Raw genomic sequence first — 112,480 nt, forward strand, 5'->3', positions numbered from 1 at the left:
GAACAACGGCCACCTGAACCTCCCGAGAAGATTCGCCTCTCCTCACAGTGATCAGGTGGCCGTTCCATGCCAGTCCCTCCACAGAGCGACTGAACACAGCCCAGACGTTAAACGCGAAGCTAAGAGCCGGCCGGCCAAGGCACCCCGACCGGACGCCACAGCCGAGCCCGACCAGCCAGCCGCCGGCCGCGGCAACCGCAACCGGCCACCCCCACCGTGAGCGACGAGGCAGCACCACGGGGTGGGGACAAGCGAGACCCCAACCCCAGAACGTCGCTAGCCGGCCTCGCGCACGAGGAGCGCCACCAGGAAGTCGGACTCCGGGGTGAACGGGCGCAGGTCCCAGCTGCCGAGCAGGAGGTCCGGCTTCAGGCCGGCGGTCGCCGTGTCGGCGAGGAACGCGTCGAACGCGTACCCACGCTCGGCCCCGAAGCCGACCGCGAGCCGCCCCTCGGCGCTCAGGCGGGCGCCCAGCCGGCGCAGGATCTCGACCCGCGTCGACGGCGCCACGAAGGTGATCACGTTGCCCGCGCAGACCGCCACGTCGAAGTGGCCCGGCAGGTCGAGCTTCGCCAGGTCACCGACATGCCACTCGCCCTTGGGATGCTCGTCCCGGGCCACCGCGATCAGCTCGGGATCGAGGTCGAGCCCGACCACCTCGTGGCCCGCCTCGAGCAGAAACCCGCCGACCCGCCCGGTGCCGCACCCGGCGTCGAGGATCCGCGAGCCGCGCCCCACCATGGCGTCGATCATCCGAGCCTCGCCGCCGAGATCCATGCCGCCGGCCGCGAGATCCCGGAACCGCTGGATGTAGCGCTGTGAGTGCCCGGGATCTGCCGAGACCATCCGCAGCCACTTGTTCTCGTCGGTCACCCTTGAACCCTAGCTAGGCAATGTGCTGGACCGTGAAGCCGAGCCGCTCCAGCACCCGTACGGCGCCGGTCTTGCCGCCTTCGAAGTCCCCGGAGGCGAGCCGTCGCCCGGTGGCGAACTCGTGGGCGACGCCCAACAGGGCCTTCGGCGGATAGCTGCGCTCTTCCAGATCAGCTCGTAGGTGGTCGTCGGCGCGAACCCGTGGCGGACGAAGAAGCCGGCGGGGCCGGGGTTCGGCACGGGGATGCGCAAACGGCCACCCCCGTGTCCGGGGGCGGCCGTCGCGGTCGAGCGAGAAATCAGGCGGTGCCGGGGGTCTTGCTGTTCGAACCGGCCAGCGATTCGGCCGGAGTCGTGTCCGAGGTCGCCTGGAGCTTCTCGCCCAGCTTGGAGGACTGGAGCTTGTCCTTGCCCTCCGAGTAGAGCTTGTTGGCCTGCGCCTGGGCCACGCCGGCCGCTTCCTGGACCGTGGGACTCTCCCAAACTTTCTTGGCGTTGTCCCGGATCTCCTCGTACTTCTCCCGGCCGGCCCGGCTGCCCAGGACGAAGCCCGCCGCGAGGCCGGCGATGAACATCAGCTTTCCGCGCATGATGGCGGCTCCTTCCGTACGTGACGCGCATGCGTCCTCAAGGCTCTTACCCATCCTGCCCGGCACGTACTCCCGCACCAGGTGTTTCACCCGGGTGCGGCGCGCCGGGCAACCCCTTCGCGCAGATGGCCGGGGGTCATGTACTCTGTTCCCCGGCACCGAGCAAGGCAGGTGCCAAGCGATCCCCCATAGCTCAATTGGCAGAGCAGCCGGCTGTTAACCGGCAGGTTTTTGGTTCGAGTCCAAATGGGGGAGCAATCCTTCAGGGGTCCCGTCGGGCCCCTTTTCTGTTTCCGCCGCATCGTCCCATGGGCCCCACACGGGCGGCAACCTGCTGTGTCCTGCGGCCTAATGGGTCGGCTCGCCGCCGTCGCCGGAGAGGCGATCGCGCTGCTGGCCGACCCCGAGCGGCTCGAGCTGCTGCGCCGCTGCGCCAACCCGGCCTGCTCGATGGTCTTTCTCGCCGAGAACAAGCGCCGCCGCTGGTGCGCCCCGAACGTCTGCGGCAACCGGGTGCGGGTCGCCCGGCACCACGAACGGCATCGGAAGGTCTGACATGCTCCTGGACCGCGTCGCCGAGCGCGCCGAGCTCGATCGGCCTCCTCGCCGACATCGCGACGGGCGAGAGCCGGGCGCTGGTGCTGCGCGGCGAGGCCGGCATCGGCAAGGCCGTCCTGCTGGAGCACCTGCGCGGCCGGGCCACCGGCTGCCACGTCGTCCGCGCGGTCGGGATCGAGGCCGAGCGGGAGCTGGCCTTCGCGGCGCTGCACCAGATCTGCGCTCCGATGCTCAACCGGCTCGCCCATCTGCCCGCGGCGCAGGCCGAGGCGCTGCGCACCGCGTTCGGCATCAGCGCGGGCAGCCCGCCCGACCCCTTCATGGTCGGCCTCGGGCTGCTGGGGCTGCTCGCGGACGTCGCCTCCGCCGTGCTCTTCGCCCCTGACCAGCACGTTCACGACCGGCCAGGTGCTGGGCGTGGACGGCGGCGAGACGCTGGTCTGATGGATCTCCGCCTCGAAGTTCGGCGTCGGGTTCGGCCAGACCCGCTACCTTGTCGTCGACGACATCTCGCTGGCCCGGCAGCAGCTGGTCGACGGTGGCGTCGAGGTCTCGCCGATCCGGCACAAGGCGTCGGCCGACTGGCCGGGCGACTTCGTGCCGGGCATCCACCCGGAGCGCCGCGGCTACGCGAGCTTCGCCGATTTCCAGGACCCGGACGGTAACCAGTGGACGCTGCAGGAGAGGGGCTTCCAGCAGCGCGGATGAGGTGCGCAATGACGAATCCGTTCCTGACCGGCGTGACGCTGCGCGTCGACGGCGGCGAGCCGCTCACGTAGGGAGTTCGGATGGCAACGCTGGTCTCGGTGAACGTGGGCATGCCGCGGGACGTCGGATGGCACGGGAAGACCGTGCACACCGGCATCTACAAATCGCCGGTCGACGGTCCGGTGATGGCGCGACGGCTCAATCTCGACGGGGATGGGCAAGGCGATCTCGGCGGGCACGGCGGGGAGCAGCGCGCGGTGCTCGCCTACCAGCTCGAGTCGATCGAGTATTGGCGCCGGGAACTGGGGCGCGACGATATCGGCCACGGGCACTTCGGCGAGAACTTCACGGTTTCCGGGCTGCCGGACGACGAGGTCTGCATCGGGGATCGGTATCGGATCGGCGAGGCCGAGTTCGAGGTCACTCAGCCCCGGGTGACCTGCTATCGGGTCGGGATGCGGCTCGGGGTGCCGAGCATGCCGTCGCTGCTCGTGGCCCATCACCGGCCGGGCTTCTACCTGCGGGTGATCGCCGAGGGAATGGTCCGGGCGGGCGATTCCATCGAGCGGACCCGGCGCGGGCCGCATGCGCTGAGCGTGGCCGAGACCGACGCGCTGTTGTATCTGCCCGATCGCTCCTTTCCGCGGCTGCGGGACGCCATCGACATTCCGGCGCTCAGCCCGGGGTGGCAGCAGTCGTTCCGGGAACTGCTCGACGGCGGCGGCGCGCCCGCGGTCGGCGTCGAGCCGGGATGGGCGGGCTTTCGCCCGCTGCGGGTGGTCGCGCTGACGCCGGAGAGTTCCGCCATTCTTTCCGTACGCCTCGAGTCCGCCGACGGATCCCGGCTACCCGTTCCCCGGCCGGGGCAGTACGTGACCGTTCGCGTGGACGGGGCGGTTCGCAGCTACTCGCTGTCGTCGGGGGCGGATGACGGGACGTACCGGATCAGCGTCAAGCGGGACGGGAAGGTCAGCACCTATCTGCACACGTCGTTACAGGTCGGCGCGGTGATCGAGGCGGCGGCGCCCCGGGGGGAGTTCGTGTTGATCGAGGGCTCCTCGCCGGTGCTGCTGATCTCGGCCGGGGTGGGGGTCACGCCCGTGCTGGCGATGCTGCATCAGCTGGCGGCGTCGGGGAGCTCGCGGGAGGTGTGGTGGCTGCAAACCGCCCATGACGCGGCTACGCAGGCCTTCGCGGACGAGGCGCGTCAGTTGCTGAGGGCGCTGCCGCATGGCCGGGAGCACGTCTTCTTCGGGCGGGCGCAGACCGTCGCGGGAATCGGTGCGCTCGGGCTGCCGGTCTCGGCGGACGCCTACATCTGCGGGCCGCAGGGTTTCATGGACGACATGCGGGCGGCGCTGACCGGGGCCGGGCTGGATCCGGGGCGGCTGCACACCGAGCTGTTCGGGGCGCGGTCGGCGATCAATCCGGGGCTGACGGCGCCGGCCGCCGTGGTGGCGCCGCACCAGCCGGTCGGGGCGGCCGGGACCGGGCCTCGGGTGACCTTTGCTCGCAGCGGGCTGACGGTGCCGTCGGGGGATGGCTCGCTGCTCGAGCTGGCCGAGGCCTGTGATGTGCCGACCCGGTGGTCCTGCCGGACCGGGGTTTGCCACACCTGCGTGACACCGGTGTTGAGCGGGGACGTGTCCTACGAGCCGGAGCCGCTCGAACGGCCGGCCGCAGGGGAGGCGTTGCTGTGCTGCGCGCGGCCAGTCGACGATCTCGTGCTTGATATTTGATATTCGTCGTGCTCGGCCCGGCTTGACGGGCTTTCGCGTTCGGTTGTTTCTGGGTGCGGCCCCGAGGCGGCGCCCCCGCAGTTTGCGCGGCGGGGGCGGGCCGGGTTGCGGTTGGGGGCGGGGTCGTCGCGTACGTGACGGGGGTTGTCTCAAGCGTGACCGATTCGCCTGCCTCGGCCAACACTCGCCGTTAGGCTGGGGCTTGCCCTTTTCGTCCCCTTGTGAGGTGCCCGTGTCGCAGCCCGTGGAGGTGGATGTCGTCATCGTCGGCGGCGGACTCGCCGGCCTCGCCGCCGCCCGCCGGTTGGACCGCGCCGGGATCGAGTGGCTGCTGATCGAGGCCTCCGACCGCATCGGCGGACGCGTGACGACGGATGTCATCGACGGATGGCGGCTGGACCGGGGCTTCCAGGTGCTCAACACCGCCTACCCGCGCATCCCCGCCCTGATCGACATCGGTGCCCTGGACATGCGCTACTTCACTTCCGGTGTCCTGGTCCGCCGCGGCGGCGACCTCCACCGCCTGGAGAATCCCCTGCGTGGCCCGCTCGCGACACCCCAGACGCTGACCTCCGGGGTGGGCACGCTGAGTGACCGCCTGAAGTTCGCCGCGCTCGCCACCCGCTGCGCCTCCATGCCCGCCGCCCGCCTGCTCGAGGCCCGCGAGACGACCACGCAGGAGATGCTGCGCAAGGCCGGCCTGTCCCACCGCATGATCGAAGAGGTGCTGCGGCCGTTCCTGTCCGGCGTCTTCGCCGACCGGTCGCTGGACACGTCGAGTCACGTGTTCGCGATGATGCTGCGCTCGTTCACCCGGGGCCGGATCGGGGTGCCGGCCGCCGGGATGGCCGCGCTGCCGGCCGCCGTGGCCGGACCACTCCCCTACCCACAGTTGCTGATCGGCGCTCGCACCCTGTCGCTGGGCTCCGGCCTGGTCGTCACCGAGGGTGGCGAAATCCGCTGCCGAGCCGTGGTCGTGGCCACCGACCCCGCGTCCGCGGCCGGACTGCTTCCGCAGCTGCCCCCGCCCGACATGCACGGGCTCACGACGTTCTATTTCGGCGCGGATCGGGCGCCGCTCGACGAGCCCACGTTGGTGCTGGACGGCGACCGGCGCGAGATCATCGCGAACACGGTGGTCGTCAGCAACGCCGCGCCCGAGTACGCACCCAGCGGGAAGTCGCTGATCGCCGCGTCGGTGGTGGGGGTGTCGGCGCCGTCGAGCGCCTCGGAGTCGGTGATCCGGGTGGAGCTGGCCAGAATGTACGGCGTCCCCACCGATTCCTGGGAGCTGCTCGAGGTGATCAGCATTCCCGCGGCACTCCCGTCGGCCCGGGTCCCGCAGGCCAACCTGCGCAAACCGGTAGACCTGGGAGACGGCCTGTTCGTCGCCGGAGATCACCGCGACAGCCCGTCCATCCAGGGGGCGCTCGCCGGGGGATGGCGGACGGCGGGGGCGGTGTTGTCTTGGCTGGGCGCGCGGGTGGCAGCGTAGATCGGTGGCTTGCGGGCTGATTGGCGGGTTAGGATCGCCGCCGGTAAGGGGCGGTAGCTCAGTGGGTTAGAGCAGTCGACTCATAATCGATCGGTCACGGGTTCGAGTCCCGTCCGCCCCACCAGCAAAAACCAGACAGCAGGTACCCGGGCGGACGGCCCGCGTGACACGAGTCGTGACACGAAACGGTGCTAGCGTCCGGTTTGTGGCGCGCGCAGCAGGCCTCGCCAGCGGCAACGGGGGACGGTCGACGCGTTGCCGAGCGGCGCGTTGCGCGTGCGGGTGTACGCGAGGATTGACCCCCTGACCGGCCGCCGGCACGACCTGACCGAGGTGATCCCTCCCGGCCCGAACGTTGCTCAGGAAGCGGAGAAGGCACGTACCCGGCTGCTCAGCCAGGTCGACGAACGGCGCAATCCGCGCACCCGAACGAAGGTCGATCACCTCTTGGATCGGTGGCTGGAGGTTCTCGACGTCGAGCCGTCAACCCGGCGCGGGTACGCGTTCATGGTCGAGAAGCACATACGGCCAATCCTCGGCGGAGTTCAGGTCTCGCGGGTCGACGCAGAACTGTTGGAGACGCTCTACGCGAAGCTGCGGAAGTGTCGGCTCCACTGCAACGGCCGGCGGTTCATCGAGCATCGAACCGCCCGCCCGCACGAGTGCGATACGCGCTGCAACAGGCACGTCTGCAAGGGGCTCTCGGCATCCAGCGTCCGACAGGTCCACTGGATCCTGAGCGGCGCTTTCGACAAGGCAGTGCGGTGGAAGTGGATCGCTGCCAATCCGGCCGAGCTGGCCGATAAGCCGGCCCTCCCCCATCCGGACCCCCGACCGCCGAGCGTTGCGGACGTTTCCCGGATCGTGACGGCAGCGTGGCGCGATCCGGATTGGGGGACCTTCGTCTGGAGCGCCATGACGCTTGGCGCCCGCCGTGGCGAGCTATGTGCGCTGCAGTGGAAGAACGTGGACCTGGACAAGAAGGTCGTGACCCTCCGCCAGGGAGTTGCGGTCGGGGCTGTGTTCGCTTGCCCGCTTCACGGAGAACTTGGCTAGTGACCTACCTGCGCGCTGAGGTGGTCGGGACCGACCCGCCGCCCCGCATGTCCACGGCCCGCCGGGCTGGGGCCAGTCCGAGCACTGGGTATCGGCATGGCACTCGTCATCCGGCACTCGTCATTTGGTCATCGTCACGTGGCACTCGTCATACACCCGCTCTAGAGGCAAAGTCCGCCTGGACCATCTAGTCGGTCTAGGTTGGAGCCGTATGGCATCTTGGTCGACATGCAAACGACAGTTGCGCCGGCACGATCCGGCAAGAAGAAGAGCCCGACATTCCCCCTCCTCAGAAAGCCCGACACCCCGACCCCACGCGAGACGCGCGCCGCGCTGTTCGGTCGGGCCAAGCGGCCCGCGGTTCCACTAAGAAAGATCTTCGTGCAGAAGCGCATGGAGGAGCCAGACCGCACCAGCGTGCTGGCCCCGTTCGTCACTGCCGGCGATCTCCGCGGCCTGCGCGCCTACCTGATGATCCTGGCTGCGAGCGCAAACACCGACGACAACGGCTGGCACACCAAGCTGGACAGCCTCGTATGGGCGCGGCTCTTCGGAACCACCGACCACGCCACAGACGCCGCCGCCCGAACCGCAGCCTGGCGCACCATGGAGCGGCTCGCGAAGAAGAAGCTAATCCACTGTGAGCGAGTCCCCGGCAGCCGGAAAGTCTCAGTTGTCCTCCTGCGCGAGGATGCATCGGGCGAGGACTACACCCGGCCAGGCATCAATGGCAACAACGACGCCTACTTGCAGATCCCGATCAAACTCTGGACGACCGGCACCGACGAGAAGCTCAACCTTCCTGGCATGGCCATGATGCTCTCGATCTGCGCCGAGCGGGACTGGCGGGCGTTCCCGGCCGAGCAGATGCCCAAGTGGTACGGCTGGTCGGCGGACACCACCGAGCGAGGGCTGAAGAATCTGACCGAGCTAAAGCTGATCAGGCGACGCGAGCGGTACCGCAAGACACCGCTGAGCCCCGTCGGATTCACCGCCCAATTCGAGTACCGACGCTCCGGAGCGCTCGTCCTCCCCGCACCGCGCACCCGTGTGAAGACGTCCGAAACGGATCGAGTGCAGTGAACAAGAAACCGGACCTGGACCGTGACCCAATGCTCAAGGTCACCCTCAGCATGCCGCGCTGGCTTGGGTGGATGCTCGCCGGAGCTGCAATCAGCAACCTAGATGACGCCGGCCGACTCGCGGAATTCCTTGGGCAGCTACTTGGACGTTGAGCGTGATGTTGCTGGCTGGTCGGCCCGGCGTATGCGCGCAGGGCCGACACCGGCCGCATCTGACATCCCCCAAGTAAATGAGCGCGGCGCAGCTGGTGGACGAACGACTTCACCGCTTGTGTATTAGACCTTCCCTAGCCCACTGAACGACGGCGATTGCCAGCTGGACTACCACTCGAGCTTCCTCCGCGCTCGGGACGCGATGGTTCGCTCCGACATGACGGTCGGGGTTCGGGTAGATCAGCCGGAGCATGCCGGCAAATGCCTCGACGGGGCTGAAGGGCGGCGTCCTTGGTGGCGCGCTTTGGTTGAACTGCAGGCCGACTTCATATTGGTCGCCCTGGCCGCCGAGTTGGCCTACGACGTGAGCGATCTGAGCTTGATCCTGCCTAGGGATGACCGGCAGGAGGATATGCTCGACCGCCTTGACGGCGTGATCCCAAGCATCCGACGGGTCTCCATTGCGCTCATAAGCCTTCGCCCAGGCGTGCTTCAGGTGCTCGGAGGACAGGTCGTCAGGCCCCGATGCCTCTCGGAACGCACTCATCGCGGTCGGCTCCGCCCGACTAACGAGACCGCCGGCGGTTGCGCTCCAAATCGATCGAGCGTATGCAAGGTGTCGCTCAACTTCCTCATGGGGTGGCGGCGGGCGGAAGGCCACTGTTCCGTCGTTGATCACTAGTATGGCGTTGTGTAAGACGTCCAGTAGCTCCTCGTCTCCTCTGTCGAGGTGATCGAGGATGTACCCAAGAGGTGTCACCCGGCCTCCGGGTTCCATCGGCAGATCGAGTGCCGTGGACAGGCCGCTGGCCCATCGGTCGCCGCGTGGCGACTGATCTAGGTACTGCGCCAGCCAGCGCTCCACAAACGATCGGAAGGCTGGCGTGACGTCGCCTCGTCTGTCGCTCGGCTGCGACCTTCCTGGCCGCGGCGGCAAAAGTCCTACCACACGCCTCTCCCTGGCTCCCGATTTCAGCAGACGGACAGCGTACGCGCCCTGCCTGATGATGCTCAGTCGGACGGCTGTTCACGTATCCGTGGAGCCAATCGTGGAGTGAACTGCCGACAATCAAGGACCGCGGGGACCGTGGAGCCACGGCAGGAACAAAGAAGACGCTTGTAGAGACCGAGGATCGCCACGAGGGAGCCCTCTTCTGTTCCGTGGGTCATAGCTTCGTAAACTGGATGGGCCGGCCGCAGGCGCGCCGGCACCGTGACACCGCTCGTGACGCGAACTGCCGTCTACCGGTGACAGGACAGCAGTTACGAGATGGTCCAGGCGTAACCACAGTTGCTGGTAGAGGCTTCGGACCACCGCGACCGGACGTCTCATAATCGATCGGTCACGGGTTCGAGTCCCGTCCGCCCCACAAACGGACCCCCTAGCGGAGAGCCAGATGGACCCCCGCGTCGGCCTGGATCAACACGGCCGACGTCGATCGCCGGTCATGCCTGCTGTCGGACGTCACTGAGCATGGCGGGACCGGACGCAGCTGTCTCTACGAGACGTCGAAGAGGCGCAGTCCGTCGTACTCGCCGAAGTCTGCGAAGTCCTTGCCGTTGAAGGTGGCGAGGGCGAGCCGGTCGACGAGACAGCACGCGGCGATCCATGAGTCGTTCATCGGCCGCGGCCGTCCGCGTTGTTGCGCTCTTGCCTGGAGGTGACCCCACGTGGTGGCCACGGCCTCGTCGAACGGCAGGACGACGAACTCTGTCCGCCATGGAGCGAGGTCGGCCAGCTTGCGGGGACCCCAACTGCGCAGGGCGGTCCACTTGGTCAGCTCTCCGAGCGTGACGAACGTGATGCACAGCGTCTTACCGGTCAATCGGGCCTGAAGCCGGTCATGGAGCCGATCTCTCAGGATCGTTTACGCGACATCGGTATCCAGGACCACGAGGCTCACTCGGTGCCGGCCCGCCGGGAGGCGTAGATGTCGGTGAGAACGTCGTCCAGTTCTTCGTCGGACTCGAACAGGTCCGGACGGGCCAGGTCATCGAGGGAGTTGACCGGACGGACCTCCCCGGCGACTTTGCCGGGGAGGCTCTGACCGTTGTTGGTGGATCAACTCAGAGGCGCGGATCCTCCTGGACCTTCAGGGCGTTGAGGATCGGGTCCGCCTCGCCCCGCTCACGGGTGAACACGATCGTCAGATCGCCACCGGTGTGTTCGACGATGACCGTGTTCGTGTCCGCGGTCAGCGCACCCACCTTCGCCTGCACGTCATGGTCGTAGAGTGCGATCTTGCCGTCGGTGAGCACGTCGAAGGCACGCTTGCCGGGTTTGACCTTCTCGATCTCCGCGAAGTCGAGGCCGATCCGGTACGTCCCCGCCGGGGCGTTCTTGAACACGTAGCTGAACGTCTCACCGGTCCGCTGGGTGCGGAACAGCGCGTCGTCCTCGGTGCCGGCGATGGCGGCCCTGGTGGTACTCACCTTGCCGCCGGCGTAGCCCCAGGGCCGCGAGCCGAGCGCCTGGTCGGGCGCCCAGTAGAAGCCGGCGGCATCGACGTACCCCGATCCACCGGCGTCGACGCCCTTCCAGTAGGCCGACGTCGCCAGGCGAACCGACTTGAGCTGGGTCTCGCCCTTGCCGGCGTTCGAGGCCACGAGCAAGTCCCCGACGAGCACGCCGGGCTTGATGCCGGCGTTGTCGGCCGTCACCGTGACCGTGGTGGACGCACCGGCCGCGAGTCTGACCGCGCCGGTCGCGGCCGCGCCGGAGAGGGTGAGCCACGGAAGGTCGCCGGCCTCGTGCCCGCCGTCGCTGGTGCGCTTCTGCTCGCTGATCCGTACCTCGAGCGGGGCGGAGCCGCTGTTGGTGACGATCGCCTTGGCCGTCGCCTTCTGGCCCTTGTCGAGGAGCCAGTCGAGGTCCCCTCCGGTGACGGTGGCGATGCCCGTGGTCAGCGCCGTGTCCATCACCTCGGCCTGATCCTTCTTGGCGATGTTCACCGAGCGGCCGGTGGTGACGTAGTTCGGCGCCTCGACTTGCACGGTGTTCTCGCCGACCAGCGCCTGGGCCTTCCATCGGCCCTTCACGTCGGTCGTGATGACCCGCTCACCCGCGGGCCCTTCGAGCGTGACGACCGCGCCCTCGATCGGCTTGCCGTCGTTGAAGTCGGTGACCGTGCCCTCGATCGTGCCCGCGGCCGGGAGGCTGTACTCCAGCCCCAGGCCGGCCTTCAGGACGGGCTGGTCGAAGGAGTACTGGCCCGCGGGGTTGCGGTTCAGGCTCTCCACACCGACCGTCGCCGACGACCCTTGGGTGAGGGGGTTGTCGCCGCCGACGCCGTCGCCGTAGCCGATCTGGATCCGTCCGTCGGCGATCAAGGTGACCGAGAAGCTGACGCGCGCCGTCTGGTCACTGTAGAAGGCGACGTTGCGCCATTCGACGATCTGCGCCGGCACCCCGTCCACCTCGGTCGTGCCGAAGTAGATGCCCGCCTCGTCGTCGACGATCAGGTCGTCCCAGAGCGGGTAGATCGCGTCGATCGGGTACGGGGACGGGAGCGCCGTGTTGTTCCCCGACGTGCTGGCACGGTCGAAGACCAGCGTGCCGTTCGTCGTCACGCACACGCCGTCCCAGGCGGTGTCGTAGAACGGCTGGAGGTAGTCGGCGTTGAAGAACAGCGGGCCACAGAGGTCGTCGCCGTGCCAGCCGGATTCCTGCGTGCCCCGGCGGTAGAGCCCGTCGGTCACCTTCATCGTGTACGAGCGACCGGCGGGGGCCACCGGCACGGGACCCGGGTCCGGCTGCTCGGGCTGCTCCTCCGGCGGCGCCTCGTCGGCGCGCGGGTCGAGCGTCACGCGCAGCGCGGCGATGCTCGGAGCCTTCAGGCCCTTCGAACCCCGCAGCTCCACGGTCAGCGGACCGCCCTCGTGCTGCACGACGGCCTTACGCCAGTCGGCGGCGTTCGGCCCCACGGCCGCGGCCGGGTCGTACGCATAGTCCGTCAGCGCTCCGTCCAGGAGGACGTCGAACACCCGCTTTCCCTTGCCCACCTTGTCGATCTCGGCGAACCCGAAGTCGATCGCATAGGTGCCCTTGGGCGCGTCCGGGAAGCGGTAGAACAACTGCTTGTCGGCCGTGGTGCGCTGCGACTGGAACAGGGCGTCGTCCGTCGTGCCGGCGATCGGGGCCTTCGTGAAGGCGACCTTCGTCCTGCTCTCGTAGCCCCACGACTTCTTGCCGGCGGCCTGGTCGGCCGACCAGGTGTAGCCGGAGACGTCGGTGAGCTTCGCGCCGCCGGCGTTGACGCCGACCTGGTACTTCGTGGTCGTGAGGGTCACCGGGACGTAGGTCTTGGACTGCCGTCCGGAGTCGGACCGCACCACGATGTTCGCGCCCTGGACTCCGGGCTCGGCGCCCTTCGAGGAGATCTTGACCTTGACGGTTGTCGACTGACCGGGGGCGAGGGTACCGCCGGTCGAGGAGAGCGACAGCCACGGCAGGTCGGTGAGCAGGTCGTCCTCGACGTCGACGAGCACGACGTCGTCGGCGAGTTGATCGGCCGCCCACAGCGCACCGGTGGCGTCGGTCTCGAGGCCACCGCCCTGGCCCGCCTTCTGGCCCGGGAACCACCACGCGTTCACCAGCGAGCAGTCGTCGGGGTCGACCTGCAACAGGCGGGTGGGCCGGTTCGAGGTGAGGTCGGTGTACCAGATCGTGTCCGACGCCTGGTTGTAGGCCAGGCCCATCACCTCGGGCAGCGGTGGGGCGCAGAAGGACAGGAGCGCGCCCGGGTTGTCGTGCGATGTGCCGGCGACGGTCCCGATCATGCCGTTCACGCGGCCGCCGACGTAAAAGACGTCCTGGGCCGGGTTGTAGGCGAGACCGGTCAGCTGCAGCGTGGACCAGTCACCCTTGATCTGCCTCGTCTCCTTACCGGTCTCCCGGTTGAAGCAGTGGATGTAGCTGGCCGGGCTGTCCTCCATCTGGCACATGTCACCGGTCTTGGTGTCCAGGGCCATGTCGAACGCCCGGTAGGCGGGGTTCCACGACGCGTCGAAGACCTTGCCGGTCTTCTTGCCCGTCACCGTGTAGGCGGTGTTGGTGCGCGCGTTGTAGTCGTGGACCCAGACGTCGCCGTCGTACCCGATGCCGGAGGGTTCCTTCTCCGCGATCGTGCCGGGGATGGAGATCCGGGTGATGACGTCGCCGCCGGAGGTCGCGCCGACCCTGGCCGCCGCCTGCGCTTCCGCGGCGCTCGAGGTGGCCGGCTTGCCGTCGACGTTCGACGGCTTCATGCCGCTCGCGCCGGCCTTCCACGCGGCGAGGTCGATCGTGCTGGCCGCCCCGGTGCCGGTGCGCGCGGTGGCGCCGGCGGCGTCGAGCTCGGGGTGCCGTGCGGCTTCGCCCAGGTTGTACGTGAGGGGGGCGGATCCGTTGTTGGTCAGCGTGAGCGAGCCCACGCCATTCTGGCCGGAGCCCAGCAGTGCGTCGAGTCCGTCGGTCTTCAGGCCGGCCGCGCCCGTGGTCAGACGTGCGTCGATCGTGGCCTTCGCGTAGAGCTGTTTCAGCGAGAAGGGGTACGTCGCGGTCGTGTAGTTCGGCGCCTCGACCGTCATGGTGTACTCGCCGACCGGAAGCTGGCGGTGCACGATGCCCGTCCCGTTGGTGGTGACGGTCTCGACGAGCCCGTCCTTGGTGCTGAAGGAGACCTTCGCGCCGGCGACCGGCAGCCCGTCGTTCCGGTCGGCGACGGTCGCGTCGAGGTACCCGAAGTCAGGCATGTCGTAGGTGACGATCATGCCGTCGTGCAGCACCGGGGCGTGGTCGGAGAACCGGATGCCATCGACGCCGGCCCAGCCCTGGATGCCCGTGACGGCGTGCGCGCCGGCGGTCACCGGGTCGTCGGTCCCGACGCCGTCGCCGTACCCGAAGATCATGGTGCCCGAGCGGGTGAGCGTGGCCGAGAAGTTGACCGGCTCCGTGTATTCCGACCGGGTCGGATAGGCCCAGAGCTTGGCGTTGCGGTACTCGACGACGAACGCGTCCTCGCCGTTGACCTTGGTGGCCGCCGTGAAGACACCGCCGCCGGGGGCGAACTCGACGGGGCTCTCGACGTAGAACGGGAAGATCCCCGCACCGCCGTAGCCGGGTCCGGTGCTGCCGTCCGGGGCGATGACGCCGCGCAGGCCGATGCCGAGGGTGTCGTGGCTGCCGTTGTAGAGCGCGATCGGGAACGGCAGTTTCACCGTGGCCCACACACCGCTGTCGAAGGTGACCGGTTCGGTGCCGCGCAGGTATTCGCCCTCGGCGACGGTGCAGCTGTAGCCGCCCTTGTCGACGACGAGCCCGACCGGGATCTCGGACGGCTCGTTCCGCGCGCCGACGGTCAGCGGGACTGTCGCGGGCGAGAAGCAGGCGTTGGGCTCGACGGCCAGGCTGTACGCGCCCTCGGGGACAGCGCTGATCGTGAACGTGCCGTCGGCACCCGTGCGGACCGGCTTCAGCGGCGTGTCCTTGATGGAGACGTCGGCGTTCGAGACGGGCCGCTTCTTGTCGTCGACGACCCGGCCGCTGATGTCGTGCTTCGTGGCGGCGGTGAGCGGCAGCGTGACCGAGGTGTCCTGGCCGAGGGTGATCGTGACGTCGGCGGTCGCGGTCAGGTAGCCGAAGACCTTGGTGCTGAGCCGGTAGTCGCCGACCGGGAGGTTCGTCGTGAACCGGCCGTCCTTGTCGGTTCCGATCGACCGGCTGAACGGCCCGCTGATCGTCACGTCCGCGGCGGGGACCGGGGCGCCGTCGGCGGTGACGACACCGGTGAGGGTGCCGCCCTTCCGGGGCGCGAGCTCCAGCAGCCGGACGAGGTCGAGCCGGCCCTGGCCGTACATGTTGTTGAAGTCGGCGGTGCCGCCGCACTCGGTGCCGTCGACGTCGACGGCCGACTCGCCGAGCAGGCGGCGGGTCTCGTCGACCTGCCCGATCAGGGTCGGGTCGTAGCTCCAGAGTGCCGCGACGGCGCCGGCGACGTGCGGTGCCGCCATCGACGTCCCGGACATCTCGACATAGCTGTCGTTCGGATAGGACGAACGGACGCCGTCACCCGGGGCGGAGATCTCGGGCTTGATCCGGCCGTCCTCGCCCTCGCCCTTGCGGGAGAACGACGCGAGCGTGCCGTCCGGCGAGAGGGCGCCGACGGAGTAGGCGCTCTGGGTGGCGCCGGGCGAGGAGACGGTGTCACAGGCCGCGTACGGCGAGGTGTTACCCGACGACCAGACGCTGAAGATGCCCGCGGCGGTCCACGCCTCGTCCACGGCCTGGAAGAAGTCGTCGAAGTCGTGTTCGACGTTCTGACCCCACGAGTTGTTGATGACGTGGGGGCGCTTGGACGGGTCGGGGTTGTTCCCCTGGAGGTCGGTCGGTGCGAGCAGCCACCAGCCGGAGCGCAGCAGCGACTCGACGCCGGTGCTGTCGCAGCAGCCGTTCGTGGCGATCCACTGCGCGTCCGGTGCGACGCCGACGTGGTTGGTGCCGTCGTCGCCGACCATGGTGCCCATCGTGTGCGTGCCGTGTCCGTTGTCGTCGCACGGCGCGCCCGTGCACGAGCCCCGGGTGGCCATCCAGTTGTAGTTGTGGTCGACGGTGCCGTCGGGCTTCGTGCCGCGGTACTGGTGCGTCAGGGCCGGGTGGTCGAACTGCACGCCCGAGTCGAGATTGGACACGGTGATGCCGGCGCCGGTGGCGCCCATGGCCCACGCCTGCGGGGCGTGGATGGCCTCCAGACCCCAGGTGACGGTGTCGTCCTCAGCCGCGGCCTTCGGCGCTTCGGGCCGGGCGGACCGGTCAGTGGGAATCTTCTCGTCCACGGGATCGACGAGCGCGACCTGCGGCGTCGCGTGGATCTCGGCGACCTGTACCCGCGACGCCACGTCGAGGGCGAGCTTCTCGGTGCCGCCCTTGACGAACACGGCGTTGGCGATCGGGTAGGGGGTGTACTTGACGCCGGCCCGGTCGAGCTCGGTCGAGACGGAGGCCAAGGAGTCCTTCGCCGCCGCGGTCAGCGCGTCGTAGACGAACCGACCACGAGCGGTCCAGTCGGCGATCTTTTTCGCCGGCCCGAGGTCGGCCCCGGTCTCGAAGGTGATCCAGAAGTCGGAGGACGGCTGCGTGCGGAAGCGGTCCTTCAGGGTCGGGGCGATCTTGCCGGCGGCCGGGGCGGGATCCGGCTCGGCCGCGGACGCCGGCAATTGTTGGAGGATGGTCAGGCCGACCGCTGCGGTCAGCGTTGCCGCGAGGGCTTTGAATCTCATGGGGGTCTCTTCCGCCTACAGGGGTTGGTAGGGGTCGTGGCTCGTGTCGTCGGCGGCACCGTCGGCGTCGTGGGCGTCGGAGGCGTCGCGGGCGCTGTCGTGCGGCTCCCGTGACAGCTCGGGAGGTGGCGGGTGCTCGATGGCGGAGTCGTCACGCACGAGGGGTCGCTCAGACATTCATCGGCCATGGGCTATGGATCATGGAGCCATGCTCAGACGGAACGAGCGACCTTAGCTATTAGGCGGATACGTCAATCTTCACGACGCGTCGTCGCGGGAGTCCTCTTCGGCGAACACGCCGGCCTCCACCGCCTTGACCGCGAGCGCGGTCCGGGAGCTCACCTTCAGCTTGCGCATCGCCGCGCGCAGCTGTTGATCCACCGTGGCCGGAGACTTGGCCAGGATCCGGCTGATCTGCCGGTTGGTCTTGCCGGCGACGACCAGCTGGACCACGTCGAGCTCGCGCGGTGAGAGCTGGTCCCCGTACCCGCGCCGGCCGCCGCGCCACAGTCGCGGGACCTCGGCGCCGTGCTCGCGAAGCCGCTGGGCGACCCGGTCCGCGTCGCCGCGGGCGCCCAGCCGGAACAGCTGCTCGTACTGCGCCGCCAGCAGCTCGCGGCCCTGCTCGATCCGGCCCTGGGCCACAAGCGCCTCGGCCTGGCGCTCGCGGGCGCGCAGGGCGTCGTAGGGCCGCGGCAACGCGCTCCAGGCGCGCGCCGCGCGGTCGTACGCCGTCGCCGCCCGGGATTGGTCTCCGACCGCGGCGTGCAGCAGGGCGCGGCACACGGTGAGCGCGGCGCGAGGGGCGGGTGCCGTACGGCCACGCAGCCCTCGGGCGAACTGGTCGGCCAGGCGTATCGCGGCCGTCAGGTCGCCGACGGCCAGGAGCGCCTCGATCCGGGCGGGAACGAGGTCCGTCGCCCAGACCCAGATGCCCTTGCGCCGGACGGTGTCCATCGGCGCGTTCGTGATCTTCAGCGCCCGGCGGCCGTTTCCGTCCGTCAGCCACAGCCGGGCCAGCGCGGCGGCGGCCTCCATCGTGTCGTCGGCCGCGCCGAGACGGGCCGACTCCTCCAGGACCAGCCGGAACTGCTCCTCCGCGGCGCGCCGCCGTCCGGCCGCGGCGGCCAGCCGGGCCGCGAGACGAACGCTGCCGAGGTAATGGGCCGGCCGGTCCCGGTCGGCGTCGGCGAGGGCCGCGCTCGTCTCCGCCAGACCGTCCCACCGACCGGTGTTCCACGCCAGGTTGGCCTGTTCGAGCCGGACGTTGTGCTGCAACCGGGACGCCTGCTCGGCCTCGGCGAGGCGCATGGCCACGGCGAGATGCTCCTCGGCGTCGGCGTACCGACCCCAGATCAGCGCCCCGGTACCGACATTGACGTGGATGCGGGCCACGTCGAGACGCTCCGCCGCCGTCGTGCCGTCGAGGGGCATGCCGGCGACGACGTCCCAGGCCTCCTCCTCGCCCAGCATGAGCAGGGCCGCAGCCCGGTTCCCGGCCAGGTTCAGCCGCTGCGCGGGGGAGTCGATCTGGGCGGTCAGTTCGGCGGCGCGATCCAGCCAACGCCGATGGGTCGAGGCCGGCCACGGTCCCGCGTACGCCCAGCCGAGGTAGGTCATCGCCCGAGCCGCCTCGAACGGGTCGTGGTCGAGGTTGGCCACCGCCTGCTCCAGCTCGCTGAGCGCGGCCTGCGCCTCGCCCCCGGTGATCAGGAGCCGGCCCAGGGGGTTGCGGATCTCGGCCTGCTGGCGGGCGGAGAGGCCGGGGGTCTCCAGCACCGAGCGCAGGGCACGGACCACGCGGTGGTAGACCTCGTCGACCGGTTCACGACGGCCCAGCGCGGCGACTCCGGCGATGCGCGCGACACGCGCCCGGTCCACCGGCGGTAGTACGGCCCACGACAGCAGATCGACCAGCAGGTCGACCGCCTTGGTGTGGTCACCCGAGGCGATGGCCAGCTCGGCGCCCTGCTCGGCGTACCGTGCCCAGGACGCCGTCTCGCGGGCCTCCCGGAAGTGGTGGGCCAGGCGTGCCACGGGCGGGGGATGGAGGTGCTCCAAGGCCCGGCCGGCCAGCAGGTGGAAGTGCCTGCGGTCGGTCAACGGGATCGCTTCGTAGACAGCGTTGGCGGCCAGCACATGCCGGAACCGCCACCGGCCGCGGTCGTCTCCGTCCAGGACACCTGCGGCGGCCGCCTCCGCGATGGCGCCTCGGCACGCGGCTGGTGAGAGGTCGGCGGTCATCGCGATCGTCGCCACCGAGGAACGTTCGGCCAGGGTGGCCGCGGCGCGCAACACCTGCTGTGCCGTCGGCGACAGGCGGCTCACCCGCTCCCGGGTGGAGTCGCGCACCGTCGGCGGAACCTGTAGCTCGCGCAGCTTCAGCCGGACCCACTGTCCATCGCGGAACACGAGGTCGGCGCGGTCGCACATGAGGCGGACCGACTCCTCCACGGCCAGGGGAACGCCGCCGGTCCGGCCGTGCAGGAACGTCGTGAACTCCTGCGAGATCGGGTTGCCGTCCAGCATCGAGGACACCAGCGCTGCCGTGTCGTCGGGTCGCATGGGCGCCAAGCCGATCCTCAGCTGGGTCACGCCGGCGGGCAACCGGGACGTCAGCCGCAGCAACAGCGAACCGTCGTCCACTTCCTCCGGCCGATAGGAAATCACCAGGCTGAGCCCGTCCGACTGCTGTCGGGAGATGACGAACAGCAGGAACTCCAGGGTCACCTCGTCGGCCCAGTGCGCGTCCTCGAGCACGAGAACGTCGACACGCAGAGCCCGCAGCAACTCGTCCAGGGCGCGGAACAGCCGATGCCGGGCCGCCTTCGCATCGTCCAAGGGTGACAATGCCGGCGGCAGGCTCGAGGACCATTCCGGGAACAGCGGCCGTAATGCGCCCGCGAGCTCGGTGAGCCCCAAGCCCGGCATCGGGCGCTCGATCCCGAGGAACGCGTCGACGATCGGACCCAACGTCAGGGACTCACGAAGCGGTGGACACACTGACACCAGGGCGGTGCGCTGGTCCGGCGCGGCCAGCCACTCGCGCAGCAGCCGACTCTTGCCGATTCCCGCCTCGCCCTCCACCAGCACGATCGCCGGAGGCCGGGCCAGGGCGCTCCGCAGCGCCGCCGTCTCCCGATCGCGACCGACGAAACGCGGTGTGGAAACGGTCGGCGAGGTCCCGTCGTCCTCGGGCGAGGGGTCGAGCATGCGTGATGATCTCGCTTTTCGATGCTCGGGCACAAGAGAGATCCTGAGCAAGGCGGCGACCGCGGCCCGCGGCGATGGCCGGCCCTGGCTGCTGCCCCCGGTCGACCTCCAGGCGTTCACGCCGGACCCCGATTGCCGCGTGAGCTGGTCAAATATCCGGCGACGTCCGCCGCCGCGGGCGTGAGGCCCGTGACCACGGCCGCGGCGGCAACGGCCAGGACGGTGCATGAAAGCGTCAGCGATGCGCCGCGGCTTTGATCGCCACTGGCTCCGGGGCGGTTCGGCTACTGTCACCGATCATGACCGAGATGTTCGTGACCTCCGGCCCGCTGCGCTTGTGGACCGAACGGACCGGAAACCCCGATCACCCCGCCGTCCTGCTGATCATGGGTGCGTCGGCCCAGGGCTTCACCTGCCCCGACGCGCTGGTCGACCGCCTTGTCGCCCGCGGTGTGCAGGTGATCCGGTACGACCACCGCGACACCGGGCGCTCGAGCATCATCGACTTCGACCGGCATCCGTACGGCCTGTCCGACCTCGCCGCCGACGCCCTGGCCATCCTCGACGCCTACGACCTGCCGTCTGCCCACGTCGCCGGGGCGTCGATGGGCGGCATGATCGCGCAGTGGCTGGCCGTGCACGAGCCGGCCCGCGTACGCTCCCTGACCCTGCTCTCCACCACTCCCATGGGCTACGACCCCGGCCCGCTCTGGGAACGAGCGATGGCCGGGCAGCCCGCCGACCGCGACGACCTGCCCCCGCCGAGCCCGCGCTTCCTGCAGTACCTGGCCGACTCGGAAGGCACCCCGCCCGGCGTGGAAGCCGACGTCGCCCTCTTCCGGGTCATGAACGGCGACGTCCTCCCCTTCGACGAGCCGGCCGCCCGAGCGGTGCTCGAACGCTGCTGGGCGAGGGCGATCGACCCGTCCGCCGCCGCCCACCACAACCGGGCCGGCCGGAAGATGGACGCGGTCCGGCTCACCCCGCTCTCGACGATCACCGCGCCGACCGCGATCGTGCACGGCGACCAGGACCCGATCTATCCATCGGGCCACGCCGAGGCCCTGGCCGCCGCCATCCCGGGTGCTCACCTGCATGTCGTCCCGGGCATGGGCCACGTCTACTTCTCCCCCGGCCTCCCGGAGCAGCTCGCCGGCCTGATCCGGGTCGACGCCGATCCTGCGCGGGCGGCTCGCCGGTAGCGACCTCGGGCGGGGCGTCCGGTCCGTATCGCCAACGTGACGGTGATATCACGTGGGTGATGACGATGCGGTTCCTTCAGAATTTCAAGATCGGCGTTCGGCTCGGGGCCGCTTCACCGGGGTCTGTCTGTGCATGCTCGCCGCCATCGGGATCGGACCCTGCGAGCGCTCCGGCTCGTCGCCGCGGAGCTGGCGCTGGTCGACCGCATCGACCAGTCGTTCAAGCAGTTCATGGCGGTCGACGAGCGCATCATCGCCGGCTACCGGGCCGGCACGCCCGGTCGGGTCAGATCGCGACCGGGATCGCCGGCGTGGCGATCGCCAGCCAGGACACCGCGCACGGCGTCGTGCGATCCCGGCAGACCGCCGAGGACCTGGCCGGAATGTCGCACCGGCTCCAGGACCTCGTCGGCCAGTTCCGGGTTTAGACCACGCGCGTTCCGTACATCTCGCCCAGCGGGTCGGCCAGCAGCTCCAGCCGCGCGCCGTCGGGGTCGCGGAAGTAGATCGACGTGCCGCTCTCCACCGCGTACTCCACCCCGGCGCCGTCGAGCTTGCCGCGCAACCGCTCCCACTGCTGCGGCGCCACCGAGATCGCGACATGGTGCAGCCCACCGAGGACCTCCGCGTAGGGCCCCAGATCGAGTCCCGGCAGATCGAAGAACGCCAGCAGATTGCCGTTCCCGATGTCGAAGAAGAAGTGGTTCGAGCCGGGATAGTCCCGGTTCTCGAAGATCTCCGTCAGCGGGAACTCGAGCACCCCCTGGTAGAACTCGATCGTCCGCCGCACGTCCGAGCAGATCAGCGCGAAATGGTGCAGGCCGCGCGCACTCGTCGGGGGCCGGTCGTCGTGCAGGTAGAGATCTTTGATGCGTTCGCGCTCGGCCGCGATGGCCTCGAGATCAATCGTCATAGCCACCACCTCTTAAATCCAATTAAATCCGGAAGAATCCGCCGAGGAACCGATGCGCCAACTCGCGGTCCCCCCGCGCGGTCCCGGCGTTCGTACGCCCGTAGGCCGTGAGCACGAAGCTCCCCGGATCGAATTCGATCACGCACGACAGATCGTCCACCGAACCGGCGGTGGTCGTGGCGCCGGACGGGCCCACCGCCACGCGGGTGTCGCCCGCGTTCGCGCCCGAGGTGATCCGAATCCCCAGCTCAACCGGGTCCGGCGGCGGAACCGGCGTCGCCGACCACAGCACGAAGCACAACGGCACGAGCAGGTCGGCCGACCGGGCCTCCAGCGCGTGCGGCTTCCCGATCCCCTGCCGGATGTCCCAGCTGTGCACGGCGTAGTCGACCAGCTGAAACACCGGATAGAAGAAGGCCGGGAGCGGCCCCATGTACTTGTGCGGCACCGACAGCCCCGCCCATTCCTCCTCGGCCAGGTCCGAGGTGATGCCGAGCATCCGGTCCAGCGCTGCCCGGAGCCGGTCCACTGCCACCTTGCGTTCCAGCGTCCGGAACTGCCGCGCTCCGCGGTCGACGTGCACCGCCATGTCGCGCAGCGGTTCTGATGACGGTGGGCTCGTTCCCTTGCGGGCCGCGTCGAAGCCCACAAAATACGTCTCGGTGGTGTCGATCAGGTGCCCGAAGACATCGCGCACCTGCCAATCGCCGGCGCCGGTCGGGGCCATCCAGATCTCCGGCTCCTCGGCGAGGGCGAACATGGCGGCCGCCTCCCGGCGTACCGCCTCGAGCAGATTGCCCTTGCTCTCGTAACTCATGAAGTTCCACGCACTCATCGGGACCCTCCCGTAAAGAGCGAATGTGGTTGCCGTGGCAACCACATTCCTCCGCCGCCCGGCCCGCGTCAATCGCCGCTCGTAACATGCGAAAGGTGACCGATGTGCGCTGGCTCGACGCCACCCAGCAGCGGGCCTGGCGGGGGTTCCTCGATCTGCACGCCCGGCTCGCGGCGAAGCTCAACCGCGACCTGCAGCAGACCTCGGGCCTCACGCTCTCCGACTACGACGTGCTCGTGCATCTGACCGACGTGCCCGACGGGCGGCTGCGCGCCTTCGAGCTGGGCGACGGCCTGCAATGGGACAAGAGCCGGGTCTCCAAACAGGTCACCCGGCTGGCCGCCCGGGGCCTGGTGGCCAAAGAGGAGTGCGAGTCGGACCGCCGAGGCGCGTACGTGGTGCTCACCCGGGCCGGCCGCGAGGCGATCGAGGCGGCCGCGCCCGCCCACGTCGAGCTCGTCCACCAGATCGTGTTCGACACCCTCACGCCGAGCCAGATCCGGCAGTGGGCCGCGATCAGCGCCGCCGTCCTCAGAAAGCTGGAACGCAATTGAGCAGGTGTTAGGCTTCGCGACAATGGGGCGTCCAGTCGTCACGATGCGGGACATCGCCGCCGCGTCCGGCGTCTCGCAGAGCACAGTCTCGCGAGTGCTCAACAACGCCCCGACCAGGGTGCCGATCGCGGCGGAAACCCGCGAACGGGTGATCCAGACGGCCCGCCACCTCGGCTACCGCCCCAATCCCCTGGCGCGCGGGCTGCGCGGCGCGTCCACCAACCTGATCGGCGCGGTGGTCCGCGACTTCAGCGACGTCTTCTACGCCGGCGTCATCGAGTCCCTCGTCGTCGAGTCGATGGCGCACGGCTACAACGTCGTGCTCGGCCACGTCCACGGTCAGCTCGACGAGGGCACGCCGCTCACCACGGTGCTCGAGACCCGGCACACCGACGCGATCATCCTGCTCGGCGACATGCAGGCCTACCCCGAGCTTCTCGCCGACCTCCGCGGCTCCTCGGTGCCGGTCGTGGGGCTGTGGCAGGGAACCAGCCCACTCGAGTTCCCGACCGCCAACCCCGACGACCGAGCAGGCATACGGGCGGGGCTCGAGCACCTGGCGTCGCTGGGCCACCGGCGGATCGGGTTCCTGAGCGCCGAGCTGCCCAACGGGTACCGGATCCGCGAGGACGCGTACGTCGACTTCATGCGCGAGCGGTTCGGCGGCGTACCCGATGGTTATCTGCAACGCTGCGCCGGCACGATGGACGGCGGCGAGTCGGCCCTGACCGGCCTCATGAGCCTGGCGGAACCACCGACGGCGGTGGCCGCGTCGACCGACCTGGTCGGCGTGGGCGCGCTGCACGCCGCGCACAAGCTGGGCATCCCGGTGCCCGGCCGGCTGTCGGTGGTCGGCTTCGACGACATCCTCATCGCGGCCCACACGGTGCCCGCGCTGACCACGCTGCGGATGCCGATCGTCGAGATCGTCGGCTACGGCGTCTCCCAGGCGGTGGCGCTGGCCCGCGACCCGTCGGAGACGCCCGGACCGAGCATGACCGTTTTCGAGTTGCCACTGATCATCCGCGATTCGACAGCGCCGCCCGCTGCGCGGTGAAGACCGATCAGCGAGGTATCCAGACCCGCATGCCCCCAACCGCCCGGTTCGCCCAGGCGAAGTAGGGAATGGCGCCGACCGCCAGGCCCTCGGCCGGCGTCTCGCCGGGCCACCGGCGGAACACCGGCACGGTGACACCGACCATCGACTCGTCGATGTCCGGGCGCGGCACCGACGCCAGTTCACGGCCCGGATCCCACCCGAGCTCCTCGATCTCCGTATGTTCCGGCGCGTCGGCCGCCTCGACGCAGTAGACGAGCGGTCCACGTTCGACGGCCACGCACCCGCGCACGGCGTCGATCCGGGGATCGGGCTCGGTGATCCGGGCCGGCATCTCGAGGTTCAGCTCGACGACGTCGCCGGCCTGCCAGCGCCGATGCCGCTTGACGATGCCGGCTCCGGCGGCGAGGGTGCCGTCCGGCCCGGTCAGCGTCGCCGATCGGCACCATCGCGGCACCCGCATCGACAGCGTCCACGGCTCCGGCGGCGACTGCAGGAACCGTACGGTGACGCGCCCGTCCCACGGATATCCGGTGCGGATCTGCAGGTGGACCGGGCCGGAGACGATGTCGGCCGAGGCGTACTGATGAAGCTGGATGCCGCTGTCGTCGTGCGTCGCGAGATATTGCTGCCACGAGCTGAGCATGCGCATCAGGTTGGGTGGGCAGCAGGCGCACGCGTACCAGGGACGCCGCTCGCCGGCGCCGCCGGGCACCCGATGCGTGCGGCGCTGCAGCGGGTTGGTGTAGAAAAACCGCGTGCCGGACAGCGATATCCCGGGCAGCACGCCGTTGAACATGGTCCGCTCGATCGTGTCGGCGTAGCCGACGTCGCCGGTGGCCAGCAGCAGGCGCCAGGCGAGCATCACGCTCGCGATGGCCGCGCAGGTCTCCGCGTACGCGCGATCCGGCGGCAACTCGTACGGGTCGCCGAAGGCCTCGTCGCGATGCCGGCTGCCCATCCCGCCGGTGAGGTACGTGCGCGTACGCATCATGTCGTCCCACCGGCGCCGCACCGCCGCCAGCAGCCGGTCGTCGCCCAGCTCGACCGCCACGTCGACGGCCCCACAGTCCAGGTAGAGCTGCCGGACGGCATGCCCGGCGACGGACGCCGCGTCCCGTACGGGATCATGATCTTGCCAGTAGGTGGCGCCGAAGCGTTCCGCGCCGGCGAGCGTGCCGTGACCGCGCAGCTCGATCATCTCGGCGGCCATCGTCACGTAACGCCGCTCGCCGGTCACCCGGCCGAGCTCCACCAATGCCATCTCGATGCCGGGATGGCCGTCGATGAGCGCCGCCGGCACGTGGTCGGCGGCCCGGACCGCGATGGTGAGCAGCCGGTCGTCGTCCAGCGCGCGGTGCCACGCCACGGCCGCCTGAATCAGGTGGGCGAGGCAGTACAGCTCGTGCCCCCACGACATGTCGCGGTACGGCTCGCCGCCGCGGGCTTGGACGTAGGTGTTGAGGTAGCCGTCGGGACGTTGCGCCGCGGCCACCAACGCGATCACGTCATCCGCAGCGGCCGCCAGGCCCGGATCGGGCGCGCGGGCCAGCTCCCAGCCGATGGCTTCGAGCCACTTGTAAACGTCCGAGTCGAGGAACGGCAGGACGGCGCCCACCGAGTCCGCGGCGGCCCGGTACCCGTCCGTGATCCGCAGGTTCTCCAGATTTCCGGCGCTGCGGAGCTGGTCGAGACCGTGCGGGATGGTGCGTTCCCGGTTGGTCCGGATCCGGTCGGCCCAGAATCCGGTCACGAGCGAGACCTGCCGGGCGTCGAACGGATGGAACCGGGTCCGGGATGGCTGTACGACGACGACGCTCATTTCACGGCTCCGCTCATCAGGCCGGCCATGTAGTACCGCTGAAGCAACAGGTAGACCAGCACGCAGGGAATGATCGAGATGGTCACGCCGGCCTGGAGCATGCCCCAGTCCGTGCCGCCGAGGCTGGTCTCGGTGCGTGCGGTCGCCAGGATCACGGGCAGGGTGAACTTCGCGCTCGAGCTCATCATCACGAGCGCGCCGAGGAACTCGTTCCAGGACGTGATGAACGCGAACAGGGTGACGGTGACGATCGCCGGCACGGTGGGCGGGATGAAGATCCGCATGAGGATCTGCAGCGACGCCGCGCCGTCCATGACCGCGGCCTCCTCGAGCTCGCGCGGCACCGCGGCGAAGCTGTTGCGCAGGATGTAGAGGCTGAACGGCAGCTGGATCGTGGTGTGCAGGACGGCCAGCCCGATCAGCGAGTTGGTGAGGCCGATCTTCGCGAACATCAGGAACATCGGGGTCAGCAGCGCCTGGTACGGGACGATCAGCGAGAGCAGGAGCACGACGAAGATCAGCTCCTTGCCCGGGATCGGGAACCGGGCCAGCGCGTACCCGGCGGGCACGGTGAGCAGCAGCGTGAAGACGATCGTCAGGACCGCGGTGCCGAAGCTGTTGCCGAGGTAGGTGAGCAGGCCCTCCTGGTAGTCCCAGAGCCGCTGGTAGCTGCCGAGGCTCACGCCGTGCGGCAGGTAGGTCGGCGGGGTGGCCGCGGCCTCGGCCGTCGGCTTGATCGAGGCGAGCACCGAGTAGAGCAGCGGCAGCAGCATGACCGTGCCGATCGCGATGCAGCCGGCGGCGACCAGGTATCCGCGGCGTCCCTTGTGGACATTTTTGGGAACCGTCCGCGACGGCGTCCGCTCCAGCGTCGCGGTCACGACTCGCTCCGCCGGGTCAGCACGAGCTGCACGATCGTGAACGCCAGGATGGTCACCGCGAGGACCAGCGACAACGCCGCGCCGTAGCCGAGCTTCAGGTACGGGAACGAGTTCAGGTAGACGAAGAAGACCGAGGTCGCGGTCTCGTTCTGCGGCTGGCCGGCGGTCATGATGTAGAACTGGTCGAACGCCAGCAGCGAGCCAATCACGCTGACCAGGGTGACCAGCAGGACCGTGCGCATCGTGAGCGGCAGCACCACCCGGCCGATCCGCTGCCAGTACCCGGCGCCGTCGACCAGGCTCGCCTCGGTGATCTCGGTGGGGATCGCCTGGATCGCGCCGACGAACAAGATCATCCCGAAGCCGATGACCTTCCACACCACCGACGTGCTGATCGCGAAGTTCGAGGTGTCGGCATCGACCCCGAGCCAGAGCACCGGCTGATCGATGACGCCGAGATCGAGCAGGATCCTGTTGATCACGCCGAAGTTGGTGCTGAAGAGCCAATACCAGAGAAGGCTCGACACGCCGAGGCCGATAACAACAGGGACAAATATTATCGTACGGGTCAAAGCCCGCGTTTTCGATTTGGGCGCCGTCAGCAGTGCTAACAGGTAGCCCCCGACGATGAGAACCGGCGTGATGAGGACCGTGTACTTGAGGGTGAACAGGAACGACACCCAGAACTGGCGGTCACCGAAGGCCTGCCGGTAGTTGTCCAGCCCGATGAATCGCGGCTCGGTGATCAGCGACCAGCTGTGCAGCGACATCCAGATCATCCGGCCCAGCGGATACACCGTGAACGCCAGCACGAAGACCAGCGCCGGGGCCACGTAGGCCAGACCGATGTACCGATTCCGACGCGTACGCTGCATGATCGCTCCTTGAAAGCGTGCCGTGCCCGGCGGGGGTGCGATCCCGTTTCTTCTCCCCCACCCCTGCCGGGCACGACGATTCCCCCCGGCTGCCCGCTATGAATTTGGGCTACGACTTCTCGGCGATCTCCTTCATCGCCTTCTTCGCGTCGGCGATGACCGTGTCGAGGTCGTCGTCGGTGTAGTAGGCGCGCTGGAGCATCTTCAGCCACGGTCCCTGCGGCGAGTTGATCTGCTCGAAGAAGGTCAGCGTGTACGGCGTACGCCCGACGGTCAGCGCCTTGGCCACGTCCTGCACCAGCGGTTCGGCCTTGAAGTACTTGTTGTCGACCATGTCGCTGCGTGTGGTCAGGTTCAGCGCCTTGGCGTACACCTCGACCTGGACCTCGTCGGAGAGCAGGAACTTCATGAAGTTGACCGCGTCGTTGACCCGCTTGCTGCCCTTGGGCACCACGACGAGGTCGCCGCCGATGAAGGAGGCTGCGGAGCCCGGGGCCATGCCCGGCAGCAGGGCGACGCCGAAGTTCATCGACGGGTTCTGCTGGCGCGCGAGGGTGATGTTGAAGTTGCCGGTGCCCATCATGCCGACCTTGCCGGAGCCGAACTGGAGGTGGAACGTCTCGCCGTTCTCCGTCCGGTCGCCGTCGTGGACGTTGCCGGCCTTGATCATGTCCCGCTCGTACTGCAGCACCTGCTTGACGCCGTCGCCGACCAGCGGCTCGTCGCCCGGCCCGGCCGCCTCGATCTTGGCGCCCGAGGCCAACATCAGCGGGCCGACCGTGAAGATGTTGCAGCCCGCGCAGTTGCCGGGCAGGTAGTAGCCCTTGACGTCCCCGCCCAACGCGGTGATCTTGTCGGCGTAGGTCCGCAACTCGGGCAGGCTGGTCGGCGGCTTCGCCGGATCCAGGCCCGCCTTCTTGAAGAGATCCTTGTTGTAGAACAGCGCGGACACATCCGCGTAGAGCGGGACGCCATAGAGCCGGTTCTCGTACGTCGCGACCGTCATGTGCCCCTTGCTGGCATTCGCCAGCTCGGGCCAGCTCTTGATGCGGTCGGTGAGATCGACGAGCTGGCCCGCCTTCTCGAACTGCGGCGCATAGATCAGGTCCATCCCCATCAGGTCGGGAACCTGACCCGAGGCGATGCCTTGCGCGATCTTGCCGACCATCTCGGTGTGCGGAATGTAGGTCAGCTTGACGGTGCAGTCGGGATTCTTGGCGTTCCACGCCGCAACGAGCATGTCCACCATGTCCTTGTTGCCGCCCGAGCGCTCCCACATCGTGAGCTCGCCCTTGCTGGCGCAACTGGTGGTGGCCGCCACGTTCTGACCGGCGGCGGAATCCGGTGACTCAGCCCCCTGCGAGCAGCCCGCGACCCCGATCAAGGTCGCGGCCGTCAGGAGGGACAACCGCTGGCGGGTCCTCATCCCACGTGCCTCCCGTCGAGTGAGCCCGACCCGAAGTGCCGGGTAATCCGGGACCGTACTACCACCGCATACGTTTGCGTACATACGTATGCGGTAGTCGTCACGACGCGGGACTCGCGACATAGCCGAAGATTTCGGTCCGATTTCCTACACAGTGGAACCGAGCGCGACCCCCTGGGAGCAGGGTGCGGTGGACAGCCCATCTCGAGGGGAGATGAAGATGGTCAAGAAGCTGCTGCTAACCGTCGTGCTCGGTTTGGTCGCCGGCGGGCTCGGCGTGCCCGCCGCCGCGCAGTCGGGCCGGGTGGACATCGACGCGGCTCGAAGATGGAACGAACTGGCCCTGAACGCGGTGCGCGCCGCCCGGGCCACCGATGCCGATGCCGCCCGGCTCTACGCCATGGTCAACGTCGCGATGTACGACGCCGTCAACGGCATGGGACGTACCCGCACGCCGGCGCTCGTGCCCGAGCGAGGCCCCCGCAACGGCGATGAGCAGGCGGCCGCGGTGGCCGCGGCGCACGCCGTTCTCGTGAGCCTGGACGCGTCCCGGGCCGCCGGCTACGACGCCGCGCTCGCCGCCGACCTCGCCCGGCTGGGCGACGGTCACGGCGTCACCAGCGGGGTGGCCTGGGGCCGGCGGGTCGGCGAGCGCGTCGTCACCGCACGCGCCGACGACGGCGCCACTCCCGTCGAGACCCAGCCCGCGGGCGCCGGCCCCGGCGTGTTCCGCGCCGCGTGGTCCGGCACGCAGTACCGCAACGTCCGCCCGTTCGCCGTCGCGGACGCCTCCCGGTACGTTCCCGGGCCACCGCCCGCTCTGGGCTCGGTCCCGTACGCGGCCGCGTTCGCCGAGGTCGCGGTGCTCGGCAACGCCGCACTGTCCGCGCCCGACCTGCTCGCCACGTACCAGTTCTGGTCGCTGCCGGCCGGCTCCGACCAGCCGCCCGGCGAGTGGCTCCGGATCGCGCTCACCGTCGCCGGCGACCGGCGGCTCCCGCTGGCCGAGGAGGTCCGGCTGACCGCCCTGCTCACGATGGCGCTCGCCGACACCACCGTCGCGACGGTCGCCACCAAGTACACCTACCAGCATTGGCGCCCCACCACCGCGATCCGCGAGGCCGACACCGACGGCAACCCCTCGACAACGGCCGACCCGGCTTGGACGGCCCGCGCCGGCGCCGCCGGCGGCACGCCCGAGTACGTCTCCGGCCACAGTTCGTACAGCGGGGCCGGCGCCGCCGCGCTGCAGGGCTTCTTCTGCACCGACGCCATCCCGTTCACGCTCGCCACCGACTCGGCCCCCGGCGGCGTGGCCCGCGGCTATCCGGCCTTCTCGACGGCGGCCGCCGAAGCGGGCCGGTCGAGAGTCTTCGGCGGCCAGCACTTCGAGTTCAGCAACCAGGCCGGGCTGGAGATCGGCCGAGGCGTGTCCGCCGAGGTGCTCGGCACGCGCCTGCTACGCACCACCGGCCCGTCCCATTTCGGCGCTTGCCCCCGCTGACGCCAGTGGATATTGCCTTCTGGGGCCCTGTCCCGCTATCTTGCTTCGGCTTTGACGCGTCTCTAATCCGAGGAGATTCATCCACAATGACCGCTACCCAGACCGCCGCCACCGGCACGAAGTCCTGGATCGCCGCCCTGCTGCTCTGCTTCTTCGTCGGCGTCCTCGGCGTCCACCGCTTCTACGTCGGCAAGGTCGGCACCGGCATCCTCATGCTGATCACCTTCGGCGGCTTCGGCATCTGGACCCTGATCGACTTCATCATGATCGCGGTCGGCAGCTTCAAGGACAAGCAGGGCCTGGCTCTCGCCCGCTGACCCACATAGCGCCACCAACCGGGCGCCCCCGGCACGATGAGGGGGCGCCCGGTTCGCTCTTGCGAGACCATCCATTGAACCCCGTTGATAGCGTCGACGGCTGTGACCGGACGTCCGCGGACGCCGCACGGCGAGCGGGACAAGGACGGCGGCGGTCACTCCGGTCGGCCGCGGAGCGCGCTCGACTTCGAGCGGCAGGAACGCTGGGCCAACGAGGCCTACAACAACATCCGGGCGAGCCCCGACGCCGACGTCGTCGCGAGTCACCTGCGCGACGTCCCCCGTCTCGACGGCTCGACCGGGTTCTCCGCCGAGGAGATCCGCCGAATCCGGGAACACGTCTTCTTCGAGGAGCATCCGCTCTCCGACTACGACGGCGGGATACGCCACCGGCGGTACGACGCCAGCGCGGACATGGCGGAGGCCTGGCTGCGAGTCCGCTCGGGCAACCCGCGGGCCGAGGACATCGCGTTGCTGGAGCATGAGTCGGCCGAGGCCCGCTACTACGACACGCATCCCGGCGCGACGTATGAAGAGGCCCACCGGGCGGCCAACGTAGTCTCCAACTGGCAGGATCAGATCCCCGAGCCGACCTACGAGGACTACTCGAGAGCCTGGAGGTAGCCGTGGGCATGATGGTGGTCGGCCGCAAGGTCGCGGAGACGGCGGAGCAAGTTCGCTACGAGTTCGGGCTCGATCGGCGGTTCGATCGGGTGCTGACGATCGACAAGCGGACCTGGGACGTGGCCGCCGAAGACGGGCGGTTCGACTCCGCCGCCGGGGCGGTGGCCTCGAAGATCAAGCGGGCCTGGCAGGAGCAAGGTGAGTTTCCGCCCGGTGTCGTCTTCGCCAGCTGACGCCACGGCGGTCAGATCTCGGCGGCGAAGCTCTCGGCGAAAGCGGCCTCGACCGAACGGCCCGTCGTGGGCTCGATGAACAGGTTGGCCAGCACGAGATCGGCGAAGTGGGCGGGGGTAACGCCGGTCTCCTTGCGGGTGAGGGACTGAAACAGACCGCCGGCCGGAAGCGACGCACGGATCAGGGCGGCCGGTAGGCGGTGGACCTTGCGGGGGCGGCCCACCGCACGCGCTATGTCGGTCAGCAGTTCCGACCAGGTCAGGTTCTGGTCGGCTATCGGGATGTGGGCGCCGGATGACTTCTCCAGGGCATCGACGGCGGTTTCGGCCACCGTGTGGGCGGACACCACGGCGGTGCCGCCGGGCGGAGCCAGCAGCGGCGCCCGGGAGGCTGCCCAGCGAGCCGGTGGGCCGGCCCAGTTCGGGACGCGGGCGCCGGCCCGGCCCAGGACGAAGGGAAGCTCGATGACGGCTATCGGGAGGGATGGGCCGGCGGCGGCGCGGGACTCGGCGGCCTGCTCGAGGCGGCAGCGGACGTAGACGTGGCGGTCGCGCAGGCGCCACTCGGGGTGGCGGCGGTCGAAGTACGTGTAGTACGAGCCGAGGATCAGGCCCCGGGTCAGGGACTCGGCGCGGGCCGCGGTGAACAGGCGTACCACCGGGTCGACCATGTCGTGGCGGAACTGGGGGTAGATGGGCTTGGGCAGCGGGTGCTGTTCCTCGGAGCGGGTGGCGTAGACGACGCCGTCCAGGCCCTCGAGCAGCGGGCGCAGGGTGTCGACCGAGGCGGACCTGAGGTCGAGCAGGTGGTCGACGCCGGGTTTCGGCGTGCGGGCGACCGTGGTCACGTGGTGGCCGCGGGAGCGCAGGAGCGCGGTGATGTGAGCGCCGATCAGGCCGCTGCCGCCGATGACGAGAAAGCGCACGGCTCAGCCACCGACCAGCGGGATCAGGCGGATGAAGGAGATCTCGTTGTCGCGGCGCAGGTCGATCAGCTCGTCCAGGTCGTCGATCTGGCGGTCGCCGGTGAGCATGACGAAGCCGTTGCGGCCGAAGGCATCGCACGCGGCCTCGGCCTGGGCCACCCAGTCGATGCGGGCGCCGGCGGGGACACGTACGCCGTGTGGGGTCTCGGACGCCGTGTCGGGCAGGCCGGGCAGGATCCACGCGTCGATCTCTCGCCCGGTCATCGTCTCGTCGCGCATCAGCGCCTGGGCCATGGGTCCTCCTTTGTAGCCAGAGTCAGCGCGGCAGCTGCTGCAGGATGGTGGCGTCGGTGATGGTGTCGTCGTCGGCCAGCAGGAACGCCTTCGACAGGATCAGCGACAGCCGCTCGTCGTCGTCGAACGGAAGGCTCACGCGGGTCGCCTTGCCGCCCGGGACGATGCACAGGTAGCGGTCGTCGGGCTCCATGAGAATGTTGGCGGAGCCCAGGTGGATCTTGTAGATCGCGCGGGTGCCGCGCACCCGCAGGAAGCGGTCGGTCAGCTCGCACCGCTCGCCGATCTTGAGCCGCGGCAGCAGCCTGGTCAGCACGTCGCGGCGAACCTCGGCGCTGCCGGTCAGCTCGCCGAAACCGGCCGTGTGCCAGTACTCGCGGAAGCCGTGCTCGCCGCGGTCGGCCCAGGTGTCGTCGGCCGCGATCGAGGTCACGCCGACGAACAGGTCGATGTCGCGCATCGCCTCGCTGAGCACCCGCTGCGGGACGTCGGCGATCGCCGCCTGTTCCCACACCCGGCCGTCGCGCCGGGCGAACCGCACCTGGTCGGTCGAGCAGTGCTCGACCCGGAAGTACGGCGCCTCGGCCTCGCCGGCCAGCTCGTGCCGGAACGTGGCCCGCCACTGACCCGCCGCGAGCTCCTTGGTCGCGTCGCTCTCGTAGCCGCCGTCCCACGTGCCCAGATAGCTCGCCGCCCAGCCGCGGACCCGCATCAGCGCGTTGGCCTGCCGGTACCGCAAGATGTGGCCGGCGAACCGGTTGGAGTAGACCCGGGTCGCCTCCTCGGCGGGGGTCAGCCGGTACACCTCGCGGTACGCCTGCTTGAACGGCTGGCGCAGTTCCAGCGCGGTGACCTGGTCGCGCCACGCGGAAACCTCGGCCGCGTCGGCCAGCACCGGATGCCACAGCCGCACGACGCACGGCGAGCCGCTCAGCCCGCCGAGCGACCAGCCGCCTTCGCCAAGCTCGGGCAGGCCGGTCACCCAGGTCTGTCCGTCGGCCGAGGCCTGCCAGATCAGCCGCCGCCCGATCGTGCCGGTGACCGGATGACGCAGGTAGCGCTCCTCCCAGGTCGCCCAGTCCCAGGCGCGGTCGAGGTCGAGCGCGTCGCGGACCCGCACGAGCACCGGCTTGCTGCGCGAGGTGAGAAGGAGCCGGCCCAGCGCCCGGGCCGGCGTGCTTCCGGGCCGGTCGACCAGGACCTCGACCGCCGCGGCCGCGGTGCGCGACGCCTTCGGCTCGGCGGAATCGCTGGGCGAGCCGGCCACCACGGCAACCCGAGCGAGCAGCTCGGTCGTCGTCTCATCGAGGGCGGAGGCGGCCGCCAACCAGCAGAGCCCGCGCACCAGCGAATCTTGATCGGGCAGCATCCAGACCGCCATCTCGGCGAACGTCGCCAGCACCTCTCGCACGGCTTCGGGAACCCGGGGCGACGCGCCCGTCAGCCGTCCGGCCTGGAGCAGCCAAGCCTTGGACGGCACCGGTTTCGACAGGGTCACCGCGAACTCGAACGCCGCGATCACCGCCGGGTCGGCGACCAGGTCGCCCAGTCGGCCGCGGGCGGCCGAGCCGCCGCGGCCTGCCATTGCAACGCGACGAGCCGGGCTCGCTCGCCGGGCCACCCCGAAGGCTCGCCGGGCCACGCCGAAGGATCGAGCGCCGCGAAGGCCTCCGTCGCGGGGAGGTCGCTCGGCGCCGGGGGCAGGAGCGAGATCCACGAAATCATGGCCCGCATCATGCCAAGGGGGTGCGACAAAAACCGCCGGACGGGACCGCGCAGATCGGCCCACTTCGATATGTTCGCGAGGACGGAAAGCCCATCTCGGACGGAAGGACGTTCCCGTGCGACGACTGCTGGTGGCCTCCATCGCCACCGCGTTGACCCTCGCCGGAACGGGTGTGGCCGCTCAGGCGGCCCCCGCTCCCGGCGCGGCCGGCATCGGCGACTCGTACTACCCGGACTACGGCAACGGCGGGTACGACGTCTCCCACTACGACATCCGGTTGCGGTACACCCCCGCGACCGACCGGCTCACCGGTACCACCACGATCCTGGCCCGGGCCACGCAGGAACTGAGCCGGTTCAACCTCGACTTCGTGCTCGACGTGTCCTCGATCTACGTGAACAACCGGCCGGCGACCTTCACCCGGCAGGGCGATCACGAGCTGGTGGTGACCCCCGCGCGCGCCATTGCCGACGACGGCGCGATGACCGTCGTCGTGCAGTACTCGGGCGTGCCGTCCAGCAAGGTCGCCGCCGGGTTCACGGCCTGGACGCGTACGGCAGACGGCGCCCTCGCGCTCGGCGAGCCGGAGATCGCCTGGTGGTGGTATCCGAGCAACGACCACCCCGCCGACAAGGCCACCTTCGACGTCTCCGTGTCCGTGCCCACCGGCGTCGAGGCGATCAGCAACGGCGCGATGCCGCGGCCACCGGTGCAGGAGACGCTCGGCTACACGCGCTGGAGCTGGCGTTCGCTGAAGCCACAGGCCACGTACCTGACGTTCCTCACCGTGGGCCAGTACGACATCACCACCGACACGACCGCCGACGGGCAGCTCGTGTACAACGCGTACTCGCAGCTGCTCAGCCCGGACTTCCGGGACGCGGCGCAGGCGAGCGTCGAGCGCACGGCCGAGATCACCGACTGGGAGAGCACGGTCTTCGGCCCGTTCCCCTTCGAGGCGCGCGGCGGCGTCGTCGTGCCGCCGGGCACGATCGGGTTCGCGCTGGAGACCCAGACCCGGCCGAACTACTCGTCGAACTTCTTCCGGCGCGGCTCGAACACCTCGGTGGTCGTGCACGAGAACGCCCATCAGTGGTTCGGCGACTCCGTGTCGGTGGCCGAGTGGAAGCACATCTGGCTCAACGAGGGCTTCGCCAGCTACGCGGAGTGGCTGTGGTCGGAGAAGAACGACGAAGGCACCGCCCAGGAGATCTTCGACTACCTGTACGCGACCAGCCCGGACGACGCCCCGATCTGGACCACCGCGCCGGCCGACCCGGGCGTGCCCGCGCTGTTCGGCGACGCCGTCTACGACCGCGGCGCGATGACGCTGCACCAGCTGCGGCTGGCCGTGGGCGACGACGACTTCTTCACGATCCTGCGCACGTGGACGGCCGATCACCGCTACGGCAACGGCACCACCGAGGAGTTCACCGCGCTCGCCGAGAAGATCTCCGGCCAGGACCTGGACGCGCTGTTCCAGGCCTGGCTCTACACCCCGTCGAAGCCGGCCATGACAAACCTGACAAAACGAGCCGTCAAAACGCCCAAGTCCTGGGCCGGGATCAGTCAGACCCACGATCTTCTACACATTGACACGTCCCGATAAGAGAGGTGGGGTGATAGCGACATCCTTCGATGACGCAGGAGGTTCGATGTCACCTCGGGCACGCGGGGCGGCGGCGCTGGCCGTCGCCCTGCTCACGATCACGCTCGCCCCACCACCAGCACAAGCGGCACCGATCGAGCTCAGCACAACCGAGCATGCCCTTATCCGCTTCCGCCTTCCCGACGAGGCCGCGCTCCAGCGCCTCGTCGCGGAGGGCGCCGACATCGCCGCCCGGCCGAAGACCTCGGCGGACGGCGCGGTCCTCGCCGATCTCGTGGTCGACGAGGCGGAACTGACGGCGCTCACCAGGTCGGGCGCCACGGCGATCCAGGTCATTCAGCGGGAGTCCGACGGCGCCCGCCGGCTCGCTCAGAGCAAGGCCAGGCTCGCGCAGGTCCAAAGTGACACCCTTCAGTTTCTTCAGGCGTACTGGTGGACCACCAACGGCCGCACATTCCTGCAGACGCAGGTCGCGACGACCGCAACCGACGACCCCGACGTGGAGATCACGGTCACCTGGCGTACCGCCGACGGCGCCACCGGAACGTATCCGCTGATCCGGTTCGAGGACTCGGGGGAATACCAGTACCACTACGCGCTGCCACAGCTGCTCCCGAGCAAGCCGACGCAGGTGACGGCGACCTCGAGCCTCGGCGGGCAGAGCCGCGCGATCACCCCGGCGGTCTGGCCGAACGCCGCTCCCCCGCCCACGCCGAGCGGTTATCAGAAGGACTTCGTCGGCGCCTACATGACGCCGACCGACATCAGCGCGCGCATCAAGCGGCTCAAGCGGCAGTACCCGAAATTGGTCGACGTCATCGATCTGCCGAACAAGACCCAGGGCTATCGGCGTACGGCGGTGGCCTACCTCGGCGATCCGAACGCGGCCGCCGTCGTCGTCGAATCGGTGAAGTTCGGCGATCAGGGCATGAACGGCGTCCAGGTGAAGACCGTGGATCCGGGCCGAGCCAATCGGCCGCTGTCCGCCTCGTACCGTGACCGGGTTTTGACCTTGAGCTTGGCCACCGATGCCGGCGGCAAGGTGATCAGCACGACCGACGATGTCGCCGCCTTCATCTCGGCCAAATATCCGCAGCGGTTCCGGGCCGTCGTCGAGGACGGTTCGGCGGGCCTGCCGATGCCGATCGCCGGTCCGGTCACGCTCGACGACGGATTGATGGGCACCGAGGTGTCGAAGAAGCCGTGGACCGTGCAGGCGCTGCGGATCGGCAAGGCGCGCGACGGCTCGAAGGTCGGTGTTCTCGCGTACAGCCAGGAACACGCGCGTGAATGGGCAACCCCGTTGGTGACGCTCGAGTTCGCCGAGCGGATGCTGGCCAACTACAACACCGATCCGGCCACCAAGGCGCTCGTGGACGCCGTCGACATCTTCGTCATCCCGACGGTGAACCCGGACGGCGCCAACTACTCGTTCAACGACTTCAACTTCCAGCGGAAAAACCTGTCAAATCACTGTACGGGCGCCAGCCGCGACCCTCGTTACCGCAATTCCTGGGGCGTGGACGTCAACCGCAACTACACCGTCGGGTCCTATTTCGACGGCTACGTGGGCGGCAGCCCGAACTGCCTTTCCGGGACCTACGCCGGCGCCGGTGAGCTGTCCGAGGCGGAGAGCCGGAACGTGATCGACCTGGCCGCGGCCCACCCGAACATCAAGTTCGCGATGAACGTGCACAGCTACGGCGGCTATTTCATGTGGCCGCCCGGGTCCTACAAGGCGGACGGGCGGGTCACCCTGCCACGGCCGTCGATCGACGAGTCGAAGTTCTTCCTGGACAGCGCGCGCCGGATCGTCGGGGCCATCGCGGCCTCGCGCGGAACGGTGACGTGGCCGTCGTACACGGGCCCGGTCGCCGACGTGCTCTATTCGGCGGCGGGAAACTCGGCGGACCAGCTGTACTACGAGCTCGGTATCGACGCCTGGGACTTCGAGGTCGGCAACGACATCTGGAACGACCAATCGCAGGAATGGGAGGGCGTCGGATTCCAGCCGCCGTTCGACGAGGCGCACGCCGAGTCGCAGGAGTACGCCGGCGGCCTGGTCGAGCTGGTGCGGGTGGCGAGCGAGGTATCCCCTATGTAGATTTACTACATGCCTAGGCCGCGGCTCACCACGCCGGTGCTCAAAGTCATGGCGGCGCTGCTCGCCGACCCGAGCGCCGAGCGGTACGGGCTGCAGCTGATGCAGGACACCGGCCTTCCCAGCGGGACCCTCTATCCGATCCTGGTGCGCCTCGAGCGCGCCGGGTGGGTGGAGTCCCGCTGGGAGGAGGCCGATCCGGTCACCGAAGGCCGGCCCAATCGCCGCTATTACCGCCTCACCGTCGAGGGCGCGATCGCCGCTCGTGACGAGGTGGCGCGCATGCACGCGCAGATGGCCCGGGCGATCGAGAGGCCGGCATGAGTCCGGCGTTCCGGCTGGCGCGGTGGCTGGTCGTCCGGGCGGCGCGCCGCTGGCCCGAAGACATGTCGCCCGAGTGGCTGGCCGAGCTCGAGGCGTTGCGCGCCGAGCCGGCAAAGGCTCTCTCCTTCGCCGTCAGCCTCGCCGCCTCTCCCGCGGTCGAGGCCGTCGGTGAAGATCAAATTTCAAGAGCAGAGCTTTGCGTACGGGCGCTGGCCGCGCCCCTGGGAGCGACGCTGTTGGCCGCCGTGTTGTTCAACGGCGTCCACGCGGCGCAACACCACGCCGGCCCAGCGGGGTCGCTCGCCGCTCTCCTCCTGGCGTCCGCCCTCATGGCGGCCCTCGCCCGGCGGGTCTCCGGCCACCCGATCGTCATCGGCGCGGCGCTGTTCGCGTTCCTCCTCGCCGGCAACCGCATCCAGTACATGCCCTACATGGGCTGGGCCGACATCCTGCCCGCCGTCGCCGTCTGGACCGCCGGCACCCTCCTCAGTGCCCGGCTGCGCAGGCCGCTGGCGATGGCCGGCACCCTGATCACGCTGGAGCTGGCCACCGTGGCGGGCTCGCTGCACGCCGCCACCAGCCTCGGCGTCGACCTCCGCTCGGCGGCCGCCTGGTTCCCGCTGTCCCTCGCCCCCGGCGGCACGGTGACCTTCGGCCCCGAGCTGCCCGGCTACCACGCCTCCGAGATGCTGCTCGGCAACGCCTCCGCGATGGCCGGCCCGATGCTGCTCTGCTCGATCTTCGTGCTGGCCCGCTCGGCCCGGCGCGAAAAGAGCCGGCTCAACCTCGAAATCCCGCTCGGGGTCGGCGCCACCCTGGCCGCGCAGACGGCCTGCGAGATCTTCCGCCGCCTCCCACCGGCCGTCGCCCCCGACCGGCTGATCGACAACACCGGCGTCTTCGGCTTCGGCTTCGCCGCGCACCTGCCCGGCCAGATCGTCATCGCCCTGGTCGCCGGACTCCTCGCCGCCCAGCTGGGAGCGGTCCGCCGCGGCTGAGCAGTGACGGCGAACCGGGCAAACCCGCGCCACCCTATGTAGAGGAGCTACTATGGTGACCCGACTCCCGGCGGCGCTGATCGCGACCGTGACGGCCTACGCCGCCCTCCTGCGCCCCGCCGACGGCCGTCTCACCGACCTCGGCGTCTACCTCGGCGCGGTCACCGCCCTGCGCGAAGGCGAGGGCCTCTACGACTTCATCCGCGGCGCGGCACCTTTCACGTACCCGCCGTTCGCCGCCCTGGTCTTCCTCCCGCTCACGTTCCTCCCGCCGCTGGTCGTGCAGATCGCCTGGACGCTGGGCACGGTCGCCGCGGTCTACGCCATCTGCGCGACGTGCTCGCCGACGAGGTCACGCCGGTCGCCGTGGGGCCGTGTCTACCCGTTGGCCCAGGCGGCGCCCACGAACGTCCCGGTGGTCGCCCTGGCCCTCTTCCTCTCCGCCCCGGTCGCCTCGGATCTGCGCTTCGGCCAGGTGAGCCTGTTCCTCGCTCTGATGATCCTGTCCCGCAATCCGGTGCTGATCGGCCTGGCCGCGGCGATCAAGCTCACCCCGCTGATCTTCATCCCGCTGCTGTGGTTGCGCGGCGAACGCAAGCAGGCCGCCGTCGCCACCGCCACCTTCGCCGCGTGCGGCCTCCTGGCCGCCCTCGTTCTGCCCGGGGATTCCCTGCGCTACTGGCTGACCGAGGTGCGCGACGTCGACCGCCTCGGCTTCATCGAGTCCCCCGGCAACCAGAGCCTCAACGCCGCCCTGCTGCGGCTCGGCGTCCCCGACACCCCACGCGCCGCGGTAGCCCTGCTGCTCGGCAGCGCCGTCGTCCTGCTGGCCCTGCGCCGGGCCCGGAAGCAAGACTGGCTCGCGGCGACCGTCATCGTCGGAGCCGCGAGCGTCGTCTTCTCTCCCGTCTCGTGGACCCACCACCAGATCTGGCTGGTCCTGGCCGCCTTCCTGCCGTTGCGCCACGAGGCCTGGCGCTGGACGATCCTCGCCGTGATGCTGCTCCCGTCCACGGCGGTGTGGAACGACGCCCGCCTGGCGCTGGCGGTCGCGATAGTCGCCACCGCCGGCAGCGCCAAGCGAAGCGCCGCGCCACGCACCGCCGGCCCGGCCGCGCCACGCACCGCCGGCCCGGCCACGCCACGCACCGCCGGCCCGGCCACGCCACGCACCGCCGGCCCGGCCACGCCACGCACCGCGGGCAGCGCCGCGCGAGGCGCGGGCGGCGTGGGCGCGAGAGGCGGCGGTCAGGACGAGGACGAGAACGCCGCGTCGAACGCCGCCGAAGGCGCGTCGAACGCCAGCCGCCGCACGAACTGCAGCGCCTCCGGCGCGCCCACCAGCCGGTCCATCCCCGCGTCCTCCCACTCGATCGAGATCGGCCCGTCGTAGCCGATCGCGTTGAGCGCCCGGAAGCAGTCCTCCCAGGGCACGTCGCCGTGGCCGGTGGAGACGAAGTCCCAGCCGCGCCGCAGGTCGGCCCAGGGCAGGTGCGAGCTCATCCGCCCACGCCGCCCGTCCCCGGTGCGGACCTTGGCGTCCTTGCAGTCGACGTGGTAGATCAGGTCCTTGAACTCGAGGATGAAGTTGACCGGGTCGAGATCCTGCCACACGAAGTGCGACGGGTCCCAGTTCAGGCCGAAGGCGGGCCGGTGGCCGATCGCCTCCAGGGTCCGCCGGGTGGTCCAGTAGTCGTACGCGATCTCGCTCGGATGCACCTCGTGCGCGAAGCGCACGCCGACCTCGTCGAACACGTCGAGAATCGGGTTCCACCGATCGGCGAAGTCCTGGTACCCGCGGTCGATCATGGCTTGGGAGACGGGCGGGAACATGGCGACCGTGTGCCAGATCGACGAGCCGGTGAACCCGACGACCGTCTTCACACCGAGGCGGGCGGCGGCGCGGGCGGTGTCCTTCATCCGCTCGGCGGCGCGGGTCCGCACGCCCTCGGCGTCTCCGTCGCCCCAGATGGCGCCGGGGAGGATGTCCTGATGCCGCTCGTCGATCGGGTGGTCGCAGACGGCCTGCCCGACGAGGTGGTTGGAGATCGCGAACACCTTCAAGCCGTGCTTTTCCAGAACGGCACGCTTGCGGTCGATGTAGTCGGGCTCGGCGAGCGCCCGGTCGACCTCGAAGTGATCGCCCCAGCAGGCGATCTCGAGTCCGTCGTAGCCCCACTCGGAGGCCAGCCGGCAGACGTCGTCGAAGGGCAGGTCTGCCCACTGGCCGGTGAAGAGCGTGATGGGTCGGGCCATGTCGTGCAACTCCCTGATCGCAGCCGAAAACGGCGGGCGGCGAGGGAAGACCGACCGGAAACCGCGCGCGCGTTGAGGACCAAACGACCGGCCGGGTTTGCGCCTCCCGGACCGGCCCGCCTCGCACAGCGGCGCTGCAAAAACCCTAGCGGAAATTCAGCGCGCGGGGCAGGGCTCGTTCTCCGGCGCGAGGCCGATCGCGGCGAGCTCGGCCAGCAGGTACGCCACGTCGCCGGCCACCTGCTCGGGCGTCGGGTCGGGCACCCGGCTGAGCAGGGTCAGATACTCGGTGAGAGGCCCGCCGGCGCCGAACACCTGCCGCAGCGCGGACCGCCATGCCTCGGTCGTCGCGCCCGGCACCGCGGCGAGACGAACCTCGATGATGGACAGCCCGGCGTCGGTGAGCGACTCGATGCCGGCGGCCGGTTCGGGCCACGTGCGCGCCACGTGACCGAGGTCGAGGCAGACGCCGAGCCGCTCCTTGTCGATGCGGCTGAGCGCGGCGGCGGTCTGCTCGGGGCTGTCGAGCACCGCGCCGGGCCCAGGCTGGAAGCCGACCCGGACGGCCCGGCCGTTCTGCCAGGCGAGGTCGGCCAGCCCGGCGGAGAGGCGGCGCAGGATGCCGGCGCTCGCCTTCTCGGAGGCCTCGGCCCAGCCGGCGCGCGGACCAAGGCCGATGGTGCTGACGGCGCCGCGGACGGCGTCCTCGTCGAGGAGGTCGAGCAGGATGCGGGCGAGGTCGAGCGTGTACTCGCGGCGGGCGGGCTCGGTCCAGGCGGGGGGCTGCTCGCCGCCACCCTCGCCGAAGGGCGCGCCGCTCAACGTAACGACCTCGAGGCGGCGGGCGTCGAGCTCGGCACGAAGCCGGGTGCGGGCGCGGCTCTCGACGGCGAGGGCGGCGGCGAGCGAAGGGGGAAGCCAGAGGTTGACGCCGAGCAGGTCGGCGCCGAGGCGGGCACGAACCGCGCCGTACGTGTCGAGCCGGCTCACGACACCCGGTAGATTGCTCTCGGGCGGCGGGGCGATCTCGACGCTGAGGTGCACGATCCGGCCGGAAGGATGTCTCAGCCGCATCAGTGTCCTCCCCGGGCGAGGGTGCCGGTGCATCTGCACGTGCATTCGCGCGTGCTGTGGCGTCCAGTATGGACCATGCCGCCGCCGATGCTCGACGCGCGCGGTGCGGTCCGTCGCGTTGCCATGACGCCTCCATCCGTGGGGTCCACTCGACCTCGGATACGAGCGTCATGCGCCCACAGGATCAGCGGCGTACGGACCGTGCGACGCGATGACCGGCGCGGAAATGATCGGAGGGCCGCGCGAAGATCGGCATTCATGAATGCGCGCGGCTAGGGTGACCTGCCGGTAGGAGGGTGCGCGGGTGGGCGCTAGAGGGCCCGGAGAGCGCTATCTGTGTGCGCCATCTGCACGTTCGGACTCGCACGGGCGATCACCCGTGCGAGCGCACGCGGGTGCCACGGAAACGAAAATCTTGCGGCCGCCCGGGGAGCCGGGCGGCCGCAGACATCCCGCCGCGGGCCGGCCGGCGCGGGGCGCAACCGCGCCGTCCCTCGCCGGCTCGCGACGGACGATCCAGACCTACCAGACCTGCTAGACCTGCTCGACCTTCGTCCACTGTGACGACGACGCCGACTGCGACACCGCGTCGAGGACCAACTGCACCTGCAACGCGTCCGCGAAGGACGGCGTCGGGTCGGCGCCCGTGCCGATCGCCTCGATCAGGTCGCGCATCTCGTGGGTGAAGGTGTGCTCGTAGCCGATCGGGTGCCCGGCCGGCCACCAGGCCGCCATGTACGGGTGCGACGGCTCGGTCACCAGGATCCGGCTGAAGCCCTGCTCGTCGCCGGGCAGCGTGCCGTCGTAGAAGGACAGCTCGTTCATCCGCTCGAAGTCGAAGACCAGCGACCCGGCCGAGCCGTTCAGCTCGACCCGCAGGCCGTTCTTGCGGCCGGTGGCGAAGCGGGTCGCCTCGTAGGTGGCGATCGCTCCCCCGTTGAGCCGTGCCAGGAACAGCGCGGCGTCGTCGACGGTGACCTCGCCGGTCTCCGAACCTTCCCCAGATGCCGACAGGCCCGACGACTCCGACGGAAGCGGGCGTTCCCGGACGAACGTCTCGGTGAGCGCCGACACCGACGTGATCGACTGCCCGGTCACGTACTGGGTCAGGTCGATGATGTGCGCCCCGATGTCCCCCAGGGCCCCCGAGCCGGCCACCTCCTTGCGCAGCCGCCACACCAGGGGGAAGTGCGGATCGACGATCCAGTCCTGGAGGTAGACCGCGCGCACGTGCCGGATCGCGCCGATCCGTCCCTCCGCGACCATCTGCCGCATCAGGGCCACGGCGGGCACGCGCCGATAGTTGAAGCCGCACATTGCCCGTACGCCATGGGCTTGTGCGGCGGCCGCGGCCGCGACCATCTCTCTCGCCTCGGCCACCGAGTTGGCCAGGGGTTTCTCGCACAGCACGTGCTTGCCGGCCGCGAGCGCAGCCAGCGCGATCTCCGCATGGGTGTCACCGGGCGTGCAGATGTCGACAAGATCGACATCGTCGCGCTCGATGAGTGAACGCCAGTCCGTGGTGTGCGACTCCCAGCCGAGTTTGGCGGCAGCGGCCGCTACCCCCTCGGGGGAACGACCGCTCACCACCTTCATCCGTACCGACAGCGGCAGGTCGAAGAAGTGGTTCACGGAGCGCCACGCCTGGGAGTGCGCGGCGCCCATGAACGCATAGCCGACCATGCCGACCCGCAGCTGTTCCGACATGAAATATCCCCTTAAAAGCCCAGCTTCGCGTACTTCGAAGCGTTTTCCTTGGTGATCGTCTCGGACGCGAGGGTGATCTCCTTGGGGACCTGCAGCTCTACCAGGTCGCTCATCCCCTTGCCCTGCCCGATCAGGCGGGCCAGGGTGATCGCCGAGGACGCCATCGACGGGCTGTAGGTGACCGTCGCCTTGAGCACCAGGTCGTCCTTGGCGATCGAGTCGATCGCCGACTTCGAGCCCGCGCCGCCGACCATGAAGAACTCGCTGCGGTTCGCCTGCTTGATCGCGGCGAGCACTCCGATGCCCTGGTCGTCGTCGTGGTTCCACAGCGCGTCCATCTTGGGCAGCGCCTGCAGCAGCGACGTCGCGGCCGCCTGGCCCGAGTCGGCCGTGAACTCCGCGGGCCGGCGGTTGGCAACCTTGAAGCCGTACACGGCGAGGGCGGCGTTGAAGCCCGCCGTACGCTCCTGGGTCAGCTCGAGCGAGTCGATGCCGGGAATCTCCCCGATGATCGGGCTGGCCACGCCCTTGGCCTTGAGCTGGTCGCCGATGTACTGCCCGGCGGCCAGGCCCATGCCGTAGTTGTCGCCCTTGATCTGCAGGCGGTACGCCGCCGCGGAGGGGAACGCGCGGTCGAGGTTGACCACCGGGATGCCGGCCCGCATCGCCTCCAGGCCGGTCGCGTTCAGCTCCTTGCCGTCGTGCGGAAGCATCACGATCACGTTGGGCTTCTGCGCGATCAGCGTGGCCAGCGCGGCACGCTGGGCGGCGGCGTCGGCGCCGGCCTCGACGGTCTTGAGCTCCACGTCGGTGTACGCGGCGGCCTGGGCCTTCGCGTTGCTGGTGATCGCCGCGATCCAGCCGTGGTCGGCGGCCGGGGCGGAGAATCCGATCACGACCTTCTGGCCGGGCGCGGCGTTGGCGTCGCCGCTGGAGTTGGTATTCACCTGCGCGTCGGTGCCGGGGTCGTTGCTCGTGCAGGCGGTCAGAAGCGCGCCGGCGCCGACGGCTGCGCCGCCGAACAGAACGCGCCTACGGGACAAAGCGGACATGATTCCTCCCAAGGGGGTACCCGGTAGTGCTTCATCCGGGCGAGAGATCAGCGCTTGAGGAGTTGCGTGAGAGAGCGATAGCGGAACTGCTGGATCAACACCGCGGCGACGATGATGCCGCCCTTCACCATGTTCTGAACCTCGGTGGAGAGGTTGTTGATCGCGAAAAGGTTGGTGATGGTGGAGAAGACAAGCACCCCGAAAAGGGCGCCGATGATGGTGCCGCGGCCGCCGCTGAGCAACGTGCCGCCGATGATCGCCGCGGCGATCGCGTCGAGTTCGTACAGGTTGGCCATGGCGGCCTGCGCGCTGGTCGCCTGCGAGGTCAGCATGATCGCGGCAATGCCGCAGCACAGGCCGGACAACGCGTAGAGCAGCACGGTGTGGCGCTTGACGTTGATGCCGGCCAGCCGGGCCGCCTCCGGGTTCCCGCCGACCGCGACCGTGCGCCGGCCGAACGTCGTGCGATTCAGCAGGACCCACCCGGCGGCGACGACAACGGCCAAGATCCAGACAAGCAGGGGTATGCCGAGGAGCTTGGTCGTCGCGATGCTGTTGATGGTGTCGTTAGCCGAGACCTGGGTCTGCTTCCCCGAGATCTGGGCCGCCAGGCCGCGCGCCGACACCAGCATGGCGAGCGTGGCGATGAACGGCACCAATCGGCCGTACGAGATGAGCACGCCGTTGACCAGCCCGACCGCGATGCCCACGACCAGGGCCGTGAAGATCATGCCGGTCGCGCCGTAGCTCTGCGTCGCCAGCGTCGTGCACCACACCCCGGCGAGCGCGATGATCGCGCCGACCGAGAGGTCGATGCCACCCCCGATGATCACGAAGGTCATGCCGACCGTGACCACGCCGATCGCCGAGGCCTGCTGGAGGATCGTCAGGAAATTGTTGCGCACCCAGGTCGGGTCGGAGTACAGGTCGGGCTTGGTGACGATCCCGATGATCACCAGGATGATCAGCACTCCGACCAGGCCCAGGTTGCGGATCGTGTTGTCGTCGAGCCTCTTGCGGGCCCGGTTTTCCCGTAGCTCCGGGGGAGCAGTCTCGGTGATCATGCAGGCTCTCCCTCCAAGAGCGACCCCGCCATGACGAGGTCGAGCACGGTGTCTTCTTCCAACTCCTCGGCCGGGGCCTCGTGGATGATGCGGCCTTCCCGCATCACCAGCACCCGGTCGGCGAGGCCCAGCACCTCGGGCACCTCGCTGGAGACCAGCAGCACGCCCACCCCGTCCGCGGCCAGCCCCCGGATCACCTGGTACAGCTCGGCGCGGGCGCCCACATCCACCCCCCGGGTCGGCTCGTCGAGCAGCAGCAGCCGGGTCTTGTCGAGCAGCCAGCGCCCGACCACGACCTTCTGCTGGTTGCCGCCCGACAGCGTGCGGGCCGGCCGGTCCACGTCGCGCGGGCGCAGCTCCAGCAGGTCGGCGGTCTTGAGGGCGGCGGCGCGCTCGTCGCGGACCGCGGTGAACCCGGCCCGCGCGAACCCGGAGAACGAGGAAAGCGTCATGTTCTTGTAGACCGGCTCGTCGAGCAGCAGCGCCTGGCTCTTGCGCTCCTCGGGGGCCATGCCGATGCCCTTGTGGACCGCCCGGCCCACGCTGGTGATGCGAGAGCCGTCCATGGTGATCGTGCCGGCGTCCGGCTTCCGTGCCCCGAAGATCGTTTCGAGCAGTTCGGAGCGGCCCGACCCGACCAGGCCGGCGATTCCCACGATCTCGCCGGGCGCGACCGTGAGGCTCGCGTCGACGAACTCGCCGTGCCTGGTGAGCCCTTCCACGGTGAGAAGGGGTGGCTTCTCCTGTCGTGGCGGTCTCGGGGGAAAGACGTACTCGATGCTTCGGCCGGTCATCTTCCCGACCAGCTCCCGCGTGGGGGTCGACTTCGCCGGCAGGTTGGATGCCGTCGTACGGCCGTCCTTCAGGACCGTCACCCGGTCGCCGATCTCACGGATCTCGGCCAGGCGGTGCGAGATGTAGATGACTGCGATCCCCTGCGCCGTCAGCTCCCGGATGATCCGGAACAGGTTCGCCACCTCGTCATGAGCAAGTACGGCGCTGGGCTCGTCCATGACGATCAGCTTGGCGTCGTGCGAGAGGGCACGGGCCATGCTGACGATCTGCTTGCCGGCCGCGGGCAGCTTGCGCACCAGCTGGCGCGGCGAGATCTCGGCATGCCCGAGACGAGCCAGGATCGCCCGCGTCTTGACCGCCGCGCCCCGGCGCCGGGTGAAACCGAACCGGGCCTCCTCGTGGCCGAGGAACGCGTTTTCCGCCACCGAGAGGTCGTCGACCAGGTCGAGCTCCTGGTAGATGGTGGCTATCCCGGCCCGCATCGCGGCCTGCGGCGTGGCCGGCGCGAACGGCTCACCGAGCCAGGTGATCTCGCCGCCGTCGGCGTGGTGCACGCCCGCCAGCACCTTGATCAGCGTGGACTTGCCGGCGCCGTTCTGCCCGAGCAGACAGTGCACCTCGCCGGCGCGCACCTCGAGCTGAACCCCGTCGAGTGCCCGCACACCGGGGAACGTCTTCACCACATCGGTGAGCTGCAGGACGACCCCGTTCGTGGCGCCGCCCTCCGGGAAGCTCAGGGCGCCGCCCTCCGGGGAGCCCATGGCGCCGCCCTCCGGGGAGCCCATCGCGCCGTCCTCCGGGGCGCTCATGACGCCTGCTCGAAGGCCATGTCGCTGGCGAGCACCGCGGCCCCGGTCACTCCGGCCCGCCCCTCCAGCTCGGAGAGCACCACCGGCAGGTTTCCGGTGGCGAGCGGCAGCGACCGCCGGTAGACCACGCTCCTGATCTCGGCTAGTAGCACATGCCCGAGCTGGGCCAACCCACCCCCGATCACGATCATCGACGGATTGGCGAACGAGACCAGCGTGGCCAGCACACCGCCGACCCGCCTGCCTCCCTCCCGGATAAGCCGGATGCAGGTGACGTCGCCCTCGGCGGCCCCGTCGGCGACATCTTTGGCGCTGAGCTCGCCGCGGTCGCTCGCCGCCAGCCGCTCGGCCAGCGCCGGGGAATCGCCCGCCCTCGCCGCCGCCAGCGCGTCACGGGCCAGCGCCGCGCCGCTGAACAGCGCTTCGAGGCAGCCGGTGTTGCCGCACGAGCAGACCGGCCCGTTGGCGTCGACCTGGATGTGCCCGATGTCGCCGGCGCACCCGTCCACCCCGCGATAGACCGTGCCGGCCAGGTGGATCCCGCAGCCGATCCCGGTTCCTATTTTCACGAAGAGGAAGTCGTCGACCGAATGCGCGACCCCGCCGTGGCGCTCGCCGATCGCCATGATGTTGACGTCGTTGTCGACCACGGCCGGGCAGCCATGCTCGCGGGCGAGCACCTCACGCACCGGATACCGATCCCAGCCCGGCATGATCGGCGGCGAGACCGGCACCCCGTCGCGGAAGCTGACCGGCCCCGGCACCCCGATGCCCACCCCGTCGAGCCGCTCGTAGGCGCCGTCGGTGCGCGCCTTGGCGAGCAGCTCGCTGACCCGCTGGAGGATCACCTTGGGCCCCGAGCGGATGTCGGCCGGCTCGCGATAGGCCGCCACCGGCTCGAGCCGCCCGTTGGTCACCTCGATGTCGATCGAGCTGGCCCCGAGGTCGACCGCCGCGAACCGCAACCGCGGATGAATCTCGACGAGCGTCGACCGCCGGCCACCCCGCGAGGCGGCCATTCCGGCCTCGGCGATGAGGCCCGCGGCAACGAGCCTTTCCACCTCGGCGAGCAAGCGGGGCCGGGTCAGCTCGAGCCTGTCCCCCAACTCGGCCCGGGACACCGGCCCCTCGTCCCGAAGCAGCCGCAGAACCCGCAAGTGCGGGGCGTCAGCAAGAAACACAGCCACCTCCGGGCGCGACACCTGCACGAACACCGCTTCGATCACGCGATGTTGTGCCCGTCACACTAGGCGTGTTCCGCCTCGACAGTCCAGACCTTCCAGAAGATCCGTTCCAACTTTTGTTTCGCCAGCCAAAAGTTGGCACGGCTCGCACCTTTTGATCTCTTTCAAAACCCCCTCCGGTACGCAGCCAAGCCCGCCCCCAACCACAATCGACCACCCCGTCCCACCCGCCCTACCCGCCTCGCCTCGCCTCGCCCCGCCCCGCCCCGCCTCGCCCCGCTTCGCCCCGCCCCGCCCGCCTCGCCCTGCCTCGCCCTGCCTCGCCCTGCCTCGCCCCGCCTCGCCCCGCCTCGCCCCGCCTCGCCCCGCCTCGCCCCGCCTCGCCCCGTCTCGCTACAACGCCGGCCCCCGCTCCAGCGCTCTTCCGCCCGCGATCTTGATAAGTCCCCGCACACAGCACACAGCGCACAGCAACCCAACACGATCCCCAAGGCGCAGCGCCACGCCGCACGAGCCACACCCGCCGCACCCGCGCACGCACCCACCCCCGGGCGGGCACAATCTTGAAGAATTCGCGCGCGCAGCGCACCGCAACTCATCACGACCGCGTCGCGCGTGCACGGCAGCGCAACAGCAACGATGAGTCAGCGCACCGCAACTCATCACGACCGCATGGCACGCGCACCGCAGCGGAACGGCGACGACGAGTTCGCGTGCACAGCGCGCTGCGCCTGATCAAGACCTCGGCAGCGGGTGACGAGCGCGATCAAGTCCCCGGCATCGGGTGACGCGATCAAGCCCGGCATCGGGTGACGCGATCAAGCCCGGCATCGGATGACGCGATCAAGCCCGGCATCGGGTGATGGGTGTGGCGCCGGCGGGCGCTGCGCGGCTGGGCCGGAAGTCCGCGAACGGCCTTGCGTTGCAGCGAGCCGGGCCGCCGCGGCGGGGGCGACCGCCGCTGCGGGTGGGGACGACTCTCGCCTCGTACCCGAAAAGGGGTTGATCCTGGGTTCGGATCGGCCCCCGGCGGGCAATGCGGTTACTGGTCGTATTCGCACGTGAGGGGAAGGGTGACGTGCGGATGGCCCTCACCGTTCTGTCCGGAGGATCGCGATGAAGCTTGGCCGCAGGACCGACGATGACCGCCCCGGTGACGCGCGCACTGCCGACGCGCCGGAATCCGAGGAAGCCGCCGAAGCCCGCGCCCGCGGCGCCGAGGATTTCGACGTCGCCGCGGCGACTACCACCAATGTGGGGAATGAGGGGAAAGTTCCGTCACCCCCCGGTGTGCCGCCGTCGGCGGGGCCCGACTCGCCGACGCAACTGCGGGGCAAGGGATGGCTTGCCGCGCTCAGGCGGACTTTTGCGCAGTTCTCGGACGACAACGTCTCGGACTGGGCGGCGGCGCTGACCTACTACGGCGTGCTGTCGATCTTTCCGGCGGCGCTGGTGCTCGTGTCGGTCCTCGGGCTGCTGAGCTCGAACGGCCGGGACACCGTGCAGGACACGGTCAACGAGCTGACCGGCAACGAGCAGATCCGCGATCTCGTGAACACCGTGCTCAAGCAGGTCAACGACTCGGGTGCGGCCAGCTTCACGGCGATCATCGGTCTTGTGCTGGCGTTCTGGTCGGCCTCGGGCTATGTCGCGGCGTTCATGCGGGCATCCAACGTGGTCTATGACGTTCCGGAGGGGCGGCCGATCTGGAAGACGCTGCCGATCCGGGTCGGGGTCACCGCGGTTGTCGGCGTCATGCTGATCGTGTCGGCGTTCATCGTGGTCTTCACCGGCGATCTCGCACGCGTGGTCGGCGAGAAGCTCGGCTTCGGCGGCGTGGCCGTCACGGTGTGGAACGTCGCGAAATGGCCGGTGCTGGTGGTGCTGGTCAGCTTGATGTTCGCGATCCTCTACTGGGCCTCGCCGAACGCCAAGACCGGCGGTTTCCGGTGGGTGAGCCCGGGTGGCATCTTCGCGGTCGTGCTGTGGCTGGCCGCGTCGGGCGCGTTCGCGATCTACCTGGCGAACTTCGCGAACTACTCGAAGACCTACGGCACGCTGGGCGGCGTCATCGCCTTCCTGGTGTGGCTGTGGATCACGAACATCGCCATCCTCATGGGCGCCGAGCTCGACGCGGAGCTGGAACGTGGGCGGGCGATAGCGGCCGGGCACGACCCGGGCGACGAGCCTTTCCTCGAGCTGCGCGACACCCGCAAGCTCAAGAAGCACGACACCTAGCGCGCTGCCGGTCATTTGCAGAGCATCTTGCTCATGCGGCGACCGGCCACGGTCAGGCCGACGGCGAGCATCGCCAGCAGGTAGACGACGTCGAGCAACTGCAGCGCGCCGACCGGGCCGAGGCTCAGCGCCCTGGTCAGGTCGACCGAGCGGTACAGCGGCGTCACCTCGATCAGCCAGCGGACGGGCGCGGGATAGGCCGTCGGCGGGACGAACGTGCCGGAGAACAGGAACAGGGCGAACTGGGCCGACGCGATCAGGTCGAAATCTTGCCAGCTTCGGATGATGGTCGAGGTGGCCATGCCCAGCGCGCCGAACGTGAAGCCGACCAGGATCGTCGCTGGGAGCATCGCGGCCGCGCGGGCCGCCGAGGTCAGGTCGAGGGCGACCATGATGACCAGGAACGCCGCCGAGTACAGCACGCCGCGCACCATCGCCCACGCCAGCTCGCCCAAGGCGATCTCGATCGGCCGGATCGGGGTCGCGAGCATGCCCTCGTAGAGGCGCATGAACTTCATCTTGCCGAAGAAATTGAACGTGGTCTCCGACAGCGCCCCGGTCATCGCCGCCGCCGCGAGCATGGCCGGCGCGACGAATTCCGCGTACCCCACCAGCCGGCCGTCGGGCAGCCGCAGGTCGCCGATCAGCCCGCCCACCCCGACACCGATCGAGAACAGGTAGAGCACCGGCTCGAGGAATCCGGAGAGCATCACCACCCAGTACATCGAGCGCAGGCAGCTGATGTTCCGCTCGGTCACCGACGCCGCACGCCGGCCCGTGCCCTCGAAGCTGATCAGGCGGGGCAGAACCAGGGTCACCATGTCAGACCACCAACCGACGACGGAACCGGGAATGGGCCAGCCACCAGCCCAGCGCGCACCAGGCAAGCAGGTAGAGCACGTGCCACAGGCCGAGCCACCCGGGCGCCAGCCCGAGCATCGCGTCGCGGCTCAGGTCGACGCCGTGCCACAGCGGCAGCGCCCACGCCACCCAGCGCAACAACAGCGGCAGCGACTCGATCGGGAAGAACACCCCGGAGAACAGCGACATCGGCAACACCGCGAACCGCAGCAGGATGGCCAGATAGCTGTCGCTGGTGACCCAGGAGCTGTAGGCGATCGTCGGCGCGGCCACCGCGAAGCCCACCATCAACGACACGACCAGCGTGAGCGGCGCCCACCACGAGTGCACCGCCCCGAACAGCACCGCCACGCCGAGGAAGGCCGTGGCGCTGAGCAGGATGCGGAACAGCATGAACGCAAGATGGCCGCCGAGGATGTCGGCCACCCGCAGCGGCGCCGCGGCCTGCGCGAAGTAGACCTTGAGCCACTCGAAGTAGCTCAGCACCGGCCAGGTCGCCTCCCCGATCGCGGCCTGCACCGCGGTCGACGCGATCAGCCCGGGCACGATCCAGTCCAGATAGGGCACTCCGTCGACGCCACCCGACACGTACGCCCCGACGCCCACCCCGAAGCCGAGCATCGTCAGCAACGGCATGACGAGTGTGGACAGTGCGCTCGATCGCCAAGTGCGCCGGTAGTTGACCAGGTGGTACTCCAGAACGTAAGCGCCGGGCGTCATCGCGTTGTCCCCAAGGTTGCGGCTGAGTTACCGTTAAGGTCGGACATCTTGGCGGCGAAACTTCCGAGTCGGCGGTTTGGGTGTCCGAACCCGAGAGGGTCATGTCGGCTCCCGCCCCGGAGCTCTTCCCGGGGCGGGAGTTCCACGTCTTGGGCCGGCTCAGCCATGTCAGTCCACCAGCGTCCGGCCGGTGAGGTGCAGGAACACGTCTTCCAGGCTGCTGCGGCGCACCAGCACGCTGGCCGGCATCAGCGACCGCCGCTGCACCTTGGCCGCGGCCTCGTCGCCGTCGCCGACGTAGAGCAGGATCCGGTCGGGCAGCACCTCGAGCCGCTCGCCGAGGCCCGCGAGCTTCTCCGCGTACGGCTGCTGGGACTCGGCCGCGAAACGCAACTCGACCACCTCGCGGGTCGAGTACTGCTCGATCAGGGCGCGCGGCGAGCCCTCGGCGACGATCCGGCCGCCGTCCATCACCACGAGCCGGTCGCACAGCTGCTCGGCCTCGTCCATGTAATGGGTGGTCAGCACCAGTGTCACGCCCTGCTGCTTGAGCCGGAACAACCGCTCCCACACCAGGTGCCGCGCCTGCGGGTCGAGGCCCGTGGTCGGCTCGTCGAGCAGCACCATCTCGGGCTCGTTCACCAGGGCGCGGGCGATCGTCAGCCGCCGTTTCATACCGCCGGACAACGGCTCGACCTTGCTGTCGGCACGCTCGCTGAGCTGCACGAAATCCAGCAGTTCCGCGGCGCGGCGCCGGGCGACCTTGCGCGGGATGCCGAAGAAGCGGGCATACGTCGTCAGATTCTCGCGGACGTTCAGCTCGATATCCAGATTGTCGAGCTGGGGGCACACGCCCAGCCGCGCCCGGATCCGCGGCCCGTCGCGCTGCGGATCGAGCCCGAGAATGCGCAGCACCCCGCCCGAGGGCGGCGACACACACCCGATCATGCGCATGGTCGAGCTCTTGCCGGCGCCGTTGGGCCCGAGGAACCCGAACGCCTCGCCCCGCCGCACATCGACGTCGATACCGTCGACGGCGGTGAAGTCGCCGAACCGCTTGACCAGGCCACGCGCGTGAATGAGGGAGTCGTTGTCCACGCCGACGACCCTAGGCCGCGGGTACGACAATAATGGCTCAGTCGCTCGGCGCGGTCGCCCCCTGCGCCGCCGACACCAGCTCGCCGGTCAGCTCGACCACCGCCGGCAGCTTCACCGGGGTTCCCGCGTCGTAGCGCACCGACCACGAAAGGCCGTTCTCGCCCGGCACCCGGCGGCCCACCACGCGCACCCCGCCGCTGTTCAGCGGATGATGCGACGTGTACGCCACCGACCGCGTCACCCGGGCACGTACCTGATCGGGCAGCTCACCAGGCTCCAGCAACAGGAAACCCACCGCCGGGCCGTCGATCAGCACGACGTACTCGTCGCGCTCCTCGGCCACCTCGGCCGGCGTGATCCGCAGCTCCCGCCCCGACCACGCCGCCTTGTGGATCTCGTGCCAGCCCAGCTTCTTACCGTCGGGCAGCCACAACCCGCGGTTCGTGGCAACGAGCGCCTGCGACTCACCAACCGGAGCCCACGCCAGCACCCGCTCCTCCGGGCCGAGCGCGGGCCGCAACGAAGCCGGCAGCTTCGGCCGCCGTCGTAACCAACTCACAATCCACCTGCCGCCTGATCGCGCAACGCGCGCGCCTGCTGTTCCAGCGAAAAGAGCTCCCCGGCCAACGCCAGGTACTCATCTTTGTGGGCCACCGGGTTGAGCCGCTGGACCTTCGACTTGAGATCACGAATCCGGGTGGTCACTGAGCCCGCCTGCAGCCGGGCCAGGGTGATCTGCACATACCGCGGGTCGACCGCGCCGTCCACGTGCAGCGGCTCCACCGCGAGCTCCGAGATCAGGCCCTTGCCGGCCAGATCGTCGCAGAAGTCGCGCACCTTCTCGATCCACACCACCCCGCCGGACGATGCCGACGACGCGCCCCCGGCCGAGAAGATCGCGGCGCGGATCGCCTGGTAGACGCCGTCGCCGTAGTCCTCGGGGCCGACCGTGTCGAACATCGGGCCGGCCAGCACCGGCTCCTGGAGGGCGAGCTTCAGCGACTCCCGCTCGACCAGGCGCTGCGGCGACTCGGCGGCTTTCGCGGCCGGGCGATCCTCAGCAACACCACCGCGCACGGCCGAGTTCACCGCCCGCTGCACCGGCTCGAGATCCATCCCCAGGTCGGCCGCCAGCTTCCGCGCGTACTCGGGGCGTTTCTCCCTGTCTTTGATCTTCGCAACCAGCGGGGCCGCCTTGCGCATCGCCTCGACGCGCCCCTCGACCGTGTCCAGATCGAAGCGCGAAATCGTGTGCCGCAACGCGAAGTCGACCAGCGGCTCCCGCCCGGCGATCATGTCGCGCACCGCGAGATCGCCCTTGGCCAGGCGCAGCTCGCACGGGTCCATGTTGTCCGGACTCACCGCGATGAACGTACGCCCGACGAACCGCTGATCTTCCTCGAACGCCCGCAGCGCCGCCTTCTGCCCGGCGGCGTCCCCGTCGAAGGTGTAGATGATCTCGCCGGTGAAGCTGTCGCTGTCCATCAGCAGCCGCCGCAGCACCCCGATGTGGTCGATGCCGAACGACGTGCCGCAGGTCGCCACCGCCGTCGGCTCGCCCGCCTCGTGACAGGCCATCACGTCGGTGTACCCCTCGACGATCACCGCCCGGCCACGCTTGGCGATCTCACGTTTGGCCTGGTCGATGCCGTAGAGCACATGCGACTTCTTGTAGAGCGGCGACTCGGGCGTGTTCAGGTATTTCGGGCCGTCATCGTCGTCGAACAGCTTGCGCGCCCCGAACCCGATGATGTCGCCGGACAGGTCCCTGATCGGCCACATCAGCCGCCGCCGGAACCGGTCGATCAGCGAACCCGACCGGGCCGGCTTGGTGAGACCCGCGGTGTTGAGCTCGTCGGCCGTGAAGCCCTTCTGCCGCAGGTGCTTGGCGAGCGCGTCCCACGAGTCGGGCGCGAACCCACACCCGTACCTCTCGGCGGCATCACGCCCGAACCCACGCTGCGCAAGAAACTCGCGCGCCTTGCGCGCCCCCGGCGTCGAAAGCTGGTCGCGATAGAACTCGAACGCCCCGACGTGCGCCGCGAGCAGCCGCTGCCGCTGTCCCGTCTGCGGCCGCGGCGCGCTGGGCGAGTTGTCGGTGTCGTACCGGAGCTGGATGCCGGAGCGCGAGGCCAGCCGCTCGACCGACTCGATGAACGAGAGATGCTCCGCGTCCATCAGGAACTTGATCGCGTCGCCGCCCTGGCCGCAACCGTGGCAGTTGCCGGTGAGGATGTTGTCCTCGAGCACGAAGGCGTGCGTGCCGTCAACGACGGGGCAGAAGACTTCTTCGACCTCGCCGTGGTCCTCGATCGCCTCGACCACCCAGCCGCGACGCTCGAACTTCTTGCGAGCCGAGATGAAGCGGGCGCGATGGGCCTCGATGAGGAAGAACTCGTCCGGAATGCCCTCACCCATGAGGGTGAGCCGGTACATCGGGCCGGTGTAGCCCTCGAAACCGGTGCGCACGTACTCGCGGATGCCGAAGGTGCCGACGCCAATGCGGGTGCAGAGATCGCGTACGTGTTCCAGGTGCTCACGCTTCGCCGAGTTGAGCGAGATGCAGCCGTCGGCGGCGACATCGCCGTCGGCCGCAAAGTAACCGGCTAGCCAGCCGTAGAGGTACGAAAGCGACTCGGTCAACGGCGGAACGTCCGTCTTGAAGTACGCCGGGAGATCGGTGACGACAATCTTGCCGTCCGAGACATACGTTTCGCTCAGTGGGAACCATTTCAGCAGTTCCCGGTCCTTGCCGCCGTACAAGAGCGCGATGCTGCCCCGATTGAGAAGCGTGCCGTCGCCGAAGACGATGCCCCGGGCAATTCCGAACGGTGACGGTGTCAGGGTGTGGCCGCCGTCGCGCCTGTTGAGGGCAAGCGGAAAGACGTGCGCCAGCCGATCGCCGGGCCGGAGCTGCTCAGTGGTCCGCTCCACCCGCTTCTCGACGCTGCCGCTACGGCGCCTGATGAACCATCGATGGTTCATCGTGGTGCGAATCGTCTTCTTCAAACCGTTGCGCGTCAGCTGGAGATGCACCACCGGCTGCTCGCCGAACGAGAGGAACGGCGCCTCCACGAACCGGCCATGGGTCGTGATGACGCGATGGCGCCCCCCGGCCAGCTCCCGGATCTCGCGAACGCCCTGATCGGTGATGACCCTCGTCTCGCCGGCCAGGCAGTAGTACACGTTCCGGGCCGGCGCCACCGTGAACGACGGGGTCTTCTCGTCGTGGAAGGGGCACAGCCCCTTCAGGTTGCCGCCGCCTGCCGGGCGGAGCGTCACCGACTCGCTGATGATGTCAGCGATCGACGTCCGGTCCCGGACCAGCGCGATGTCCTCGTCCTTGACCCTGCCCGCCACGGCATACATCCTGCCTCGCGCTATGCCCGCGCCGCCACCAGGGTCCCGTGCCATGCCACGGCGGCATGGTCGGTGAGCGACGCGACCTGGTCGACCACCACTCTGAGTGCCGCGGCGTCACTCTCGGCGGCCTCGAAGAGAGGCCCGAAGACCACGTCCAGACCCGATGGCGTACGCATCAGAGCGTCCACAAGCTCAACGAGGATCGTCCGCTGCTGCTCGTACCAGTCCTCCGCGGCCCGCGATCGCATCACGTAGCGCAACGCCATGCCCTTGAGCAGCGCGCACTGGTTACGCACGGTGCGCGGCACGATGAGGTCGGCGTCGTACCGCCGGACCGGATCGGTACCGTACCGGCTCTGGGTCGCGCCGACCGCGGAGGCGACGAAGCGGCCGGTGAGGACGCTGGTCATCCGTTTGAGGGTGACCTGGGCGCCGAAGGTGCCGTCGTAGTCGGCGACGGTGATCACGGCGGGGTCGGCCAGCAGCTGGTCGAGGGCGGCCGCGAGCGCGTCGGCCGGCTCGTCGGAGTAGGTGGCGGCGACGTCGGCGCAGAGCTCGGCGCGCTCGGTGGGGTCGGCGAGCAGGGGACGCAGCGAGAGGTAGCCGCCGTGCACGCCGTCCTCGACGTCGTGCACCGAGTAGGCGACGTCGTCGGCCCAGTCCATGACCTGGGCTTCGAGGCAGCGGCGCTCACCGAGCTCGGCGGCACGCATCCAGTCGAAGACGGGCCGGTCGTCGGGATAGACGCCGAACTTGCGGTAACCGGGCTTGCGCGGCCACGGGTATTTGCTGCACGCGTCGAGGGAGGCGCGGGTGAGGTTGAGGCCGGCGCCGGGGACCTTGGCCTCGAGCCGGGTGAGCACGCGCAGGGTCTGCGCGTTGCCCTCGAAGCCGCCGCACGCCTGGGCGGCCTGGTCGAGGGCGGCCTCGCCGTTGTGGCCGAAGGGCGGGTGGCCGAGGTCGTGGGCGAGCCCGGCGACGTCGACCACGTCGGGGTCGCAGCCGAGGCGGGCGCCCATCTCGCGGGAGATCTGGGCGACCTCGAGGGAATGCGTCAGACGCGTACGCAGGAAGTCGTCGGACCCGGCCGTGTGCACCTGGGTCTTGGATGCCAGCCGGCGGAAGCCGGCGGAGTGCAGCACCCGCGCCCGGTCTCGTTGGTAGGGGGTTCGTCCGTATCCGCTGTCCTTGGTCGGTTCAGGAACCCACCGCTGGGCGTCGACCGCCGTCATGATCTCAGCCTAGGCGGCCGTCCTGCTTGCCAACGCCTAAGCCGCTCGTCCTCCTTGCCGATCTAGTAGCCGTGGAGTCCGATTCGCCGTCACGCGGCATCACGATCGTCGCTCGCCTGTTGGTCATGATCACGGCTGGGCTGGTGTCGGTGGGCCTGGTCGTGGGTTTCGCGATCTACAGCTCGTCGGTGCAGGCGGATGCGAGCCGGGACATGGCCCGAGTCAGCGACGGCATGAGCAACCAGTGGAACGCGGACATGATGCACGACGCGCTGCGCGCGGATGTGATGTCGGCGATGTACGCGACCACGGACGCCCAGCGCGAGAAGTACGGCGTGGCGGAGGTCACCGATCACGCCGGGACGATCCTGGAGATGTACGACGCGGCGGCGGCCGAGGCGCCCGCGAGCCTCGAGGCGGAGTACTCGGCGGTGCGGCCGCGCCTGGTGGCGTACGCGGACGCGGCGAAGTCGCTGGTCACGACCGCTACCACCGATCATGGCAACGCGGAGTCCCAGCTCGGGGACTATCTGACGATCTACTCGGAGCTCGAGGAGAAGCTCGGCGCCCTGGACGACCACATGCTGGCGGCCGTGCAGGCCGCGAGCGAGCGGGGCGTCTCGTCGGCGCGGAAGAGCAACTGGATCATCGGGCTGGCCGGCCTGGCGGGCGCGTTGATCACGCTGCTGGCCGGGTTGCGGACGCTGCGGGCGATCCGTCGGCCGCTGCGCGAGATGCTGACGGGCCTGCGGGCGGCCGCCGACTGCGACTTGACCGTGCGGGTGCCGATGATCCGCCGCGACGAGCTGGGCGAGATGGCGCGGGCGCTGAACGGCGCGATGGATTCGCTGCGCGCGACGGTGGCGGCGACCGCGGCGAGCGTCGGCACGCTGTCGGCGGCGAGCGTCGACCTGCGCACGCTGGCCGGGGACCTGGATTCGTCGGCCGAGCAGACGTCGGTGCAGGCGCGCAGCGCGGATGCGTCGGCGCAGCAGGTGTCGTCGACGGTGATGGACATGATGAGCGCGACCGAGCAGATGGCGTCGTCTATCCGGGAGATCTCCCGGCAGACCGCGTCGGCGTCGGTCACCACCGGCGAGGCGAACCGGAACGCGGCGAGCACGGCCGGGGCGGTGGCGAAACTGAGCGAGGCGAGCCGGGAGGTCGGCGACATCGTGCAGCTGATCACCAATATCGCCGAGCAGACGAACCTGCTGGCGCTGAACGCGACGATCGAGGCGGCCCGCGCCGGGGAGCAGGGCAAGGGCTTCGCGGTGGTCGCGACCGAGGTGAAAGATCTGGCGCAGGAAACCGCACAGGCGACCGCGGACATCACCGCGAAGATCTCGGCGATCCAGGAGATGACGTCGGGGACGGCGGACGCGATCGCGGCGATCACCGCGGTGATCGAGCAGATCGACGACGGCCAGCGGATGATCGCGGCCGCGGTGGAGCAGCAGTCGTCGACCACCGACCTGATGTCGCGCAACGTGGGCGAGGTGTCCTCGGCCGCCGCGGAGATCAGTGGGACGGTCTCGAACATCACCCGATCGACGGAGGCGACGGCCGAGAGCGCGAACACGACGCGCGGCTCCGCCGAGCTGGTGAGCTCGGCGGCCGGCGAGATTCAGACGTTGATCAGCCGCTTCCGCTACTGACCCGTCGCGGTCTTCTTCGCCGCGAGCACGCAGAACTCGTTCCCCTCGGGGTCGGCGAGAACGACCCAGGGGACGTCGCCCTGACCGATGTCGGCGGGCCGGGCGCCCATGTCGACCAGCCGTTCCACCTCGGCCTCCTGATCTTCGGGGCGCAGGTCGATGTGCAGGCGGTTCTTCACCGTCTTGGGGTCGGGCGCCGCTCCGAACAGCAGGCCGGGCAGCTCGTCGGGGGATCGACGAATCTCCACCTCGTCCGGCGACTCGTGCACGATCACGTACCCGAGCGCCTCGGCCCACCATCGGCCCAGGCGGTGTGGATCGTCGGCGTCCACGACGACCTGTTCCCAGCTGATCGGCATATGGCCCCCTCCTTATCGAAAAGTGACGATCATGTTACGCGCCTCGGGCGGATGTCCCCCGCTCGATTCGGCGCACCGAGCGTGCGACGGCACGATTCGATGCCGATGAGGATGCGTGGTGTGGGGCAGATCTCGGCGAGCGCCGGAGCACCGGCGACCAGGACGCACAGCGGGTGCGACTTGCCGCCGCAGGGTCGCCGCAGGATGGCCCACGGTGACGGCGCGGCATCGGGGGCGCGCCGCGGAGGCAATACCACGCAAGGGGATATGGGTGCCCGGCGTCGATCACTGTCTGCAGGAGGCCATGGCGATACCCGGCGCGGTCGGCGCCAGCATCGTCGACTACACCACCGGCTTCCCGGTCGCCACGACGGGAGCCGCACCGAACTCCGACCACGAGGCCGCCGCGGCCGGCACGGCCGACGTGGTCCAGGCCGCGAACAGCCGCTCGCTGTTCGTCTCGGCCCTGCCGCACGACCTGCTCGAAGACCTGATCATCACGACCGCCGGGGGCTACCACCTGCTCCGCATCGTGCAGACCGACTTCGACAGCCGGCTGGTCCTCTACGTCTGGCTCGACCGGACGCAGGGAAACCTCGCGGTGGCCCGCCACCGCATGCAGAAGCTCGCCGCCGACCTGGTCTTTCACTAGGAGCCGCCTTGACCACCTCGAAGACCGCCGCGCCCGCGCGCCTGCTCTCGCAGGTAGCCGGCGAGCGGCAGACGGGCGTGCTGGTGGTCGCCGGCCACCCGGGCGGCGCGGTCTACGTCCTCGAGGGTCGCGTCATCTACGCCGAGTCGCCGGCCGCGCCCGGGGTGGGCGAGCTGCTCACCGCGTCGGGCCGGCTGGCCGGGCGCACCTGGCAGAACGCGCTCGACCAGGGCACCTCGACCGCCCAGGTGGGCCGGCTGCTCGTCGAGCACGGGCACCTCACCCAGGGCGAGTTGGAGCTGTGTGTGCTCGGCGCGACGTACGACGCCGCGTACTTCGCGCTGGCGCCCGCGAACGCGCCGGTCGAGTTCCTCGGCGGCGCCACCCACTGGCTGGGCCCGGTGGTGCACATCGACCCCGCCGCGGTCGCCCGGGAGGTACGCCGGCGTACCAAGCTGCTCGACGACATCTTCCCCGACCCGCGGGTGGACACCGCGATCGTCACGCCGGTCGCCCGGCCGCCGCGGGAACGGGTCACGCTGACCGCTCCGCAATGGGAGCTGCTGGTGCACGCCGACGGTCAGCGCACGCCGGCCGACCTGGCGCAGCTGCTGGGCCGGGCGGGCTACGCGACCATCCAGGAGCTGCGCCGGCTCGCGGCCCTGGGCCTGCTCGACCTGCCCGAGGTACGCCCGGCGGAGGCGCCCGAGTTCGTCCGGCTGCCCCGGGCCCGGGGCACGGCCGTGGACGTACGACGGCCGCAGATCCGCCCCCACGACTCGCCGACCGTGCCGGTGGTCAGCGGGGTGCGCCCGGCCGCCCCGGATCCCCCGCCGTCACCCCGTCCATCACCGCAGCCGTCGCCGGCTCTCATCGAGGAGACCAGCGCCAACGGGACGGTGTATCGCCCGCCCCGCCTGGCCCGCCGCAAACCCGGGGCGAAACTGCCGAAGGAGGTCGCCGGCGAGCAGCCTCCGGCCCCGCCCGGCACCGATGAAGTCCTGCTGAAACGCATCCGCACCGCATTGCGGGCCCTGCGGTGACGCGCGCGCCCCCGACCCTTCGACGAGCCTTTCGACGAGCCATCCGGGAAGCCTTCCGGGAAGCCTTCCGGGGAGAAAAGAGAGACCGAGGATGACGGTGGATCCGGCGGTGCTCCAGGAGCTCGACCGACTGCGCAGCCGGGTGCCGGAGCTGTCCGGCAGCGTGCTCGCCACCACCGACGGGCTGGTGGTCGCGCACGACGCGCACGGCATCGAACCGGACGGTCTCGCCGCGCTGGCCGCCGCGCACCTCGCGCTGGCCCGCCGGTTCGCCCACGCGGTGAACCACGGCGAGCTACGGGAGTCGGTGGTCGAATGCGACCGGGGCTACATCACCACGTACACCGCCGGCCCGAACGCCCTGCTCACTCTGGTCACGTCGGGCGACGCCAACCTCGCCATGGTGCATCTCGAGGCGCGCCGATGCGTACGCCGGCTCGTGCGGATCCTCGCGATCGAGGCGAAACAGAACCGCCCGGAGATACCCACGCAGGCCGGTCCGGCGGCGCCGCTCGCGCGGCGAACGCCGATGGCCACCCTGCCCAACAACGCCCGGCGCCGGCAGGCGACGGGTTGATCCCGCGGCATCCGCCGCATGCCCCAACCGGTACCGCCGTGTGGCGGACCGCCATCCCACCGCATACGGAGGACCCATCCATGACCGACATGGACACCGCACTCAAGGAAATCATGGAGATCGACGGCGCGATCGGCGTCGCCCTCGTGGACCACACGAGCGGCATGGCGCTGGGCACCGTCGGCGGCGGCAAGGAGCTCGACCTGACGGTCGCGGCGGCCGGCAACACCGACGTGGTCCGGGCGAAGCTGCGGGCGATGGAGATGCTGAACATCTCCGAGAAGATCGAGGACATCCTCATCACGCTCGACACCCAGTACCACATGATCCGCCCGCTGACGAGCCGCTCCGGCAAGGGCCTGTTCCTGTACCTGGCCCTGCGCCGCGACCGCGCCAACCTGGCCATGTCCCGGCACCAGCTCAGGCGCATCGAGAACGACCTCGACGTCTGACCTGGACGACGCCATGTCCCGCTCCCGGCGGGGAGGGCAAGCACGAAGACGCCCTCCCCGCCCTGGGCGGTCACCCATTGCGCCACGCGACGCGCCCTGCGGCGACGGCTGTTCGGCTGATCACAGCCACCCGAAGACCGCGAGACGGCGCCGGCCGGCGGCTGAGGGTCCGCCGGCCGGCGGCACGTCAGTAGGGCTGCGGATTGGCGGAACCGCTGCCGAAGGTCTGCAGCAGGATCTCTCGTTCGCCGGCGGTGAGGTTGGTGTGGATGAGCTTGCTGTGCTCGCCCATGCCGTGGAAGCGCTCGCCCAGCCGGTCCAGGTTGCCCTCGTCGGTGACCAGGAACAGCGCCGACGTGCCCTCGGTGATCTCGGTACGGATGGTCTCGAGCTGTTTCTTGTCGATGCCGGAGTCCTCGGTGGCCTTGCTGATCGCGCCGATCGCCGCGCCGACTGCACCGCCGATCACCGGGACCAGGAACAGCGTGCCGGCCAGCAGGCCCCACAGCGCTCCCCAGCCGGCGCCGCGCCACACGCCGTCGTGTCCGTGTTGTAGCTTCTCCGGCTGCTGCGCGCCGACCGGCCAGGTGACGACCGCGTGGTCGAGCACCTTCACCAGACCTTCGGCCTGGGCGTCCTTGAGCTGCTCGGAAGCGTGCTGCGCGCCGTCGGGACTGTCGAATTTCCACACCGTGAACGTCGTCATCTCGCGCTCCTGAAGGGGATAGCTCGTCAACGCTCATGGTCGGCCGAGACTGCCGTCGGCCCCTCATCCCCGGCGGGCGATTTCCAGGGTCGCGGTCAGCAGCAGCGGAATGGCGGCCAGCGCGAAGAGCAGCGTCAATGGCACGGGCAGGCCGAAACCGGTGTACAGCAGCACGGCGAACACCTCGGCGCCGAAGCCGCTCACCGACAGGACCGTGCTGCGCGCCGGCCCGGTGATCGCCTCCTGGAGGCGGGTCTCGGCGCGGACCATGGCGTACTGGAGCAGGCCGAACGCGGCGGCGATCGGGATCATGCCGGCCAGGTGCGGGATGAGGGCGCCGCCGGCGATCAGCGCCGCCGCGCCGGCGACGACCAGGGGCATCGGCGCGACGTCGCGTCCGGCCAGGGCGCTGCCGGCGGCCATGGCGAGTGCCACGAGGGCATAGACGACGGGTACGCCTACCGTCGGCGCGCCCATGTCGCGGGCGAGCAGCGGCAGATACTCGTCGAGGGCGGTGAACCCGGGCAGGAGCGCGGCGATCGTGACCGCCAGCAGCGTGGACCGGTCGCGTACGGCCTCGCGCAGCCCCGAGGTCAACAGCTCCCGGTAAGTGCCGGTGTTGTGGTCGTCGTCGTCAGCACCCGTACGACGAAAATCGGGAAGTCGAAGCGCGAGGAGACCACCCAGCGTGACCATCGCGATGCTGGCGATGCCCACGAGGCGGTAGCCGCCCGCGGAGAGCAACGGCGCGGCCAGCAGCGTCGCGGCCAGCGTGGCGAGGATGCCGATCGTGCCCGCGCGGCCCATGATCTTGGCGTAGTCGTCGCCGACCTGGTCGTAGACGAGCGCTTCCAGCGAGCCGGAGGACAGCGCGCCGCCCAGCCCCCACAGCACGAAGCCCAGCGCGAAGCCAGGGAATGCCGGCCAGATCAGCCAGAGCGCGAAACCGGCGGCGGTGAGCAGCTCACCGATCGCGTAGAGGCCGCGACGGGACCATGCGTCGGCCAGCGCGCCGGACGGCACCTCGAAGGCGAACGAGACCACCGACCAGATCGCGAACAGCATGGAGATCTGGCTGGTGGACAGGCCCGCCTCGGCGAAGAGCAGCGCGTAGACCGGGTAGAGCAGGACTCCGTCGGAGCAGGCTCGGACGGCGTAAAGGGTTCGGGTTCAGCGTCAGACCGGGTGCATGGGTCGATTCTCGCGCGCCGGTCAAGCCAGTTTGGCCTCGTCCGCCGCTGCGCGGCCGGACTCCCATCCCTCCAGGCTGTCGACGCGGCTTCCTCTCGCTCTGACCGTACGGGGGAAAGCACGCGTGACCGCCTCCCGTACCTGGAGGTCGCGCCCGCGCAGCACCGGGAGAAGATCGCTGTGCTGCTCGATCTCGTGCCGGGTGGCCCGCTCGAAGCGCTCGCCGATGCGGACCGCGTACGCGACGAGGAAGCTCCGCCGGAACGCCTTGATCCGCGTTTTGCCCTTGGCCGGCTCGTCGCGCGCCATGGCCCGGTTGGCCTGCACGAGCAGTGACGTGTAGAGCAGCTCGACCGCGTCGATGTCGGTGTCGAAGCCGAAGACGGTCGAGAACGCCAGCTCGGGTGACCACACGGTGTGACAGTGGTTGGCGCGCGCCACGGCGTCGAGCAGGCTGGCCTTCTCGCTCTCGTAGGGGTGATCGACTCCCAGGCGGCGGGCCAGCGGCGCCTCGCCGGGAGTGGCGCTGAGGACCTCTTCGATGCTGTGCCGGGCGATCAGCTCCTGGGCTTTGGCGGAGAACGCCTCGGCCTCGGCGGGGAAGTCGGTGGACTCGGCCTTGGCCAGGAGCGCTCGCACCCGCTCGAGCACCCGGTTCTCGGCGCCATGGAGACGTTTTTCCGGCATGTCGCCCGGGGCGGGGATCAGCTTCTCGATGGTGGGCAGCTTGCGGAGCTCGAGCAGGAGGCTGAGGCCGGCGTCGAGGGCCCTTACCCGGTCGGCTTTGTTTCTTCCGGCCGGCAGCTCCTCGGCTTGCGCCCGCCACCGAAGGTCAATGTCCGGAAATCTCGGGATATATGCCTTGGCGGCCTCGGCCATCAGCTGCGCCTGCACCGGATCGCCCAGCCGCGCCACCACCCGATGCAATTCGGCCGGCTGCCACCCGCCGCGAACCAGCCGATCGACCCCCTCGGCAACCGCGCTTCGCAGGGCCGCGTCGGTCTCCTGCGCCGGTGCCACCGTCAGCGCGTCCAGGCCGTCCTCGTAGCTGAGATTCCCGCGCAGCACATCCTGGATCGTCGTCATCCGCCCGACTCGTCGGTTTCGGCGCCGACCGGGACGGTGTCGTCGTCGCGGCTGTCGAGCCAGCCGTAGGGCAGCGAGACCTTGCCCGGCGCGTTCACCCGGCCGCGCGGCTGGCCCAGCGCCTCGACCGGGAACGGGATCGACGGGTCGAGCTTCTCGAGGAGATCGTCGAGCTCGGCCAGCGACGAGATCATGGCGAGGCTGCGGCGCAGGTCGCCGCCGACCGGGAAGCCCTTCAGATACCACGCCACATGCTTGCGGAAGTCGGCGCAGCCATGCCGCTCGTCGCCGAGCGCGTCGACCAGCAGCTCGGCGTGCCGGGACATGATCTTCGCCACCTCGCCGAGCGCCGGCAGCACCGGGCGGTAGCCGTCACCCTGGGTGAACGCGGCCTCCAGATCGGCGAACAGCCATGGGCGGCCCAGGCAGCCACGGCCCACGACGACGCCGTCGACGCCGGTCTGCTCGACCATGCGCAGGGCGTCCGAGCCCTCCCAGATGTCGCCGTTGCCGAGCACCGGCACGTCGAGGGCCTGCTTGAGGGTGGCGATCGCGTCCCAGTCGGCCTTGCCCGAGTAGCGCTGCTCGGCGGTGCGGGCGTGGAGCGCTACCGCGGCGACGCCCGCCTCCTGCGCGATCAGGCCGGCCTCGACGTACGTGAGATGGTCGTCGTCGATGCCCTTGCGCATCTTGATCGTCACCGGGATGCCGAACGGCTTCGCCGCGGCGACCGCCTGCGACACGATGCTGCCGAAGAGGCGCCGCCGCCACGGAAGGGCCGAGCCGCCGCCGCGGCGGGTGACCTTCGGGACCGGGCAGCCGAAGTTGAGGTCGATGTGATCGGCCAGGCCGTCCTCGCCGACCATCCGCACCGCGCGGGCCGTGACGTCGGGATCGACGCCGTAGAGCTGAAGGCTGCGGAAGTCTTCGTCGTCGGCGAAGGCGATCATCTTGAGCGTCTTGGGGATCCGCTCGACCAGCGCCCGCGTGGTGATCATCTCGCAGACGTAGACGCCGCCGCCCTGCTCCCGGCAGAGCCGCCGGAACGCCACGTTGGTGATGCCGGCCATCGGAGCCAGCACAACGGGCGGGTTGACGGAACGGTCGCCGAGCATGAGCGGTGCAGTCACGCCCTACAGCGTGACACGCCCAGCCCGGCGACCTCGAATCGCCCGCTCCGCTTAACGGCGTTCGTCGCGCGCGATCAGCATGCCGACTATCTGCCGCGTCTCACCACGCAGCTCACGCATCTCGCGCTTCAGCGCGGCGAGACTCTCAGTGTGCTGCAACTCCGAGATCGCGAGCGCCTCCAGAACGTGGTTCTGCGACGAGAGGGCGGAGGCCATCGAGCGCAGGTCGCGATCCTGGCCGGCATCGAAACCTGTTCTCTCTCCCATTCGCTCCTCCAGAGCGTTGAGGCGTTGTTCGAGTTGTTCAAGGGTGGGGGTCATCGACGTCTCCCGAACCGAGTAAGGGGATCGGCGGAGCCGTGGAGGCTCCGCCGCGTTTACATCCTAGCCTCATGACTACTAGTCGCACGACGGCCAAACTGCTGCGTTGCCCGCGTCGGTCTGGCAGAGTCAGCGGCGTGAGCGATGGTCATGGTCCGCGGCGGCTGGTGGTCGTGTTCGAGTCACCGGTGGCGGAGGCGATGCTGCGGCTCGCCGTCGAGGTCGGGTTCCAGTCGGTGCTGGTCGAGCCCGACGAGACGCGACTGCAGGGCACGCCGCGGCCGCACGGTGACCTCTTCGTGCACGACCTGAAAGCCGCACATCTCGACGACAGCACCGACGTCGTGCTGAGTGACCATCACCGGGCCGAGATCGGCGTGGTGCTCAAGGAGGCGCTCGCCGCCCAGACGCGGTGGATCGGCATCCTGGGCAAGCCGTCGATCGAGGGCCCGCACGTCCAGATGCTGCGCGACCTCGACGTCCCCGAGGATCAGATCGCGCGGGTGCACCGCCCGATCGGCCTCGACATCGGGTCGAAGACCCCGGCCGAGATCGCCATCGCGACCTTGGCCGGGCTCATCGCGGACCGAAATGATCGGCCCGGAGGTTTCTTCAGCAGCCCGGGAGCCGCTTGAGCAGGTAGTCCTCGACCTGGGCGAGGGCGACCCGCTCCTGCTTCATCGTGTCGCGGTCGCGGATCGTCACGGCGTCGTCGGTGAGCGTGTCGAAGTCGACCGTCACGCAGAACGGCGTGCCGATCTCGTCCTGGCGGCGGTACCGGCGGCCGATCGCCTGGGAGTCGTCGAACTCGACGATCCAGCGCTTGCGCAGCGTGTCGGCGAGGCCGCGGGCCTTCGGCGACAGCTCGGGGTTGCGCGACAGCGGCAGCACCGCGACCTTGATCGGCGCGAGCCGCGGGTCGAAGCGCATGACCGTGCGCTTGTCGACGCCGCCCTTGGTGTTGGGCGCCTCGTCCTCGTCGTACGCCTCGAGCAGGAAGGCCAGCACCGCGCGGGTGAGGCCGGCGGCCGGCTCGATCACGTACGGCACCCAGCGTTCCTGCTTCTCCTGGTCGAAGTAGGAGAGGTCGACCCCGGAGTGCTTGGAATGAGTGGACAGATCGAAGTCTGTCCGGTTGGCGATGCCCTCGAGCTCCGCAAACTCGGTGCCGCCGAACTGGAAGCGGTACTCGATGTCCACCGTGCGCTTCGAGTAGTGCGACAGCTTTTCGCGCGGGTGCTCGTAGAAGCGCAGGTTGGTCTCGGACAGGCCGAGATCGCGGTACCAGTTCCAGCGCTCCGAAAGCCAGTACTCGTGCCACTGCTCGTCCGACCCGGGCTCGACGAAGAACTCCATCTCCATCTGCTCGAACTCACGCGTACGGAAGATGAAGTTGCCCGGTGTGATCTCGTTGCGGAAGCTCTTGCCGACCTGGGCGATGCCGAACGGCGGCTTCTTGCGGGCCGCCGTGGCCACGTTGTTGTAGTTCACGAAGATGCCCTGCGCGGTCTCGGGGCGCAGGTAGTGCAGCCCCTCGGCGCTCTCGGTGGGGCCGAGGTAGGTCTTCATGAGCCCGTTGAACATCTTCGGCTCGGTGAAGGTGCCCTTGTTGCCGCAGTTCGGGCAGTTGATCTCCTGCAGGGAGGACGGGAGCGAGCCGTGCTTGGCCTCCCACGCCTCCTCGAGGTGGTCGGCCCGGAACCGCTTGTGGCAGGACTGGCACTCGGTCAGCGGGTCGACGAATGCGTCGAGGTGGCCGGACGCGGCCCACACGTCGCGAGCCAGGATGACGGCGGAGTCGAGGCCGACGATGTCGTCACGCTGCTGGACCATGGTGCGCCACCACTGGCGGCGGACATTCTCCTTCAGCTCCACGCCCAGCGGACCGTAGTCCCAGGCCGAGCGGGTTCCTCCGTAGATCTCGCTGGAGGGGAAGACGAAGCCCCGGCGCTTGGCCAGGGAGACGACGGCATCGATACGGTCGGCGGGCATGTTCCTCCTACGCCGGCTGGGTGTCGGCGGGGACAAATTGGTAGTTGATCCGGACGAACAGCGAGATTACTCCCCGATCTCGCACACCTCGAACGTGCCCGTCTTGCTATCGATCCCGAGATATGCCTCGAGCTGGGCATTGCTGCCGTCGTCATAGGTGGCGTCCACGGGGACGGCGCCGCTGAACGGATCAAGATCACCGATCGTGTACGACTCGATGACCGGCTCCGCGGCGACGCGGGCGCGGAACGCCGCGGGACTCTCATTTTCCTGCGCGTCGTCGCAGAGCAGGTTGTACGCCTGGTCGTATTTTCCGACGCGCACCGCATTCAGATACGAGCTGATGGCGACGTTGGCCTTCTCTTGATTCGACTTCTGGGAGGCCACGCCCACGCCGATCAGCGCGGCCGTGCCGAGGCCGCAGACGAGCAGCACGACGCCGACCGAGATGCCGATGGACCAGCCGATGCGCTTGCCCTTGCCCTCGACCGGCGGGGCCGGGAAGGGCGGGTAGACGCCGGGGCCCTGCGGTGGTGCGGGAACGTGAGGCGCCGTCGTCATACGGCCAGATTAGTCGTCAGCGCCACGGCTCGGCGGCCCGGTCGCTGGCGGTCACGACCACCTGGCCGCCGGGCTCGGCGCTGGCGAGGGTCTCGAAGGCGGAGGGCGTGTCGACCGACTCGGCGAGCAGCGGGGTCGCGTGCACCTTGACGTCGAAGTTGCCCAGGGCGCGCCGGTAGGCTCCCACCGACTCCCACTCGGTCACCAAGGTCCAGTGGGCGGGGTCGTCGAGGGCCCGGGTGAGCCGCCCGGAGAGGTATCCCGGGCGCTCGGCCAGCGCGGTGAGGGCGGCGTGCGCCCGGAGCACGAAGCCGTCCTGCGTGTCCGGCGCGACCACGAAACGGTTGAGCACGAGCATGCGACGAGCGTACGCAGCGCGAGGAGGCGACACGGTGGCACCGTCCGAGAACCTGCTGCGCCGGATGGCGCGGGTGAGCCCGACGACGGCGTTCATCGTGGCGCTGGTGCTGATGCTGGCCGGGTTGTTCCTGCCGGGAATCGTCGGCGCGGCGCTGCTGTTTCTCCTGGCCGCGGGGCTGGCCGGGCTGACCTTCACGACATGGCCGGTGCAGGCGCCGCCGACGCGCGTCCTGCGCGTGGTGATGCTCGTTCTTCTGCTGGCCGGCGTCGTGACGAAGGCCATGTGAACCGCGATCCATGCGCTTTTGACAATCATTATCATTGTCGGGGACAGTGGATGGTATGCCCCGTGCCCTGCTCGCCGTGCTCCTGACGCTCGCCGTCGCCGCCGGTTGCGCCGGGCGTGCCTCCGCGAACGGCTTCACCGGCGGGAAGCTCAACGTCGTCACGGCGTTCTACCCGTTGCAGTTCCTCAGCGAGCGAATCGGGGGCGACGCGGTGACCGTCACGAATCTCACCAAACCGGGTGCCGAGCCGCACGACGTCGAGCTCAACCCCCGCCAGGTCGCCCAGGTCGCCGACGCGGGCCTCGCGGTCTACCTCGAGGGTTTCCAGCCGGCCGTCGACGCCGCCGTCGCCCAGGAGGCCAAGGGCCGCTCGTTCGACGTGGCGAGCGTGGTTGATCTGGTCCCGTTCAAACCCGGCAGCGACGAGAGCGGCCTGGATCCGCACGTCTGGCTCGATCCGTTCCGATTCTCGACGATCGCCGGCAAGCTGGGCGACCGCCTGGCCGAGGCGGATCCCGCGCACGCCGCCGACTATCGCGCCCGGGCCGGTCAAGTTCAAGATCAACTTCAAGATCTCGATGACGCGTACGTCAAGAGCCTGGCCAGCTGTGCGCGACACGAGCTCGTCACCAGCCACGAAGCGTTCGGTTACCTGGCATCCCGGTACGGGCTCACCCAGATCGGCATCACCGGCATCTCCCCCGAGGCCGAGCCGTCCCCGCGCCGCCTCGCCGAGGTCGCGGCCGAGGCCCGGGCCACCGGCACCACCACGATCTTCTTCGAGACGCTGGTGAGCCCCAAGGTCGCCGAGACCATCGCGCGCGAGGTCGGCGCCAAGACCGCCGTGCTCGACCCGCTCGAGGGCCTGACCGACAGGAACGCCGACTACTTCACCGTCATGCGGGCCAACCTGGCCGCGCTCACCACGGCATTGGGGTGCACCTCATGAGCGTCGTCGACGTACGCCATCTCGCCGTCGGCTACGACGGCCGCGAGATCCTGCACGACGTCTCGCTGTCGGTGCGCGGCGGTGAGGTGGTGGCGATCCTCGGCGCCAACGGCTCCGGCAAGTCGACGCTGATCCGCACGATCCTCGGCCTGGTCCCGTCCGCGCGCGGCGAGATCGACCTGTTCGGCACCGCCCAGCGCAAGTTCCGCGACTGGGCCCGGGTCGGTTACGTGCCGCAGCGCCTCGGCGCCGGCTCCGGGGTCCCCGCCACCGTCGGCGAGATCGTCGCCTCCGGCCGGCTGGCCCGCCGCGGCATCTTCCGCCCGTCCGGCGCCGCCGACAAGAGGGCGGTCCGCGAGGCGCTGACCGCCGTCGGCCTGCTCGACCGCATCGGCGACCCGGTCGCCACCCTCTCCGGTGGCCAGCAGCAGCGCACGCTGATCGCCCGCGCCCTGGCCGGCCGGCCCGACCTGCTGGTGCTCGACGAGCCGACCGCGGGTGTCGACGCCGCCAGCCAGGAGGCGTTCGCCGCGGCGCTCGGCGAGTTCGCGGCCCGCGGCGGCACGATCCTGCTGGTCGCGCACGAGCTCGGCCCGCTGCGTCCGCTGATCGACCGGGCGATCGTCGTGCACGAGGGACAGATCGCGCACCAGGGCGTCCCGCCCGAGCCGGCCGGACACCACGCCGACCCCGACCACGACCACACGCACCCGCACGCCGCGCCGGAGAAGGCCAAGATCTGCGTGGCGCCGACGGACCGCATCACGGCGGGATAATGCCCGTCCGACCACCCCGCCGCCACCCTTGAAAGGACTGAAGTCATATCGACCTTTTCGTGTACGACTTCATGATCCGCGCCCTGATCGGCGCGCTGGTGATCGGCCTGGCCGCCCCCGCGCTCGGCATCTACCTGGTGCAGCGCCGGCTGTCGCTGATCGGCGACGGCATCGGCCACGTGGCGCTGACCGGCGTCGGCGTCGGCCTGCTGCTGCACCACTCCCCCGTGATCAGCGCGGTGATCGTCTCGGCGGCCGGCGCGGTCGGCATCGAGCTGATCCGCCAGCGCGGCCGCACCTCCGGCGACCTGGCGCTGGCGCTGCTGTTCTACGGCGGCATCGCGGGCGGCGTGGTGCTGGTCGGCCTCTCCGACGACAGCAGCAACGCCAACCTGATGCAGTACCTCTTCGGCTCGCTGATCACGACGTCGCCCGAGGACCTCGTGGTGATCACCGTGCTGGGCGCGGCCGTGCTGCTGGCGATGACCGTGTTCCGGCCGGCGCTGTTCGCGATCTCCAACGACGAGGAGTACGCGCGGGTCAGCGGCCTGCCGGTGCGCACCCTCAACCTGCTGATGGCGGTGACGACCGCGGTGACGGTGACGATCGCCATGCGTACGGTCGGATTGTTGCTCGTCTCCGCGCTGATGGTCGTCCCGGTCGCCGCCGCCCAGCAGGTCACCCGGGGTTTCCGCAGCACCATGGGCCTGGCCATGGTGATCGGCCTCGGCGCCGCCGCCGCGGGCGTGGCCGTCTCGGCCGAGATCGACACCGCCCCCGGCGCCACCACCGTGATCCTCGCGCTGGGCGTCTTCGTGGCGCTCTCGATCGGCGTGGGCGCCGTCCGTGCGGTCCGCCGGCGCGCCGCGCACCAGCCACGGGAGGTGGAGCCACCCGATGTCGTCCTGCAGAGTTGACCGGTGCCACGCGATAAATTGGCGGGGACGATGACGACGACCGGGTACGAGGCCTACGAGTCGGCCGGGGAGCTGCTTCGCGCTCTCTCCGCGCCGATCCGTGTCGCGATCGTCGCCGAGCTCGGCGTGGGAGAGCGCTGCGTGCACGAGCTCGTCGAGAAGCTGGGCGCGCCCCAGCCCCTCGTCTCCCAGCACCTTCGGGTGCTGCGGGGCGCCGGGGTGGTGCGGGGTGCGCGGCGCGGCCGCGAGATCGCATACTCCCTGGTGGACGATCATGTCGCGCACATCGTCGCCGACGCCGTCAGTCACGCGAGGGAGGTCAGACCGTGAACGCGGACACGAGCGCGCAGCGGAACACGAAACAGCGCAGCGCGGTCAGCGCGGCGCTGAACGACGCCGAGGGCTTCAACAGCGCCCAGGACCTGCACGCCAAGCTGCGCGAGCGGGGCGAGCGGGTCGGCCTGACCACGGTCTACCGCACGCTGCAGGGCCTCGCCGACGCCGGCGAGATCGACGTCATGCGCCCGCCCGGCGGCGAGCACCTCTACCGCCGGTGCAGCCAGGGCCATCACCACCACCTGGTGTGCCGGGCCTGCGGGCGGGCCGTCGAGGTGGAGGGCCCGGCCGTCGAGTCGTGGGCCGACCGGATCGCCTCGCAGAACGGTTTCGTCGACGTGTCGCACACCGTCGAGATCTTCGGCACCTGCCCGGAGTGCGCCGCCAAGCGCTGATCTTCTCCACATGGGACGCTTCTCCGCGTGAAGCTTTACGCCGAGCGGCTCCCCACCGCCATCCGCCAGCTGCTCACCGACATCGTCGTGGTGGTCTGGGTCTACCTGTGGATCAGGGCGGGCCTCTGGGTCAACGACATGGTCGAGAAACTCGCCGTCCCCGGCCAGAAGCTGCAGAGCGCCGGCGGCGGCATAGCCGACAACCTCGCCGACGCCGGCAGCAAGGTCAACCGGGTTCCGCTGGTCGGTGACCAGCTGGTCAAGCCGTTCAACGGTGCCGCCGACGCGGCGCGGTCCATCGCCGACGCCGGGCGGCAACAGCAGGAGATCGTCGATCAGATGGCGTGGGTCCTGGCGATCCTCGCGGTCTCCGTTCCGCTCGCGCTGGTGCTTTTCCTCTGGCTTCCGTTGCGGTTGCGGTGGATGCGCCGGGCCGGGGTGGCGTCTTCCGTACGCGCGGAGCCCGCCGGCCGCGATCTGCTGGCGTTACGCGCGCTCGCTTCGCAACCGCTCGACAAGTTGACGAAGCTGGGCCCGGACATCGCCCAGAGCTGGCGCAACGGCGACGCGGAGGCGGTGGATGCCCTCGCCGAGCTCGAGCTCAGGCGCCTGGGTCTGTCGGTGTCGGGTCGTCGCCGATGAGCTCCTCGTCCTCCTGCTCGGCGTCCTCGTCGATCCAGTTGTGCCGGTAGAGCGGGATGCCGGCCCAGAAGACGAGGAACCAGAGCGCGGCCATGATGCCGAGGACGATCGCGACCGGGCGGCTGAGCAGGTAGTCGACGATCAGGAAGATGCTGCTCACCATCGAGACCAGCAGGAACGCGAGGCCGCCGCTGACCATCCGGTGCGCGTAACGGACCAGTTCGGGCTTGCGCCCCTGGCGGAACAACGCGCGGTGGAAGGCCACCGGCGAGATGAGCATGGCGGCGGCCGCGGCCGCGGAGAGCAGCGCGACCACGTACACGTTGCGCTGGAACGGCGAGGCGTCCGGGAAGCCGGCGCTGAACGGCAGGGTGAGCAGGAACGCGAAGAGGATCTGCACGCCCGCCTGCGCGACCCGCAACTCCTGGAGCAGATCGCCGAAGTTCCGGTCCCATCGGTGCTTCTCGGTCTCGTTCCCGATCCGGCGCCGTTGCGTAGGCCTCATGCCGGCCTGATGCGGTCCAGCGCGACACCGGCCACCGACTCCGGCGCCTGCTCGGGCGCCCAGTGGCTCACCCCGCGCAGCACGACGAACTGGTAGTCGGCCTCCACCCAGTCGCGGGTGCGCAGGGCGGCGGTGCGCGCGACGACCCCGTCACGGTCGGGCCAGATGTACGTGGTCGGCACGGTGATCACCCGGACCGCGCCGAGGTCGCGCCCTTCGAGGCCGCGGTACCAGTTCAGGCCGCCGGTGAGCCGGGCCCGGTCGTCGCGCATGGCGTCCACGTACAGGGCGGCGCGGTCGCCGATCGGGCGCAGCATCGACTTGAGCGCGGTGGCGCCGCCGGCCATGAGGAAGCGCTCGGCCGCCCGCGAGCGGAACAGGGCGAAATACGCGAAGCGGGCGCGCTGGGTCGGGCGTACCCGCATCGCCAGCTGCAACGCCTTGGGGTGCGGCACCGAGATCGCGGTGAGCGAGCGCACCCGGCCGGGGTGCAGGGCGGCGAGCAGCCAGCCCACCTGCGCGCCCCAGTCGTGGCCGATCACGTGCGCCGACTCGATCCCGAGCGCGTCGAGCACGGCCACCGCGTCGGCGGCCGGCTCGGTGATCCGGTACGCCTTGACGTCGTCCGGGCGAGCCCCTGGCGAGTATCCGCGCTGGTCGAGGGCATATGTGCGGAGGCCCGCCGCGTGCAGCTTCGGGAGGATCAGGTCGAACTCGCGGTGATCCTGCGGGAACCCGTGCAGGAGCAGCACCGGCTCGCCGTCGGCCGGCCCGCCCTCGTACACGTCAAAGGTGAGCCCGCGCGCCTTGATCTCCATGTTGTTGATCACTCCCTCGCTGTCCACCCGCCAACATCGGTGTTAGCGTCATCGAAACACATGCAATGAAGATTGTTCGCGACGGCGGAGATCACGTGCGTCGCTCGCGCGATGCGCGGGTCAAGGTAGGTCGCGAACAACCTTCACCGACAGGGGAGCGCACAGCGCTGAGAGTGCGGGGTAATCCCGCAGACCCTCGTACCTGATCTGGGTAATGCCAGCGCAGGAAGCTCGGTCTTTCTCCAGCCGCGCCGCAGTGCAGCGGCGTGCGTCTCCTCCCGGTACCTACTGGGAGGCAAATCATGGCAACCACCAACTCCAACCGATGGCGCACGATCGACATCGTGATCGCCTCGATCGTCGCGGTCGCGTTCGGCGTCATCTTCTGGGCGTGGAACCTGCTCTGGAACGGGCCCGCCGACGCCATCCCGCTGCCCGGCCGGGCCGTGCTCTACGGTATGTGGCTGGTCCCGGCCGTGCTCGGCGCGCTGATCGTGCGCAAGCCCGGCGCCGCCTTCTACACCCTCACGCTCGCCTCGCTCGTCTCGGTGGCGATCGGCACGAGCTGGGGCTGGACCCTGGTCGTGCAGGGCCCACTCGAGGCGCTCGGCGCAGAGGTGATCTTCGCGGCGTTCGCGTACAAGGTCTACAACCTGCCGGTGGCGATGCTCGCCGGCGCCGGCGCCGGCATCGTGGCCTCGGTGTACGACGCGTTCGTCTGGTACCCGGGCTACTCCTGGGCCACGTTCCGCATCCCCTACATCCTGATCACCGCGGCGTCGTCGCTGGTGGTCGCCGGCATCGGCAGCCTGCTGCTGGTGCGGGCGCTGGCTCAGACGGGTGTGCTCGACCGCTTCCCGGCGGGCCGGTCGCGCGCGCTGGTGTGATCCTTGATTCCATGTGAATCATGAGTCGGGTCGAGCTACGCGGTTTCGGGTGGCGCCATGCCGGGCGCCGCGCCTGGGCGATCCGCGACGTCGACCTGACCATCGAGCACGGTGAGCGGGTGCTCCTGCTCGGTCCGTCCGGGGCCGGCAAGAGCACCCTGCTCGCGGCGCTGGCCGGGCTGCTCCCCGACGACTCGGGCGAGGCGGCCGGCAGCGTGCTGATCGACGGCGCCGACCCGCGCGAGGCCCGCGACCGGGTCGGCGTCGTCTTCCAGGACCCACAGACCCAGCTCGTGATGGCCCGCAGCGGCGACGACGTCGCGTTCGGCCTGGAGAACCGCGGGGTGCCACCGGCCGCGATCTGGCCGCGGGTCAGCGACGCGCTCGACCGCGTGGGTTTCCCGTACCCGATCACCCGCTCGACCGCGGCGCTCTCCGGCGGCGAGGCGCAGCGGCTCGCGCTGGCCGGCGTGCTCGCGCTGCGGCCCGGCCTGTTGCTGCTCGACGAGCCCACCGCCAACCTCGACCCGACCGGCGCCGCACTGGTGCGGGAGGGGATCGCCCGCTCGCGGGAGGGCGGCGACGCCACCACGCTGATCGTGGTCGAGCACCGGGTGGCCGAGGCGCTGCCGCTGGTCGACCGGGTGGTGGTGCTCGAGCCGGGCGGAGGGGTCCGGGCCGACGGCGCGGCCGAGGTGGTGTTCGCCGCGTACGGGGACCGGCTAGCCGCCGAGGGCGTGTGGGTGCCGGGCTTCGCCTTTCCGCCGCTGAAGTCGGGCACGCCGCCCGCCGAGGAGCTGATCCACGCCGAGAACGTCACGGTCGGGCGGCGGCTGCGCGTCCCGGTCTCGATGGGCGTAGGCGGCGGTGAAGTGCTGGCGGTGACCGGGCCGAACGGGGCCGGCAAGTCGACGCTCGCGCTGTTGCTGGGCGGGCTGCTCGCGCCGGCCGGTGGCACGGTGACGGCGTTCGGCGATCCGCGGCCGCCACACAAATGGAAGGCCGCGACGCTCACCCAGCGGATCGGCTCGGTGTTCCAGAACCCCGAGCATCAGTTCGTGACCGCGCGGGTCGCCGAGGAACTCGCGATCGGGCCGCGCCGGCTGGGACGAAGCGCCGCCGACATCGCGGCGACGGTGGACGAGCTGCTCGATCGGCTGCGGCTCACGAAGCTCGCGCAGGCCAACCCGTACACGCTCTCCGGTGGCGAGGCCCGGCGGCTGAGCGTCGCGACGGCCCTGGCCACGGCGCCGCGCCTGCTCGTGCTCGACGAGCCGACCTTCGGCCAGGACCGGCGGACCTGGATCGAGCTGGTCACGCTGCTGGCCACGCTCCGCGACGACGGGCACGCCGTGGTGGCGGTCACCCATGACGACGACTTCGTGCAGACGCTCGCCGACCGTACGCTGCCTCTGGGATCTTCGATGCACAACGACCCACTCCCCCGCCGGCGGCGGCAGTGACCTTTGCCCTGCAGCCGGTCGCCGACCCGGCCGCGCCCCTCGCGCGGCGCAACCCGGTCGCCAAGCTCGCCGCCGCCATGCTCTTCACGCTGCCGCTGATCGCCACGCTGGACCCGCTCACCCCGGCGCTGGCGCTGGTGATCGAGCTGACCCTGCTGCCGCTGTTCGGCCTGCGCTACGCGACGCTGGCCCGGCGCGCCTGGCCGCTGGTGGCGGCCGCGATCGGCGTGATGGTGACGATGGTGCTGTTCGCGGCCGACCGCGGTGGCGCCCTGCTGCTCGACCTCGGCCCGTTCGACATCACCACCGACGTGCTCGTCTCGGCGCTCGGGCTGGTGCTGCGGCTGTTCGCGATCGCGCTGCCCGGGGTGATCGTCTTCGCCACCACCGATCCGACCGACCTGGCCGACGCGCTCGTGCAGAACGCCAAGGCGCCGGCCCGGTTCGCCATCGGCGCGCTGGCCGCCTTCCGGCTGCTCCCGCTGCTCGGCGAGGAGTGGCAGATGCTGACGCTGGCCCGGCGGGCGCGTGGCGTGGAGACCGGGATCAGGGGCTTTCCCGCCACCGCGTTCGCCCTCCTGGTAGGAGCGCTGCGGCGGGGCGGCCGGCTGGCGGTGGCGATGGACGCACGCGGCTTCGACTCCTCGGTGGAGCGCACCTACGCACGGCGTCAGATCTTCACGGGCGCCGATGTGCTGCTGATGATCGGCGCGCTTACGCTGGCCGCCGTGGTGCTCGCCACCACCGTCCTGACCGGCCTGTTTCGACCGATCATCGGTTAAGTTCGCCGCGGCTTCACGAGATCGACAGCGCCCGTTGTTGTGCCGCCACGAGGGTTCGCGTCATGGGTCACGATCACGATCACGATCATTCTTCGGAAAGCGCCGGCGGCGGCGATCTCGCCCCGGCCCTCGACTTGAGCATCCCGGACAGCGAGCTCTCCCCGTCCGACGTCTCCCGCCGCGGTTTCCTGCGCGGCGCGGGCCTGCTCGGCGCGGGCGCGGCCGCCTCGGTGCTGGCCACTCCGGCCGCGGCCCAGGCGGGCCTGCCGCACGCCCACGGCCCGGCCGGCGGCGGCACCGACAAGGGCGGCTTCCGCTGGCTCGCCGGCGACCACCACATCCACACCCAGTACAGCTCGGACGCCCAGTACCGCGTGCTCGACCAGGCCAAGCACGGCCACGCGTTCGGCCTCGACTGGCTGGTCATCACCGACCACGGCAGCAACGCGCACGCCAAGATCGGTGTGGAGAAGGTCAACCCGGACATCGTCAAGACCCGGTCAGAAATCCCCGACCTGCTGACCTTCCAGGGTCTGGAGTGGAACATCCCGGCCGCCGAGCACGCCACCGTGTTCGTCGCGCCGAGCAGGCACGAGGTCGAGGTGCTCAAGCAGTTCGAGCAGACCTACGACGGCTCGCAGCTACCGGCCACCAACACCGACGCGCAGAACGAGGCCGCCGCGGTCGCCGGCATCAAGTTCCTCGCCTCGCAGGTCAAGGCCCGCAAGGTGGACGGCGCGCTGTTCTTCGCCAACCACCCCGCCCGCCGCGGCATCGACTCGCCGCACGAGATCCGCAACTGGCGCGACGCCGACCCGACCGTCGCCGTCGGCTTCGAGGGCGCGCCCGGCCACCAGGCGGCCGGCATCCCGGCCCCGGCCGGCGCCGGCAGCGCCCGCGGCTTCTACAACAACAACCCGTCCGCCGCGTCCTACGCCGGCTACCCGCTGGAGAGCTACCGCACCTGGGGTGGCTTCGACTGGATGACCGCCACCGTCGGCGGCCTCTGGGACAGCCTGCTCGCCGAGGGCAAGGCCTGGTGGATCACGGTCAACTCCGACTCGCACGTGGTCTACCTGGACCAATCGGATCGCGGGCCGGGCAGCGACTTCGAGGCCAACGGCAAGTACAACGACCCGGTCTACAGCGGCAGGACGCTGACCACGGCCGGCGACTTCTGGCCGGGCTTCTACGGCCGCACCAACGTCGGCGCGTCGTCGTTCTCGTACAAGGCGGTCATGGACGGCCTGCGCGCCGGCCGCGTCTGGGTGGACCATGGCCGGCTGATCAAAGGGCTGGACGCTCGTGTCCGAGTCGGCGGCGACCGTCGCTGGGACGCGGGCACCCCGCTCGGCGGTGTCGTGCACGTGCGGCGTGGCACCTCGACCGAGCTGACCCTCGACATCGACCTTCAGGACGTGCCGAACTGGGCCCAGTTCGTGCCGGTGCTCAAGCGGGTCGACGTGATCGTCGGCACCGTGACCGGGCCGGTCGCCGACAAGGACACGTACACCGCCCCGAACACCAAGGTGGTCAAGTCGTTCGAGGTGTCGGCGGGGGCGAAGCGGGTCTCGGTGACCTACGACCTGGGCCGCCTCGACAAGCCGTTCTATGTGCGGGTTCGCGGCACCGACGGCAACCGCACCCAGCCCGGCCTCATGGGTCCGGGGGTCGACCCGTACGGTCCGAAGCTCGACGTGATCGGCGACGCCGACCCGTGGGGCGACCTGTGGTTCTACACCAACCCGATCTGGGTCCTGCCCAAGTGACGCTGTATCGCTCGGTGTCGGCCGGCTCTTCCGCTTCCGCTTCCTCTTCCGCTTCGGCTTCGGCTTCGGCTTCGGCTTCGGCTTCGGCTTCGGCTTCGGCGGAGGGGCCGGCCCGCACCATCGGGGTGAGTCTCGGGCACGGGGAGCTGTCCGTGGCCGATCATTGGATCCGGTCGCTGTCGCCGGCGCCGTTGCTGGCCTGCACGCACCTGGTGCAGGAGCCGTTCCGGCACGTCGCGATCAGTTTGACCGGCCCCTCCGATGGGACATTTCAGACATCGGCCGAGCTTCGGCCGGCCGCCGCCGCGGCTTTGACCGGAAAATTCGGGCGGGCGGTGATATTTCCGGGCGTCGACCAGCTCGTCGGCACCCTGACCGTCGGGGAGATCCTGTCGCTCAGCGCCATCGACAAGGTCGAGGTGCTCGGCTCGGGCGCGGCCGACGAGTCGCAGCGGCTCGACACGTGCGACTTCGTCCGCCCGCAGTTCCGCTTCGGCGAGCTCGTGCTGACCACCACGCCGGCAGCCGGCGGCCTGCTGGTGCCGTTCGAAACGCGGTATCCCACGCCCTGCTGCGCAGACCACTGATTCCGAATTTCAACGCCGCTACGCGAGACCGCGCTGCAGGGCGGCGCGCCGGCGAACGTCCCGCCGGCGCCGTTGCCGAGCGGCTGCCCGAGATCGATTTCCCTCGTGAGGGCGGCGCGGGGTGACGCCGCCCTGATCACACGCTGGGCAACGCGATCGATTGCACCCGACCGAGGATTCTCAGTCGATAGACCCGGAGTCCGCCAGCCAGCACACCGGCTGACCGGTGACCTCCGCGACGCAGTCGAAGTCTCTGTCGTAGTGGAGCAGCGTGAGGCGATGCTCCTCGGCCGTTGCGGCCACGAGTAGATCGACCGCACCGGCCGACTGGTGCATGCCTCGGACGGCGAGGCCTCTCTCAACGTCCTTTGCCCGGGTGGCAATCCGATCCGGCATGACGACCCACCGATATGTCTCGTCCATGGCGAGCTCGAGTGATTGCCAATGCGCCAACGAGGTGGCCCCATGAAGCACCTCGAGCTCTGTGATGGGGCAAATGGCAAGCAGCCCCGCATCAAGCGGTTCAAGCCATTTCGCGCGCAGAGTGGGGTCTCGAGACAGCCGAACGATCGCGCTGGTGTCGACGAGGTAGCCCGAGCGGCTCATCGGCGGTAGTTCCGCTTGTCGAGCAGGTAATCCAACTCCCCGGCCTCCGCCATCTCGGCGAGCCGGGCGAAGCCTTCCCGACGACGGTTCCGCGCCGCCGCGTCACGCAGAGCGGCATTGATGGTGTCCTCGTCCGTGGCCGTGCCATACAGCTTGGCCGCGCCCGCCAGGGCCTCGCGGTCCAGGTTGATGAGTTCTTTTGCCATCAGCGCCTCCGCGAGTTCGGCGGATGGTGCAAGTGTAGGTGAGGATGTCATGAGACTAGGCCAGTCACGTGACATTCGCGAGCGCAACGCAGGAGAAAACCAAAACCTGAGGTGGTGATCCGAACCCGATTCGGCCGCGCACGAAGGGGCAACGCCTGCGAAAATTCGGCCTCGCCGCGCGAGAAAGCGCGATCCCACCGCCACGACCTCGCTCGGCGCACCAACGTCGCCACCGTCGCCCGGTAGGCGTGAGAGCGCTCTCTCGTCCCGGCAACGGCTGGGACACGGGGATCTTCGGAGGGTTGCCTATCACCCCGGCCGGGCTGGGACGATGGGACTCATGTTGGTTGCTTTCTCAGTGACGCCGCTCGGTGCGGGTGAATCGGTGGGTGACCTCGTCGCCGAGGCGGTGCGGGTCGTGCGGGCCTCCGGTCTGCCCAACCAGACCGACGCCATGTTCACCACGATCGAGGGTGAGTGGGACGAATGCTTCGCCGTCGTCAAGCAGGCCGTGGAGGCGGTCGCCAAGGGGGCCCCGCGAGTCAGCCTGTCGCTCAAGGCCGATGTGCGGCCGGGAGTCAGCGACGCGCTGCACGCCAAGGTCGAGCACATCGAGCGGGCCCTGCAAGAGTGAGACGCCTGGTCATGTGGGACGTCGACTACACCCTGCTGCGCGGCGGCGGGGTGGCGGGGCGTGCCTGGAAGCTGGCGTTCACCGAGATCACGGGGCTCGAGTGGCGGGCCACGCCGGTCTTCGGCGGGCGGACGGACATGGACATCTGCATCGAGGTGTTCGCCGCGCACGGGGTGACCGACTGCACGCCGGAGCGCTTCTTCGTCCGGTACGTCGACCACGTGATCAAAACCCAGCACGAGTTCGGCGAGCAGGGCGCGCTGATGCCGGGCGTACGGGCCGTGCTGGACCGCCTCGGCGACGACCCCGGCGTGGTGCAGACGCTGGTGACCGGCAACATCCCCGAGGTCGCGCGGGCCAAGGTGGCCGCCTTCGACCTCACCGACGCCTTCGACGCCGAGGTCGGCGGTTACGGCACCGACGACAGCGTGCGGGCCACGCTGGTCAGGCGCAGCCTGGAGCGGGCCGAGGCGAAGTACGGCGAGCGCTTCGCCCCGGTCGTGGTCGGCGACACGGTGCACGATGTGGTGGCCGCGCTGGCCAACGGCGCCCTCGCCGTGGGCGTCGCGACCGGGTCGACCAAGATGGCCGACCTTGTCCTCGCGGGCGCCCACGCCGTGCTCCCGGATCTCTCCGACGTGGACGCCACCGTACGGATCCTGACCACCTAGGAGGACGGCCGGGGGCCGCTCAGGAGGACGGCCGGGGGCCGCTCAGGAGGACGGCCGGAGGCCGCTCAGGAGGACGACTTGGGCGGCGCAACGGGATTGGGCACGGCGCCGCCGAAGCGACGGTCGCGGCCGGCGTAGAGCTCGCACGCGTACCACAGGTGGCGGCGGTCGAAGTCGGGCCAGAGCGTGTCGAGGAAGACCAGCTCGGCGTACGCCGACTGCCAGAGCAGGAAGTTCGACGTGCGCTGCTCCCCCGACGGGCGCAGGAAGAGATCAACCTCGGGCACCTCGGGGTGGTAGAGGTAGCGGGCGATCGTCTTCTCGTTGACACGATCCGCCTTGAGCTTGCCGGCCGCCACGTCCTGAGCTATTCGGTGGGTCGCGTCGGCGATCTCGGCCTGGCCGCCGTAGTTCACGCAGAACTGCAGCGTGAGCGTGCTGTTGTTCTTGGACATCTCCTCGGCCGTCTGGAGTTCCTGGATCACGCTCTTCCACAGCCGGCCCGCGCGGCCCGACCACACCACCCGCACGCCGAGGTCGACCAACTGGTCGCGGCGGCGCCGGATCACGTCGCGGTTGAAGCCCATGAGGAAGCGCACCTCGTCGGGCGAGCGCTTCCAGTTCTCCGTCGAGAAGGCATAGGCCGACAGGTACGGGATGCCGAGCTCGATCGCGCCCTCGATGGTGTCGAAGAGCGAGTGTTCCCCCTGCTCGTGGCCCTTGGTGCGGGACAGCCCCCGCTCCTTGGCCCAGCGCCCGTTGCCGTCCATCACGATCGCGACGTGTTGCGGCAGCGCGGCCTTGGGTAGTTCCGGTGGGCGCGCGCCGGAGAGGTGCGGTGTGGGCGGACGCGGCATCAGGAAGTCTCCCGTCGATCGACCAGTGGCAGCGAGCGCAACGCCCGCTCCATGTGCCATTGCAGGTGGGCGGCGACCAGACCGCTGCACTCGCGCCGCACCGGCGGCTCGGACGCGTCGGCGACCAGCCAGTCGCCGTCGGTGAGCGCGCTCATCAGCATGAGCGTGGCGGGCGCCGGGTGGGCGGCGCCGGGCGGCCGGCAGTCGGGGCAGACCGCGCCGCCGGCCGGCACCGAGAAGGCGGCATGCCGGCCGGAGGTGCCGCAGACCGCGCACTCGGCGATCGCGGGCGCCCAGCCGGCCGAGGCCATGGAGCGCAGCAGGTAAGCGTCGAGCACGAGGCCGCCGGCGTGTTCGCCGGCGGCAAGCGCCTTGAGCGCGCCCAGGGTGAGCTGGAACAGCCGCAGCGACGGCTCGCGCTCGACCGGGGTGAGCCGCTCGGCGGTCTCGGCGATCGCGCTGGCCGCCGTGTAGCGCGGGTAGTCGGCGAGGAAGTGCTTGCCGTAGAGCGCGACGGCCTCGACCTGACTGACCGAGTGCAGCGAGCTGCCGACGCCCTCGGGCGAGCCGGCGAGCTGGATGTCGACGTGGCCGAACGGCTCGAGCCGGGCGCCGAAGCGGGACATGGTGCGCCGCACGCCGCGGGCGACCGCGCGCAACCGGCCGTGGCGGCGGGTCAGCAGCGTGATGATCCGGTCGCTCTCGCCGAGCTTCTGCACGCGCAGAACCACCGCGTCATCGCGGTAGAGCTGCCGGCGATAGCCGGATCCGGTGGGCACGGAAGCCATTCTGCCTCGCGGGTACGACAAACCCTGATGCGGTCTCAGGGTCATCTCGGGGGTGGCTCAGTGGGAGGACCGATGGTGCGCGCCCGAGGCCCCCGAATAGCGTCAAGCCATGACCACGACCCTGATCCGGCGCGCCGCAGTCCTCGCCATCATCGCCGCGTCGACGACCGCCCTGACCGGCTGCGCCGGGGTCATCGGGGCCAAGATGACCTACGACGACACCGTCAAGAACAAGATCACCGACATCGTGCTGACCGGCGGCGCCGGCGATGTGGTGGTCACCACCACCGCCGCGGCCGACCAGACCACGATCCACCGGGTGATCCGCCGCTCCACCAACCCGGGCGAGTCCTACAAGATCGACGGCACGACCCTGACCATCGACACCTCCTGCGGGGTGAACTGCTCGGTCTCGTACGAGATCAACACCGCCCCCGGCGTCAAGGTGCGCGGCAAGGAGCGGGCCGGCGACATCCGCCTCGAAGGGGTGGCCGACACCGACCTCGAGGTCACCTCGGGCGACCTCACGGTGAGCGACGCGACCGGCCCGGTGCAGATCAGGGCGACCTCGGGCGACATCAGGGTGCTCAACGCCAAGGGCTCGGTGAAGGTGAAGTCGACCTCCGGCGACATCGAGGCGCTCGACGCGGGCGGCCCGGTCGACATCAACGTCACCTCCGGCGACGTCCACGTGTCGCTCACCGCGCCCAACTCGGTGACCGCCCACTCGACCAGCGGCGACATGTCGATCACCGTGCCGGCCGCCGGCAAGTACAAGCTCGTCACCGGCTCCGGCTCGGGTGACGTGAACACCGACGGGTTGACCAGCGACGCCACGTCCAAGAATGTGATCGACGTGCGCGTCGCCAGCGGCGACGTCACCGTAGCCTCTCTTCCGTGAGCTTCTACCAGTCGCTGGGTGACGACCGCTACGCACCGACCGAGTCGACCGAGAGCCCCTGGGACAGCGCCATGCAGCACGGCGGCCCGCCCGCCGCTCTGCTCGGCCACGTCCTGCGCCTCGACGGGCTGAGACTGGCCCGCATCTCGGTCGACTTCCTCGGGCCGATACCGCGCCGTGAGTTCCGGGTGGAGGTGTCGCCGCTCAAGCCCGGCCGGCTGACCGCGCTCAACGAGGCCCGCATGGTGATCGACGGCCGGGTGGCGGTGACCGCACGGGCGTGGCACATCGCGCCCGGGCCGCAGCCGCCGGCGCTCACCGAGCCGGTGGCGCCGGTGCCGCTGCCCGAGCAGGAGAACCGCTTCGGCGACGACTTCGGCGCGAACTGGGGCTACGGCCGCGCGATCGAGTGGCGGTGCACCGTGGGCAGCCTGAACAGCCTGGGCGAGACCCATGTGTGGACCAGGGCTCGGATGCCGCTGATCGACGGCGTCGAGCTCACCGGGCAGGACCGCGCGCTGATCGTGGCCGACTCGGCGAACGGTCTCTCGGCCGAGCTGCCGGTCGACAAGTGGCTGTCGATCCCGCCGACGATGACGACCACGCTGCTGCGCGAGCCGGTGGGCGAGTGGGTGCACATGGCCTGCCGCACGGCCCTCTCCGACGACGGCCTCGGCCTGGCCGAAGCCGTCATGTCCGATAATTTCGGAAAAGTCGGCCAGGTCGCCCAACCGCTGCTGGTACGCGCCCGCTAGGACACCTGTTTGGGTGGGGGTCTGGTTTTGAGCGGGCTGCCGTGGCCCTGGGGCGGTGTGCGATCTGTTGCGGTGAAGCGTCGGCTGGGCGGGGGCGCGCCATGGCTCGGGGTCGTGGGTGGTCACGGTGGTTGCCGGCTTCGAGCTCGGCTCGCCCCGGCTGCCGCCCCGCGGGTGGAAATCTTGATAAGTGGCGGCAGCCGCGAACGGGAACTCATCAGGGCTGGCCGCCCTCGATCAGCATTCGGTCGATAAGCGGATATTCCCGACGCTTCCACGGGGTTCTTCCACATGCTGGCCATCCGCCGGGTACGACTGACTGTGAGGATGGTCGCTAGCCCGGCAACGAATCGGACGCCGGCCGAAGCTGCGGCATGGCCGGCGCCGGCGACACCGGTATCCGCCGCGCCGCCACCCCCGGCACCAGCGTCGGCCGACGCCCGGCCGCCACGTCCTCGATCCACCCCACCGCCAGCACGATCACCGACAACAACGCCGCCACCACCGCGAGCCGCCAGCTGATCCCCACCCAGCCGAAGATCGGCAACCCCGCCCACTCCGCGAACCGCGCCACCGCCACGATCAGCGGCACGTGCCACAGATAGATCGTCAGCGCCCGGGAGTTCAGCACCGTCAGCACCCTCCGCGGCCGCACCATCGGCGAAATGCCCAGCGCCACCAGGATGAACGCCGCCGACCAGAGCGCGTTGCCCAGCGGGATGTCGTTGAGATCAAGCCCGCGCGGACCCGGGTGGGTCAGCGCCCAGGCCGCGCCGGCCACCGCCAGCGCCCCCGCGAGCCACCACCGCCGCCGGTCAAGCCGCAGCATCCCGTCATGGTGCGCGAACCCCAGCAGCCAAGCCCCGCCGTACAACGCCAGGTCCCGCAGCACCGGCGGCGGCGTGATCCCGGCAAAGGTGATCACCGCCAGCGCGACGTACGGGACCAGCACCGAGACGAGCGGCGCACGCCGGAAGAGCGGCAACACCAGCGGCGACAACAGCACGAGCCACAGGAAATCTCGCAAGTACCACATGGCCGCGAGACCCTCGAGCCAGAACCCCGTAGCCGGCGGATCCTCCAGCGGGAACGCCCACAACAGCACCTGCCAGTCCCACGCCAGCCCGACCGCGAGCATCGAGGGCACCGCCACCGCCACCAGCACCCACAGCGACGGCAGCAGCCGGTGCAGTCGTTTCTCCACCGCCCACGGCCCGTACCGGTCGAGCGAGGCCGCCATCAACGACCCGGCCAGGGCGAACATCACCGACATGGCCGGGAACACGATGGTCAGCGCGGCCCAGCCGCTGGAGTGGTAGACCACCACACGAACGGTCGCGACGGCGCGTAGCAGGTCGAGGTACTGGTTACGCGTACGCATAGGCCCTATGGCTTACCCACGATCCGGCCAAGGTCGCAAACCAGCGTGAATTATCCCATATTACGTAAAACTAGAAACCCAGCTTGCGCAATTGACGGGGATCACGCTGCCACTCCTTGGCTACGCGCACGTGAAGATCGAGATAAACCTTGCCGCCGATAAGCTGCTCGATCTCTTGCCGGGCCCGGCTGCCGACCTCCTTGAGCCGCACACCCTTCGACCCGATCACAATCGACTTCTGGCTGTCCCGCTCCACATAGAGATCCGCATAGATCTTGGTGAGCGCGCCCTCGACCATCATCTCCTCGACCAGCACCGCGATCGAATGCGGCAGTTCGTCGCGCACGCCCTCGAGCGCGGCCTCTCGGATCAGCTCGGCGATCAGCACCTGCTCCGGCTCGTCGGTCAGCACATCGTCCGGGTACAGCTGCGGCGACTCCGGCAAATACTTGATCATCACGTCGACCAGCTGCCGCACCTGATGCCCCGAAACCGCGCTCACCGGCACAATCTCGGCGAAGTCGTACAGCTTGCTGACCGCCAGCAGATGCTCGGCCAGCTTCTGCGGGCCCACCAGGTCGACTTTGGTCACCACCGCGAGCACGGTTGCCTTGAGCTCAGCCATCTCGGCCGAGATGAACCGGTCGCCGCGCCCCACCGGCTCGTCCGCCGGGAAGCAGATGCCGATCACGTCGACCTCGCTCCACACCTCGCGCACGAGATCGTTGAGCCGCTCCCCCAGCAGCGTCCGCGGCCGGTGCAGCCCCGGCGTGTCCACGAGCACGAGCTGCGCGTTCTCCCGATGCAGAATTCCCCGGATCACATGCCGCGTGGTCTGCGGTTTGCTCGAGGTAATGGCGATCTTCTGCCCGATGATCGCATTGGTCAGCGTGCTCTTGCCCGCATTCGGCCGCCCGACAAAACACGCGAACCCGGCGCGGTACGTCTCATCTTTCGCGTCGCTACGCGCCGCCTCCGCATGCCGGTGAATCTTTTGCGGTCTTTCTGGTCGATGGTCGCCCTGAGCGACGTCTTTTTCCGTACGGGCCAGCGCCGTCGCGCCGGAATCGGGTCGTCCCCGGCCCTGTGCCGATCCGGGCCGCCCCCGAGGCTTCCCGCCACCAGCCTTCTGATCATCGGTCCGGCCGCGGCCCGCGGACGGCGTGCGCGAACTGCCGTCAGCGCCCGGCCCACGGCGCGCCGTGCCGCCGGACCCGCCCCGCGCTTCGGCCCCGGGCTCGGCCCGGCGAGCCGCCCGCCGCTCCTGCCGCCGCAGCTCGTTGCGCTCCCCCGGAGTGAGCCGGCGCCCGCCCTCAGACCGGCCCTGCCCTTCGGACCGGCCCTGCCCCTCAGACCGGCCCTGCCCCTCAGACCGGCCCTGCCCCTCAGACCGGCCCTGCCCCTCAGACCGGCCCTGCCCCTGAGGACGGCCCTGCCCCTGAGGACGGCCCTCGTCCGACGGCCGGCTCTTGCGGTCGGGCTCGGTCATGCCGTGACCGAGCCGAGCAGCGAGCCATCCGGCGCCGCCACGTGAATAGGCGCGTCGTTCGAGAGGTCGCGCACCGCGGCGTGCCCCGCTCCGTCGAGCTCCGACGCCTCGGTGACCACCGCCGCCGCCTCCAGCCGTACGGCTCCCGAAGCCGCCGCCGACGCCACCGCCAGCTGCAACGCGGTCACCACCAGGCTCGGCAGCACGACCGTGGCCGCCGCATAGGTGCGACCGTCCTGGTCGCGTACGGCTGCGCCCTCGACCGCGCCCACCCGCGCGCGTGCGCTTCGCGCCAGGATGACCAGCTTGTTGTCCTCGGCGCTCAGCGCCGTCCCATCGGTCGCCGGCACGGCGGCGCCGGCAAAGGTCTGGTCAGGCATCCGCAGTCTGTCTTTCCTCGGTCTCGGTTTCGGTGTCGGGCTCGGCCGGCTTCTCGGGCGGCGCGACCCGGCGCACCAGCACCGAGTCGATCCGGTTGCGCCGCCCGGTCGTGCCCTCGGCGACCAGGTGCAGACCACCCACATCGACCTTCGCGCCCGGAATGGGCACCCGGCCCAACGTCTGTGCCAGCAACCCGCCCACGGTCTCGACCTCGTCGGCGGGCAGCTCGACCCCGAACAGCTCGCCCAGGTCCTCGATCGGCAGCCGGGCGGTCACCCGCACCGCGCCGTCCTCGAGATGCTCGACCGGCGGCCGCTCGACGTCGTACTCGTCGGTGATCTCCCCGACGATCTCCTCGAGGATGTCCTCGATCGTGACCAGCCCCGCCGTCCCGCCGTACTCGTCCACCACGATCACCAGGTGGGTGCGGGCGGCCTGCATCTCGGAGAGCAGGTCGTCGACCGGCTTCGACTCGGGCACGAACGTCGCCGTCCGCATCAACTCGGCCACCGCCTGCGCGGTCGCGGCCGGGTCGCCGGACTGGGTGCTGCGGATCACGTCCTTGAGGTAGAGCACGCCCAGCACGTCGTCGACGCTCTCGCCGATCACCGGGATCCGCGAGAAACCGGAGCGCAGGAAGAGGTAGAGCGCCTGCTGGAGGCTCTTGGACTCTTCTATCCACACCATTTCGGTGCGCGGCACCATCACCTCGCGGGCGATCGTGTCGCCCAGCGCGAACACCGAGTGGATCATGTCGCGCTCGCCGTGCTCGACGACGCCGCGCTGCTCGGCCAGGTCGACCAGCTCGCGCAGCTCGACCTGGCTGCCGAACGGACCCTCCGGGAAGCCCTTGCCCGGCGTCACCGCGTTACCGATCAGGATCAGCAGCGAGGCGAGCGGGTTGAGCACCTTGCCCAGCCAGCGGACCAGCGGCGCGGCGGCCCGGCCCACGGCGTACGCGTGCTGCCGCCCGATCGTGCGCGGCGCGACGCCGACCACCACGAAGCTGACCACCGTCATCACGCCGGCCGTGACCAACGCGGCCTGCCAGCCGATCCCCCAGCTGTCGACGGCGACGAGCGCGACCATCGTGGTCGCGGTGAGCTCGCACAGCAGCCGCAGCAGGAGCAGCAGGTTGAGGTGGCGCACCACGTCCTTGGCGACGGCGGCCAGCGCGGCCGCGCCCCGCTGGCCCTCCCGGGCCATCTCGGTGGCGCGGGCCGTCGAGACCGTGCCCAGCGCCGCGTCCGCCATCGAGGCCAGTCCGGCCAGGAAGACCAGGATCACCGCGAAGGTGATCAGCTGTACGTCCGGCAGGCCCGCCGAGGCCTGGCCTGCCGCGAGTAGATGTGCGGGCTCCACGGGATCAGCCGGCCTGCCGTCCGGCCCGCCACCCCTGCAGGAGGCGGTTTTGCAGCGAGAACATCTCGCGCTCCTCCTCCGGCTCGGCGTGGTCGTAGCCGAGCAGGTGCAGCGCGCCGTGCACGGTGAGCAGGTGCAGCTCGTCGGCGGCGGAGTGCCCGGCCGCGGCGGCCTGCTTGCCGGCCACCTCGGGCGCGAGCACGATGTCGCCGAGCAGCGCCGGTTCCCCGCTTCCGGCCTCGCCGGGACCGTGGTCGACGCTGCCCTCGTCCATCGGGAACGCGAGCACGTCGGTGGGGCCGTCGCCGCCCATCCAGCGGTGGTTCAGCTCCGCCATGTATTCGATGTCGACGAGCAGGATCGACAGCTCGGCGAGCGGGTTGACCCCCATCTCGTCGAGCGCGTACCGGGCCACCGCGAGGATCTCATCGGTGTCGACCTCGGCTCCCGACTCGTTGGCGATCTCGATGGACATTGAGGGTTATACCCCTTGAGCTCAGCGTCGACGCCCGGAACGGCCACCGGAGGCGGCACGCCCGGGAACGGCGCGGACGGATTGGGCGGCGTGCTGCTCCTGCTCGGCGTCGAACCTCGCGTACGCGTCGACGATCTCGGCCACCAGCCGGTGCCGGACCACGTCGGCGCTGGACAGCTCGGAGAAGTGCACATCGTCGACATTCTGCAGGATCTCGCGCACGAGCTTCAGTCCGCTGGTGGTGCCCCCCGGCAGATCCACCTGCGTGACGTCGCCGGTGACCACGATCTTCGAGCCGAAGCCCAGTCGGGTCAGGAACATCTTCATCTGCTCGGGCGTCGTGTTCTGCGCCTCGTCCAGGATGATGAATGCGTCGTTGAGACTACGGCCACGCATGTACGCCAGCGGCGCGACCTCGATCGTGCCCGCGGCCATCAGGCGCGGGATCGACTCGGGGTCGAGCATGTCGTGCAGCGCATCGTAGAGCGGGCGCAGGTACGGGTCGATCTTCTCGGTGAGCGTGCCGGGCAGGAAGCCCAGCCGCTCGCCGGCCTCGACCGCCGGGCGGGTCAGGATGATGCGGCTGACCTGCTTGGCGGTCAGCGCCTGCACGGCCTTGGCCATGGCGAGGTACGTCTTGCCGGTACCGGCCGGGCCGATGCCGAAGACGATGGTGTTCTCGTCGATGGCGTCGACGTAGTGCTTCTGGCCGAGTGTCTTGGGGCGGATGGTGCGCCCGCGCCGGGAGAGGATGTTGAGCGTCAGCACCTCGGCCGGGCGCTCGGACGTGTTCTCCTCGAGCATGTTCGCGGTGCGGCGCACCGAGTCGACCGTCAGCGTCTCGCCCTTCTCGATGAGCTCGATGAGCTCGGAGAACAGGCGCTCGGCGGTGGCGTTCTCGGCGGGGTCGCCGGTGATGGTGATCTCGTTGCCGCGGACGTGAACGTCGCTGGCGAGCGTTCGCTCGATGAGCCGCAGGATTTCGTCCTTGGCACCCAGCAGGTTGACCATGATCTTCGGATCGGAAACCGAGATCTTGGTCTGTACCCGCGCCGCGCCGCTGGATCCCGCGCTGGAAGGGTTCGGCGTACCGGTCATAGGGCGGCCCTGGGGCCTCCGCCACCTGCTTTCATGCTCTGCGCCGCTGACACGTCGGCGCGGTTCTCAACGATTTGCCTGGGTTTTCCGCCGCGGGTTGACGCAGCACGATCGTGCCATCGTATCCGCTGGGCACGGTTGACGCCGATGCCATTATCGCCCGCTCATTCGCCGGAACCGTCCCAGGCCGCGCCGCCGTCGAAGGCCTCCTGCGCCCGCGTGAACCGGTACGTCGCCCAGTGCATCAGCACGACGGCCCCGCTGGCGTCGCGGGTCAGCCGTAGCTGTTCGCCCGCTTCCCGCCCCGAGACCGTGCGCAGCACGTCGGGCCGCTCCGGCAGCGGCCGGAAGACCGACGGCGGCAGGTCGGCCGGCGCGCCCGCGACCCGGGCCTGGAGCGTCCCGTCGTGCCACGAGAAGACGAACTGTGCCCCCTCGCTCCACCAGACGCCGAGCGCCGAGCGGATCTCGCGGGGCGCGGGCGGCGCCGGCGCCCACGGCTTGATGTCGGCCGGGTCGAGCTCGACGGCCATCCGCAGCAGGTCGTGCACGAGATCGTTGATCTGGTCGGCGGTACCCGAGGAGCCGAGCACGGCGCAGCCGAGCGCGTCGGGGGTGCCCTCGCCGCCGCGCCGGCCGTGGACGCCGGCGAGGAAGCCCGGCATGGCGCCGTTGTGGCCGACGTCGACCGTGCGGCGGCCCTGCGGGTGCAGCATCAGGCCGAGGCCGAAGCCGGAGACCCACATCTCCTCGTCGCGGGTGGTGTGCGGCCAGCGCATCTCCTCGACGGTGCCGGCGGCCAGCACCTTCCCGGCCGGGTCGGTCAGCTCGGGCGACACGAGGAACGCGGCCCAGGCCGCCATGTCGCCGGCGGTGCTCCAGAGCTGGGCGGCCGGTCCGGCGCCGCCGAGATCGAGGTCGGGCTCGGGGCGGGCGGCGTCGGAATACTCGTCGACGAGGTAGCCGACCGCCGCCTGCGGCGGGGTGCCGGTCGTGGTGGCGGTCAGGCCGAGCGGCTCGAGGATCCGGTCGGTGACCAGGCTCTCCCAGGTGGTGCCGTGCAGCCGGGCGACGAGCTGGCCCAGCACCCCGAAGGCGAGGTTGGAGTAGTGGAACCGGCGGGCGTTGGGCAGCACCCGCTCGGCCCGGTCGAGCTCGGCGAGCAGGCGCTCGGCGTCCGGCGAGACCAGGGTGTCCCAGACGTCGCCGTGCGGCTCGCGCTGGAAGCCGGACGTGTGCGAGAGCAGCCGCCGGATGGTGGCGTCGTCGTGGGCGGGCAGGTCGAGGTACGCCGAGAGGGGCCGGTCGAGGTCGAGCAGCCCTTCGTCGCGGGCCTGCATGACCAGCACCGCGGTGAAGGTCTTGGTGACCGAGCCGATCCGGAAGCGGGTGTCGGGGCCGAGCGGGTGGGCCGGGTTGCCGGAGTCGCCGACCGTGAACACCCAGGGCTCGCGGTCGGCTCGTAGCAGGGCGACCGAGAGCGCCGGGACGCGGCCGTCGGCCTGCGCCTTGCGGGCGGCCCGCTCGTAGCGGTCGAGGGCGCTCATCGGATGGCCAGCATGGGGCCGAGCGGCTCGCCGCCGAGCACATGCGCGTGCACGTGGAACACTTCCTGCCCGCCGTACGCGCCGGTGTTGAACATCAACCGGAAGCCGTCGGTGAGCAAGCCCTCGGCCTCGGCGACCGCGGCGGCCGCGGCGAGAAGGTCGGCGGAGCCGGCCGGATCGTTCTGCGCGAGCGCGACCACGTCGGGGTGATGGTCCTTGGGGATCACCAGGACGTGCACGGCGGCCTTGGGGTCGATGTCCCGGAACGCGAGGGTCGTCGCGGTCTCGTGCACGACGGTGGCCGGGATCTCACCCGCGACGATGCGGCAGAACAGGCAGTTGTTGTCCACCTCAAGGATCTTAGGGTGGGTCCCATGGTCGAAATCGAGCACGTCCTCAAGCAGTTGGACCTCGAGGACAAGGTGTCGCTGTTGGCCGGGCAGGACTTCTGGTCGCTGCCCGCGATCGAAAGGGTGGGGCTGCGCTCGCTGGTGATGTCGGACGGGCCGATCGGGGTTCGCGGCACGGGGTGGGCGCCGGACGATCCGTCGATCGCGCTGCCCAGCCCGACCGCGCTGGCCGCGGCCTGGGACCCGGAGCTGGCCGAGACGGCGGGCCGGCTGCTGGGGCAGGAGTCGCGGCGCAAAGGCGTGCACGTGCTGCTGGGCCCGACGGTGAACCTTCAGCGCACCCCGCTCGGCGGCCGCCACTTCGAGTGCTACTCCGAGGATCCGCTGCTCAGCGGCGAGATCGCGGTGGGCTTCGTCCGCGGCGTGCAGGCGCACGGCGTCGGCACCACGACGAAGCACCTGGTCGGCAACGACTTCGAGACGGACCGGATGGAGGTGGACGTCCGGATCGACGAGCGGACGCTGCGCGAGATCTACCTGGCGCCGTTCGAGCGGGTCGTCGAGGCCGGCGGCTGGGGCGTGATGAGCGCGTACAACGGGGTGAACGGCTCGCCGATGGCCTCGAACGGGCGACTTCAGGACGAGATCCTGAAGGGCGAGTGGGGCTTCGACGGTGTCGTCGTCTCCGACTGGCGGGCCGCCCGGTCGACGGTAGGCGCGGCGCTGGGTGGGCTCGACATCGCGATGCCGCAGCTGGAGAACCCCTGGGGCGCGGCGCTGGTATCGGCGGTCAGGTCCGGCGAGGTCCCGGAAGAGGTGATCGACGACAAGGTACGGCGGGTGCTGCGGCTCGCCCGGCGAGTCGGCGCCTTCGGCGACTTGCCGGAAATTCCGGACACGCTGGACGGGGACCGCGTGGCGCACGAGGTGGCGACTCGTTCGTTCGTGCTGGCCCGCAACGAGAACTACACGCTCCCGCTGGAGGCGGCCGGACTGACCCGTGTCGCGGTGATCGGCGCGCTGGCCATGGATGCCCGGGTGCTCGGCGGCGGCAGCGCCCAGGTCTCCCCGCCGCACGCCATCTCTCCCCTCGAGGGCCTGGCCCGCGCGCTGTCCGGGGTGGACGTCGAGTACGCGATCGGCGCCGACCCCCGCCCGTTCCTGCCGGCCCTGCACAGCCCGACCCGGGTGATCATCGACGACCACACGTTCACCGTGGACCCCGCGGCCGTGCGCTGGATCGGCTCGCTCCCCGGCGGCCTGGACAAGGACGAGGTCGAGGGTCTGCGCCTGGTCACCACGTACACCCCCGACGAGGGCGGCGAGCACACCTTCGCCGTCTCCGGCTTCGGCACGTTCAAGCTCTCGATCAACGGCGAGATCCGGTACGAGGGCACGCTGCATCCCGCCGGCACCGGCCGCGCCGACCTGCTGCTCTCCCCACGCGAGCAGCGCGTTTGCGTCGAGCTGACGGCGGGGGAGCCGGTCGAGATCATCCTCGAGCAGACGATCGCCCGCGGCGCCGCCCACTCGGTGGCGACCACCCTCGGCCACCGCCCGCCGGCCCCCGACGAGGACGGCATGATCGAGGAGGCGGCAGCCCTGGCCCGCGAGTCCGATGTGGCCGTCGTCGTCGTCGGCACCACCGAGCAGGTCGAGTCCGAGGGCTTCGACCGCACGTCGCTGGCACTGCCCGGCCGCCAGGACGAGCTCGTCTCGCGGGTGGCCGCGGCCAACCCCCGCACGATCGTCGTGGTGAACGCCGGCTCCCCCGTCCTGATGCCGTGGTCCTCTTCGGTCGCCGCGGTCCTGCTGACCTGGTTCCCCGGCCAGGAGGGCGGCGCCGCCCTGGCCGATGTCCTGCTGGGCGTGACCGAGCCCGGCGGCCGCCTGCCCACCACATGGCCGCGCGCCGAGGCCGACTGCCCCGTCTTCGAGATCAAGCCGAAGGACGGCGTGGTCGCGTACGACGAGGGCGTCTTCGTCGGCTATCGAGGCTGGCTGCGCTCCGGAAAGACCCCGCTCTACGCCTTCGGGCACGGCCTCGGCTACACGAGCTGGCACTACGAGGAGATGGCGGTCAACGCGACCGAGGCGGTGGTCACCCTGACGAACACGGGCGCGCGCTCCGGCCGCGAGATCGTGCAGGTGTACGTGTCGGCTCTTGACGACCCGTCGCGGCCGGTACGCTGGCTGGCCGGCTTCGCCAACGTCGAGGCCCACCCCGGGGAGACGGTGACGGTCCGGATCTCGCTGCCTCCGCGCACGTTCCAGGTCTGGAACGAAGGCTGGCAAACCATCCCCGGCGCGTACACAGTGGCCGCCGCCCACGCCCTCGACGACCTCCGCCTGGAGGCCACCTTGACGATCTCGTGACTCGCCGTGGGCAGATGCAGGAGTCAACTCCGATACAAGGGGTCACCCCTGCATCTGTCCGCGAATCCCGGCCTCAGAACTCTTCGCCGACAATGCCCTTCTTGAGCGCTTCCCACTCGGCCTTGGTAAGCCTGATCATGGATTCCGGCCGAGCCGAGTTCCGCAGAAGGATCACGTCCCCATCAATCATGATCTCAGCGCAGGCTGTGTCACTGCAGAAGCTGCTTCGCCGCCAACTCGTAGCTTCGTTCATGTGGACCTCCCATGCCAAACCACAGGCTACCCCGAAAAGCGTCCCTGAACGAAGATTAAGGCAGCACGGGTGCGCGACGGACATCGTCCGCCGCGCACCCGTGCGTCTATCAAAAGGGACGGAACTCGTCCTTTTCGACGCCGCGCACAAATTCCACCCATTCAGTCCGCGTGAAGCGGAGCTCCGCCAGGTTCGGGTTTTTCCCGTCCCGCAGCGCGACCACGTCACCGTCAAAAGCTACTTCCACACATGCGTTGTCCGAACAGAAACTGCTCTTGCGCCACATCATCGTGTTGCGAGGCACCATTTCTTCCGCCTTTTTCTTCGGTAAACTGCCCAGGAATGGCAGCACATCAATCCGGGCTCTCGCGATCGATGCGCGCCCGGAGCGAGGCGGCTTCGGCACTGATGGCACGGATGGTCTTCTCGTCATTCAACGACTGAAGCCAGAAAAACTCGAACATCTCCCGGTGAACCGCGATTTCCCGACGGTCATGACTGATGAAATCCGCAGCGAACGACTCTCGGTACAACACGGCATCGTCCTCGTCCTCGGCAAGGTCGAGTACGGTGAATTGACCTACCGTGCCCAGCATCGCGCCCTTGTTCAGCGGCACGATGCGCACGTGGATGCCGGGGCGCCCGGCCAGCTCCGCCAGAAACTCGAGCTGTTGCGCCATCACCTCGAGGCCGCCGACCTCCCGCTTGAGCACCGACTCGTCGAGAATGAGGTAATACTGAGGGCTGTCCGGCGACTCGAGGAGCCGCTCACGCCGTTGCATACGGACGTCGAAGCGCACACGTCGCTGTTCTTCGGTAAGGCTCTTGTTGAACCAGCCGAGCAGCAACCGCGCGTACGCGGGGATCTGAAACGGACCGGGCACGACCACGGACTGATAAGAACGGATGGCCACCGCCTCGGCCTCGAACTGCAGAAGCTGCATCGTCCCGGGCGTGAGATGCTCACGAAACTCCGGCGTGGCCCACCACCGCTGACGGCGAGAGATCCGCGCCTCCTCCAGGAGTTGCTCGACCTCCTCGTCGTCGGTGATGCCATAGAGGTTGAGCAGCGCGCGGAGGTCCGTACCCGAGATGGCATTGTCGCCGGACTCGATGCGCTGAACCTTGGAGAGCGACCACCCCACGCTGGCCGCCACCGCGCCCTGGCTCAACCCTTTGGCATCGCGGGCACGGCGCAGGGCAAGACGCACCCGTCGCCGCGCGACGGCTGGGGACTCGCCCTGGCCGGCCAAAGTAAGATCCAATCCATTACGGATGGTAAGCCTGCTGTGCCTCAGATAGCGTTGTCGCAGATACGCGAGACTACCGGCAGAGCAGGCCTACCGCCCTGGAATCGCCGCATGAGACTCAACTGTGACCTTCGTCTTCGAGACGGTCGAGGACCCGGCGAAGGGCCCGGCAGGCCGCGTCGAACTCGCGGTCCGGCCGCTCGAAGACCATTACCGCTCGGGCGCGGTGGCTCGCCCACAGTTGGGACGACGCGCGCCGGCGCGCGTCGCGACAATCTGCCGCGTACCACACGCAGGCCGCCACGAGCAGGAGCACTGCCGCCGGGAGCACCCAACCTCCCACCGGCCACGCCACGAACACGAGCACCAGCGCAGGCGCGCCCAAACCCCAGCTCCGCCGGTCGGCCGGCGGTTCGTGACGAACCTGGCCGAAGTCGCGGAGGTCCGCGACGACCCAGACCTGCCAGCCGTACGGGACTCGTACTCTGATCAGTTTCTCGGTGATGACCAGATCCGCTGATCTGAAGTAGACAGTCAACTCGTTCACCTCCCCCCGGGTGGGTCTTGCACCAACCCGGATGGAGGGGAAAGATGGCATTTGACACGGCACTCCCTTCCCCTCTCCGGGGGTCGGAGGCCTGAAGCGGCGCTCAGGTAGGACTGGGCGCCACTTCCTTTTGTCCAGACCCGCATGGCGACTATCTGCGGTCAGTATGCGGCTAAACGGACGCACAAGCTAGACCGCAATCTGCGGTACCGCAGATAGGAACCGGGGCACAAAGGACATATCGCTTGGCAATGGATGCCAACTTTTGTACCCGCGGGGTGACAGATGGTCAGGTGAACAGCCGTCAGGTACGGGATTGCCACGCTTTCCACAGTTCGGCATACCGGCCACCGGCCGCGACCAGCTCCTCGTGGGTGCCTTCCTCGAGCACAGCGCCGTGCTCGAGGACCACGATGCGGTCGGCCGAGGCCGCCTGCGTGAGGCGGTGAGCGACCAGCAGGGTCGTGCGGCCCCGGGTCGCGGCCAGCGCCGACTCTTCCAGGGCCCGGGCCCCGGCGCTGCCGGCCTCGGCCGTGGCCTCGTCGAGAATCGCGACGGCCGGGTCGAGCAGGACCAGCCGGGCCAGCGCCAACTGCTGCCCCTGAGCCGCCGTCAGCGGGTGACCGCCCTCGCCGACCAGCGTGTGCAAGCCGTCGGGGAGGGCCGCCGCCCAGTCGAGGGCGCCGACCGTGTCCAGGGCCTCGCGCACCTCGTCGAGCGAGGCCGAGGGACGCGCCAGCCGCACATCCTCGACCAAGGGGCCGGCGAACACGTGGGTCTCCTGACTGATCACCGCGATCACCCCCGGAGCGAGCTCGTCCACCGGCACGCCGCCCGCCGACGCCGTACCGCATTGGGGCCGCAAGATGCCCGCCGCGATCGATGCCACGGTGGTTTTCCCGGCGCCGGTGGAACCGACCAGCGCGACCCGTTCGCCCGGAGCGACCCGCAGGTTGATGTCGCGCAGCACCGGCACCCGCGGGTCGTACGCGAAGCACACGTGATCGAGCGCCAGGTCCGCCTTGTCCAGTCGCACGTCGCCCGCGGGCGAGACCGGCAGCGTCCCCACGCCGACGAGCCGGGCCAGGCCCGCGCCGGCCTCCTGGATCTCGTCGAAGGTGAACAGGATCATCCCGAGCGGGTTGAAGAGGCGGTGGAACAGCACGGCCGTGGCCGCGGTCTCGCCGACCGTCACCCAGCCGGACCGGACGAACCAGAAGCCCGCCACCAGGATCGTCGCGAGGCCCATCAGCTCGGCCCGGTTGATCCGCCCCACGAAGCGGGTGAACAGCGTGAAGACCCCGATCGACAGGTCACGGGCGTAGGCCGAGGCGGCGTCGATGCCGGTGAGATGGCGCTCCTCGAGGCGGTACGCGTGCACCGTTCGTACCCCTTGAAGGCTTTCCATCAGCATCTGCGACCGCTCGCCGATCGCGATCCGCTCCCGGGCGTAGACCGGGGCCGATCGTGGCAGGTACCAGCGCAGCGCCGCGAGATAGAGGGGCAAGGCGGCGAGGCCGGCCAGGCCGAGCCGCCAGTCCAGGCCGAACATGGCGGTGACGCTGAGCGCGGCGAGCAGGATCGCCGAGATGACGGTCGGCAGCACCTCGGCGGCGGCCGTGCCGATCGCGGCGACGTCGGCGCCGACCCGGGAGAGCAGGTCGCCGCGGCCGGCCCGGTCGAGGACCGTGGCGGGCAGGCGCAGCGCGATGCCGACGGTCTCCTCGCGCAGGGCGGCGAGCATCCGCTCGCCGAGGCGGCTGACCAGGGCGGTGGTCACGCCGGAGGCTACGCCTCCGATGAGGGCGGCCACGATGACGACGGCGGCGATGGGGAGCAGCGAGGAGGGTGCGGCGCCTTCGCGTACGAGATCGACGAGCCGGCCCAGCGCGGTGACCGGAACCACCGACGCGGTTGCGGCGATCAGCCCGGCCAGCAGGGTGATCGCGAGCTCGAGCCGGCGGGAGCGCAACTGGGCGAGCAGCCATCCGCCGGTCTGCCGCGCGGTGGCGACCGGGAGCGTGGCGCTCATCGCAGCACCGCTGCCCGGTAGGCGGGGTCGGCGGCGGCGAGTGAGGCGTGCGTGCCGGTGGCGACGATCTCGCCGTGGCGCAGCACCACGACCCGGTCGGTGACGGCGAGCAGCGCCGGGCTGGTGGTGACGATCAGGGTGCCGAGCGTGGAGCCGGGGCGGTGCCGCAGGTCGCGGATGCCGCGGGCGATCGCGTGCTCGGTGACCGCGTCGACGGCCGTGGTCGGGTCGTGCAGCACGAGCAGACGGGGCCCGGCGAGCAGCGCCCGGGCCAGCGCGAGGCGTTGCCGCTGGCCGCCGGAGAGGGCGGAGCCGCGTTCGGCGATGGCGTGGTCGAGGCCGTCGGGGTGGGCTTCGACAACGTCGTCGGCGGCCGAGGCGCTGAGCACGCCGCCCAGATCGGACGACATTTCGGAGAGGACGATGTTCTCGCGAATCGTGCCGGAGAAGAGCTCGGGATGATGCGGCGCCACCAGCACGTCGGACGAACCGTCGTCGTAGAGCCGCAGGAACGCGGCGGCGTCGGTCTCGACCACCACGCCGAGGCATTCCCCGTCCGTGGGCAGGACGGGCGGATCCGGCGAGATATCCGGGTCCGATGAGGCGGCCAGCACGTCCGCGATCCGATCGGCGGAAGCCCGCGCGGTCGCGATCCACGAAGGCGCGGCCGACAACGTGCCGAACGGCTCCCCCAGGAACGCCGCCAGCCCGATCACCGTGACCAGCTCGCCGGCGCTGATCCGCCCGGTCAGCGCGAACCACCCGGCCAGGATCGCGATCCCGCAGGCCAGCAGCGTGCTCACGGTGGTCGACGCGGCCTGGAACCCGCCCTGGGTGCGGGCGGCGAGCAGCGTCGCGCGCAACGATTCCCGGCTCACCGAGCGGTACCGGGCGTCGGCCGCCTCCTGCGCGCCGATCCCGCGCAGCGGCCGCAGCCCGGTGACCAGGTCGGTGGCGACCGACGAGGCCCGCCCGGCGACCTCCTGCCGGTCGGCGACCCGCCGGGTGATCAGGGGCGCGGCCCGCTGGAGCGCGATCAGCACGACCGGCGTGCCGACCAGCACGACCAGCCCGAGCCGTACCGAGATCATGCAGAGCCCGACCGCGCTGACCGCCGTCGCCACCAGCGCCCCGATGATCCGGGGCACGTAGTCGAGCAGGTAGGACGCGTGGTCGGCGTCGGTGGTCGAGATGGTCAGCACGTCGCCGGTGCGCACGTCGGCGCCCGGGGTGAGCACCTTGGCCGCGACCTCGAGGCGCAGCGCGTGAGACTCGTCGGCGAGCGCCCGCATGAGCTGCCGTGCCCCGTTGCGGTACGCCGTGGTGAGCAGCAGGAACAGCAGGCCGAGCAGCCCGACCCAGCTCGCCAGCCGCAGCAGCGAGCCGGTCGCCACGGCCTGGTCGACGGTCTCGCCGATGATGATCGGCACGGTCGCCTCGCAGGCCTGGTGCAGGGCGATCAGGGCGCAGCCGGCCAGCAGCCGCCATCGATTGCGGGTCACTGCCCGCCAGAGCACGTTCACCGCTGGTGCCGGGGCAGCACGAACGCGCGGCGGCCGAAGTCGAGAGTCATTGGATACCGACCTTGGCGCGGCGAACCTGCCAGATCAAGAGCGGAGCGCCCATGGACGCGGCGGCGGGCGGCGCGCGCCCGGTGGTCACGGGGCGCGTCAGAACCATGACGGAAGGCTAGCCCAACCGGCCGGCCAAACCATGATCCACATGTGGCATAACTCTCTGTAATGTCGGCCGCTTTGACGGAGCGTAGTTTTTGGCTATAGTAGGATGAGTCCGATTCACCCCTTATGCCAGGCAGGAAGACATCACATGTCGCTCGCTCCCATCACGATGAGTAACGCTCCCGCTGACTACCGTGACCTTGCGCCGATGATTCACCGGCAGCGACTGGTGGTGGAGGGTTACCCGACGTTCGTGATCACCGACGAGCACATCAAGGACTATCTGTCCAAGCTCTCCGTGGTGACCGACATGATCACGCTGATCGAGCCGGTAACGCACTGCAGCGACCTGTACGGGTGGGCCGGCTGGATCCACTGGGAGACCTCGGGCGCGCACTTCTACTCATGGGAGCGCCCGATCTCGTTCTTCAGCGTCGACATCTACACCTGCAAGGAGTTCGACCCGGCCAAGGTCGTCGAGTTCACCGAGCAGTACTTCCGGACCACCGAGATCGTCGCGAAGGGATTCTGATGCCGTACGACCTCGACGAGCCCACGGTCCGCAAGACCGTCGCTGCTGCCTTCGCCTCCCACGCCGACCGCACCGGCCGCTTCCTGGCCCTGGCCGTCGCGTCCTCGTCCCCGCTCGCCGACGTCGCCCGTACGGTCGAGCGGCAGGTCTTCGAGGAGTCGTTCGGCAACGACGCCGCCACGATGGCCGGCGAGTACCGCCGCTACGAGCACGACAGCCTCTTCTTCCTGGTGCTCGACCGCAGGACCGGCCTGCCCGCCGGCGCCGCCCGGGTCATCGACGGCGGCGGCAAGACCCTCGACGACGCGCCCGGCCGCATCGACGCCGACCTGTCGACGATCGTGAGCCTGCACGGCCTGCACAACGGCCGCATCTGGGACTTCGCCACGCTCGCCGTGCTGCCCGCCTACCGTGGCGGCCGGTCGGGGCTGGCCGTCAGCTCCCTGCTGTACCGCACCTTCCTCAACGCGGGACGGCTGGCCGGCGTACGCCATCTGGTCGCCCTGCTGGACCAGCGCGCCCACCGCAACCTGAAACTCCTCGGTGTGGAATTCGTGCCGATGGCCGGTTCGGAGCCGTTCGAATACCTCGGCTCACCCGCGACCGAGGCGCTCTACGTGCCGTTCCCCGAGCTGATCCCCTCGATCGCCCGGCAGGCCGGCCGGCTGCGCAGCCTCGGCGAGCCGTTCCGCGGCACCATCCGGGCGCGGGGGCTGCGTCGGCTGATCGTCCGCCGGGTCGCCGCCCGCATCGCCCGCCAGGTGTCCTCGGGCGACGGCCTCGACGAGCGCATCGTGCTGCCGGGCCTCGACCGCCGCCATCTGGTGCGCCAGCTCTAGACCATCTGGGGTCGTGGTCGTCGGCCGCCGTCTGTGGACGGCGGCCGGAATTTGTCGTACCCAGCTGTTCTACTCGGCCCACCCAGAGGTGCGGGGCGGGGGAGGTCCGTGGGCCGCCGGGTGATCCAAAATCTTGTGGTGATCAGTGGCTGGGCGGGGGGCCGCGCCATGGCCGGGGGTCGTGGGTGGGTGCGGTTGGGCGCGGCCCGTCGCGCTGAGGCCCCGACGACAGCAACCACCGATGACCGCGACGGGCCGCACTCACGGTGAACACGCACGACCCCCGGGCCATGGCGCGCCGTAGCCCAGCCGACACCTCACCGCAACTGGCCGCACACCACCTCCGGGGCCACGGCAGCCAGCACGCTCAAACCAGACCCCCACCCAGACAGGTCTCTAGAAGCTCACCAACGCCCCAGGCGGGCGGAAAGCACCGCGAGCGCGGCGACGCCCGCCGTCGACGTACGCAAGACCTCGCTGCCCAATCGCACCGCGACCGCCCCCGCGGCTTCGAAAGAAGCCCGCTCGGCATCGTCGATGCCGCCCTCGGGCCCGATCACCAGCACGATCTCCCCGCTCGCCGGCAGGTCGGCCGCGGCCAGCCGCAGGGTCGCCTCCTCGTGCAGCACGAACGCCGCCGCCGCGCCCGCGAGCCGGGCCGCGATCTGCCTGGTCGAGCAGTCCGGCTCGCCGCCGACCGCCGGCAGCCAGGCGCGCCGGGCCTGCTTGGCCGCCTCGCGCGCGGTGGCCGCCCACTTCTCGCGCGACTTGGCGCCACGGTCGCCCCGCCACTGCGCCACCGACCGCGACGCGGCCCACGGCAGGATCTCGTCGACCCCGATCTCGGTCATCGCCTGCACCGCGAGCTCGCCCCGGTCGCCCTTGGCGATCCCCTGCGCTACCACCAGGCGCGGGTCGGCGGCTTTCTGAACGGAACGCGCCACGACGCGCACCTCGACGGCGCCCTTGCCGACCGCGGTGACCTCGGCGGTCGCATTGCCGCCGCGCCCGTCGGCGAGAATCAGCGTCTCGCCCGCGCGCAGCCGCTGCACGGTCGCGGCGTGGTGGCCCTCGGGCCCGGTCAGCGTGTAGGACGGGCCGGCGGGCAGGTCGTCGACCAGGAACAGGGGCGCGGACACCGGAGAATTATGCGCCGCGCGCGTCGGCCAGCACCGTCACCACCGCCAGCAGCGCGGTCAGCAGCGCCGCGAGCGCCGCGAGCCGCAGCCGGGAACGGCTCGGCCAGCCGAGCATCACCCGCGGCCCGGCCTGCTGGAGCACCACCGCGCTGAGCTCGGCGCCCACGTCGCCGGCCGCGAGCCGGTCGGCCGGGTCGGGGCGCAGCAGCCCCTCGAGCACCGGGAAGAGCGGCCCGGCCAGCCGCGACGGGTCGGGCGGCTCCTCGGCGATGGCCAGCAGCGTGGCGTCGAGCGTCGCGCGGGCGTACGGCGGACGGCCCTCGACCGCGTGGTAGAGCGTGGCGCCCAGCGACCAGAGGTCCGACTCGGGCAGCGCGAGGCCGTCCATCCGCTCGGGGGCGAGGTACTTCGGCGAGCCGAGGACGATGCCTGCGGCGGCGAGCGCGCGCAGCCCGTCGTCGGTGACCGCCGGGCCGAAGTCGGTGAGCACCACCCGGCCGTCGTGGGCGATCAGCACGTTGCTCGGCTTCACGTCGAGGTGCAGCAGGCCGGCCCGGCGCACGGCGAGCAGCGCGTCGAGCACGGCGAGGCCGATGCCGGCGACCCGCGCGGGCGGCAGCGGGCCGGACTCGTCGATGATCTGCTGGAGGGAGCGGGACGGCACGTACTCCATGACGATCCAGGGCGCGTCGGCATCGGGAAGCACGTCGTAGGTGCGCACCACGTTCGGGTGACCGATCGACGAGAGGGCGCGGGCCTCGCGGACCGTCCAGTCGAGGAACAGGTCGCGCTCGTCGGGGGCGAGGCCGTCGGGCAACGCCGTCTTCTTGATGGCGACCTGCCGCCGGCAGGCCTCGTCGTGGGCCAGCCACACCCGGCCCAGACCCCCGGCGCCAAGAGGCTGGACAAGCCGGTAACGCCCGGCCACGATGGCGCCTGTCCTCACCGGCGGACCATTGCCGTAAGCGTCACTCTGTGAACTCAATCCGGAAGATCAGTACGGACAAACCGAACCGTACATCACCCACCCGATACCGGCTCGAAGCTGCGCACGACTTGATCGAAAATGCTGACGTCGTTCGGCCACGCGTCGGCGCTCGTGCGCATGTCGAGCACGAACATGCGCTTGCCGGAGTCGTCGGGGACCGCCCATTGCAGGGCGCGCACCGGCCCGGCCGTGGGGGCCAGGTAGCTGAACTCCCACACCACCGCGCCGGGCGAGCCGGGCGGCTGCTCTATCCGGATCCGGCGGTAGCCGGGCAGCCTGGTCTTGCTCTCGGCGCCGGTGAGCGCGGCGACCATGTTCCCCGGCGCCGGCTCGACGCGGATCTCTACCTGGGGCCACCCGTCGCGGGCGCCGCGGGCGCGGACACCACCACCGGGCAGGGCGGCCGCCCCCGTCCAGGCCTTCGGCAGGGCCACGCGGAACAAGGGAGATTCGAGGTACCAGGCGAAGCCGTCGGGCGCCACCCCCAGCGTCGCGATGCTCTGCCCCACGGGCGAGGTCCGGGCCGCGGGCTCGTCGTCCCGCCCGGCCATGACGAACACGGCGACGAACGCGATCAGCACCGCGATCGCGGCGACGACCGCGGCGAGGCGGCGGCGGGGCGAGGCCGGCGATGGTGGCGGCGAGGCCGGCGATGGTGGCGGCGAGGCCGGCGATGGTGGCGGCGAGGCCAGCGCCGGGCGGCCGATCGGCTGCCGCACCACATCACGCAGCAGTTCCTCCACCTCGGGCGGGGCGAGCCGGGCGGCGGGGTCGTGGCGGAGCAGGCCCCCGATCACCGGGGCGAGCGGGCCGGCCCGCTCGGGCGGCTCGGGCGGGCCCTCGGTGATCGCGAGCAGCGTCTCGGCCGTGGTCTCCCGCGCGTACGGCGGCCGGCCCTCGACCGCGTGGTACAGCGTCGCGCCCAGCGACCACAGGTCGGACTCGGGCAGCGCGACCCCGTCGTACAGCCGCTCGGGGGCCAGGTATTTGGGCGAGCCCAGGACGATGCCGGCGCCGGCCAGCGCGCGGACACCCTCGGAGGTGACCGCCGGGCCGAAGTCGGTGAGCACCACCCGGCCGTCGTGCGAGATCAGCACGTTGCTCGGTTTGACATCGAGGTGCAGCAGGCCGGCCCGGCGCACGGCGAGCAGCGCCTCGAGCACGGCCAGGCCGATCCCAGCCACCCGGGCCGGCGGCAGCGGGCCGGACTCGTCGATCACCGTCTGCAGCGACCGGGACGGCACGTATTCCATGACGATCCAGGGGACGTCGTCGCCGGGCACGACGTCGAGCGTGCGCACCACGTTGGGATGCCCGACGAGGGCGAACGCGCGCGCCTCGCGGACCGTCCACACCCGGAAGAGGTCCTGCTCGTCGGGGGTGAGCCCGGCCGGGATCTCGCATCTTTTGACGGCCACCGGATCATCGCGGTCGAACTCGTCGCGGGCGAGCCACACCCCACCCATGCCCCCGGCGGCGAGCGGCTCCACGAGCCGATAGCGCCCGGCAACGAGCTGCCCGATCGTCGTCACCATGCCGTCTTCACCATGCCGGCGTCACCATCCAGGCCACCTCGAAGATCAACAGGCGTTGATGAGCCAACCCGACCGTACTGCATGGACGCACGGTGTGGGGGCCGTCGCTCTGCGGGCTCGACCGGGTTGTGGGGCGGGCGTATGGTCGGCAACGATTTCCTCCGAGGCGAAGCTGGGCGATGAGGCACATGCCGATACCTGGACACGGCCGGATCTGGCGGGCGCTCCCTGTTCTCTGCGCCGGCCTGCTCTTTCTCCTGCCCGGCGCCGCCCCGCCGGCCGCGCCCGCACACCACGAGGCGGCGCCCTCGCGCTACGAGGCGGCGCCCTCGGCGCCCGACCTCGCCATCCAGTTCGAGGCGCTGCTCGGCCAGCACTCGGTGCTCGCGGCCGACCTGATGCGCAGCCGGATCCGCGGCGACGACGACTTCGTGCAGTCCGCCAACGCGGCGCTGGGCAAGAACACCACGGCCATGACCACGCTGATCGGGCAGATGTTCGGCAAGGCCACGGCCGACAAGTTCAGTCCGATGTGGTCGGAACACATCGTGGAGCTCTTCGCGTACGCCGGCGCGCTCGCGGCCCACGACGACGACGCGCTCGACGACGCGCGCAAGGAGCTTGTCGAGTACGAGCAGGAGCTCGGCGACTTCTTCGCCGACGCGTCGCGTGGCAGGCTTCCGCGGTCGGCGGCCCGGGCGGCGGTCGTGCAGCATGTCGGACATCTGACAGAGCAGGCCGACGCGTACGCGGCCAAGGACTACACCACGGCCGACGCGCTCTACCGCATGGGCTATCAGCACACGTACGACCTCGGGCTGACCCTCGCGAACGCGCTGCTGCCCGCGGGCGACGCCACCACGCTGAAGCAGCCACTGTGGCGGTTGCGCTCCCAGCTCGGCAAGCTGCTGGCCGAGCACGCCGCGCTGGTGGAAGACCTGACCCGGGCCGCCGTGACCCGCTCCCCCGACTTCGCCGCCTCCGGCCAGATGATCAACGGGAACACCCGCGACCTCGGCGCCGCCATGGACACCCTGTTCGGGTCGTCGGCGGCCCGGCAGTTCCAGGCGCTGTGGGGCGACCACGTCGAGCAACTGGTGGCGTACGCGACCGCGACCGCCGGGCAGGACCAGGCCAAGCAGGCGCAGGCGAAGACCGGGCTGGCCGGCATCGAGAACCGGATGGCCACGTTCCTCGACGGGGCGACCGGCAAGCGGATCGGTACCGACAAGCTCAAGGCCGCGCTGCAGGAGCACGACCTGATGCTGCTCAAGCACGCCGACGCGTACGCGGCCAAGGACTACGCCACGGCGCACGACGTCGCCTACGACACGTACCAGGAGATGTTCGAGCTGGCGCGCACGATGGCCGACGCGTTCGGGGCGACGGTGGCGGCACGGCTGCCCAAGGGCGGCGCGCAGACCGGGTACGGCGGCATGGCCGTGGTCGTGGAAAAGCGCTGATGCCGTCGTACGCCCGCATCCCGGCCCTCGCCGCGCTGGTGCTGTTACTCCTCGCGGTGCTGGCGGGCGGGCCGCCGGCCCCTGTCTCCGCGCCCGCCGCGGCAGCCGCCCCGGCTTCCGCACCGCAGGAACAACAGGAGACGTTCCGTTCAACACGCACCTACGACACGGTCGCCGAGCCGGTGCGGCTGCGCATCCCCGCGCTCGGGGTGGACAGCAAGGTCCAGCGCCTCGGCCTCCAGCGGGACGGATCGATCGCGGTTCCCGCCCGCGTGGACGTGGCCGGCTGGTACGAGCACGGTCCCCGCCCCGGCCAGGCCGGCCCCGCGGTGATCCTGGGCCACGTCGACTCGCACAACGGCCCCGGCATCTTCATCGACCTCTACCGCACGAAGCCCGGCACGACCGTCCAGGTCGACCGCGCCGACGGCAGCGTGGCGACCTTCAGGATCACCAGGATCGCCCGCGTCCCCAAGGTCCAGTTCCCCACCGACCTGGTGTACGCGCCCACCCTCGACCCCACCCTCCGGCTCGTCACCTGCGGCGGCAGTTTCGACCGGGCTCGCGGAAGCTATCGGGACAATGTCATCGCGTTCGCCGAGCCGGCGTGAGGCGGGCCGTCTCTGGGCGGCCCTCGCAGCGATGGTCGCGGCGCCTCTGCTCGCCGCGCCTCTGCTCGCCACGCCGGCGGCCGCCGCCCCCTCGCCCGCGACCGCCCCGCTGCCCGTGACCGGCGTGCTCAGCGGCGGCGGCGAGACCGCCCTGGTCGTCGACCTCGGCGCCAGCAACGGCAAGGGAAAGCGCACCGTCCAGGTCACGCTGGACGGCCACGACCAGCACGCCGACCTGGTGCCGGTGATGTCCGACGGCCTCGCCGTCACGATCGTGGTCGACGCCTCGACCGCCGGCGCCGCCACGCTCCCGGCCTGGCTGAGCGCCGCCGCACGGTTCATCCTCGAGGCGCCCGGCAGCACACAGGCCGTCGTCATCCCCGACCGGCGCCCGGCCACCCCGATCACCGGCCAACTGCGCGGAGCGTCCCCGGTGGTCGGCGCGCTCACCAGCATGCGCGCCGCCGGCGAGCGGGACACCGAGGCCGTGCTGGCGCTGGCCCGCGGCCAGTTCCCGCGGGTCGAGACCGGCCGCCGGGTGGTGGTGATGTACACGTCGGCCGCCGATGCCGGCGGCCCGCGGGCGGCCGATCTCGCTCAGGACTTCCGGGCGGCGGGCACGATCCTCGTGGTGGTCGGCACGGCCGCGGCGAGCGAGTTCTGGTCGGCGGCCGCGGCGGCGACCGGCGGCTTCTTCGCCCCGGCCGGCGAGCCGGTCGTGGTGCCGGCCCTCGACCAGGTCGAGTCCACGCTGCGCGACCGCTATCTGGTGTGCTTCGCGACGCCGCCCTCGCTGCCCGCCCGGGTGGCCGTGCGGATCGGCACCGGCGACCTGACGCTGACCGGGCAGGCCGTCATCCCCGCGCCGGGGCGGCCGGACCGGGGATCGCCGGTCACGCCGACGATCCTCGGGACGATGCTGGTCGCCGCCGGGCTGGCCACCGTGGTGGCGATCATCGTGCTGCTGATCGCCCGCGCCCGGCGGCCTCGGCCGGAAGCCGGGCCGCCCGGGCTGACGAGCGTGTTCGTCGGGCGCGCCGGGGTGCCCCAGACCGCCCGCGGGCGTGCCGCCGTTCCTCGCGAGCACGGCACGCCCTGGTCCTAGAACTTGTCAGGAATCGGCTTCGAGGTGCTTGC

Annotated in this window: 110 protein-coding genes, 2 tRNA genes, 3 pseudogenes and 1 riboswitch (1 of these 116 cut by a window edge); of the genes and pseudogenes, 49 read left to right on the forward strand and 66 right to left on the reverse strand. The window is 70.2% G+C overall.

Going from position 1 to position 112,480, the window contains the following annotated elements; genetic code table 11:
* Positions 1-276: 276 nt before the first annotated feature.
* From ACIA5D_RS35440 to ACIA5D_RS35450, 3 genes are all read right to left on the reverse strand, one after another.
* Positions 277-846, reverse strand: a complete 570-nt coding sequence (locus ACIA5D_RS35440) for a class I SAM-dependent methyltransferase (protein WP_396034954.1) — start codon at positions 844-846, stop codon at positions 277-279.
* A gap of 40 nt (positions 847-886) precedes the next feature.
* Entirely contained in the window at positions 887-1,009 is a 123-nt protein-coding gene (locus ACIA5D_RS35445; protein ID WP_396034777.1) for a hypothetical protein, read from the reverse strand.
* A 163-nt stretch (positions 1,010-1,172) separates the two neighbouring features.
* Entirely contained in the window at positions 1,173-1,463 is a 291-nt protein-coding gene (locus ACIA5D_RS35450) for a hypothetical protein (protein ID WP_396034778.1), read from the reverse strand.
* Between the two features lie 182 nt (positions 1,464-1,645).
* Here ACIA5D_RS35450 and ACIA5D_RS35455 point away from each other — a divergent pair.
* The 8 genes from ACIA5D_RS35455 to ACIA5D_RS35490 all read left to right on the forward strand — a co-directional run bounded on the left by ACIA5D_RS35455 (position 1,646) and on the right by ACIA5D_RS35490 (position 8,102).
* Positions 1,646-1,718: transfer RNA gene (locus tag ACIA5D_RS35455), tRNA-Asn, on the forward strand.
* Positions 1,719-1,814: 96 nt separating this feature from the next.
* Positions 1,815-2,018, forward strand: a complete 204-nt coding sequence (locus ACIA5D_RS35460; RefSeq protein WP_396034779.1) for a CGNR zinc finger domain-containing protein — start codon at positions 1,815-1,817, stop codon at positions 2,016-2,018.
* 83 nt (positions 2,019-2,101) lie between these two features.
* A complete protein-coding gene (locus ACIA5D_RS35465; protein ID WP_396034780.1) occupies positions 2,102-2,686 on the forward strand; it encodes a hypothetical protein in 585 nt (194 codons plus the stop codon).
* A 123-nt stretch (positions 2,687-2,809) separates the two neighbouring features.
* A complete protein-coding gene (locus ACIA5D_RS35470; RefSeq protein WP_396034781.1) occupies positions 2,810-4,468 on the forward strand; it encodes an MOSC domain-containing protein in 1,659 nt (552 codons plus the stop codon).
* 232 nt (positions 4,469-4,700) lie between these two features.
* Positions 4,701-5,963, forward strand: coding sequence for an NAD(P)/FAD-dependent oxidoreductase (locus ACIA5D_RS35475; protein WP_396034782.1), 1,263 nt, complete (start codon positions 4,701-4,703; stop codon positions 5,961-5,963).
* A 47-nt stretch (positions 5,964-6,010) separates the two neighbouring features.
* Positions 6,011-6,087 (forward strand) — tRNA-Ile (locus ACIA5D_RS35480).
* 131 nt (positions 6,088-6,218) lie between these two features.
* Positions 6,219-7,019: a tyrosine-type recombinase/integrase gene (locus tag ACIA5D_RS35485; protein ID WP_396034783.1), complete on the forward strand. Its 801-nt coding sequence runs from the start codon at positions 6,219-6,221 to the stop codon at positions 7,017-7,019.
* Positions 7,020-7,247: 228 nt separating this feature from the next.
* Positions 7,248-8,102 carry a hypothetical protein gene (locus ACIA5D_RS35490; RefSeq protein ID WP_396034784.1) on the forward strand — a complete coding sequence of 285 codons (855 nt, stop codon included), beginning with the start codon at positions 7,248-7,250 and terminating at the stop codon, positions 8,100-8,102.
* Between the two features lie 261 nt (positions 8,103-8,363).
* Here the strand turns inward: ACIA5D_RS35490 and ACIA5D_RS35495 are convergent, their stop codons facing one another.
* The 5 genes from ACIA5D_RS35495 to ACIA5D_RS35515 form a co-directional block, all read right to left on the reverse strand.
* A complete protein-coding gene (locus ACIA5D_RS35495; protein WP_396034785.1) occupies positions 8,364-9,119 on the reverse strand; it encodes a hypothetical protein in 756 nt (251 codons plus the stop codon).
* A gap of 634 nt (positions 9,120-9,753) precedes the next feature.
* Entirely contained in the window at positions 9,754-10,119 is a 366-nt protein-coding gene (locus ACIA5D_RS35500) for a PIN domain-containing protein (RefSeq protein ID WP_396034955.1), read from the reverse strand.
* A 202-nt stretch (positions 10,120-10,321) separates the two neighbouring features.
* Positions 10,322-16,510, reverse strand: a complete 6,189-nt coding sequence (locus tag ACIA5D_RS35505; RefSeq protein WP_396034786.1) for a S8 family serine peptidase — start codon at positions 16,508-16,510, stop codon at positions 10,322-10,324.
* A 15-nt stretch (positions 16,511-16,525) separates the two neighbouring features.
* A complete protein-coding gene (locus ACIA5D_RS35510) occupies positions 16,526-16,687 on the reverse strand; it encodes a hypothetical protein (protein ID WP_396034787.1) in 162 nt (53 codons plus the stop codon).
* An 81-nt stretch (positions 16,688-16,768) separates the two neighbouring features.
* Entirely contained in the window at positions 16,769-19,723 is a 2,955-nt protein-coding gene (locus ACIA5D_RS35515; RefSeq protein ID WP_396034788.1) for a helix-turn-helix transcriptional regulator, read from the reverse strand.
* A 299-nt stretch (positions 19,724-20,022) separates the two neighbouring features.
* On the opposite strand from ACIA5D_RS35515, the gene ACIA5D_RS35520 reads away from it, so the two are divergent.
* Positions 20,023-20,925: an alpha/beta fold hydrolase gene (locus ACIA5D_RS35520; RefSeq protein WP_396034789.1), complete on the forward strand. Its 903-nt coding sequence runs from the start codon at positions 20,023-20,025 to the stop codon at positions 20,923-20,925.
* Between the two features lie 424 nt (positions 20,926-21,349).
* Here ACIA5D_RS35520 and ACIA5D_RS35525 read toward each other — a convergent pair whose 3' ends face one another.
* Both ACIA5D_RS35525 and ACIA5D_RS35530 read right to left on the reverse strand, forming a co-directional pair.
* Entirely contained in the window at positions 21,350-21,838 is a 489-nt protein-coding gene (locus ACIA5D_RS35525) for a VOC family protein (RefSeq protein WP_396034790.1), read from the reverse strand.
* A 22-nt stretch (positions 21,839-21,860) separates the two neighbouring features.
* A complete protein-coding gene (locus ACIA5D_RS35530) occupies positions 21,861-22,673 on the reverse strand; it encodes a maleylpyruvate isomerase family mycothiol-dependent enzyme (protein ID WP_396034791.1) in 813 nt (270 codons plus the stop codon).
* A gap of 95 nt (positions 22,674-22,768) precedes the next feature.
* On the opposite strand from ACIA5D_RS35530, the gene ACIA5D_RS35535 reads away from it, so the two are divergent.
* Complete coding sequence (locus tag ACIA5D_RS35535; RefSeq protein ID WP_396034792.1) at positions 22,769-23,227, forward strand: MarR family winged helix-turn-helix transcriptional regulator; 459 nt, start codon at positions 22,769-22,771, stop codon at positions 23,225-23,227.
* 22 nt (positions 23,228-23,249) lie between these two features.
* Positions 23,250-24,284 carry a LacI family DNA-binding transcriptional regulator gene (locus ACIA5D_RS35540; RefSeq protein ID WP_396034793.1) on the forward strand — a complete coding sequence of 345 codons (1,035 nt, stop codon included), beginning with the start codon at positions 23,250-23,252 and terminating at the stop codon, positions 24,282-24,284.
* A gap of 7 nt (positions 24,285-24,291) precedes the next feature.
* On the opposite strand, the gene ACIA5D_RS35545 is transcribed toward ACIA5D_RS35540, so the two are convergent.
* From ACIA5D_RS35545 to ACIA5D_RS35560, 4 genes are all read right to left on the reverse strand, one after another.
* Positions 24,292-26,106, reverse strand: a complete 1,815-nt coding sequence (locus ACIA5D_RS35545; protein ID WP_396034794.1) for a glycoside hydrolase family 127 protein — start codon at positions 26,104-26,106, stop codon at positions 24,292-24,294.
* Positions 26,103-26,987: a carbohydrate ABC transporter permease gene (locus ACIA5D_RS35550; protein WP_396034795.1), complete on the reverse strand. Its 885-nt coding sequence runs from the start codon at positions 26,985-26,987 to the stop codon at positions 26,103-26,105. The genes ACIA5D_RS35545 and ACIA5D_RS35550 overlap by 4 nt, the downstream gene beginning before the upstream one ends.
* Positions 26,984-27,862: a carbohydrate ABC transporter permease gene (locus ACIA5D_RS35555; protein WP_396034796.1), complete on the reverse strand. Its 879-nt coding sequence runs from the start codon at positions 27,860-27,862 to the stop codon at positions 26,984-26,986. Before ACIA5D_RS35555 ends, ACIA5D_RS35550 begins: the two co-directional genes overlap by 4 nt.
* Before the next feature lie 109 nt (positions 27,863-27,971).
* Entirely contained in the window at positions 27,972-29,288 is a 1,317-nt protein-coding gene (locus ACIA5D_RS35560) for an ABC transporter substrate-binding protein (RefSeq protein ID WP_396034797.1), read from the reverse strand.
* A gap of 220 nt (positions 29,289-29,508) precedes the next feature.
* Here ACIA5D_RS35560 and ACIA5D_RS35565 point away from each other — a divergent pair, with 220 nt between their 5' ends.
* The 4 genes from ACIA5D_RS35565 (at position 29,509) to ACIA5D_RS35580 (ending at position 31,966) form a co-directional block, all read left to right on the forward strand.
* Complete coding sequence (locus ACIA5D_RS35565) at positions 29,509-30,792, forward strand: vanadium-dependent haloperoxidase (RefSeq protein WP_396034798.1); 1,284 nt, start codon at positions 29,509-29,511, stop codon at positions 30,790-30,792.
* Between the two features lie 86 nt (positions 30,793-30,878).
* Positions 30,879-31,109 (forward strand): TM2 domain-containing protein, encoded by a 231-nt coding sequence (locus tag ACIA5D_RS35570; RefSeq protein ID WP_396034800.1) that lies wholly within the window; start codon positions 30,879-30,881, stop codon positions 31,107-31,109.
* A gap of 102 nt (positions 31,110-31,211) precedes the next feature.
* On the forward strand, positions 31,212-31,733 hold the full coding sequence (locus ACIA5D_RS35575) for a hypothetical protein (RefSeq protein WP_396034801.1): 522 nt from the start codon (positions 31,212-31,214) through the stop codon (positions 31,731-31,733).
* A gap of 2 nt (positions 31,734-31,735) precedes the next feature.
* Positions 31,736-31,966, forward strand: coding sequence for a hypothetical protein (locus ACIA5D_RS35580; protein ID WP_396034802.1), 231 nt, complete (start codon positions 31,736-31,738; stop codon positions 31,964-31,966).
* A gap of 11 nt (positions 31,967-31,977) precedes the next feature.
* On the opposite strand, the gene ACIA5D_RS35585 is transcribed toward ACIA5D_RS35580, so the two are convergent.
* The 4 genes from ACIA5D_RS35585 to ACIA5D_RS35600 are packed head-to-tail and all read right to left on the reverse strand — an operon-like array spanning position 31,978 to position 34,911.
* Positions 31,978-32,892 (reverse strand): NAD-dependent epimerase/dehydratase family protein, encoded by a 915-nt coding sequence (locus ACIA5D_RS35585; protein WP_396034804.1) that lies wholly within the window; start codon positions 32,890-32,892, stop codon positions 31,978-31,980.
* Between the two features lie 3 nt (positions 32,893-32,895).
* Positions 32,896-33,186 (reverse strand): hypothetical protein, encoded by a 291-nt coding sequence (locus ACIA5D_RS35590; RefSeq protein WP_396034807.1) that lies wholly within the window; start codon positions 33,184-33,186, stop codon positions 32,896-32,898.
* A 22-nt stretch (positions 33,187-33,208) separates the two neighbouring features.
* Complete coding sequence (locus ACIA5D_RS35595; RefSeq protein ID WP_396034808.1) at positions 33,209-34,771, reverse strand: DUF4132 domain-containing protein; 1,563 nt, start codon at positions 34,769-34,771, stop codon at positions 33,209-33,211.
* The gene (locus ACIA5D_RS35600) at positions 34,705-34,911 is read right to left on the reverse strand and encodes a hypothetical protein (protein WP_396034810.1); all 207 of its coding nucleotides are present in this window, start codon (positions 34,909-34,911) and stop codon (positions 34,705-34,707) included. Before ACIA5D_RS35600 ends, ACIA5D_RS35595 begins: the two co-directional genes overlap by 67 nt.
* 116 nt (positions 34,912-35,027) lie before the next feature.
* Between ACIA5D_RS35600 and ACIA5D_RS35605 the strand changes: the two genes are divergently transcribed.
* The 5 genes and pseudogenes from ACIA5D_RS35605 to ACIA5D_RS35625 all read left to right on the forward strand — a co-directional run.
* A complete protein-coding gene (locus tag ACIA5D_RS35605) occupies positions 35,028-36,521 on the forward strand; it encodes a M1 family metallopeptidase (RefSeq protein WP_396034811.1) in 1,494 nt (497 codons plus the stop codon).
* A 46-nt stretch (positions 36,522-36,567) separates the two neighbouring features.
* Complete coding sequence (locus ACIA5D_RS35610) at positions 36,568-38,625, forward strand: M14 family zinc carboxypeptidase (protein ID WP_396034812.1); 2,058 nt, start codon at positions 36,568-36,570, stop codon at positions 38,623-38,625.
* Positions 38,626-38,634: 9 nt separating this feature from the next.
* Positions 38,635-38,946, forward strand: coding sequence for a PadR family transcriptional regulator (locus ACIA5D_RS35615; protein WP_396034813.1), 312 nt, complete (start codon positions 38,635-38,637; stop codon positions 38,944-38,946).
* Complete coding sequence (locus tag ACIA5D_RS35620; RefSeq protein ID WP_396034814.1) at positions 38,943-39,944, forward strand: hypothetical protein; 1,002 nt, start codon at positions 38,943-38,945, stop codon at positions 39,942-39,944. The genes ACIA5D_RS35615 and ACIA5D_RS35620 overlap by 4 nt, the downstream gene beginning before the upstream one ends.
* A 52-nt stretch (positions 39,945-39,996) precedes the next feature.
* A pseudogene (locus tag ACIA5D_RS35625) lies at positions 39,997-40,839 on the forward strand (glycosyltransferase 87 family protein); the annotation flags it as partial.
* Between the two features lie 353 nt (positions 40,840-41,192).
* On the opposite strand, the gene ACIA5D_RS35630 reads toward ACIA5D_RS35625, so the two are convergent.
* The 7 genes from ACIA5D_RS35630 to ACIA5D_RS35660 all read right to left on the reverse strand — a co-directional run bounded on the left by ACIA5D_RS35630 (position 41,193) and on the right by ACIA5D_RS35660 (position 49,888).
* Positions 41,193-42,200 carry a sugar phosphate isomerase/epimerase family protein gene (locus ACIA5D_RS35630; protein ID WP_396034815.1) on the reverse strand — a complete coding sequence of 336 codons (1,008 nt, stop codon included), beginning with the start codon at positions 42,198-42,200 and terminating at the stop codon, positions 41,193-41,195.
* Positions 42,201-42,356: 156 nt separating this feature from the next.
* On the reverse strand, positions 42,357-43,274 hold the full coding sequence (locus ACIA5D_RS35635; protein WP_396034816.1) for a sugar phosphate isomerase/epimerase family protein: 918 nt from the start codon (positions 43,272-43,274) through the stop codon (positions 42,357-42,359).
* Between the two features lie 534 nt (positions 43,275-43,808).
* Complete coding sequence (locus ACIA5D_RS35640; protein ID WP_396034817.1) at positions 43,809-44,981, reverse strand: Gfo/Idh/MocA family protein; 1,173 nt, start codon at positions 44,979-44,981, stop codon at positions 43,809-43,811.
* Between the two features lie 11 nt (positions 44,982-44,992).
* A complete protein-coding gene (locus ACIA5D_RS35645) occupies positions 44,993-46,033 on the reverse strand; it encodes a substrate-binding domain-containing protein (protein ID WP_396034819.1) in 1,041 nt (346 codons plus the stop codon).
* A 47-nt stretch (positions 46,034-46,080) separates the two neighbouring features.
* Entirely contained in the window at positions 46,081-47,097 is a 1,017-nt protein-coding gene (locus ACIA5D_RS35650; protein ID WP_396034820.1) for an ABC transporter permease, read from the reverse strand.
* Positions 47,094-48,653 (reverse strand): sugar ABC transporter ATP-binding protein, encoded by a 1,560-nt coding sequence (locus ACIA5D_RS35655; RefSeq protein WP_396034957.1) that lies wholly within the window; start codon positions 48,651-48,653, stop codon positions 47,094-47,096. The genes ACIA5D_RS35650 and ACIA5D_RS35655 overlap by 4 nt, the downstream gene beginning before the upstream one ends.
* Positions 48,654-48,697: 44 nt before the next feature.
* Positions 48,698-49,888: an ROK family protein gene (locus ACIA5D_RS35660; RefSeq protein WP_396034958.1), complete on the reverse strand. Its 1,191-nt coding sequence runs from the start codon at positions 49,886-49,888 to the stop codon at positions 48,698-48,700.
* A gap of 1,113 nt (positions 49,889-51,001) precedes the next feature.
* On the opposite strand from ACIA5D_RS35660, the gene ACIA5D_RS35665 reads away from it, so the two are divergent.
* The gene (locus ACIA5D_RS35665) at positions 51,002-52,123 is read left to right on the forward strand and encodes a YihY/virulence factor BrkB family protein (protein ID WP_396034822.1); all 1,122 of its coding nucleotides are present in this window, start codon (positions 51,002-51,004) and stop codon (positions 52,121-52,123) included.
* A gap of 11 nt (positions 52,124-52,134) precedes the next feature.
* Here ACIA5D_RS35665 and ACIA5D_RS35670 read toward each other — a convergent pair whose 3' ends face one another.
* The 8 genes and pseudogenes from ACIA5D_RS35670 to ACIA5D_RS35705 form a co-directional block, all read right to left on the reverse strand.
* Complete coding sequence (locus tag ACIA5D_RS35670; protein ID WP_396034823.1) at positions 52,135-52,944, reverse strand: ABC transporter permease; 810 nt, start codon at positions 52,942-52,944, stop codon at positions 52,135-52,137.
* 1 nt (position 52,945) lies between these two features.
* Positions 52,946-53,704, reverse strand: a complete 759-nt coding sequence (locus ACIA5D_RS35675; protein ID WP_396034824.1) for an ABC transporter permease — start codon at positions 53,702-53,704, stop codon at positions 52,946-52,948.
* Positions 53,705-53,872: 168 nt separating this feature from the next.
* The gene (locus ACIA5D_RS35680) at positions 53,873-54,802 is read right to left on the reverse strand and encodes an ABC transporter ATP-binding protein (RefSeq protein WP_396034825.1); all 930 of its coding nucleotides are present in this window, start codon (positions 54,800-54,802) and stop codon (positions 53,873-53,875) included.
* Between the two features lie 37 nt (positions 54,803-54,839).
* Positions 54,840-55,361, reverse strand: a complete 522-nt coding sequence (locus ACIA5D_RS35685; protein WP_396034826.1) for a hypothetical protein — start codon at positions 55,359-55,361, stop codon at positions 54,840-54,842.
* Positions 55,358-57,238 carry a DNA primase gene (gene dnaG / locus ACIA5D_RS35690; protein WP_396034959.1) on the reverse strand — a complete coding sequence of 627 codons (1,881 nt, stop codon included), beginning with the start codon at positions 57,236-57,238 and terminating at the stop codon, positions 55,358-55,360. The genes ACIA5D_RS35685 and dnaG overlap by 4 nt, the downstream gene beginning before the upstream one ends.
* A 63-nt stretch (positions 57,239-57,301) precedes the next feature.
* A pseudogene (locus ACIA5D_RS35695) lies at positions 57,302-57,787 on the reverse strand (hypothetical protein); the annotation flags it as partial.
* Between the two features lie 189 nt (positions 57,788-57,976).
* A pseudogene (locus ACIA5D_RS35700) lies at positions 57,977-58,171 on the reverse strand (CHC2 zinc finger domain-containing protein); the annotation flags it as partial.
* 11 nt (positions 58,172-58,182) lie between these two features.
* Positions 58,183-59,397 (reverse strand): deoxyguanosinetriphosphate triphosphohydrolase, encoded by a 1,215-nt coding sequence (locus tag ACIA5D_RS35705; RefSeq protein WP_396034827.1) that lies wholly within the window; start codon positions 59,395-59,397, stop codon positions 58,183-58,185.
* A gap of 125 nt (positions 59,398-59,522) precedes the next feature.
* Between ACIA5D_RS35705 and ACIA5D_RS35710 the strand changes: the two genes are divergently transcribed.
* Entirely contained in the window at positions 59,523-61,055 is a 1,533-nt protein-coding gene (locus ACIA5D_RS35710; protein WP_396034828.1) for a methyl-accepting chemotaxis protein, read from the forward strand.
* Here ACIA5D_RS35710 and ACIA5D_RS35715 read toward each other — a convergent pair.
* Positions 61,049-61,414: a VOC family protein gene (locus ACIA5D_RS35715; RefSeq protein ID WP_396034829.1), complete on the reverse strand. Its 366-nt coding sequence runs from the start codon at positions 61,412-61,414 to the stop codon at positions 61,049-61,051. The genes ACIA5D_RS35710 and ACIA5D_RS35715 overlap by 7 nt on opposite strands.
* A 271-nt stretch (positions 61,415-61,685) precedes the next feature.
* On the opposite strand from ACIA5D_RS35715, the gene ACIA5D_RS35720 reads away from it, so the two are divergent.
* The 4 genes from ACIA5D_RS35720 to ACIA5D_RS35735 all read left to right on the forward strand — a co-directional run bounded on the left by ACIA5D_RS35720 (position 61,686) and on the right by ACIA5D_RS35735 (position 64,138).
* Positions 61,686-62,066: a hypothetical protein gene (locus tag ACIA5D_RS35720; RefSeq protein WP_396034831.1), complete on the forward strand. Its 381-nt coding sequence runs from the start codon at positions 61,686-61,688 to the stop codon at positions 62,064-62,066.
* A gap of 8 nt (positions 62,067-62,074) precedes the next feature.
* Positions 62,075-63,109 (forward strand): DUF4388 domain-containing protein, encoded by a 1,035-nt coding sequence (locus ACIA5D_RS35725; RefSeq protein WP_396034832.1) that lies wholly within the window; start codon positions 62,075-62,077, stop codon positions 63,107-63,109.
* Positions 63,110-63,200: 91 nt separating this feature from the next.
* Positions 63,201-63,686: a roadblock/LC7 domain-containing protein gene (locus tag ACIA5D_RS35730; RefSeq protein ID WP_396034833.1), complete on the forward strand. Its 486-nt coding sequence runs from the start codon at positions 63,201-63,203 to the stop codon at positions 63,684-63,686.
* A gap of 80 nt (positions 63,687-63,766) precedes the next feature.
* Positions 63,767-64,138: a hypothetical protein gene (locus ACIA5D_RS35735; RefSeq protein ID WP_396034834.1), complete on the forward strand. Its 372-nt coding sequence runs from the start codon at positions 63,767-63,769 to the stop codon at positions 64,136-64,138.
* Between the two features lie 187 nt (positions 64,139-64,325).
* On the opposite strand, the gene ACIA5D_RS35740 is transcribed toward ACIA5D_RS35735, so the two are convergent.
* The 5 genes from ACIA5D_RS35740 to ACIA5D_RS35760 form a co-directional block, all read right to left on the reverse strand.
* Positions 64,326-64,844: a DUF1269 domain-containing protein gene (locus ACIA5D_RS35740; protein ID WP_396034835.1), complete on the reverse strand. Its 519-nt coding sequence runs from the start codon at positions 64,842-64,844 to the stop codon at positions 64,326-64,328.
* Positions 64,845-64,907: 63 nt separating this feature from the next.
* Positions 64,908-65,972, reverse strand: coding sequence for an MFS transporter (locus ACIA5D_RS35745; protein ID WP_396034960.1), 1,065 nt, complete (start codon positions 65,970-65,972; stop codon positions 64,908-64,910).
* A gap of 84 nt (positions 65,973-66,056) precedes the next feature.
* Positions 66,057-67,121 carry a DUF2786 domain-containing protein gene (locus ACIA5D_RS35750; protein WP_396034836.1) on the reverse strand — a complete coding sequence of 355 codons (1,065 nt, stop codon included), beginning with the start codon at positions 67,119-67,121 and terminating at the stop codon, positions 66,057-66,059.
* Positions 67,118-68,236, reverse strand: a complete 1,119-nt coding sequence (gene dusB / locus ACIA5D_RS35755; protein ID WP_396034962.1) for a tRNA dihydrouridine synthase DusB — start codon at positions 68,234-68,236, stop codon at positions 67,118-67,120. The genes ACIA5D_RS35750 and dusB overlap by 4 nt, the downstream gene beginning before the upstream one ends.
* A gap of 66 nt (positions 68,237-68,302) precedes the next feature.
* Positions 68,303-68,572: a hypothetical protein gene (locus ACIA5D_RS35760; RefSeq protein WP_396034837.1), complete on the reverse strand. Its 270-nt coding sequence runs from the start codon at positions 68,570-68,572 to the stop codon at positions 68,303-68,305.
* A gap of 137 nt (positions 68,573-68,709) precedes the next feature.
* On the opposite strand from ACIA5D_RS35760, the gene ACIA5D_RS35765 reads away from it, so the two are divergent.
* The gene (locus ACIA5D_RS35765) at positions 68,710-69,207 is read left to right on the forward strand and encodes an XdhC family protein (protein WP_396034838.1); all 498 of its coding nucleotides are present in this window, start codon (positions 68,710-68,712) and stop codon (positions 69,205-69,207) included.
* Here the strand turns inward: ACIA5D_RS35765 and ACIA5D_RS35770 are convergent.
* The 3 genes from ACIA5D_RS35770 to ACIA5D_RS35780 form a co-directional block, all read right to left on the reverse strand.
* Positions 69,185-70,564 carry a glycine--tRNA ligase gene (locus tag ACIA5D_RS35770; protein WP_396034839.1) on the reverse strand — a complete coding sequence of 460 codons (1,380 nt, stop codon included), beginning with the start codon at positions 70,562-70,564 and terminating at the stop codon, positions 69,185-69,187. The genes ACIA5D_RS35765 and ACIA5D_RS35770 overlap by 23 nt on opposite strands.
* A gap of 66 nt (positions 70,565-70,630) precedes the next feature.
* The gene (locus ACIA5D_RS35775; protein WP_396034840.1) at positions 70,631-71,125 is read right to left on the reverse strand and encodes a hypothetical protein; all 495 of its coding nucleotides are present in this window, start codon (positions 71,123-71,125) and stop codon (positions 70,631-70,633) included.
* A gap of 16 nt (positions 71,126-71,141) precedes the next feature.
* Positions 71,142-71,483: an antibiotic biosynthesis monooxygenase family protein gene (locus ACIA5D_RS35780; RefSeq protein ID WP_396034841.1), complete on the reverse strand. Its 342-nt coding sequence runs from the start codon at positions 71,481-71,483 to the stop codon at positions 71,142-71,144.
* Between the two features lie 34 nt (positions 71,484-71,517).
* Between ACIA5D_RS35780 and ACIA5D_RS35785 the strand changes: the two genes are divergently transcribed.
* The 7 genes from ACIA5D_RS35785 to ACIA5D_RS35815 are packed head-to-tail and all read left to right on the forward strand — an operon-like array spanning position 71,518 to position 75,787.
* Positions 71,518-71,772: a DUF6703 family protein gene (locus tag ACIA5D_RS35785; RefSeq protein WP_396034842.1), complete on the forward strand. Its 255-nt coding sequence runs from the start codon at positions 71,518-71,520 to the stop codon at positions 71,770-71,772.
* Between the two features lie 55 nt (positions 71,773-71,827).
* On the forward strand, positions 71,828-72,721 hold the full coding sequence (locus ACIA5D_RS35790) for a metal ABC transporter substrate-binding protein (RefSeq protein ID WP_396034843.1): 894 nt from the start codon (positions 71,828-71,830) through the stop codon (positions 72,719-72,721).
* Positions 72,718-73,497 (forward strand): metal ABC transporter ATP-binding protein, encoded by a 780-nt coding sequence (locus tag ACIA5D_RS35795; protein WP_396034844.1) that lies wholly within the window; start codon positions 72,718-72,720, stop codon positions 73,495-73,497. The genes ACIA5D_RS35790 and ACIA5D_RS35795 overlap by 4 nt, the downstream gene beginning before the upstream one ends.
* A gap of 47 nt (positions 73,498-73,544) precedes the next feature.
* A complete protein-coding gene (locus tag ACIA5D_RS35800; RefSeq protein WP_396034964.1) occupies positions 73,545-74,414 on the forward strand; it encodes a metal ABC transporter permease in 870 nt (289 codons plus the stop codon).
* A gap of 30 nt (positions 74,415-74,444) precedes the next feature.
* Entirely contained in the window at positions 74,445-74,744 is a 300-nt protein-coding gene (locus ACIA5D_RS35805) for an ArsR/SmtB family transcription factor (RefSeq protein WP_396034845.1), read from the forward strand.
* Positions 74,741-75,145, forward strand: a complete 405-nt coding sequence (locus tag ACIA5D_RS35810; RefSeq protein WP_396034846.1) for a Fur family transcriptional regulator — start codon at positions 74,741-74,743, stop codon at positions 75,143-75,145. The genes ACIA5D_RS35805 and ACIA5D_RS35810 overlap by 4 nt, the downstream gene beginning before the upstream one ends.
* Positions 75,146-75,172: 27 nt before the next feature.
* Positions 75,173-75,787, forward strand: a complete 615-nt coding sequence (locus ACIA5D_RS35815) for a hypothetical protein (RefSeq protein ID WP_396034847.1) — start codon at positions 75,173-75,175, stop codon at positions 75,785-75,787.
* On the opposite strand, the gene ACIA5D_RS35820 is transcribed toward ACIA5D_RS35815, so the two are convergent.
* Complete coding sequence (locus ACIA5D_RS35820) at positions 75,747-76,292, reverse strand: DUF6328 family protein (protein ID WP_396034848.1); 546 nt, start codon at positions 76,290-76,292, stop codon at positions 75,747-75,749. The two genes, ACIA5D_RS35815 and ACIA5D_RS35820, sit on opposite strands and share 41 nt — an antisense overlap.
* Positions 76,289-77,110, reverse strand: a complete 822-nt coding sequence (locus ACIA5D_RS35825; RefSeq protein ID WP_396034965.1) for an alpha/beta fold hydrolase — start codon at positions 77,108-77,110, stop codon at positions 76,289-76,291. The genes ACIA5D_RS35820 and ACIA5D_RS35825 overlap by 4 nt, the downstream gene beginning before the upstream one ends.
* Positions 77,111-77,251: 141 nt before the next feature.
* A riboswitch (TPP riboswitch) is annotated at positions 77,252-77,357 on the forward strand.
* A gap of 55 nt (positions 77,358-77,412) precedes the next feature.
* On the opposite strand from ACIA5D_RS35825, the gene ACIA5D_RS35830 reads away from it, so the two are divergent.
* From ACIA5D_RS35830 to ACIA5D_RS35850, 5 genes are all read left to right on the forward strand, one after another.
* Entirely contained in the window at positions 77,413-77,997 is a 585-nt protein-coding gene (locus ACIA5D_RS35830) for an ECF transporter S component (protein WP_396034849.1), read from the forward strand.
* Between the two features lie 20 nt (positions 77,998-78,017).
* Positions 78,018-79,460, forward strand: a complete 1,443-nt coding sequence (locus ACIA5D_RS35835) for an ABC transporter ATP-binding protein (protein WP_396034850.1) — start codon at positions 78,018-78,020, stop codon at positions 79,458-79,460.
* Positions 79,457-80,242: an energy-coupling factor transporter transmembrane component T family protein gene (locus ACIA5D_RS35840; RefSeq protein ID WP_396034851.1), complete on the forward strand. Its 786-nt coding sequence runs from the start codon at positions 79,457-79,459 to the stop codon at positions 80,240-80,242. The genes ACIA5D_RS35835 and ACIA5D_RS35840 overlap by 4 nt, the downstream gene beginning before the upstream one ends.
* A 62-nt stretch (positions 80,243-80,304) precedes the next feature.
* A complete protein-coding gene (locus ACIA5D_RS35845; protein ID WP_396034852.1) occupies positions 80,305-82,011 on the forward strand; it encodes a histidinol-phosphatase in 1,707 nt (568 codons plus the stop codon).
* 152 nt (positions 82,012-82,163) lie between these two features.
* The gene (locus ACIA5D_RS35850; RefSeq protein ID WP_396034853.1) at positions 82,164-82,598 is read left to right on the forward strand and encodes a hypothetical protein; all 435 of its coding nucleotides are present in this window, start codon (positions 82,164-82,166) and stop codon (positions 82,596-82,598) included.
* A gap of 180 nt (positions 82,599-82,778) precedes the next feature.
* On the opposite strand, the gene ACIA5D_RS35855 is transcribed toward ACIA5D_RS35850, so the two are convergent.
* Together ACIA5D_RS35855 and ACIA5D_RS35860 are read right to left on the reverse strand one after the other, a co-directional pair.
* Positions 82,779-83,204: a PIN domain nuclease gene (locus ACIA5D_RS35855; protein WP_396034854.1), complete on the reverse strand. Its 426-nt coding sequence runs from the start codon at positions 83,202-83,204 to the stop codon at positions 82,779-82,781.
* Positions 83,201-83,410 (reverse strand): DUF2191 domain-containing protein, encoded by a 210-nt coding sequence (locus ACIA5D_RS35860; protein ID WP_396034856.1) that lies wholly within the window; start codon positions 83,408-83,410, stop codon positions 83,201-83,203. The genes ACIA5D_RS35855 and ACIA5D_RS35860 overlap by 4 nt, the downstream gene beginning before the upstream one ends.
* A gap of 340 nt (positions 83,411-83,750) precedes the next feature.
* On the opposite strand from ACIA5D_RS35860, the gene ACIA5D_RS35865 reads away from it, so the two are divergent.
* Together ACIA5D_RS35865 and ACIA5D_RS35870 are read left to right on the forward strand one after the other, a co-directional pair.
* Positions 83,751-84,044 carry an MTH1187 family thiamine-binding protein gene (locus tag ACIA5D_RS35865; protein ID WP_396034858.1) on the forward strand — a complete coding sequence of 98 codons (294 nt, stop codon included), beginning with the start codon at positions 83,751-83,753 and terminating at the stop codon, positions 84,042-84,044.
* Positions 84,041-84,715: an HAD family hydrolase gene (locus ACIA5D_RS35870; RefSeq protein ID WP_396034859.1), complete on the forward strand. Its 675-nt coding sequence runs from the start codon at positions 84,041-84,043 to the stop codon at positions 84,713-84,715. The genes ACIA5D_RS35865 and ACIA5D_RS35870 overlap by 4 nt, the downstream gene beginning before the upstream one ends.
* Before the next feature lie 65 nt (positions 84,716-84,780).
* On the opposite strand, the gene ACIA5D_RS35875 is transcribed toward ACIA5D_RS35870, so the two are convergent.
* Positions 84,781-85,572 carry an isoprenyl transferase gene (locus tag ACIA5D_RS35875; protein ID WP_396034860.1) on the reverse strand — a complete coding sequence of 264 codons (792 nt, stop codon included), beginning with the start codon at positions 85,570-85,572 and terminating at the stop codon, positions 84,781-84,783.
* On the reverse strand, positions 85,572-86,360 hold the full coding sequence (gene recO / locus ACIA5D_RS35880; RefSeq protein WP_396034861.1) for a DNA repair protein RecO: 789 nt from the start codon (positions 86,358-86,360) through the stop codon (positions 85,572-85,574). Before recO ends, ACIA5D_RS35875 begins: the two co-directional genes overlap by 1 nt.
* Positions 86,361-86,469: 109 nt before the next feature.
* Between recO and ACIA5D_RS35885 the strand changes: the two genes are divergently transcribed.
* A complete protein-coding gene (locus ACIA5D_RS35885; protein WP_396034862.1) occupies positions 86,470-87,261 on the forward strand; it encodes a DUF4097 family beta strand repeat-containing protein in 792 nt (263 codons plus the stop codon).
* Positions 87,258-88,016, forward strand: a complete 759-nt coding sequence (locus ACIA5D_RS35890; RefSeq protein ID WP_396034863.1) for a thioesterase family protein — start codon at positions 87,258-87,260, stop codon at positions 88,014-88,016. Before ACIA5D_RS35885 ends, ACIA5D_RS35890 begins: the two co-directional genes overlap by 4 nt.
* Positions 88,017-88,350: 334 nt before the next feature.
* Here the strand turns inward: ACIA5D_RS35890 and ACIA5D_RS35895 are convergent, their stop codons facing one another.
* The 8 genes from ACIA5D_RS35895 to ACIA5D_RS35930 form a co-directional block, all read right to left on the reverse strand.
* Positions 88,351-89,397: an acyltransferase family protein gene (locus tag ACIA5D_RS35895; protein WP_396034864.1), complete on the reverse strand. Its 1,047-nt coding sequence runs from the start codon at positions 89,395-89,397 to the stop codon at positions 88,351-88,353.
* Positions 89,398-89,467: 70 nt separating this feature from the next.
* Complete coding sequence (era, locus tag ACIA5D_RS35900) at positions 89,468-90,388, reverse strand: GTPase Era (protein WP_396034966.1); 921 nt, start codon at positions 90,386-90,388, stop codon at positions 89,468-89,470.
* Between the two features lie 494 nt (positions 90,389-90,882).
* Entirely contained in the window at positions 90,883-91,266 is a 384-nt protein-coding gene (locus ACIA5D_RS35905) for a cytidine deaminase (RefSeq protein ID WP_396034865.1), read from the reverse strand.
* On the reverse strand, positions 91,259-92,629 hold the full coding sequence (locus tag ACIA5D_RS35910; protein ID WP_396034866.1) for a hemolysin family protein: 1,371 nt from the start codon (positions 92,627-92,629) through the stop codon (positions 91,259-91,261). The genes ACIA5D_RS35905 and ACIA5D_RS35910 overlap by 8 nt, the downstream gene beginning before the upstream one ends.
* A 4-nt stretch (positions 92,630-92,633) precedes the next feature.
* Complete coding sequence (gene ybeY / locus ACIA5D_RS35915) at positions 92,634-93,104, reverse strand: rRNA maturation RNase YbeY (protein WP_396034867.1); 471 nt, start codon at positions 93,102-93,104, stop codon at positions 92,634-92,636.
* Positions 93,105-93,125: 21 nt separating this feature from the next.
* Positions 93,126-94,202: a PhoH family protein gene (locus ACIA5D_RS35920; protein WP_396034868.1), complete on the reverse strand. Its 1,077-nt coding sequence runs from the start codon at positions 94,200-94,202 to the stop codon at positions 93,126-93,128.
* Positions 94,203-94,366: 164 nt separating this feature from the next.
* The gene (locus tag ACIA5D_RS35925) at positions 94,367-95,749 is read right to left on the reverse strand and encodes a serine hydrolase domain-containing protein (protein WP_396034869.1); all 1,383 of its coding nucleotides are present in this window, start codon (positions 95,747-95,749) and stop codon (positions 94,367-94,369) included.
* The gene (locus ACIA5D_RS35930; RefSeq protein WP_396034870.1) at positions 95,746-96,099 is read right to left on the reverse strand and encodes an HIT domain-containing protein; all 354 of its coding nucleotides are present in this window, start codon (positions 96,097-96,099) and stop codon (positions 95,746-95,748) included. Before ACIA5D_RS35930 ends, ACIA5D_RS35925 begins: the two co-directional genes overlap by 4 nt.
* A 24-nt stretch (positions 96,100-96,123) precedes the next feature.
* On the opposite strand from ACIA5D_RS35930, the gene ACIA5D_RS35935 reads away from it, so the two are divergent.
* Entirely contained in the window at positions 96,124-98,475 is a 2,352-nt protein-coding gene (locus ACIA5D_RS35935) for a glycoside hydrolase family 3 protein (protein WP_396034871.1), read from the forward strand.
* 73 nt (positions 98,476-98,548) lie between these two features.
* Here ACIA5D_RS35935 and ACIA5D_RS35940 read toward each other — a convergent pair whose 3' ends face one another.
* From ACIA5D_RS35940 to ACIA5D_RS35965, 6 genes are all read right to left on the reverse strand, one after another.
* On the reverse strand, positions 98,549-98,728 hold the full coding sequence (locus ACIA5D_RS35940; RefSeq protein ID WP_396034872.1) for a DUF397 domain-containing protein: 180 nt from the start codon (positions 98,726-98,728) through the stop codon (positions 98,549-98,551).
* Between the two features lie 109 nt (positions 98,729-98,837).
* The gene (locus tag ACIA5D_RS35945; protein ID WP_396034873.1) at positions 98,838-99,080 is read right to left on the reverse strand and encodes a DUF397 domain-containing protein; all 243 of its coding nucleotides are present in this window, start codon (positions 99,078-99,080) and stop codon (positions 98,838-98,840) included.
* 1 nt (position 99,081) lies between these two features.
* A complete protein-coding gene (locus ACIA5D_RS35950; RefSeq protein ID WP_396034874.1) occupies positions 99,082-99,993 on the reverse strand; it encodes a helix-turn-helix domain-containing protein in 912 nt (303 codons plus the stop codon).
* A gap of 103 nt (positions 99,994-100,096) precedes the next feature.
* Positions 100,097-100,516 carry a DUF6232 family protein gene (locus tag ACIA5D_RS35955; RefSeq protein ID WP_396034876.1) on the reverse strand — a complete coding sequence of 140 codons (420 nt, stop codon included), beginning with the start codon at positions 100,514-100,516 and terminating at the stop codon, positions 100,097-100,099.
* A gap of 313 nt (positions 100,517-100,829) precedes the next feature.
* Positions 100,830-102,557, reverse strand: coding sequence for an ABC transporter ATP-binding protein (locus ACIA5D_RS35960; protein WP_396034877.1), 1,728 nt, complete (start codon positions 102,555-102,557; stop codon positions 100,830-100,832).
* Positions 102,554-104,059, reverse strand: coding sequence for an ABC transporter transmembrane domain-containing protein (locus ACIA5D_RS35965; RefSeq protein WP_396034878.1), 1,506 nt, complete (start codon positions 104,057-104,059; stop codon positions 102,554-102,556). Before ACIA5D_RS35965 ends, ACIA5D_RS35960 begins: the two co-directional genes overlap by 4 nt.
* A gap of 385 nt (positions 104,060-104,444) precedes the next feature.
* Between ACIA5D_RS35965 and ACIA5D_RS35970 the strand changes: the two genes are divergently transcribed.
* Both ACIA5D_RS35970 and ACIA5D_RS35975 read left to right on the forward strand, forming a co-directional pair.
* Positions 104,445-104,768 (forward strand): S-adenosylmethionine decarboxylase, encoded by a 324-nt coding sequence (locus ACIA5D_RS35970; protein WP_396034879.1) that lies wholly within the window; start codon positions 104,445-104,447, stop codon positions 104,766-104,768.
* Positions 104,768-105,607, forward strand: coding sequence for a hypothetical protein (locus ACIA5D_RS35975; RefSeq protein ID WP_396034880.1), 840 nt, complete (start codon positions 104,768-104,770; stop codon positions 105,605-105,607). Before ACIA5D_RS35970 ends, ACIA5D_RS35975 begins: the two co-directional genes overlap by 1 nt.
* A 404-nt stretch (positions 105,608-106,011) precedes the next feature.
* Here the strand turns inward: ACIA5D_RS35975 and ACIA5D_RS35980 are convergent, their stop codons facing one another.
* From ACIA5D_RS35980 to ACIA5D_RS35990, 3 genes are all read right to left on the reverse strand, one after another.
* Complete coding sequence (locus tag ACIA5D_RS35980; RefSeq protein WP_396034881.1) at positions 106,012-106,746, reverse strand: 16S rRNA (uracil(1498)-N(3))-methyltransferase; 735 nt, start codon at positions 106,744-106,746, stop codon at positions 106,012-106,014.
* Between the two features lie 7 nt (positions 106,747-106,753).
* Positions 106,754-107,692, reverse strand: coding sequence for a serine/threonine-protein kinase (locus ACIA5D_RS35985; RefSeq protein WP_396034883.1), 939 nt, complete (start codon positions 107,690-107,692; stop codon positions 106,754-106,756).
* A 74-nt stretch (positions 107,693-107,766) separates the two neighbouring features.
* Positions 107,767-109,269 (reverse strand): serine/threonine-protein kinase, encoded by a 1,503-nt coding sequence (locus tag ACIA5D_RS35990; RefSeq protein ID WP_396034884.1) that lies wholly within the window; start codon positions 109,267-109,269, stop codon positions 107,767-107,769.
* Positions 109,270-109,457: 188 nt separating this feature from the next.
* Here ACIA5D_RS35990 and ACIA5D_RS35995 point away from each other — a divergent pair, with 188 nt between their 5' ends.
* The 3 genes from ACIA5D_RS35995 to ACIA5D_RS36005 are packed head-to-tail and all read left to right on the forward strand — an operon-like array spanning position 109,458 to position 112,448.
* Positions 109,458-110,732, forward strand: coding sequence for a hypothetical protein (locus ACIA5D_RS35995; protein ID WP_396034885.1), 1,275 nt, complete (start codon positions 109,458-109,460; stop codon positions 110,730-110,732).
* Entirely contained in the window at positions 110,732-111,343 is a 612-nt protein-coding gene (locus tag ACIA5D_RS36000) for a class F sortase (protein ID WP_396034886.1), read from the forward strand. Before ACIA5D_RS35995 ends, ACIA5D_RS36000 begins: the two co-directional genes overlap by 1 nt.
* Before the next feature lie 31 nt (positions 111,344-111,374).
* Entirely contained in the window at positions 111,375-112,448 is a 1,074-nt protein-coding gene (locus tag ACIA5D_RS36005) for a hypothetical protein (RefSeq protein WP_396034887.1), read from the forward strand.
* Positions 112,449-112,454: 6 nt separating this feature from the next.
* Here ACIA5D_RS36005 and ACIA5D_RS36010 read toward each other — a convergent pair whose 3' ends face one another.
* A protein-coding gene (locus ACIA5D_RS36010) for a hypothetical protein (RefSeq protein WP_396034888.1) crosses the window boundary here: on the reverse strand, positions 112,455-112,480 show its 3' end. Its footprint extends 637 nt past the window's final position; the window shows 26 of its 663 coding nt (coding positions 638-663); its start codon lies beyond the right edge, outside the window; it ends in the stop codon at positions 112,455-112,457.

Origin of the sequence: Actinoplanes sp. NPDC051513, from assembly GCF_044454685.1 — a bacterium.
In the GTDB taxonomy this organism is placed as follows: domain Bacteria; phylum Actinomycetota; class Actinomycetes; order Mycobacteriales; family Micromonosporaceae; genus Actinoplanes.

Bases quoted from the DNA above. Each gene is read 5' to 3' on its own strand.
- ACIA5D_RS35440 (WP_396034954.1), bottom strand. From the start codon at position 846: ATGGTCTCGGCAGATCCCGGGCACTCACAGCGCTACATCCAGCGGTTC.
- ACIA5D_RS35450 (WP_396034778.1), bottom strand. From the start codon at position 1,463: ATGCGCGGAAAGCTGATGTTCATCGCCGGCCTCGCGGCGGGCTTCGTC.
- ACIA5D_RS35460 (WP_396034779.1), top strand. From the start codon at position 1,815: ATGGGTCGGCTCGCCGCCGTCGCCGGAGAGGCGATCGCGCTGCTGGCC.
- ACIA5D_RS35470 (WP_396034781.1), top strand. From the start codon at position 2,810: ATGGCAACGCTGGTCTCGGTGAACGTGGGCATGCCGCGGGACGTCGGA.
- ACIA5D_RS35490 (WP_396034784.1), top strand. From the start codon at position 7,248: ATGCAAACGACAGTTGCGCCGGCACGATCCGGCAAGAAGAAGAGCCCG.
- ACIA5D_RS35505 (WP_396034786.1), bottom strand. From the start codon at position 16,510: ATGAGATTCAAAGCCCTCGCGGCAACGCTGACCGCAGCGGTCGGCCTG.
- ACIA5D_RS35510 (WP_396034787.1), bottom strand. From the start codon at position 16,687: ATGTCTGAGCGACCCCTCGTGCGTGACGACTCCGCCATCGAGCACCCG.
- ACIA5D_RS35515 (WP_396034788.1), bottom strand. From the start codon at position 19,723: ATGCTCGACCCCTCGCCCGAGGACGACGGGACCTCGCCGACCGTTTCC.
- ACIA5D_RS35520 (WP_396034789.1), top strand. From the start codon at position 20,023: ATGACCGAGATGTTCGTGACCTCCGGCCCGCTGCGCTTGTGGACCGAA.
- ACIA5D_RS35525 (WP_396034790.1), bottom strand. From the start codon at position 21,838: ATGACGATTGATCTCGAGGCCATCGCGGCCGAGCGCGAACGCATCAAA.
- ACIA5D_RS35530 (WP_396034791.1), bottom strand. From the start codon at position 22,673: ATGAGTGCGTGGAACTTCATGAGTTACGAGAGCAAGGGCAATCTGCTC.
- ACIA5D_RS35540 (WP_396034793.1), top strand. From the start codon at position 23,250: ATGGGGCGTCCAGTCGTCACGATGCGGGACATCGCCGCCGCGTCCGGC.
- ACIA5D_RS35545 (WP_396034794.1), bottom strand. From the start codon at position 26,106: ATGAGCGTCGTCGTCGTACAGCCATCCCGGACCCGGTTCCATCCGTTC.
- ACIA5D_RS35555 (WP_396034796.1), bottom strand. From the start codon at position 27,862: ATGCAGCGTACGCGTCGGAATCGGTACATCGGTCTGGCCTACGTGGCC.
- ACIA5D_RS35560 (WP_396034797.1), bottom strand. From the start codon at position 29,288: ATGAGGACCCGCCAGCGGTTGTCCCTCCTGACGGCCGCGACCTTGATC.
- ACIA5D_RS35565 (WP_396034798.1), top strand. From the start codon at position 29,509: ATGGTCAAGAAGCTGCTGCTAACCGTCGTGCTCGGTTTGGTCGCCGGC.
- ACIA5D_RS35570 (WP_396034800.1), top strand. From the start codon at position 30,879: ATGACCGCTACCCAGACCGCCGCCACCGGCACGAAGTCCTGGATCGCC.
- ACIA5D_RS35590 (WP_396034807.1), bottom strand. From the start codon at position 33,186: ATGGCCCAGGCGCTGATGCGCGACGAGACGATGACCGGGCGAGAGATC.
- ACIA5D_RS35595 (WP_396034808.1), bottom strand. From the start codon at position 34,771: ATGGCAGGCCGCGGCGGCTCGGCCGCCCGCGGCCGACTGGGCGACCTG.
- ACIA5D_RS35600 (WP_396034810.1), bottom strand. From the start codon at position 34,911: ATGATTTCGTGGATCTCGCTCCTGCCCCCGGCGCCGAGCGACCTCCCC.
- ACIA5D_RS35610 (WP_396034812.1), top strand. From the start codon at position 36,568: ATGTCACCTCGGGCACGCGGGGCGGCGGCGCTGGCCGTCGCCCTGCTC.
- ACIA5D_RS35615 (WP_396034813.1), top strand. From the start codon at position 38,635: ATGCCTAGGCCGCGGCTCACCACGCCGGTGCTCAAAGTCATGGCGGCG.
- ACIA5D_RS35620 (WP_396034814.1), top strand. From the start codon at position 38,943: ATGAGTCCGGCGTTCCGGCTGGCGCGGTGGCTGGTCGTCCGGGCGGCG.
- ACIA5D_RS35630 (WP_396034815.1), bottom strand. From the start codon at position 42,200: ATGGCCCGACCCATCACGCTCTTCACCGGCCAGTGGGCAGACCTGCCC.
- ACIA5D_RS35635 (WP_396034816.1), bottom strand. From the start codon at position 43,274: ATGCGGCTGAGACATCCTTCCGGCCGGATCGTGCACCTCAGCGTCGAG.
- ACIA5D_RS35640 (WP_396034817.1), bottom strand. From the start codon at position 44,981: ATGTCGGAACAGCTGCGGGTCGGCATGGTCGGCTATGCGTTCATGGGC.
- ACIA5D_RS35645 (WP_396034819.1), bottom strand. From the start codon at position 46,033: ATGTCCGCTTTGTCCCGTAGGCGCGTTCTGTTCGGCGGCGCAGCCGTC.
- ACIA5D_RS35650 (WP_396034820.1), bottom strand. From the start codon at position 47,097: ATGATCACCGAGACTGCTCCCCCGGAGCTACGGGAAAACCGGGCCCGC.
- ACIA5D_RS35655 (WP_396034957.1), bottom strand. From the start codon at position 48,653: ATGGGCTCCCCGGAGGGCGGCGCCCTGAGCTTCCCGGAGGGCGGCGCC.
- ACIA5D_RS35665 (WP_396034822.1), top strand. From the start codon at position 51,002: ATGAAGCTTGGCCGCAGGACCGACGATGACCGCCCCGGTGACGCGCGC.
- ACIA5D_RS35670 (WP_396034823.1), bottom strand. From the start codon at position 52,944: ATGGTGACCCTGGTTCTGCCCCGCCTGATCAGCTTCGAGGGCACGGGC.
- ACIA5D_RS35675 (WP_396034824.1), bottom strand. From the start codon at position 53,704: ATGACGCCCGGCGCTTACGTTCTGGAGTACCACCTGGTCAACTACCGG.
- dnaG (WP_396034959.1), bottom strand. From the start codon at position 57,238: ATGTACCGGCTCACCCTCATGGGTGAGGGCATTCCGGACGAGTTCTTC.
- ACIA5D_RS35705 (WP_396034827.1), bottom strand. From the start codon at position 59,397: ATGACGGCGGTCGACGCCCAGCGGTGGGTTCCTGAACCGACCAAGGAC.
- ACIA5D_RS35710 (WP_396034828.1), top strand. From the start codon at position 59,523: ATGATCACGGCTGGGCTGGTGTCGGTGGGCCTGGTCGTGGGTTTCGCG.
- ACIA5D_RS35715 (WP_396034829.1), bottom strand. From the start codon at position 61,414: ATGCCGATCAGCTGGGAACAGGTCGTCGTGGACGCCGACGATCCACAC.
- ACIA5D_RS35730 (WP_396034833.1), top strand. From the start codon at position 63,201: ATGACGGTGGATCCGGCGGTGCTCCAGGAGCTCGACCGACTGCGCAGC.
- ACIA5D_RS35735 (WP_396034834.1), top strand. From the start codon at position 63,767: ATGACCGACATGGACACCGCACTCAAGGAAATCATGGAGATCGACGGC.
- ACIA5D_RS35740 (WP_396034835.1), bottom strand. From the start codon at position 64,844: ATGACGACGTTCACGGTGTGGAAATTCGACAGTCCCGACGGCGCGCAG.
- ACIA5D_RS35750 (WP_396034836.1), bottom strand. From the start codon at position 67,121: ATGACGACGATCCAGGATGTGCTGCGCGGGAATCTCAGCTACGAGGAC.
- dusB (WP_396034962.1), bottom strand. From the start codon at position 68,236: ATGCTCGGCGACCGTTCCGTCAACCCGCCCGTTGTGCTGGCTCCGATG.
- ACIA5D_RS35760 (WP_396034837.1), bottom strand. From the start codon at position 68,572: ATGACCCCCACCCTTGAACAACTCGAACAACGCCTCAACGCTCTGGAG.
- ACIA5D_RS35770 (WP_396034839.1), bottom strand. From the start codon at position 70,564: ATGCCCGCCGACCGTATCGATGCCGTCGTCTCCCTGGCCAAGCGCCGG.
- ACIA5D_RS35775 (WP_396034840.1), bottom strand. From the start codon at position 71,125: ATGACGACGGCGCCTCACGTTCCCGCACCACCGCAGGGCCCCGGCGTC.
- ACIA5D_RS35780 (WP_396034841.1), bottom strand. From the start codon at position 71,483: ATGCTCGTGCTCAACCGTTTCGTGGTCGCGCCGGACACGCAGGACGGC.
- ACIA5D_RS35790 (WP_396034843.1), top strand. From the start codon at position 71,828: ATGCCCCGTGCCCTGCTCGCCGTGCTCCTGACGCTCGCCGTCGCCGCC.
- ACIA5D_RS35795 (WP_396034844.1), top strand. From the start codon at position 72,718: ATGAGCGTCGTCGACGTACGCCATCTCGCCGTCGGCTACGACGGCCGC.
- ACIA5D_RS35805 (WP_396034845.1), top strand. From the start codon at position 74,445: ATGACGACGACCGGGTACGAGGCCTACGAGTCGGCCGGGGAGCTGCTT.
- ACIA5D_RS35820 (WP_396034848.1), bottom strand. From the start codon at position 76,292: ATGAGGCCTACGCAACGGCGCCGGATCGGGAACGAGACCGAGAAGCAC.
- ACIA5D_RS35825 (WP_396034965.1), bottom strand. From the start codon at position 77,110: ATGGAGATCAAGGCGCGCGGGCTCACCTTTGACGTGTACGAGGGCGGG.
- ACIA5D_RS35830 (WP_396034849.1), top strand. From the start codon at position 77,413: ATGGCAACCACCAACTCCAACCGATGGCGCACGATCGACATCGTGATC.
- ACIA5D_RS35835 (WP_396034850.1), top strand. From the start codon at position 78,018: ATGAGTCGGGTCGAGCTACGCGGTTTCGGGTGGCGCCATGCCGGGCGC.
- ACIA5D_RS35845 (WP_396034852.1), top strand. From the start codon at position 80,305: ATGGGTCACGATCACGATCACGATCATTCTTCGGAAAGCGCCGGCGGC.
- ACIA5D_RS35855 (WP_396034854.1), bottom strand. From the start codon at position 83,204: ATGAGCCGCTCGGGCTACCTCGTCGACACCAGCGCGATCGTTCGGCTG.
- ACIA5D_RS35860 (WP_396034856.1), bottom strand. From the start codon at position 83,410: ATGGCAAAAGAACTCATCAACCTGGACCGCGAGGCCCTGGCGGGCGCG.
- ACIA5D_RS35865 (WP_396034858.1), top strand. From the start codon at position 83,751: ATGTTGGTTGCTTTCTCAGTGACGCCGCTCGGTGCGGGTGAATCGGTG.
- ACIA5D_RS35875 (WP_396034860.1), bottom strand. From the start codon at position 85,572: ATGCCGCGTCCGCCCACACCGCACCTCTCCGGCGCGCGCCCACCGGAA.
- recO (WP_396034861.1), bottom strand. From the start codon at position 86,360: ATGGCTTCCGTGCCCACCGGATCCGGCTATCGCCGGCAGCTCTACCGC.
- ACIA5D_RS35885 (WP_396034862.1), top strand. From the start codon at position 86,470: ATGACCACGACCCTGATCCGGCGCGCCGCAGTCCTCGCCATCATCGCC.
- ACIA5D_RS35895 (WP_396034864.1), bottom strand. From the start codon at position 89,397: ATGCGTACGCGTAACCAGTACCTCGACCTGCTACGCGCCGTCGCGACC.
- ACIA5D_RS35905 (WP_396034865.1), bottom strand. From the start codon at position 91,266: ATGCCTGACCAGACCTTTGCCGGCGCCGCCGTGCCGGCGACCGATGGG.
- ybeY (WP_396034867.1), bottom strand. From the start codon at position 93,104: ATGTCCATCGAGATCGCCAACGAGTCGGGAGCCGAGGTCGACACCGAT.
- ACIA5D_RS35920 (WP_396034868.1), bottom strand. From the start codon at position 94,202: ATGACCGGTACGCCGAACCCTTCCAGCGCGGGATCCAGCGGCGCGGCG.
- ACIA5D_RS35925 (WP_396034869.1), bottom strand. From the start codon at position 95,749: ATGAGCGCCCTCGACCGCTACGAGCGGGCCGCCCGCAAGGCGCAGGCC.
- ACIA5D_RS35935 (WP_396034871.1), top strand. From the start codon at position 96,124: ATGGTCGAAATCGAGCACGTCCTCAAGCAGTTGGACCTCGAGGACAAG.
- ACIA5D_RS35940 (WP_396034872.1), bottom strand. From the start codon at position 98,728: ATGAACGAAGCTACGAGTTGGCGGCGAAGCAGCTTCTGCAGTGACACA.
- ACIA5D_RS35960 (WP_396034877.1), bottom strand. From the start codon at position 102,557: ATGAGCGCCACGCTCCCGGTCGCCACCGCGCGGCAGACCGGCGGATGG.
- ACIA5D_RS35970 (WP_396034879.1), top strand. From the start codon at position 104,445: ATGATTCACCGGCAGCGACTGGTGGTGGAGGGTTACCCGACGTTCGTG.
- ACIA5D_RS35975 (WP_396034880.1), top strand. From the start codon at position 104,768: ATGCCGTACGACCTCGACGAGCCCACGGTCCGCAAGACCGTCGCTGCT.
- ACIA5D_RS35990 (WP_396034884.1), bottom strand. From the start codon at position 109,269: ATGGTGACGACGATCGGGCAGCTCGTTGCCGGGCGCTATCGGCTCGTG.
- ACIA5D_RS35995 (WP_396034885.1), top strand. From the start codon at position 109,458: ATGCCGATACCTGGACACGGCCGGATCTGGCGGGCGCTCCCTGTTCTC.
- ACIA5D_RS36000 (WP_396034886.1), top strand. From the start codon at position 110,732: ATGCCGTCGTACGCCCGCATCCCGGCCCTCGCCGCGCTGGTGCTGTTA.
- ACIA5D_RS36005 (WP_396034887.1), top strand. From the start codon at position 111,375: ATGGTCGCGGCGCCTCTGCTCGCCGCGCCTCTGCTCGCCACGCCGGCG.